Origin of the sequence: Algoriphagus aurantiacus, assembly GCF_035156405.1 — a bacterium.
GTDB classification, from domain to species: domain Bacteria; phylum Bacteroidota; class Bacteroidia; order Cytophagales; family Cyclobacteriaceae; genus Algoriphagus; species Algoriphagus aurantiacus.
Genome location: NZ_JAXRUT010000005.1, coordinates 173,014 through 272,633, shown reverse-complemented (window position 1 = coordinate 272,633; position 99,620 = coordinate 173,014). Strand labels below are relative to the sequence as shown.

The window sequence follows — 99,620 nt, the reverse complement described above, 5'->3', positions numbered from 1 at the left end:
CCTCTTAAAAGGATATGATTGATTTTTTCCAATCTAAAAACAAAAAATGGAGTGAAAAAAGACGAAAAATCCCTGAAGTTTTTCAAGACAATTCTTTTGCAACGGTCTTAAATATTTTATCGTGATTACTAAAGGTATAAAGACTCAAAGGTGATCTATTTAGCTTTGCAACATACCTTGAAATTGAATAAGTACTATTCTCAATTTGGAATTTAGCGGTGTAAGAAGGCTTATTATTTTTCAAATACGCTAATCTATCATTCCAACACTTGCTAATATCAAGCGCCACGGGTGTCGCATTTGAGGCTTGACTAAGTTTAACTTTCACCTCCTTTAATGTAGCTAATGGGTCAGAAGAGGGCCTTTTACCCCGGTAAGAGATTTTAATATCTATGCCGTTTTTGGACATATTTATGGCTTTGTAGCCAGTAATAGCACGACGGAGTATATTTATCATAGGACAGGCACAATAAAAAAGTTCGAAGTGTTCTTAAAGTTACACTTCTACTGTGCCGTATCAAAGAAAAATCTAATTATATGTTCACATAATTGTTATACGTAATTAAAAAAACGCCTTTCATTTTTTAATGAAAGGCGTTTCATTGATATCAATTACTGGGATAACTCATATTTCAACGTTTTCCCTTTTTGCACAGCCGGAAGACCATCAGACATCCAAAGTGGGGCTGGTTCGCCTTTGAGGTAATGATCAAAGAATTGACTCAACCGCATTGAAAGATCCTTTCTGTTTTTACGTTGCACCAAATTATGATCTTCCCCATTGTATTGAAGCAGCCATGCGGGTTGATTCAATCGTTTCAATGCCATAAACATTTCAATCCCTTGATACCATGGCACTGAACCATCCTCGTCATTATGCATGATCAGCACTGGTGTCTTAACACGATCCATAAAGAATAGCGGAGAATTCTCTATGTAGTAAACTGGTTTTTCCCAAAGTGTACCTCCTATTCTGGATTGTGTCTGCTCATATTGGAACATACGACTCATGCCAGTTCCCCATCTTATCCCTCCATATGCTGAAGTCATATTTACCACAGGTGCGCCTGCTCCTGCAGCTTTAAACATATCTGTTTGCGTTATCAAATAGGCAACTTGGTACCCTCCCCAACTTTGTCCTTGGACTGCCATATTATCAGAATCAACAAAGCCTCTGGCTACAATAGACTGAACACCTGGAATGATGCAATTGTAAGCACTAGGTCCAGGAAGACCAAGTTGATATTTGATATCCGGCACAAACACCAGATAACCGTTACTTACAAAATATGGAATATTGATCGTGGATGCACTGGGAGCAGGAGCTCTATAACTATGCAATCCATCACTATTTCGCTCATAGAAATAAACCATCATTGGGTATTTCTTAGAAGCATCGAAATTCTCTGGCTTGAACAATAAACCCTGTAATGGTTCTCCATCATTTGTCAAATAATCCACCAATTCAACTGAACCCCAATTCACATTAACTTGCTGTGGATTGAGATTGGAAACCTTTTCGAGGTTTTTAAATGTCAAATCACCCAAGTACATATCCGGATTGTCCTTATAAGTTGTTTTAGTAAGAAAAACCTCCGTGCTCTCCTTTGCTTTTGTCAGTCCGTAATAACGATTCGCTGACATGATCAACTGCTTAGGCGCTGATTTTCCGTCAAATGAACCCCTAAAATATCCTGAATCTTTGGTCTTTTCATTGAACGCAGTTAGCAGCAATTGTCCTTTTGGGTCGATGCTTCTCTCCTCCCGATCCAGATCCTGTCTTCTGAAAACTACATTTGACTTTCTGCCTACTCCTTGAGTAAGATTCATTGCTCCTGATGGATTTCTAGGATCTATTTTCCAGATATCAAATCTATCATAAACCAAAAAAGCTTCGTCACCTGCTAACCAGCCTGCACTTCCATAGCTTCCTGGTAAAGATGGTGAATCGTGTAATTCCTCATAAAACACTTCAGAAAGTTCTTTTGTAAGGTTGATTTTCGCCTTCTTGGCTACATCATAAGCCACCCAACTGCTATCACGTCCATCGTACCAGTATATATAGTTGCCTTCTGGAGATATAGAAGGAAATCCCGAAGTATTTTTCTCAATCAAAGTTTTGGTGCCATCCGTAAAATCCACCAAATACAAATCCCTGCCAGTCTGAATGTTCCAGCTGTAGTTGATTCGATATGGTTCATCCGTCCAAGCCAGTCCGAAATCACGCTCTACTTTTGACTCAAGGATTACATTTTTCACATCCACATCTGCAAGCTGGGTGATTTTATCTGTAGTCAGATCTATTATAGCCAAATAGGAAAACTTTTCATCGCGTCCTTTATTTTTCAGTTGCATAGGCTGAATCTCTGAATCCTGCCATCCCCAAATATCCAGACTTACTCTCTCGTCATCCAAAATGGTAGTATCACTTTCATAGCTGTAATCCATATAATCGGGAGATACACCAAAAAACAAGCGTTCTTCATCCTCAGAAAATTTAAGATTACCATTTTCGCTGATTCTTCCACTTTCAAGAATATTGTCAGAATCGTTCGTGGCTACTTCCTTTAAATCTCCATTTGCCGTTTCAGCTAGAAACAGAGAGTAATAAGGCTTTTTAGCTTTTGTGGAATCATCGGTAGTGAGATAAGCAAGGTATTGGGCTTCGGGAGAGAATGTGACATCCAAATAAGAAGTCATTCCTTCAGAGATTAGTTTACTTTCACCATTTGCAAGATTGAGCAAATAAATTGCTGCATTATCTAAGGTATCCTCCTCCGCCAAAACATAGTACAGGAATTCTCCACTTTTAGAGAAGCCATAGGATTTCACTCTTTCAAAATCATAGCTGACTGAGCTATCCAATTTGCGGACAGTAAGTTTTGTTCCATCTGTCTTTTTTGGTTTTTCCGCCTTTGCTGTAGAATCTGCCTCAGCCTCTTTATCATCCTTGGCTTTCTCCTTCTTCTCCTTTTCAAAATTAATTGCTACCCAAATTCCTGCTTTTTCAGGTATCGCAAATGACTTAACACGCGGAAGTTTTTCCAAACTATTCTCTGCCATATTAAAAATGAATAGACTATCGGACGGCATATCATCCTTCTTTGTCTTTTTCAATTTCAATACATACACAGAATCTTTTTCTGGAACAATCTTACCAATTGCAAATGCATTATCAGCAGAAAAGTCAAACGATGTCCCTCTAGAAATAACTTGTCGCTTGTTAGGATCTTTGAATGAGAAAATTTCGATACGACCATCACCATCTTGAGGAGACACCTGATATCCAACCCACAGCCCGTTTTTGGTGATTTTCTCTGAAGACAATCTCTCCCATCCATCGTAATCTGCATGAGTTAGCGGCCTTTTCTGTTGCGCAAAAACAATTTGCGAACCTAGGAACAATACAATTAATAAAACTCCAAATCTTTTAATTTTCATAGTTAAGGCGAATTAATGGTAAGACCTGACCAAACAATCAAAATAAACTATTCCAAATATTATTACTGGAAACTGACTGACAGGAACCATTCAAAAATAAAAACACCCATGCACGATTCACTAACCGCTTAAAAAAAACCGGATTGACCGGCTTACGATTTTTTGATAATTAATTCGAAAGTTTCTACCCCATACTTATCATATCCGGGTACAGGTTTACAATCAGGCAACTTCCTAAGTACATAATCAATTCGCTCTCGTAAGCCCTTATCTACGTCGCTTAAAATTTTAAAACCAATCATTCTACCCGTTGAATTCACTTGAAGTAGCACTTTCACCTCCCCGATCCTGGCGGATTTCTTTGTTTGAAATAAAAAAGGCGAATAACTTTCTAGATTATTAAACGTGTTTTCTGACCATATCCAATGTGAATTGAGATTTTTCGCCAAATCAGCTTCAACAGTAGTAAGTGGAAAAAAAATCAAATCTGAAGGTTTAGAAACTCTTTTTGAATTATAGATATTTTCTACACTTCTGATTTTTAACTGATTGTATTCTACAAAATCCTTGTCGGCAATTGGATCCGCATTTGGCATATGGGTGTCGAGCAATTTTCCCACAAATGGTGTGAAAAGAAAAATGACAACTAAAAGCCGATTAAAAACTCGTTGCGAAAACATCTTTTTATGATCGAGGTGCAAAACAAAAATACAGTATTTATTTTTTCAAATACAATTTTTTGCATTATAAATTCTAAAAAGGGCACAAAAAAGTCTTGCCAGAAGCAAGACCCTTTTCAGAATATAAACCCAAATATAACTTTAGAGATTAAAAGTTTCCGTTGAAAATGAACTAAAGTTTGGAAATACAAAAGATCTCAAATTTTAATTCGACTTTTTAATCTATGAACAAAATATTCAATTGAACATCTGTATCGAGTCCAAAGTAAGTGGATTTTACTTTTAATTACAAATTGAAAAAAAAATTTTGCTATATTTTGAACAATCTCTAATTTACAGGCGTATTCATTAACAATCATCCAAAATCACTCGTTAAAAATGGACAAAATTTTAGATATCGATAACATAGACTTGAAGATTATTTCCCTTCTCAATGAAGATGCCAAGACTCCTTACACGGAAATCGCCAAAAAAGTCTTTGTGTCTTCGGGAACTGTCCATGTACGCATGAAGAAACTTGAGGATATGGGTATCGTCAAAAGTGCCACCCTTAACATTGATTTTTCAAAACTGGGTTATGATATATCCGCATTTTTGGGGATTTATTTGGAGAAGAGTTCTCTTTACGACACGGTTATTGAAAAACTCAAGACAATTTCCGAAGTGGTCAGTGCTTATTATACGACAGGTAATTATTCGATTTTCGCGAAGATCATTTGTAGAGACACCAACCATTTGAGATTTGTACTTGATAATATTCAAAAAGTGGAAGGAATCGACAGAACAGAAACCCTGATAGTGTTGGAAGAATCAATTAACAGACCAATTCAATTTTTCGAAAAACAGAAATAGCACAATTAAGATTAAATCTAAATAAACTATTTACTCAACACATTTAAAATCAAAAGTATTGAACCATCAATACTTTTTTTTTGTAAAGACGGTATAGAATGGACAAAAAAGGCATTTTCTATCGATGCTATGAATGCTCGATAGAATTATCCAATGAGTGAAAACATGGTATTTTCATTATATATTGTACCTTCGCAGTTAAAATGTAATTAGTCTAAATAACTCAGCAACAATGAGCAAAGACAATCAGATTTTAGAAGAACTAACGTCAAAAGAATACGAACACGGATGGTCAGTGAACTATGAAGCCGATGAGGCTCCTATAGGTTTAACTGAAGACACCATACGATGGATATCTGCCAAAAAAGAAGAACCACAATGGCTTCTTGATTGGAGATTAAAAGCGTTCAAAATATGGGAAACCATGTCTGAGCCTAAATGGGCCAATGTTCATTACCCAAAAATCGATTTGCAGTCTTTAAAATATTATTCTGCACCTAAGCAGTCTAGCAAGCCTAAGAATTTGGATGAAGTAGATCCTGAATTATTAGATATCTATAAGCGATTAGGGATTAATTTGAATGAGCAAAAGAGACTTCAAGGAATTGCAGTAGATGCGGTCCTTGATTCAGTTTCAGTAGCTACCACTTTCAAAGGAACACTTTCCAAACTTGGAATTGTATTTTGCTCTTTCAGCGAAGCTGTAAAAGAACATCCTGAGTTGATAAAGAAATATCTGGGTTCAGTCGTACCAATGACCGACAACTACTATGCAGCGCTAAACTCAGCAGTATTTTCTGACGGATCATTCTGTTATATCCCAAAAGGCGTTCGTTGCCCAATGGAGCTTTCTACCTATTTCAGAATCAACGCAGCAAATACAGGCCAGTTTGAAAGAACGCTGATTGTAGCTGAAGATGCATCCTATGTATCCTATTTAGAAGGGTGTACTGCACCGCAACGTGATGAAAATCAATTGCATGCGGCAGTAGTTGAAATCTACGCTGGAGCACATGCAGAAGTAAAATATTCCACTGTACAAAACTGGTTCCCCGGAGATAAAAATGGAAAAGGCGGGATTTACAATTTCGTGACAAAGCGTGGAATCTGTGCGGGTGACTTCTCTAAAATTTCTTGGACTCAAGTGGAGACAGGATCAGCCGTGACATGGAAGTATCCTTCTTGTATCCTAAAGGGAGATAACTCCATCGGAGAGTTCTATTCTGTAGCTGTTACAAATAATTATCAGCAAGCAGATACAGGAACGAAAATGATTCACATTGGTAAAAACACCAAGTCAAGAATCGTATCCAAAGGTATTTCTGCAGGAAAATCCCAAAATTCCTACAGAGGACAAGTACAAGTGATGAAGCGAGCTACTAATGCACGTAACTTTTCACAGTGTGATTCCCTCCTTATGGGAGATCGCTGTGGAGCACATACTTTCCCGTACATCGACATCAATAATCCAACTGCTCAAGTGGAGCATGAGGCTACTACTTCGAAGATTGGAGAAGACCAGCTATTCTATTGCAACCAACGTGGTATTGCGACAGAAGATGCAGTTGCATTGATCGTAAATGGTTACGCCAAAGAGGTTTTGAATCAATTGCCGATGGAATTTGCTGTGGAAGCACAGAAGTTGTTAGCCTTGACCCTTGAAGGATCTGTAGGATAAGCCAATTGAAAGATTGAAAGATTAGAATATTGAAAGATTAGAAAGAATTATGCTTAATATAAAGAATTTGCACGCCTCTATCGAAGGAACTCCAATCCTACGAGGCATTAACCTTGAAGTGAAAGCAGGAGAAGTCCATGCGATCATGGGGCCAAACGGTTCGGGTAAATCTACGCTTGCTTCAGTATTGGCAGGAAGAGAAGAATATGAAGTGACAGCAGGTGAAGTTACTTTTAAAGGAAAGGATCTACTTGACCTCTCCCCTGAAGATCGGGCAAGAGAAGGTGTATTTCTTGCATTCCAATATCCTGTGGAGATTCCAGGAGTTAGCTCGACTAACTTTTTGAGAACCGCAGTGAATCAAGTAAGAGAATACCGTGGTGAAGATCCTCTTGACGCGGTAAAGTTCTTGACCTTGATGAAGGAGAAAATGAAACTGGTGGAGATGGACCAGAAGCTTTTGAGCAGATCATTGAACGAAGGTTTCTCAGGCGGAGAAAAGAAGAGAAATGAGATCTTCCAAATGGCGATGCTTGCTCCCACCCTGGCTATTTTGGACGAGACAGATTCAGGTTTGGATATCGATGCGCTTCGTATCGTATCAAACGGCGTGAATCAGTTGAAATCAAAAGACAACGCAACCATCGTGGTCACGCACTACCAGCGATTGTTGGATTACATCATTCCTGATTTCGTACACGTATTGTATAACGGACAAATTGTGAAGTCAGGTACTAAAGAGCTTGCCCTAGAGCTAGAAGAAAAAGGATACGATTGGATCAAAGAAGAAGTCGATTCTAACGCTACCGTTTGATTTTCATCCTAAAACATCACGCATGAGTACGCTTATCAAGCACGATATACTTGTGGAATTATTGGGTAATACAGGTAAAGGTTTCGAACAAGCCCGCACTGCAGGAAAGGAAGCTTTCCAAGCCCAAGGATTCCCTACCAACAAATCAGAAGAGTACAAATTCACTGCAATCACCAAGAAGATCGAGCAAAGCATCCAAAACTTTGCACCGGCAGGAGATTTCGAAGTAACAGCCGATCAGGTAAAGTCAAATTTATTTGAAGGTTACGAAGGTGACGTTTTGGTATTCGCCAACGGACATTTTCAACCTGCACTTTCATCTACTATAGAAGGAGTAGAAGTATTACTTTTTTCAGAAAAAACTGAAACTGCACTTGGAAGCATTGCAAAGCCCGAGAAAGATCCTTTTTGTGCATTGAATCAGAGTTCTTTTGAAAATGGAATTTTCATTTCCATTCCTAAAAATGCTCAAATTCAGAAACCGATACTTCTATTGAATTTCTTCAACGCTAGCGCTGGCCAAGTGATTCAGCCGAGAGTATGGATTGAAGCCGGGGACTTTGCAGAAGTGACCTTTATCAATCACAGTGTAAACCTTGGCGGATCGACTTATTTCGTGAACAAAGTAGTGGAAATAAAAGGTGGAATCAATACTCAGATTCGCTACTACAAGCTGCAGAATGAAGGCAAAAATGCCATCGAAGCCAGTACCATAGAAACAGATATTCAGAAAGACGGAAGATTCACTTCTGTGACTATATCCCTATCAGGTGAATTGGTCAGAAACAACTTGAGTCTAAATATCCTCGGAAGTAATTCTGAAGGAAACATGTACGGTTTGTACTTACTTAATGGTAAGTCACACGTAGACAATCATACCAATGTGGATCATACGGTGGCTCATGCTGAATCCAATGAGCTTTACAAAGGAATTCTTGCTGACAGTTCGCGGGGAGTTTTCAACGGAAAAATCTTCGTAAGACAAGACGCACAGAAAACCAATGCTTTCCAGCAAAACAACAACATTTTGCTATCCGAAGATGCTGTGGTCAACACTAAACCGCAGCTTGAAATCTGGGCTGATGATGTGAAATGTTCTCACGGTTGTACTACAGGTCAGCTGGATGAGGAAGCCTTATTCTATCTGAGGGCTAGAGGTATTGCAAAAGATCAAGCCAAAGGCTTATTGCTCTATGCATTTGCCGGTGAAGTCCTAGAACATATCACTGATGAAAGTTTCAAAGCGTATTGTATCGCACAGGTTCAGGAACGCTTAGGAAGTAACTTCTAAGAAATGGGACTAGACATCACAAAAATCAGAGGCTTGTTTCCAGTGCTTCACCAGGAAGTGCATGGTAAGCCTTTGGTGTATTTTGATAATGCTGCTACGACTCAAAAGCCTCAGTCCGTCCTGGATGCCTTGACGAATTACTACTCGACCGATAATTCCAACATTCACCGAGGTGCACATGCATTGGCAGATCGTGCCACTCGCTATTTCGAAGAAACCCGGGAAGCTATTCAGGATTTTATCCATGCTCGCGAAGCTGCGGAAGTGATTTTCACAAAGGGAACTACAGAAGGAATCAATCTGGTCGCTTCTACTTTCGGGAGAAAATTTATAGAAAAGGGAGACGAAATCATTATATCTACATTGGAGCATCATTCCAATATTGTGCCTTGGCAAATGCTCTGTGAGGAAAAAGGTGCTATCCTAAAAGTAATTCCGATCAATGAGGCTGGAGAGATCCTTTTCGAAGAGTTTGAAAAACTGCTATCTCCAAAGACCAAGTTGGTCAGCATCGTTCATGCTTCCAATGCACTGGGAACAATCAATCCAGTCAGACAAATAATTGCTGCCGCCCATACAGTGGGGGCTAAAGTGCTTTTGGACGGCGCTCAAAGTTCAAGTCATTTGAAGATTGATGTGCAGGATTTGGATTGTGATTTCTTCGCTTTCTCAGCACATAAGCTTTACGGGCCAACAGGTCTTGGGGTGTTATATGGAAAGAGAGAAGTTTTTGAATCTATGCCTCCTTATCAGGGAGGTGGAGAAATGATCAAAGAAGTCACGTTCGAAAAGACAACATATAACGACATCCCTTTCAAATTCGAGGCAGGAACACCCAATATCGCTGATGTAATTGCTTTCAAAGCTGCAATTGATTTTATCAGCGAAATAGGAAAAGATGCAATTAAAGCTCATGAGGATGAATTGCTTGCTTACGCCAATAAGCAGCTATTGCAGATCAAGGGATTTATACCAGTTGGCACGGCCAAGGAAAAAGTCAGTGTTGTTTCATTCAATATAAATGCGATGCACCCATACGATGTAGGAATGATGCTTGACGCCAATGGCATCGCGGTCAGAACAGGCCATCATTGCACACAGCCTTTAATGAAAAGATTCGGACTTGAAGGAACTGTAAGGGCTTCATTCTCGGTTTATAACACGAAATCAGAAATAGATAAATTGGCAGAAAGCGTAACCCGAATTGCCAGAATTAAAAATAAATGAGCAGTATTCAGGAAGTTCAGGATGAGATAGTTTCGGAATTTGAAATCCTCGGGGATGACAAAGAATCCACAATTTATTACATCATGGAATTGGGCGGAAGCTTAGAAGATTTTCCTGATAGTGAAAGAATTGAGGAGAATACCATCAAAGGTTGTCAATCCAAAGTATGGCTAATCGCTGAGGAAAAAGACAGCAATGTTCATTTTCAAGCTGATTCCAACACGGATATCACTAAAGGATTAATCTCACTTTTGCTGAGAGTATTGAACTATCGAAGCCCAGAAGAGATTATAAATGCGAAACTTGATTTCGTGGAGAGAATCGGAATGGGCTCTATCATCGGTAGCCAACGTTCAAATGGATTTGCTTCTATGATCAAGCAAATCAAATTATACGCATTGGCCATCCAAAGCAAACAAAATGTCTGATAGTATGTCAACAGAAAGTAAAACAGAATCGTCAATAGGTCAAGTAGAAAACTTGAAGGAAAAAGTAATTCAAGCCATTAAGCTGGTATATGATCCTGAGATTCCCGTAGATGTATATGATCTTGGTTTGATCTATGAAATCACGGTTTACCCTGTAAACAACGTGTATGTTTTGATGACGTTGACTTCTCCAAATTGCCCGTCAGCTGAGTTTATCCCTTCAGAGATCAAGGATAAAATCCAGCAGATTCAAGGAATCAATAATGTAGAAATTGAATTGACATTTGATCCTCCTTATTCTCAGGACATGATGTCAGAAGCGGCAAAACTTGAATTGGGATTTCTCTAATTAAGAACTTTAAAACTAGTAACAATATGTATCCAGAAGAATTGATCGCTCCAATGAGAGCGGAACTTTCCAGCGTAGGATTTGAAGAGTTCAGAACGGCTGAGCAAGTTGCAACACATCTTGGTCCTGACCATAAAGGCACTACCCTTGTTGTAGTAAATTCAGTTTGCGGCTGTGCGGCAGGAGCTGCCAGACCTGGAGTAACTTACGCAGTAGAAAATGCGAAAGTTAAACCAACTACCCTTGCTACAGTATTTGCAGGTAATGATAGAGAAGCCGTGGATAAAATAAGAGAGCTTTGCCTTCCTTATCCTCCTTCATCCCCTGCAATGGCACTATTTAAAGACGGTGAATTGGTTCATTTCATCGAACGTCACCACATCGAAGGGAGAAATGCAAAAATGATTGGCGACCACTTGGTTGAAGTATTTGAACATTTCTGCGCATAAAACTAGCCCTTAGGGGCTTTTTTTATTGCAAAAAACAATCAATCAGGTATTTATATAAGGATGTGCTTTATTTAATGAACAAAGAGCATGGAGTATTGAATAGTATATTTTGAAAAAATTCACTTTTCTCATGATAATTATTCCATTAGACACAATGTAAAGCCAATAAACAACCTGATTTTATTATCTTAAGGCCCAAATAAGAGGTTTTTTAACATACGCAATCAAATAATACTTATATGTCTGAATCAGCTAAGCTTTCTTTCAAAGGACAAGATTATGAATTCCCGGTGATCACCGGCACAGAAAATGAATCAGCGATAGATATCGCAAAACTTAGAGCATCCTCGGGACTAATCACCCTTGACCCGGGATACAAAAATACAGGAGCTACTACAAGTGCAATTACATTTTTAGATGGAGAAGAAGGAATTCTTCGTTATCGAGGATATAGAATCGAAGATTTGGCTGAAAAGTCTACCTTTCTAGAGGTTTCATATCTGTTGATCTATGGTGAACTTCCTACTCAGACGGAGTATGAAAATTTCTCCAGAGAAATTACTCTCCATACATTGGTTCATGAGGATATAAAGAAGATTCTAGAAGGTTTTCCTTCTAATGCACACCCAATGGGTGTACTTTCTTCTATGATATGCGCATTGACTGCATTCTATCCAGATTCTTTGAATCCAAATAGAAACAAGGAAGAAGTAAATCTAAGCATCATTCGTCTGATTGCTAAAATGCCAACTTTCGCTACTTGGGCATACAAAAACGAAATGGGGCATCCGGTAAACTATCCTGATAACTCGTTGGATTATTGCTCAAACTTCCTGAAAATGATGTTTGCCCTTCCGGCAGAAAAGTATGAAGTAGATCCTATAGTTGCTTCTGCTTTAGATAAATTATTGATTCTTCATGCAGATCACGAGCAGAATTGCTCTACATCTACGGTAAGAATCGTAGGATCTTCTCAAGCAAGTATATACGCGTCTATTTCAGCAGGTATCAATGCACTATGGGGACCACTTCATGGTGGAGCTAACCAATCTGTAATTGAAATGCTAGAGGCGATCAAAGCTGATGGCGGGGATGCAAAGAAATACTTGGATAAAGCCAAGGACAAAAATGATCCTTTCAGATTAATGGGCTTCGGACACAGAGTTTACAAGAACTTTGATCCTAGAGCGAAAATAATCAAAAAAGCAGCGGATGATGTGCTAGAGAAATTAGGTGTAAATGATCCAGTATTGGATATCGCTAAAGAATTGGAGCATGCAGCACTTAATGATCAATACTTCATTGATCGTCAATTGTATCCAAATGTAGATTTCTATTCTGGAATCATCTACAGAGCACTTGGTATCCCTACAGATATGTTCACCGTGATGTTTGCATTAGGAAGACTTCCGGGTTGGATCGCTCAGTGGAAAGAAATGCGTGAAAACGGTGAACCTATCGGCCGTCCAAGACAAGTATATACTGGAGAAAATGAGCGCGACTACGTTTCGATGAATAAAAGATAATTGTAGAACAGATTCCCCATTTTGTATAAATAACCAGCTGAAATCAGCTGGTTATTTTACTTTACGGTAATCAGGAAGGAAAAGCCTAATCTGGTATTAAATTTGGTCATACAGCCCTAACCAAATACCAATAAAAATGTCACATAATACTTTTGAAGATGCCGTAGCACAAACTAAAAAATTTACGGAAAAACCCAGTAATGAAGATTTGCTCAAACTTTACGGGTTATATAAGCAAGCCACTGAGGGCGATAATGAAACTGAACGTCCTGGAGGATTTGACTTCAAAGCTGCCGCAAAATATAATGCCTGGATGAACATGAAAGGTAAATCCAAAGAAGAAGCAGCTGATCAGTACATTCAGTTAGTATATCAGCTCTCAAAGACACATGTTTAACGAAAAAGAGCCTAATATTTCAAGCTCTTTTTCGCTATTGGAGCTCTCAATTTTTACTTAGTAGTTTGAGTAAATTTAAATCCTTTTTGAAAATCTAGAAGCAATAATACTTCCTGCGATGAGTTGCTGAATGTGATACAACATCAGTGGAAGCAGAACCAAACCAAGTGTAGCAGGGTCTGGAAAAATAACTTTCCCTATTACCACGCCTTGCACAAGTGATTTTTTGGAGCCGCAAAAAAGCGCAGTTACACGATCCTCCCAACTGAATCCAAGCATGCGGCACAAAACCTCTATAACTATCCACACTAGAAAAAACAGTCCAAGCATCGTAGCCCCCATTTCAAGCAAGACACTCGACTTGTATGGCGAAAATACATGTTGAGAAAAAGACTGGGCAAAAGATGTAAATACAATGATCATAATTACGGTTTGATCTATATATTTTAGCGTTGAGAGATGCTTTTCAATTTTAGGAAAAAGCCATTTATGAGCTATAATACCGAGAATTACTGGAAGGAGTACCTTCAAGGAAAGTTCTCCCAAAGTAGGCAAGAAATCCATTTCAATATTTGATGAATCTGCCAAAACCCCCATCCAAGCTGGAGTAATTAGGACGCCAAGCAGACTAGATATACTGGCATTAAATATGGCACCTGGAATATTTCCTTGTGAAATAGAGACCATAACTACTGATGCACTTACAGTGGATGGAAGTACTGATAAGTAGGTAATGCCGAGTTGAAAATCCTTACCTATCCAACTCAAAAAGGGCATAATTGCCAACACTATCAATGGAAAGAACACAAAAGTGGTGAGCTGAATAAGCACATGCAATTTCCAGTTTTTCAAGCCTAACTTCAGCTGAATCGGATCGAGCTTTACTCCATACAGAAAGAACACTAATCCTATCCCTACATTGATAATTGGCTTCCAAGGCACAGGAGACTCACTGGAACCTGCAAATGGAAAAAGCCATGCCAGAAAGATGGCAGTAAACAAGCCCAGCAAAAACCCGTTAATCCCAACTTTATTGAGCGTTTTGGCTAATTTTTGAATCATTAGAATGTCAACCGCTTAAAATTATCACAGAGAATAGCGGTTGCTATGGCTACGTTCAGTGACTCCGCCTGACCAAAACCTGGAATAGTCACCTTATTTGTCACTACTTTTTCCAGATCGCAAGAAATACCATTTGACTCATTACCCATAAGGATTACCCCGCTAGAGATTTTCTTAATTTCATGGACACTTTCCCCATCTAAAAATGCCCCATAAACTGGGACATCCCATTGCTGGAAAACATCCTTAAGATCGGCATAGAAAAAATTGATACGGGTAAATGACCCCATACTGGACTGAATTACTTTTGGATTATAAAAATCCGCAGTTTGAGTAGAAAAGACTAGATTTTTAATACCATACCAATCGGCAATTCTAATAATAGTACCAAGGTTACCCGGATCTCTAACATCATCAAGCGCTATCACGAAATTACCATCAGGAAAATCAAAAGGGCTGTTTGATTTCATGTGTATCACGGCTAAGGCACTATCATTGCTTTGGTATTGACCAAGGTTTTCCAATTGGTTTTGAGTAGCCAGAATCACCTGAGCATTGGAGTCATTTATTAGGGTTCTATTCTTTTCGGAAAAAGATTCTGTAGCAACAAGTAATTCAACCCTGAAATCAGAGGTCAGTACTTCTAAAACACTCTTTTCACCTTCCACAAAGAACTTTTGCTCCTGATTTCGGAATTTCTTTTGATGTAAGGATTTAATAAACTTAACTGTATTTTTGCTAAGCATTCGGATCGACTCTGCCATTTTGAAATTCACCAAATATATACTTTTAATCTGTGCCCTCTGGTCCATGTATGCATGCTCCTTGAGCAAAAACCTATCTGAAGGCGAGTATGTACTTGAGCGTAATATACTTGAGGGAGTGGAAAAGGCCAATCAAAATGAAATTGAGAATTTATTTTTTCAGGAACCGAATACCAAGATCCCACTCACTAACTCCTCATTAGGAGTCAGCATTTACCGATTAGGTCAGTTCTTCTACGATAGTGCAAAAGTAAGCGACAAACTAAAGGCAAAAAAATCAGAGCTTCTAGAGGTCAATGCTAACCTTAATGAAATACCGGATGGCCGCAAACTTCTAAAAAAGCGGGGGAAAATACAGACCAAAATACAAGACTTAGAAAAATTGGAAGAATATGGGAATTTCCTGATGCGTACCGGAAATTCAGTCACAATTGTTGATAGTACCCAAACTGAAAAAACTGTCACTGAAATAGACAATTATCTATATAACAAAGGATTCTTGGATGCAGAAGTGACTTTTGCTGTAGAAACTAAGAAAAAGAAGGCCAACGTAACCTACATAATTGAGGAGAAAGCTCCTTACTTATTGGATTCAATCTNTGCAGAAGTGACTTTTGCTGTAGAAACTAAGAAAAAGAAGGCCAACGTAACCTACATAATTGAGGAGAAAGCTCCTTACTTATTGGATTCAATCTATACAAACTCTGCTAATGAAGGGATATTATCATTGATTAATATTACCAAAGAGGAATCCTTTATCAAACAAGGTAAAACCTATGATCAGAGCAATTTCACTAAGGAAAGAGAACGACTGGAAGAACTTTTCAAAAACAATGGATACTACATGTTCACGAAAAGTTTTATAGATTATAATCTATACTACGACACTGCTTCTATGAAAATCAATGTAGAACAACGAATACTTAAACCTTCCTTTTCAGAAAAACATGAAGTGTTTAGAATAGACTCTATCACGTTCAAAATCAATCCTCCAAGCGATGCATTTATAGATCAAAAAAAGCAAGCAAACTACCGCGACATTGATTTTACCTTTTATAAAGATCGCTTTTCTGCCAAATTACTTAGCTCAAGAATATTGTTTGATGAAGGCCAAGAATATAAAAGAATAGACATAGTTGAAACTCAAAAACAGCTAAGTAATCTTGATCTTTTTAGATATATCAATATTTCATTTGACACGGTAGGAACCAGTCTTACCGCTAAGATTTTAACGCAGCCTAATCAGAAATATCAGCTTACCAACCAGCTTGGATTAAGCATAACGGAGCAATTGCCCGGACCATTTTTCAGCGTTGTGTTGAGAAATAGAAATTTTTTCAGGGCGGGGGAAATATTGGAATTTAATACAAGAATTGGATATGAAGGCGTTGCATCGGCGACAGACCAAGGTGTCTATCAAAGTAAAGAATTCGGCACTTCAGCTTCGATTATATTTCCCCGATTCCTTATTCCATTTTATGGAAATAGTTTACAAAAATTCGGAAGGTATAATCCTAACACCCGAACTCAGCTCGGCTACAACTATACAAACCGCCCAGAATATACCAGATCTGGATTAAATGCACTCCTTTCATATTCTTGGGCCACTCGAGGTAATAGACAGCAATTCACTGTAAATGCTGTAGATGTTAATTACATACGAACACCTAATATTTCAGATGATTTTACCAAAGTTCTGCTGGATTTGGAAAACCAAGGGAATAATTTGATTTGGTCATTTCTACCTTCACTAATTAGTAGCTTCTCAGCACAATCCATTATTAATTTCAATAATTACGGCAATTACAATTCATCGAACAAAGCCTCTCTACTAAAGCTGTTTGTGGAAAGTGGTGGAACTACTTTAAATTTTGTGAATGCACCGAGCAACAGTGAAACTACTGATTTCGCTAGATTCCAATGGCTCAAATTTCAGGCAGATTTCAGGAGATATTATCCTCTCAACCAAGAATCAACCTTAGCATATAGAGCCAACTTCGGAATTGCTGATCCCTACGGTGTGAGTAATGGAATTCTTCCATATGAGAAATATTTCTTCGCGGGTGGAGGAACAAGTATCAGAGCTTGGCAGGCAAGAAGACTCGGCCCTGGCAGTCATACTCCACCTATTGGAGATAGAGGACGCTATGATTATGCCTTCGAGCAACCTGCAGAGATGATCATAGAAACCATGCTGGAATACCGCAGAAATCTAATCGGTTATTTCGACATGGCAGTTTTTGTAGATGCCGGAAATTCGTGGGTAATCGGAGTAGACAATTCTCGGCCAGGAGCTGATTTCAGATTTGATCGGTTTTATAAAGAAATAGCTATAGGAACTGGATTAGGCTTACGAATGGATTTTAACTTCTTAGTAGTCCGACTTGATTTGGCGACCAAAGCAGTGGATCCCTCCATGCCAGAAGGTGAACGATGGGTGCTAGACAATATATCATTCAACCAACTTTTTGGTCTAAAAGGCCAAACAGTTCTTAACTTTGGGATAGGATACCCATTCTAAAGCAATAAAATCCAACAATGTCACGAAAGAGTAAAGAAGAAATAGCTGAAATCTATAGACAAATTCAGGGTCATATCTGCAATGAGCTAGAATTGGCTGATGGAAATGGTCAATTTATAGAAGATAAGTGGGACAGACCTGCAGGAGGTGGTGGCAGAACACGCATTTTTAGAAATGGAAAAATCATAGAAAAGGGTGGAGTCGCATTTTCTGCCGTACATGGCCCTACACCTGATAAAATCCTCAACAAACTAAAACTGGATAAAGCTGACTTTTTTGCAACTGGTGTGTCTATAGTCTTGCATCCCAAAAGCCCTATGGTACCAATCATTCACATGAACATCCGATATTTTGAGATGGATAATGGAGTGCATTGGTTTGGAGGAGGCATAGATTTGACTCCACATTATGTAGATGTAGCCGATGCAACCTACTTTCATCAGGAAATAAAGAAGGTTTGTGATCAATACAATTCAGACTATTATCCAAAATTTAAGAATTGGGCTGATAATTACTTCTACATCAAACATAGAGATGAAACCCGTGGCATTGGAGGTATTTTCTATGACAGACTGCAAGGCAAAGACGATCAGGATTTCGAAGAGAAACTTCAATTCAGCTTATCTTTAGGGCGTTTATTTCCAGATATTTACGGATATTTTATGGAGAAAAACTCCCAAATCTCATTTGGTGAAAACGAAAAAGCATGGCAAAGCCTCCGTAGAGGAAGATATGTAGAATTCAACCTAGTATGGGACGCTGGAACAAAATTCGGACTGGACACAAATGGACGTACAGAAAGTATTCTGATGAGCATGCCTCCGATGGCCGAATGGAAATACATGCATGAAGCCGAAATCGGATCTAAGGAAGAGTTTACCCAAAAGCATCTTAAAAAAGGGATAGACTGGTTAACTTTTGAAAAATGATCGAACAAATCAAGACTTGGGATGAGGAATTATTTCTCTGGCTAAACTCCTTCCATAGTGACTGGATGGATATGGTTACATTTCAACTTTCGCAGACCTATACTTGGTTACCTTTTTACGCGATACTGATCTACTTTATATACAAAGCTGAGCCAAAAAATAGTTGGTGGGTATTTGGCGGGGTTGCATTGACCATTCTTATCTCCGACCAAGTGACTTCAGGCCTGATGAAACCCTATTTCGAACGTCTCAGACCTTGTCATGACGAGCGGTGGGATGATATTATCCACAATTATCGAAGATGCGGTGGATTGTTTGGATTTGCTTCTTCCCATGCGGCAAATACTTTTGGATTGGCGGTTTTCTTGAACTTAAAAATGAAAGGAAAACTCCGCTTTCTTCCATGGCTCTTTTTATGGGCAGCCGTTATTTCCTATACCAGAATATATCTAGGGGTTCATTACCCTCTAGATATACTAGCTGGAGCTTTAGTAGGTGCAGTAGCGGCATTGATTAGCTGGTTTTTAATAATTTATCTTAGAAAAAAAATTCTTAAAATATTGCTTAAGTAAATGATCTCTAAAATCACAATTAGTATGCGTTTAATCACTTTGCATAGTTGTCTATATTAGCATTTCATAAGGCTCAAGCTTAATAAGGACACACTCTGCAATCCCGATTAACAATGGATGTATTTGACATCTATTGAAAGGGTCTTCAAAATCTCTATTTGATTTCGTAAAAGGAATCCACCTACAGTAAATTCTCCATACAAAAATTCTCCGGCCAGGGAAAAGGAGAAAGGGGAAATCCATTCCTGAAATCTCAGCGTAAGTTGGTAAAATACCATAAGCAATAAACATTAGATTTAGTTTATTGTTATAGTATTCATATGTTCAAACAGAAAGCTACAGATTCCACCATTGGCAGATTGTTTGAAATACTTATTGATCATCGCTGATCCAAACTAAGCCAATCCTGTTCTCTTGGTTGGTTTTTTAATCAATTTCACAAATCATTAAATAGGTTATGAGGAAAAATCTACTAGGCATAGTAATCCTTGGGTTTTTGTCATTTGTGGCTCAGGCTCAGGTCACTACAGTTAATCTAGATCTAATTTCAAGTAGGCTAAATGGAGGCAAACCACTTCCTGCAGAAGAAGAATTCTATATCCATGGTGCGATTCCAGAAAAAATTGAAATGGTAAAATTGCTCATCTATCCAACTAAAAAAACTAGCAAATCGGGATATACTTACTTCTGGAAATCCCCTTTTGGGTATAAAGATCTCTCCTATCAAGTTTTTGTGGCAGATCCCCTTCGCTCAAGTACTGATTATCATTTGGAATTTGGCTACTATCAAAGAGCAGGAGCAGATCAGATAGAAGAAGTCAGAATGCTAATCCATCAAAATATAAAGACCTATCTAGGTACTGTCACCACAATCAAAAGAGGAGGCATAAGTTTTTCGGAATCAGATCAACTATTGTTGAATAATTTAACTCGGATAGTGGATCAGGGAGCTTACTATTTTGAGCTTCCAAATGGTGATAAATTCCCTGGATTTAGTGATATCACTAGAGCCAAACTGGAGCAAAGAGGAAAGTTAAAAATGGGTAAAGCAAAGTTCAATATTATCGGAAGGAATAAGGAGGACAATGTTCGGGCTGTTTATGCAAACGAATACCTTACTGAATTAGAAAATATACTGTTCTCTGAGGTAGATCAATACTTAAGTCCAAATATGTTGGTTCGGGTAGATGAAACTGTCTTTCAAAAGTACGCAACCGAAAAAACTGACAATTCCCTCCCAATCAATGTGGGATATGGGGCAATTTCGCTTAGCAAAGGCATTCCGGATCAAGAATTTGTTATGAGTCCTTATGCGGGGTTTTCTTTTCCTCTAGGCAATCGCACATTTACGAGATTTATGAACAACATGTCGATTTCCACTGGATTTTTCCTTTCAGGCGACATGAAAAATCAGCTAGATGAGAAGATATCGGGACCAGTATTGGATAGGCCCATATATGTAGGTTTGGGATATAACTTCTTCCGGTTTATTAGGCTAAATGCCGGGGGTACCTTCATTACGACTGAGCAACTAGGAGGCACTCGAAAAGAGAGCTTTCAGCCTTTTGTTGGGGTTAGTGCTGAATTCAATATTTGGTTGGGGATTGGAAGCAAAAAAAGATAAGGTCATGAAGAAGCTAATTTTATTGATTTTATCTTTTGTCTTTGTCCTTTCCGTTCAGGCTCAGCTGCATGGTTACAAATGGAGATTTGGAGCCAGTGCTGGAACTACCAACTATTTTGGAGATATACGCCCCATGCCATTGGATAACTTCAAAGATTTCACCAAATATTATAAAAGATATAGCACTTATTCTGAGCAGTTATCTTACCAGGTTTCGATAGAGTATGCCTTGGGAAATTCAGTAGGATTGATGCTAACAGGAGGAAGTTACCAATTTGGATCCGGAGATCGATTTGTAAAAAATGATGGGACGCTATTGACTGAAAGTCCATCATTTGACCGAGCACTGAATTTCCAAACAGATGTCTATGATGCAGGGCTTTCGTTCGTGATCAAACCAGATAACAACTGGCTATTGTCTGGAAAGTCATTCTTTGCTCCCTATCTGACCATTGGGGCGGGTGTACAGAGTTTCAATGTACATGGAGATCTTCTTGATGCTACAAGAAATCTATATGACTACAGCAATCCAACTGTAATCCCTGATGGCAATTTTGAGACTAATCTCAGTAAGTTGGGCACAGAACGTACCAAAAATTACGAAACCACTTCCTTTTATGCCAATCTCGGACTGGGAGTACGGTTTCGGATAACCAAAACAATAGAACTATTTGCCCAATCAGATTTCAAAAGAACCAATACTGATTATCTTGATGATGTGTCAGGAGTTTATAGAACTTCGTATGACAATGATTTTCAAGCCTATGCCGCAAAGCCCGGGACGAATAATGTAAGTGCAGAAAACCCATATAGAGGTTTTAAAAATGGGAGACCAGACTGGTACATCTATCATGGAATAGGTATCAAATTCAGTTTTGGTGCAAATAAGACATCCTTCAATCCTCCGGTGATTACCCAACGCTACACTTATGTGCCTACCGCCGAATTTAATGCTCAAATAGCTAAAAAAGATTCGGTGGAAACTAGCGAAGCTAGTAATGTAACTGTAACCAATAATTACTTTACGGTAGTTCAACTTTCGAATCAGGGTCGCACATTTGTCAACCAAGATACTTTGAATTCCACTTCGCTTAGTGAAGTTAATTTCATGATTGATTCCTTGGAGGAAAGACAGGTTGATTTTACCCGAGAGATTTCCAGTGCTCAACGGAAGCTTGCCACAATAGATGAAACCATCAGTATAGCGCAGCAAGATTCTAGCGTATCCGAAGAAATTAAGCAACTACGAATTCAGAATCTTGATCAGGAAAAGTCTCTCACTCAAGAAAGAATAAATGAGATAATTACATTTTCAACAGAAAATCAAGTGAAATTAGACTCATTGACCAGCTTAAAAAGACGATCTACTCCTACTTCCTATGCTGTTGATTCTGCATCCATGATTCAAGAATTAATGGTTTACCCCGGTCAAGTGAGCAGAATACTTTATTCTAGTTACCCTTCGGTACTTTCGCTGGACTCCATTAGGCAAAGCAAAGAAGCTACTACTCGTTATGCAGCTAGTCCCGAGACGATGACGCTAGATGAATTTGAAGAGGAAATGACAAAATTCCGGCAAGATTTGCTTTCAGCTCAGGCTACTCGTGACTCAGCTATGATGATAGCGTTTGCAAATAAAACTCCTCTCTACACAGCTCCTCAACAAATGGAGTATTATCCCCAAGAGCTTCCATACTACCCCCAGGGAATGGATGATAAAACGGCCAAAAGACTGGAGAAAAACCGGAAAAAGCAGGAAAATTATAAAAAGAAAAACAATGAACTTCTTAAAGATGCTCTTCTAGTGGGTGGGGCTGTAGCCACTACAGCTGCAATTTCGTCAAGTGGGGATAAGAAGAAGGAAGTGGATGCCGCCACTAATGATTCTACTTTACGCGCGCGAATTGCACTCGACTCCCTCATTATTGATAGTTTATCCAATGTTCCTCGTGTAATAGACACAGTAACAGTTACTGTTACTGAAGTAGAAGTTATAGAAAAGAATGTTCAGACCTTCTTGAATGAAAGTAAAGTAGAAGTGTACTTTGATATCAATGAATCCAGCTTATCTGATCAAGAGCGAAATAAATTATCCCCGGTTTCTAACTATTTAAAGAAAAATCCAGAATTTTATGTACAATTGGTAGGATTCGCAGACAACACAGGATCAGTGACTTATAACCTTGCACTTACTGAAAAACGCGTTGAGGAAGTTTCCAAAACTTTAACCGATTACTATAACATATCTCCCGCTCAAATATCGGTCAGCAGTGGTGGTTTAATCATTAGAGGAAGATCAAAAGGCTCTGTAGAAACTGACAGAAAAGTGGAAATACGTTTATTGAAAAAATAGGTATTAACCAAAAAAACTACAAAATGTAAAAGTCCCAACATGATGAAAAAGTCACTTTTAACACTCTTCATAATTTTTGCAGTTACCGCTGTGTCATTCGGCCAAGAATTTAGGATAAATACCTATGCAGGCTATGTTTTCAAGGATAAAGTAGACTCTTATTATTCTAGTAGTTCTTTTTTCAATGGTCAGATTCAAGATGGTCTAAGATGGGGAGCAGGTATCGAATATCACATTCCTGATCGAGGAGCAATTGAAATACAATACTTACGTCAAGATACAAATGCCCCTACTGTCTTTCAGGATGCAGGAATTATGGGTGGCCAAATGCAAAATATCAATTTCGATATGGCTATCAATTGGCTGATGCTTAATGGTACTAAACACTTCGTTGTGAATGAAATTCTGGAACCATTTGGAGGTGTTGGATTGGGTATGGGTATTTTTAATATTTCAAATCCAGATACTGGAAGGGAGGATTCAGGAACTAAGTTCGCTTGGAATATCCGAGGCGGATCAAACTTCTGGGTAGCAGACAATGTTGCGCTTAGAATTCAAGCCTCTTTATTCTCTGCCACACAGGCTGTTGGAGGGGGACTTTACTTTGGTACCGGAGGTATAGGGACAGGACTTTCCAGCTATTCCACCATGTATCAATTTGGCTTTGATGGAGGCTTGGTTTTTAGACTTCCACAAGCAGCCAAGTAATTTTATCAATTAGCATCAAGCGAAAAGCATCGAGAAACACAAGAGAATTTTTCGTTATTTACGCTTAAAAAAATTCAGTTTTTCACCTAGACATATCCTTCTAATGACTCGTGCATCGATTTTTCTTCTGCTATTTTGGATCAACTTGCCTATTCTTGCACAAGATTCATTGGTCTATAAACCAAACCAGATACGAGATTTTAAATTGGTTCCCTTACCGGCAATTGCTTCAAATCCTGCAAATGGCTGGCTATTCGGCATCGCACCATCAGCCACATGGAGAATGGGCGATCCTAAAAACACTCATCTATCCAATTTGGTGGGTAACCTTCTTTATACCACCAAAAAACAATGGCTAATTAGCTCCAGAAGCAATATTTTTCTAGCAGATGATAGTTGGATTTTAGTAGGAGATTGGCGTTTTTTCATTACATCTCAGCCAACTTTCGGATTAGGAAGCTCTAGTCCAAATTCGCCCATAGAAAACCCAATTCAACCAGGTGTATGGTGGGGTGAACAACAAATGGATTACAATTGGGTACGATTCTATGAGACGGTTCTAAAGCGAATCTCTACCTCTAAATTTTACTTGGGTGTAGGTTACCATCTTGATATTTATTCTAAAATCGAAAATTTCATGGAGGATGAAATCACTCAAGAGCTTACTTTCTCCAATGATTTCTACCATCAAACCAAGGGGTTTAATTTAGATAAAAATACTCTTTCAGGGATTACTTTGAATGCAGTCATGGAAAATCGTGATTTGGCAGTGTCCCCTTATGAGACCAACTTTGCTTTGGTATCTTTTAAAATCAATCCGGAATTTTTAGGTTCAAACCAATCTTCTTCCACTCTCCTACTCGACTACCGTCATTATTTCCCTTTAAGTGAAAAACGAAAACGTCATTTATTGGCACTATGGAGTTATGCCAATTTCCTTGTATCAGGAGATCTACCATACATGGCTTTACCTTCTATTGGCTATGACATGTTTGGGCGCTCAGGTAGAGGATATTCTCAAGGTCGATTTAGAGGGGAAAGCATGGTGTATTCAGAAGCAGAATATCGTTTTCCTTTGCAGAAAAACAAAGAAACTTTTGGCGGGACTGTTTTCGTGAACGCAGCAAGTTTTGGCAGTAAATTAACTCAAGAAAACATCTTTACAAAAATCAATCCTGGGTATGGTTTAGGATTTCGTGTGATGATTAACAAAGAAAATCGAACCACAATCTCGGCTGATTATGGTTTTGGTCAAAAAGGTAATTCAGGATTTTATCTAAATATAAACGAGTCATTCTAAGTCAGGAATTGGCAATAATACCTAAAAAAGGAGTTTACTGAAATTATTTTTTCAATTCTTTTTAAATAAAGTCTAATGATTTATTTCACAAATCTGTTTCATTTCCTGGTTTGGCTTTTGAAAATGGGAGAACATTTTTCAGAATGCCACGATCCTTTCATCCAGGGCATGAATATATCTGTTGTGGGTGATTTTCTTTCTCATATACCACCAGGCTCTCTCGATGGGGTTGAGTTCCGGAGAATATGGGGGCAGATAAACCAGTTCTAAAGCAGGTTTTGTCAGCAGCCATTTCTTCAGGAGTTTTGCATGGTGGTACCTTACATTGTCAACCACCACGATGATCTTCGAATGCTTCCGATAGGTATGCAGCACCTTTTTCAGATGCTTTTTAAAGCTTTTGTAGTTGCCTTTTTGATGAAAGGAGACTGTTATCTGGCCGGTCCCGAAGTTATAGCTGCCCATCGCGGTCTTCCGTTCCCGCCTTCTTTGTTTGGACATGATCTTCGGCTGGCTGCCAACCTTGCCCCACTTATAGCCCACGGTGGCAGTATTTGACAGGGAGAACTCATCCTCATACAGCAAAACCGTGTCAGGTGGACTTTCCAGAAGTTTTTTTTAAACTGTCCTTGAATTCCTCCTGGGCTTTTGGGTCCGCTTCAGGATAAAAGCCCTTTGCTTTTTGGTAGCTGAATCCAAGCCGCTTGACTATATTATAAATCTGGGCCTTTTTGAAGTCAACCCCAAACCTTTTACCGACCCAGTCAATCAGGATGGGGCCGGTCCAGGTTTCGGTATTGTACCCGTGGCCAACGGGAGACTCATTCAACAGCAGATTTGCCAACACCTCCATCTGTTCAGGGGAAAGAGAGGGTTTTCTGCCTCTTCCCGGCTTATCCTTCAATCCGTCTATCCCTTCTTTCTCAAAGCGGTGCACCCAGTTGGTAATCTGCTTGAAGCTGGTTTGGTACAGCTCCTCCAGTTTTCTGCTGGGCTGTCCCTGGGCCACCTGGTAGACCGCGTACAGCCTTAGGCCAATCGTGTACCGTTCATCTTTTTTGATCAGGGCTTTTATCTCATCGGGAGAATACCCCTTAACTTTTAGCACTGGTCTCCCCATAAGTGTCTTTTTTCAAGGAAGATAACGACTATTTGTGTAATATAAAAATAGACTTTATATAATCAAAGACAGGGGAGTTATCTCAAAATAATTAGCAAATACTGTTAACGTAAAAAGCCCCGAAAGACTAATCTTTCGGGGCTTTTATAGTAAATGACTAAAGTAAACTATTTAGTCTCATTTTTCTTTGCTGTAACTTCAGCTCTGATTTCCTGTGCAAGATTTTTGATAGCTTGCATACCTGTTCTTACTCTAGTACCAGCTGCTTTGTTACCGTTTTCGTAGAATTTTGCAAAGTCTGCTTCTAAAGAATCTACCAAATCTTTAACTTCTTGGTGTCTGCTCATAATCGTTTTATTGGTTGGTTATAAATTATACTTGAGTACAATAAACATCATTTATAGTGCCGTTAGAAGTCTTTTGACGTTTATTTTTAATTTTTAGTGCAGAAAAATGATGTTTTCATCAAAACGATCATTTTATTCAATTTTTAGCAACATTTCATGCTAAAAATTGAGTTTAATATTCTGTTAAAAATGCCTCCAAACTCCCCATATTGGCATTTTGATTGCCCAAAAAAGATTTAAATCGACTTAAATCATTACTTTTTTTCCATTCTCAGCAGATTCAAGTATGGCCTGAACTACTCGAATATCCCGAAGCCCTTCCTCGCCCGGAACTAATTGTGGTTTTCCATCCATTATAGTTTGTGAATCATTATCCATCTGCCATACTTGCTCCATGGGCTGCTGAAAAGGGAAATTAATTTCACCTAATGGACTTTTACCTTTGTTTCCTGCATAAGCCGAAAACGGTGCCATCTCTATCATTCCCTGTTCACAGTTGATATTTAGAAAATTCATGTTGGCAGCAAAGGAGGTTTTAATTGTACCAATGACACCACCTGGAAATTCCAGTTCAGCTTCTACAATTTCCCCTAAACCATCCTTGTAAATATCAGGACGCTCAGTCCATATTTTCGCAGAGTTTACAGCTATAGGCTCCATTCCGGATCCCAGTCTAGCTCCTTGAATTGAATACACTCCCATATCGTAGATCACTCCACCTCCCATTTCTCGTTTTTGCTTCCAGTGATCTGTACGATTTTCTCTATATCCAGCAGCACAATCTAAGCCCAACACTTTTCCTAAAGTCTGTTCTTTTACAATTTTTTGAAAAGCCTGAGTATTAGGTTCATGCTGGCAACGGTAGCCAATTGATAGTGCCACATTTGCTTCCTTACACGCATCTATCATAGCCTTACACTCCTCTACTGTCATTGCCATAGGTTTCTCACACCAAACATGCTTTCCAGCTTTTGCAGCTCGAATGACATATTCCATATGCATGGAAGGGGGCAAAACGATATAAATCACATCTATATCTGGATTCTCAGCTATTGAGTCGAACGTTTCGTAATTGTAAATATTCTTTTCGGGAATCTTATATTTCGTCTTCCAAATTGCCTCTTTGGAAGGTGTTCCTGTTACTATACCTGCGAGGTAGCACTTCTCTGTCATTTCCAAAGCTGGAGCTAATAAATCAGTGCTGTAATAACCCAATCCAACTAAGGCTACTCCGAGCTTGTCTTTGCGAGATGTGGATGAAGATAAAACACTAAAGGGTGACACCAAACTCACTCCTGCTCCAAGTGCAAGAGATTTCAAAGTTGTTCGTCTTGAGATAAAATTCATAGGTTATAGGTTAAGGGTTTGATAACTAATATACTTAACAATATAATGCTTTCATTTATACCACCAAAAAATTACTAAATTCAAACATTGTTTTAAATCCACTCTAAACTCAAAGCATCATGAAAAAGTTAGTGATCCTCATCTTTCTACTTGTACCGTTTCTCACACAAGCACAAGACAATACACAACCTTATCTAAGTCTAGAAGATGCAACAAGGATCTCCGATGCTGCAGAAGCTAAATCCAAAGTAGAAGGCTGGAATATGGTGATTGTGGTGCTAGATGCTGGAGGGCATATGATCTCACTTCGCAAAATGGATGGAGTGCAGATAGGAAGCATTGATGTTGCCTTAGGCAAAGCAAAAACTTCAGTTTATTTCAAACGCCCCACTAAAGCATTTGAAGATATGATGAAAGGTGAAGGCGGAGCTAGAATAGCCACCTTACCCAATGCTGTAGCAATTGAAGGTGGCCTTCCTATTTTCAAAGATGGAGTTATCGTGGGTGCAATTGGAATTTCTGGAGCCAGCTCAGCGCAGGATGGAATTGTTGCCGCAGCTGCTTTGGAAGCTTATTGATAATAGTCTCAAAAAAATAAAAAGCATTTTCGATCTTTAAAAAAGTAATAGAATCGATAGCGACTATACTTTTATTAATTGACGAGAGACGTTATATATTTTCAAATGGATAAACGGATATCAATTATTCAGATTTGAAATAATAGGATGCCCCTTTGATTTACAACAGTACTCACATAATTCTACCTTTTTCTTTATTGTCAAAGCTTTTCTCAATGCTTCTTTTCCTGTGTTAAAGGGTCCTAGGTAATCACGGTCATAGGGATTTGGAATATGCTCACATTCGCGATCGTGCACCTCATGCAGGCCATTGTCGTTTGGATTGGAAGAAAGATAAAAGAATTTCATAAATAAGTCGATGAGTTTTTAACTCCCCAAAAGTACCTACCAGTACGCAATGAAAACATACCCTATACAGGGTATTTTTCATACAATAAACTAAAATTAACGCCTTTGCTACTTACTTTTTTGTTTTTTGATTGCCGCATAGGCATGTGGTCAATGAGCTCAAAGATTTTTTTCAATGAAAAGTCATGATATGCCCCGGAAGCTTTCACTCCTCCGTCTAGACCTATTAGTACCCATTCAGGATTGGGAGTAGTTCGAGATAGCACTTTGATAAATCCACCAGAATCAATCTCATCCTCACCTGAGGATTTAATGAATTTACCATTCTTAAACTCTACAAAAAGTAGCTTTCTTTCTTCACTACTCTTTTCCATACCAACCAAAAGAGAATCTAGGGTAAGATTTTCAAAATTCATGATGACTATTCGGTTTATCCAGCGGTAGTCTTCGATAGTCTTACCATTCTGAGGAACCATAAAAAAGAGATATAATAGCAAGAAATATGACTTCATACAATTACAACCATAAGTATTTCATTTGGTTATAATTTCCTTCACTTATTTCAAATACTGACTGAGCAAATCTTCCCATTCCTCTTCTAAAGAAGAATTCGGTCGAGGTGTTCCAGCTCTTTTATACCAGTAATCGGCATTCCATTGATCACCCTCCTTTCTATGTAAATATGCATGGATCCTCGCTGCGGGTTTGCCATCCAGACTATCCACTTGATCATGTGCTTTCTCCCAGTCACCATTCCCATCATACCAAAGTGCCTTCAGCATAGGGTTGTAATGGTTGATCTTATCTTCTGATTTCAGAAAATCAGAAATTGTTTTATCATCTATAGCCATTTGTAATCCTTTTTTCTCCCCAAAGAAAATAAGCTCCTGTATAAATCCTTTACTCTTCCGTGACTTTTTTGTGATATCCTACGAGCAATTTTGGATAAACCAAAACCTCAAAGTCATGAAAAAAGTATTCATTTTATTCTACATCGCCTTTTTAGGCCTAGTCTCTTGTTCTGAAGACAATGACCCGATCACCATCGACCCTACTCGACCTACTGGCACATTGAATGTGGCCCGAAGCGGAAGTTTTGTAGATCAGAATGCCGCTGGATCTATGGGTACCGCAGCACTAGGTCTCGACTCACAAGGCAAGGAATTCTTACAATTTAGCACCGATTTCAATACAGCCTTAGCCACAGGCACCGTTACTGTTTACCTCTCTACTTCAGACACCTTCATGCCTGATCCTGGAAATGGCAATCCCAATCTATTGCTAGTAGGGCCTGTGAGAATGGCTGGCGAAAATTTCTTTGCCATTCCAGCCGGTATCAGCACTGCAAATTACACACACGTCCTATTATGGTGCGGATCTGTAGGTATTCCTTTTGGAAATGCTCCACTCCAATAAGTGAAGATGAGATCCAAAAACTCATTATCCTTTAAACCCAGCATCCTTTGCCTTGGCTTAATGTGCTTATTTGCTATTGATGTAGCTGCGCAAAGTGGCTGGACTAAGGAGAAAACCGAAAGTTTTTACCAACTCAGTTTTCATTCTATGAAGTCAGACAACTATTATTCCCTTAATGGAGACCTGCTAGAAACCAATCAATTTTCTCAGCAATCGTTGGTTTTCTACGGTGAGTATGGTGTTACGGATAAATTTACCATTATCGCCAATTGGCCACTTCAAACCTGGAACGGTTTCGAAACCACCGAAACGGTAAGAGGACTTGGAGACTTACGTTTAGAGTTCAAGCATTCCCTGCTCAAGAAGTATTTTCCTTTGAGTATTGCTGTTGCCCCTGAACTTCCTATTGGTAGGTCCAATCACTTTGCGAAAAGCAAAGTCAATGATTTTGAACAAATCAATTTGCCCTCAGGTGATGGAGAATTCAACATTTGGACCACATTAGCGACCTCTTTTGCACTTCCGGATATTCCTTTCTATGGAAATATTTTTGGTTCTTATAATTTCAGAACCCAATATAAAGGAGTGTCTTTCTCAGATCAATTCGCCCTAGGAGCCGAGATAGGTTATCATGTTTCCAATTTTGTCTGGGTTAATGCCCGACTAAACATACTAAAATCGGTGGATGATATTGAAGTTGCCACAGACTTTGTGCGAGGCGATGGTTCGGAATTCACGGGCTACAGCTTCGGTGCTAGTGTACCAGTTTACAAAAATATCCATGTCAGTTTGAACTACAGGAATTACAATGACTGGATATACGCACGCAAGAACATCTACTCTTCCGGTGTCCTTGGCTTAGGGATTTACTATGAACACAAACCACAGAACCAATGAATACTAGCATAAATCAACCATATAGAGAAACAATTCAGGTCAATTTCCCACTAGTTAAAAGCTACACAAAAGGTCAAGCAGTTTATAAGCAGGATCAGATCTCAGAAGGGTTCTATTTGGTAAAAAAGGGAAGTCTAAAACTTCAAAAAATGCTTCCAAATGGTGTTCAAACAATCTTAAAAATTGCTACTGAAGGTGAAATAATTGGTGAAGGCCAATTTGATTCTACATCCTTAAGGAAAAACCCAAGCTATGCGATTGCGCTTGAAGATGGTACTTTGATCCAAAAATTAGATAGCGTCACAAATTTATTACCGGAAGTCAAATCTCAACTGACTCAGAAACTGATTGATCGGGCTTTGGAAGCTTCCCAGCGACATGAGCGATTGATTTCTCTGGATGCAGAGCAGCGAATAAAATCTGTGCTAAAAGAACTTGCTTTAAAAAAAGGCCAGAAATACGGTGACGAAACACTCCTCAAAATCAACCTTACCCATGAGGATTTCGCTTTGCTTTCTGACTCCAGCAGACAGACAGTAACCAAAACATTCTCTACCCTTAAGAGACTGGGAATAATCAATTACAGTAGAAATAGAATCCTATTTCGAAATCTTGAAAATTTCAAACCCTAAGAATAATGAAGAACCCACTTCGCTATATACTCCCCATCCTAGTTATCATCTCACTCGGCTCATGCAATAAATCCGATGACCCTATTCCATCTACTCCCGATGAAGGTACCCTAACTATTTCCGGTAATTTAGATGTAATCAAAAAAGGAACATTCACCTCTCAAAGTGGCTCTAACACAAAAGGGATGATAGCTTTGGGCTCAGATGTCAAGGGTGATTTTTACGTACAACTGAGCAATGATTTTAATTCAAGTTTTCACACTGGAACTGTGACTGTTTACCTTTCCAATTCAAGCAATTTAACTTTAACTGAGTCTTCGAGCTTCCAGTTAGTTGCTGTTGTAGATGAGGGCGGTGAGCATTTCTTCAAATTACCAAGCTTTCCTGATGCCAAGTTTTCCCATGGTATTCTTTGGTGTGGCGCAGCAGCAATTCCATTTGGCTTCGCTGAGTTTGAGTAAAATGAGTATTGAGTCAATAAATAAAATAAGGCCAGCAATTGATTCCTGGCCTTATTTTGTATAGAAATATTTAAGGTCTAAGCTCCCACAGGCAATTCAAATATAAACTCAGAATAGGTATCTGAATCCGACTCAATATGAATCTCAGAGCTATGCACTTCTAAGATCCGCTTGACAATGGCCAACCCAAGTCCCGAACCCTCCACACCTTCCCGCTCTTTATCGATCATATAGTACCGATCAAAAATAGCTTCCAAATCTGCTTGTGGAATACCGCCACCTGTATTTTTGATTTTCACCTGTACTCCGCTCTTCACCAAATTAGCTTCAATTCTTATTTCACCATTCTGAGGAGTATATTTTACTGCATTATCGAGCAAGTTTTGGATCACTCGGTCTAATAAATAGACATCAGCTTTCACCATTGGCAGTGCCGATGATATACTAGTCTCAATTACAATATTTTTTGATTTGGCCAATAATTCATATTTCAAACTGCTATCCTGAAGCAACTCCTGAATATTCAGATTTTCCTTCTTCACCTGCATCTGACCCGATTCCAGTTTGGAAAGATCAAACAGGTCAGCAACTAATTTAGTTAGTTTTTCCGTACTATTTCCAATGATTTTCAAGTAGTTATCCTTTTCTTCTACAGAAAGAGACTCTCCTTTCATTTGCAGAGTTTCTATATAGCCATTGATTATAGCGAGTGGATTTCGCAGATCATGAGATACATTGGCAATCAATTCTCTACGAAGACTATCCACTTTTTTGAGTTCTTCTATATTATCAAGAATCCTATCTGCCATATGATTAAATGTCTCTCCCAAAACGGCAAACTCAGAGTTTGTCTTGTAATCAGGCACTCGCGCATTCATATCTCCATCTTTGAACCGCTCCACAGTTTTCACAATTGCCCTAAGGTGGCGGGTTAGCCAGGCTATCAAGACCAAGCCGATTAACAATGCTACCACCAGGGTGATAAGAATGGAATTAAAAGTCAGCTGAATCCAGTAGCTCCCAAGAACCCCCGACGCAATAGTTTCGTATTTTTCACTTGCCAAAATGATATACACATAACCCAGCAGCTTTTCATCCTCATAGACAGCTGTAGCAGAAAAAACTGCCTTTTCGCCTGGGTTTCTAGGATCATCTCCCATCACAAAATCATCACCTTTGGCAGCAATAAATTCCTTTATAGGATCAAGATCAACTCGCTTCAATTTTACCAGCTGATCAAAAACAACATAGGAAAGAATCTCTCCTGTCGGGTCTAGCAAATACACTTCAATCCCGGGATTCACCGCCATCATAGAATGCATAATGGTCCCTAAAGCAGCTTCATTTACTTCTCCATCCACAAAAGGATTCACCTCTTCTATCATATACTCAGCCACCGTCGCGTTCAATCGTTGCGTAGTCTCTTGAAAATAGCGCTGGGCGGTAGTCGCAGTAATAAAGACATAAGAACAACCCACGATCAGTAGAACTAGAATAAAGATTAATGAAATTCTCAGGAATAGGCTTTTCATGACTGCTGCTTAAAACTCATCGTTAAATCTATATCCAACACCCCAAGTGGTAAGGATATAGATTGGGTTGTTTGGATCTGCTTCTATTTTTGCCCGAAGTCGGTTGATATGAGCATTCACAGTATGCTCATATCCCGTAAAATCATAACCCCATATCAACTCCAGTAGCTCTGATCGAGTGTAACTTCTGCCAGGATTCTTTGCCATTAGTACCAAAAGATCAAATTCCTTGGGAGTCAGATCCACCCGCTTTTCCAACAAAATCACTTTCCGTTTTTTCTCATCAATTTCCAGAGATTCAAATTTGATCAACCTCACATCATTAGCGGCAAGCATAGCAAATTGATCTTGACGGCGTATAATTGCTTTGACTCTGGCAATAAATTCACGGATTTTAAAAGGCTTTGTGATATAATCGTCAGCACCAGATTCCAAACCAATAACTTTGTCTATTTCCTCTGACTTGGCAGTAATCATGAGAATTGGAGTGAAATTATCCAGTGCCCGAAGTCGCTGACAAATAGCGATTCCATCCATACCAGGAAGCATAATATCCAGAATGATCAGGTCGTAACTATTGGAATTTGCTTCTTCAAACCCCTCTCGACCATTATTTCTTACTTTCAATTCATAACCCAAATCCTTCAGGTGAATCTGGATCAGCTGACTGATATTGGGATCATCTTCTACTATTAGTACTTTTTTCATTTGAAAAATAAAGTAATGCGGAAAGTTAAAATCTAATCATCACGAAACTATCACGATGACCACACAACTATTCCTTCTGTGCAAAAAAACACGGGAAATCGAATTTTCAGAACTAATCTCTAAGAATTTAACATATTTATACCCACAACGCTCTCTAATTATGACAATAAAAAAAACACTGATTTTGTTGATTTTCACAATAGCCTGTTCTCTTAGCGTAAAAGCTCAGACAAAAACTGATCAGCAAGTAAAAAATTTGTTAAAATCGGACTATCCACAACCAAAGGATGTGGCTTTAACCCCGATTTTTGCTAAGCACCACAAATTTTTCTCAACCACATATGCCTTTCGGGCAAAGCCCCACAAGAACATGACCACGCCCAAAGGACGTGGATTTTTGAGTTACATTAAAGTCCTCTATTAAGCAGATAACGGATTCATTTCGCGGAGATATCGGCATATATATCAAAAACCTGAGAACTGGCACTTCAGTAGAAATCAATTCGGACACAGTATTTTCCACGGCGAGCATTGTCAAAATCCCCATTCTCTTAGGTATTTTCGAGAAAATAGAAAAGGGTGAACTGCATTATCGAGAGCCATTGATTTATCGGGATTCTGTCAAATATGGTGGGTCTGGGATTATGCAATTCTTTAAAGATTCTACCCAAACCGATCTAAGCACCTTGGTTGCCCTGATGCTCAGCTATTCCGATAATACCACTTCACTTTGGAATCAGACACTTGCTGGTGGAGGAATAGAAATCAATTCATTGATGGAACAATTAGGATACACAAACACACGAGTGAACAGTCGTACAGCTGGAAGAGAGCAGATTTGGGAAAAGTATGGTTGGGGGCAGACGACGCCAAAGGAGATGGCCGATATTCTAATTCGATTACACAATCGAGAGTTAATCAGCCCAGCTGCATCAGAACAGATGTATCGCTTACTATCCAACACTTTTTATACTGATTACGCCCTAACAGGAATACCTGCAGGAGTAAATGTTGCCAGCAAGCAAGGAATGGTCAATGCCTCCCGATCCGAAGTGTTTTTGGTGAATTCACCACAGGGAGATTATGTGTGTGCTATTTTCACCGACAATAATGAAGACCAAAGTTGGGAATATGACAATGAAGCATGGGTAATAACCAGGAAAATATCTAAGCTAATCTGGAATTATTTTAACCCAAAGCATCCATACCAACAACCGGAGGGATTAGAAAAATACTTAGAAGGACTTTCCTATTAAGGGGGCTATATCCCCGTCTTCTCTAGTTCTTCTATTTTTGATCGAAGAAATTCAAGATTCTCGTCCTTTCCAGGCTGGAAAAACCTAATTGCATAATCTGTATGATACTGATGCTCAGTCATGAATTTTTCACTGTTCCTCAACCAACCCAATAGCTCAACAGGCCTACCATTGAGCTGCTCATTTTCTTTCTTTAACAGCAAGGTTTGGGCATAAAATTGATTTGAACTCAAATGGTAAAGATCTGAATCACAGATTATGGAATCCATGAGATTCTTTGGAGTTTGTGGGACTTTGGTAGCAAGTATTGCATTATAGATAGCTTCGATTCTACTCTTTGGTACCCCGAACTCCTGTAAAAAGTCTTGTGCAAAATCAGCTCCTCTTTTCTCGTGATCCAGCGCGACTCCTTCCCAATAGCCAACATCATGTAACCATCCTGAAAGAAATAAATCCTCCAATTCATCCTTATCCATTTGATAATATTCGCCGATCTCTTTGGCTTTCGCTACAATTGATAAGGTATGCTCTAAATTATGGTAGCAAACGTTTGGATTTAATCGCTCAGCAAACATTTTTCTGATGTTGTATTCAAAATTGTCGAGATCTTTATCCACAGGCTTTAGAATAATTTGTAATAACTAAAACAAAACTAATTTACTATTTATATTGACTTCAACAGTTTTAAACAATTGAATTATAATCATTTAAAACATTAATCACTCAGATCTAAGTAAAATAACCAATATTTCTTTCTCGGAATACTACTGTTTTGAACCTTCAAAAATCACCAAAAACTTTAAAAATTTGAACAATTCAAACATTTTATCTTTTTGCCAAATATCAATAATTCATCGACTTTCCAACAAGAGGCTTAAATCAAACTATAATTCCATTGCTTAATTTTTAAAATATTCTTCGAAAACAGTAATTTAAGCAATAACAATCTGCAATTGGTCAGTAATTGAGAAGTTATATATTTGCTCAATTAACATTTTCAAAATTAACAGTAGGACATACTTTATTTATGGAACAAGCTTTGATTTATGTAGTCCCAGCTCTTGGGCTGGTAGGCCTGATCGTGATGGCCATTAAATCTGCCTGGGTAACCAAGCAGGAAACTGGCGATAAAAACATGATGGAACTCGCGGGTTATATCGCAGATGGAGCTATGGCTTTTTTGAAAGCTGAATGGAAAGTACTTTCCTATTTTGCAGTTATAGCAGTTATACTTTTAGCATGGTCGGGAATGTCGGTTGAGACATCCAGCCCAGTTATAGCTATTTCCTTCCTTATAGGAGCCGTATTTTCAGCTTTCGCTGGATATATAGGTATGAATATCGCTACCAAAGCAAATGTCCGAACCACCCAAGCCGCCAGAACCAGTTTGAAGCATGCCCTTAAAGTATCCTTCACTGGAGGCTCCGTAATGGGACTTGGTGTAGCTGGCTTAGCAGTATTAGGACTCGGATCACTCTTTATACTTTTCTACCATATATATGTGCAGCGTGTTGTCGGGGCCGGAGTGAATGGCGTGGAAATGGAAAAAGCACTAGAAGTACTTGCAGGTTTCTCTTTGGGAGCCGAATCTATTGCACTCTTTGCACGTGTGGGCGGAGGAATCTATACTAAAGCTGCCGATGTGGGAGCTGATTTGGTGGGAAAAGTAGAAGCTGGAATCCCGGAGGATGACGTAAGAAACCCAGCCACAATTGCAGATAACGTGGGTGACAACGTAGGTGATGTAGCAGGGATGGGAGCTGATTTATTTGGTTCTTATGTGGCTACAATCCTTGCTACGATGGTGTTGGGCAGAGAGATTGTTTCAGTGGATAATTTTGGGGGTATCGCCCCTATCCTACTGCCAATGGTACTGGCAGGTTTAGGAATTGTGTTCTCTATCATGGGGATGTTCTTTGTGACTATTAAAGATGATAAAGGAGATGTGCAGCATGCCTTGAACATGGGGAATTGGTCATCCATAGTCTTTACAGGAATTGCCTCATTTTTTGTGGTGAAATACATGCTTCCAGAGACCTTATCTATCCGTGGCTATGACTTCACCAGCATGGATGTGTTCTATGCCATCATCCTTGGGCTAGTGGTAGGTACACTGATGAGTATCATTACGGAATATTATACAGCAATGGGCAAACGTCCAGTAAAATCTATCATACAGCAATCAGCAACTGGCCATGCAACAAACATCATTGCCGGACTTGCGGTTGGAATGGAATCTACCGTTCTACCAATTCTAGTTTTAGCAGGTGGCATCATGGGATCATATGCATTTGCAGGTCTCTATGGAGTAGCGATAGCGGCAGCAGGAATGATGGCGACGACAGCAATGCAGCTCGCGATTGATGCTTTTGGCCCAATCGCAGATAATGCCGGTGGGATCGCGGAGATGAGTCAACTTCCAGAGGAAGTAAGACATCGTACTGATATATTGGATGCAGTGGGAAACACCACAGCTGCATCAGGTAAAGGCTTCGCTATTGCATCTGCCGCGTTGACTTCTTTAGCTTTATTTGCAGCATTTGTGGGTGTAGCGGGAATTGATGCCATTGATATATTCAAAGCCCCTGTGCTTGCCGCCTTATTTGTCGGGGGTATGATACCCTATATATTCTCCTCCCTTGCTATAGCAGCAGTGGGCAGGGCCGCGATGGATATGGTGAATGAAGTAAGACGGCAGTTCAGAGAAATCCCAGGCATTATGGAATATAAAGCCAAACCTGAATATGAGAAGTGTGTAGAGATCTCTACGAAAGCTTCACTTCGGGAAATGCTACTTCCTGGGGCCATTGCGCTACTCACTCCACTTCTTGTAGGTTTTGGATTCCAGGGTGTATTTGAACAAGTTTCCTCTGCTGAAATGCTTGGAGGATTACTCGCAGGTGTGACAGTATCAGGAGTATTGATGGGTATGTTCCAGTCAAATGCCGGTGGGGCTTGGGATAATGCGAAGAAGTCTTTTGAAAAAGGTGTAGAGATTGATGGAGAGATGTACTACAAAAAGTCTGAACCACATAAAGCTTCAGTAACCGGTGATACTGTTGGCGACCCTTTCAAAGACACTTCGGGTCCATCTATGAATATCCTTATAAAATTGATGTCTATTGTTGCTTTGATTATTGCTCCACACATCAGTCAAAGTAATCACGCTGCTGCAATGTCAGAGAAAGTAGAGATCAAAAAAGAAATCCAATATGAGGACGGAAAAAAAGTAGTGACCGAAACAATCACAGAAATTAAGAAAGTGAATTAACGGGACATACACTTTTTCCCGGCTTAAAAATGGACTGCCTAATTCAGGGCGGTCTTTTTTTTGATCTCATCCTCAAAGAATAAGCTTACTCTTGCATGTATTCAAAATAAAATACGGCAAAAACACGCATAGGCAAATAATCTTTGACTTGTAAGAAATAATTATCTTTTCGTTAAAAATCACCTACAAAATATTGAATTTACCAAAGCATTATTCGTAATTTATACAATAATGCTAGTAAGAATACCCGAAATCTGATTGATAGTTGAGTTTTCATAGCATTTAGGTTGATTCAGAAGCAATAATTTGAAATCTACGTTAACCATCAATATATGCTGTAACAAGCATCTGCGAAAAGGAGCTTACTGATAAGCGTGCTATTTAACTCTTTGAAAGAAAATATGGCAATGCAGGATTTTGCCAGAAATTGAATAAATAAAAAGCAAACCAATTAAGTACATATTAAACAACTAAACACATGAAGAAAAACTACGCAATGACATTGCTTTTTCTCTTGGGTTTTCTGGTGAGCGTACCATTGTACGCCCAGCAGACGGTCAAAGGAAAAGTAACCTCTCAAGAAGATGGAGAACCTCTTCCAGGGGCAAGTATTTTGATCCAAGGCACCAGTACAGGCGCTGTCACTGACATCGATGGTAATTATAGTATCGATGTTCCAAATTCAGATGCTGTATTGGTTTTCTCTTTTATAGGTTTTGATTCTAAAAGTCTGCCTGTAGGCTCTCTCACTACCCTAGATGTGGCTCTATCTACAGCTTCATCTGATCTGGATGAATTTATTGTAACAGCATTTGGTATATCTCAGGAGAAAAAATCGCTTGGCTATGCTGCTCAGAGCATCGATTCAGAAGCAATTACCACAGCACGCCAACCAAACCTAGTAAATGCGCTTCAAGGTCAGGTAGCTGGGGTGCAAGTGACAAATTCAGGAGGAGCACCGGGACAATCCGCCAGGATAGTAATTCGTGGCATCAACTCACTCGATCCTAGTGCAGATAATCAGCCATTATTCGTGGTGGACGGAGTACCTGTTGATAATTCTACTGTAGAGGCTGCAGATAATCGTACTCCCCGGGGAATGACCAATAGAATTGCAGATATCAATCCAAATGATATCGAGACAATGTCTATATTGAAAGGTGCTGCAGCCACAGCACTCTATGGAGTACGTGCAGCAAACGGTGCAGTCATCATCACTACTAAAAAAGGAAAATCAGGCCAAGTCCAAGTGAATTTTTCAAGCTCCTTTGGCATAGACAAACTCGTCAAAATGCCTGCTTTACAAAATGAGTATGGTCAGGGGTTCAGTGGTGAAAGAGATGATAGTAGCTTCTGGCCGTCTTGGGGCGCTAACATTGCGGAAGAAAATGACCCTTCCTATGTTTATCAGGACAATTGGAATAATGCATTTAATACTGGGAAAACTTTTGACAATAGTTTAAGTGTGTCTGGTGGCAATGATAAAGCAACTTTTTATGGATCATTCGGTAGACTAGATCAAGAAGGTATCATTCCTTTCTCCAACTGGGAAAGAACTACAGCAAAACTTTCTGGAACAGTAACTGCCAGTGAGAAATTCAATTTTTCAGGTTCAATCAACTTTAGTAATTCTGGCGGAAATAGAGTGCCTCACGACAGATTTCTTGAAAGAATGATGTATTGGTCTGAGTCTACGGATGTCACTGATTACATCAATGAAGATGGGACAATGAAAACCTATGGCAACACAAACCCTATCTATGACGCCAGATTTGCCACCTATGAAGATGATGTTAACAGAATTATTGGTAACATTAATTTCAATTATAGTCCGACTAATTGGTTAATGTTTTCATATCGTCTAGGAACTGACTTTTATAGTGATAGCCGTACAGAGATAACTCCTGGCCCAACGGGAATAGATGGTGAGCAAGCGTTAAGTTCTACTGGATTTATTGAAGAAACTAGAATTACCAGTAAAGACCTCAATTCCAACTTTTATATAACCTTGAAGAAACAATGGAATGATAGCTGGAATACCCAGTTAAGAGTGGGAAATGATGTCTTTGAAAGAAAGTACGATAGAATCTCACTTTCCGGAAGTGATTTCGTAATCCCTGGATTTTATAATGTCAGCAATACCACTCAGGTTTTTGGCAGTCAGGGTAAAAGTATCAGAAGGTTGGTGGGATTCTATGGTGATCTGATGGTTGATTATAAAAACTTCCTTTTCTTAAACATTACAGGTAGAAATGATATTTCCTCGACTCTACCTAAGGAAAACAACTCATTCTTTTACCCTTCTGTAAATCTAGGCTATGTATTTACTGAGAATTTTGAAATGCCATCATGGTTTACCTTTGGAAAACTAAGAGCCTCTTGGGCACAGGTAGGTAAGGATACTAATCCGCATATCTTAGGCGCAACTTTCGTCTCACCTTCGGTATTCCCGTTGAACGGTCAGGTTGGTTTCTCTAAGAACTCAACCTTTGGTGATCCGGCTCTTAAGCCAGAGGCAACAACATCCGTAGAATTTGGTACTCAACTGGCCTTCTTCAATAATAAATTGAATATGGATATAACTTATTATAAGTCCAATTCAAAAGATCAAATCATCCCAGTACCAATTTCCGACGCTACGGGATTTTCTTCATACATCACCAATGCTGGTGAGATAGAAAACAAAGGTTTTGAATTCGTACTTGGTGGAACGCCAATCGAAAAAGGCAATTTCCGCTGGGATGTATCCGCAAACCTGACTACCAATAAAAATGAAGTGAAATCAATCCGGGAAGGAATTGATCAGATCGTAGTTGGTTCTCAATTTGGCTATGTTGGCTCTACAGTTACAATGATTCTAAGAGAAGGTGAAGCTTACGGAAACATATCCGGAAGTCATTATGTACGACCTGATCTGGCAGAAGGTGAAAATACGTTGAATAGAGACTTACCACAATTAATAGGAGCAAATGGTTTTCCTGTAAGAACAGGAAATCAAATTATCCTCGGTAATGCAATTCCAAAACTTTTTGGTGGGTTAAAAAACCAATTCACTTACAATGGACTTGAATTTTCATTCCTTATAGACTTTAGATCTGGCCTTGAGCAATATGACCAGTTTGGCAACTTCCTTTCAGCTTTTGGAAAGCAAGAGGATTCGGAAAGAAGAAATGAAACTGTAGTATTTCCAGGTGTAATTGCTGATGGTTCTCAGAACACTAAAGAAGTATGGCTTGGACAAGGAGTAGGTCCTGATGGAGTTGATTATGGAGCAGGTTATTGGAGAAATCACTACAGGGGAGTGTCAGAAAACTTTGTAAATGATGCTAGCTTTATAAAGCTAAGAAATATCACCTTGGCTTACAGCTTGCAGCCATCTCTGCTTGAAAGAACGCCATTTAGGACTGCTAGAATATCATTGGCAGCAAACAACATCATCCTTTCAACTCCTTGGGATGGATTTGACCCTGAGTCCTTCTCAGCGGGTGCAGGCGGTAATGCCGTTGGATTCACAGGGTTAGGTTTCCCTGGCGTACAAAGCTATTTCGTTACGTTGAACTTAGGACTCTAACTACTAAAAGACTTGAAAGATGAAATTGAAAAATAAAATAAAAGCAATATTGGGCGCATCTATAGTTCTTTCGGCATCTGCCTGTGAGTCTTATTTAGATGTAAATGAGAACCCAAACAATCCTCAAGATGCACCTATCTCAGGCTTAATGGCAAACATTACCTATGAGACTAGCTTGAATGTGTACCGTGAAGGAAGTGCAGTAAGTAATTACGTACAGTATTTAGCATCTCCCAATCCTGCAAGTGGCTCAGATACGATGGATCCACTTAATTTCAGCTCACTTTGGTTCAGCCTCTACAATGTAATGACTGACCTATACACCATGAATGAAAAAGCAGAAGCTGAGGGAGCACTCCAATATCTTGGAGCAGGCCAAGTTTTGATGGCACTCAATCTTGGGATGACAGTTGATTTATTTGGAGATGTACCGTTTTCGGAAAGCTTCAACTTCAGTACAGTAACACCTGCGTATGATGATGATCAAGTACTATATAGTAACGTAATGAGTCTCTTGGATCAGGGGATTTCCAACCTTCAAGCTACCTCAACATCTTCCATTGGTGATGATGACTTCATCTATGGTGGAGATATTGACTCTTGGATGAAGTTTGCCTATACGCTCAAAGCTCGCTATATGATACACATGAAAGGCGGCGCAGGATATAGCGCAGCAGATGTGTTGGCAGCAGCTGATCAAGGCTTCACATCCAATAATGAAAATGCTCAGGTATTTTTCTTTGAGCAGCGATTTAACCCCTGGGCTCAGGATGCTATCAACAATGCCAACTTATTGCTGACTGGCTGGATCTCAGAACAGTTTATCGAAGCCTTGGATGGAACTTCATATCCTACAGTAGATCCAAGACTTGCCTTGATGGTAGGAACTACAGACGATGGCGAATTTATTGGAACTGTCAATGGAGCTGGACGTGGAAATGCGCCTGAGCAGGGAGCCAGATCCACACTGGTCGAAGGTCAATTTTATACCGAGAGACAAGCACCCTTATTAATTGCTACGTATGCTGAGTTGAAATTTATCGAAGCAGAAGCAGCATTTGACACAGACAAATCCCGCGCTTACGACTCATATCTTGCCGGAATCGAAGCCCATATGGATATGCTTGAGGTTGAGCCTGCTGATAAAGAGGCGTATTTATCCCATCCAAGTGTCAGCATGGGAGCAGCAGCTCTTACGATTGATGATATTTTTAAAGAGAAATATGTAGCAATGTTCTTGCATCCTGAAACATGGAACGATGCCAGAAGGTATGATTATGCTTATAAGAATATGACCTTACCGGCTAATCTCAATCCAAATCTTGGTGGAGAATACATCAGAAGACTTGCCTATCCTGATAGTGAAATAAGTAGAAATGGAGGCAATGTTCCTTCTGTAAGTCTGTTAGATCGAATCTGGTGGGATCAATAAACTAACCCACTTTATGAAAGTCTCCTGTTTAAAAGCAGGAGACTTTTTTTGTTTAAATTGAGTAAAACAACCACTATGAAAAAAATTCTCTTTGCCTGTGTAATTGCCTTCAGCTCCTGCACCGTTCAGCATATCAACAAGTCCATCACCAAATCAGATGTCTTCAATAAAGGGCATTTGGGCTTTATGTTGGTAGATCCTGTTAAGGATAAAGTACTTGTGGACATCAACTCAGACAAATACTTTATTCCTGCATCCAACACTAAGCTATTTACCTTTTATACTTCCTATACAGTTTTGGGAGACAGTTTGGTAAATGGCCTAAACTATTTAGAAAAAGGAGATTCGCTTATATTCTGGGGTACAGGAGATCCTAGTTTATTGCACCCAGATTTGAAAAATACCAAGGCAATCGAATTCTTAAAAGGCACTGATAAAAAGCTGTATTTACTGGATAATTTTGATCAAGTTGATGCATTCGGATCAGGATGGTCTTGGGACTGGTACAATTCTCATTACGCTGCAGAACGCTCTGCCATGCCAGTCTATGGCGACATAGTACGTTTCGCAAAAAGTGAAGGTGACAGTACGTTCACCATTTATCCCCCACAATTCGAGTCTTCCATGCAGCTCGTTGAGCCCAGAGGTACTTCAAGCGCTAGTTTCCGCAGAGATCATCTGGAAAATAAGTTTAGCTACTTTGTAACTTCAGATGCCACTAACAAAAGATTTGAAACTGATATACCATTCATTACATCAGCAGACTTTGCTACCCAATTGCTATCAGAGGAAATTGGGAAAGATATAAAAGTCATAAAAAAACAGCTATACCTCTCCGAGGAGCCTAAGAAACTACTAACTGCCCCAGCTGATAGCATCTATGCACAGATGATGAAAATCTCTGACAATTTCCTCGCTGAGCAACTTTTACTTCTGGTTTCCGATCAGCTGGATAACAAACTCAGCACTTCTGATGCCATCGCCTATTCCAAAGAAAACTTACTTGCAGACTTGCCTGATGAGCCTATTTGGGTAGACGGCTCTGGGCTTTCTTCCAAAAACATGTTCACGCCACGAAGCATAATCGCGTTACTTGGTAAGATCCGAACTGAAGTACCTTTAGAGAAAATCAAAGCCTATTTCCCCGCTGGAGGAGAATCAGGAACGATTCGAAATTGGTATCCATCAGATGAAGGCCAACCGCCATATATCTATGCCAAAACCGGAACGCTATCTATGAGTAATGCACTCAGCGGCTATTTGATTACCAAAAGCGGAAAAATCCTCCACTTTTCTTGTTTGATGAACAATTACGCGATTCCTAGTTCTGAGCTAAAAACCGAGTTGACAAAAGTGCTTTATTACATTCACGACAAGTATTAATCATGAAAAAAAACATACTTCTATCCTTTCTTCTTTTCCTTTTTTTTCACTCAGTCCACTCCCAAACGTTCACAATGGAGCAGGTAGGAAAGTTCAGTTTCCCTTCTGAATTAACTTCCTCCCCTACTGGAGAGAAAATAGCTTGGGCAATGAATGAACAGGGAAAGCGGAATATTTATTTTGCAGAAGGCCCAGCTTTTGATCCTAAAAAATTAACCGAATTCAACGAGGATGATGGTCAGGAAATCAGCAGTCTTCAATTTACCCCAGATGGAAATTTGTTGATTTTTGTGCGCGGAGGAGATCACGGAGGTGGTAATTCCTCCTCCACAGTAAATGCTCAAAATCTCCCGAAACTCCCAAAAGTGGAAATCTGGAAAATCAAACTTGCAGATGGAACGGTGGAAGCCATCACTGAAGCTGATGATCCTTTTGTAGGGCCTCCCCATCAATTGGGCTACCTCAAAGGAGGACAAGTCTGGACGGTGGATTTAAAAACTGCAGCTAAGCCATCCCAGCTTTTTGAAGTGAAAGGAAGCGTCAATTATGCAAAATATTCTCCCGATGGAACAAAGCTGGCATTTGTATCCAATCGAGGATCCCATTCATTGGTAGGAATCTATCAGGATAATGAAACTCCCATTCAATGGATGTCTCCTTCCTTTCATCGTGACGTGCTTCCTCAATGGTCACCTGATGGTGAAAAACTGGCTTTCATCAGGCTTCAAGGTGGAAAAGGAGCAACTTTTGATCTATTAGAACCTAGACACACACCATGGGAAATCTGGATTGCGGATGCATCTTCTGGTGAGACAAAAGAATTATGGAAAGCTCCAGAGACACTTAGAGGATCTTACTCATATCCATTTTTCTCATTCAGTGCAGATGGTAATTTGGTTTTCCAATCTTATGAGGACGGCTGGCAACATTTGTATTCTCTTGAGGTTGGGTCCGGTAAAACCACTTTACTGACTCCAGGCGACTACATGGTAGAACAGATCAAGATTAATGCTGACAATTCTAAACTTATATTCTCAGGAAACACGGGCTCTGAACCAGAAGACTTAGATCGAAGACATGTAGGATCAATCGATATTTCCAGTTCAACATTAACTTGGGAAACAAGTGGGGATGGCATAGAAGCCTATCCTGTTTGGATTGGAAATAGTGATAAGTACGCGTACTTCAGTGCGACTGCAAAACGATCCCATTTGATCGCCGTGAATGATGGCACAAAAACTAAACTTTTGCAAGAGTCCATTATCCCTACAGATTTCCCTCAATCTTACCTTGTGATTCCTAAGCAGGTAAAATTCACTGCACCTGATGGCACAACAGTTTATGGTCAGCTATTTGAAAAAGGAGGCGGTGAAGGCAAAAAACCAGGAGTTGTTTTCGCTCATGGTGGACCTCAACGACAAATGCTTTTGGGCTGGAGTTACATGGATTACTATTCCAATACCTATGCGTTGAATCAGTATTTGGCAGAACTTGGATTTGTGGTTTTATCTGTGAATTACCGTTTAGGTATTGGTTATGGATATGAATTCCACCGACCTGCCAATGGCTATTACCAAGGCGCTGTAGAGTATCAAGACATCAAAGCTGGGGGTGAGTTCCTCGCCTCTTTGCCGCAGGTGGATGGAGATAAAATCGGAATTTATGGGGGTAGTTACGGAGGTTATTTGACTGCTTTGGCATTGGCACGGGATTCTGACTTATTTAAAGTCGGAGTGGATATCCACGGTGTACATGATCTAGATGGTCGATATGATCTTCCCGAAACGTATGAAGTCGCAGCTGATTTAGACAAAGCAAAGAAAATAGCATGGGAATCTTCACCAATAGCTGATTTAGCTACCTGGAAATCGCCAGTGCTTTTTATTCATTCAGACGATGACCGAAATGTAAGCGTGAGCCAAACCGCTGATTTGATCCGAAGATTTGAGGAGCTGGGCAAGCCTTATGAATCCATTCTTATCCCAGGAGACACACACCACTGGATGAAGTGGTCAAACATGATCAGAGTAGATCAGGTAACAGCAGATTTCTTAAAGAAGCACCTGATTGATTAATTCGATTCAATGATTCAACTACAAAATATTCATCATATAGCCATTATCTGCAAGGATTATCAACGTTCCAAAAAGTTCTATACTGAAATATTAGGCCTAGAAATAGTAAGAGAAGTATATCGCAAAGAAAGAGACTCCTACAAACTTGACTTAAACCTAAATGGTCAATACGTTATAGAATTGTTCTCCTTTCCCTCCCCACCAGACAGAGTTTCCAGACCGGAAGCTGCTGGACTAAGACACATAGCTTTTGCTGTGACTGGTCTTGAAGCGTGCGTTGATGAGCTTTCTAAGCATAAAGTAAACTCTGAACCCATTCGGGTTGATGAATTTACAGGAAAACGATTCACATTTATAGCTGATCCGGATGGCTTACCTGTTGAGTTTTACGAAGTCTAAAATTAAATTAAATACATGTCCGAACTCAATACCAAAGCAACAGATGATTCAGTAGAAGGCTTCCTCCATTCCATCGAACATCCTACGAGGAAAGCAGATGGGTTGAGGCTTTTAGATCTTTTCAAAGAAGAGACAGGGGAAAGGCCTGTTTTGTGGGGCTCGAGTATAGTAGGCTTTGGTAAATACAACTACAAATACATCTCAGGGAAAGAGATGGAATGGTTTCCCGTTGGCTTTTCTCCCAGAAAGCAATCCATATCAATATATATTATGCTTGAAGAAGCAGATTTAAAACCTTTCTTAGCAAAACTTGGTAAACATAAAAAAGCCAAAGGCTGCCTTTATATCAATAAAATGTCTGATGTAAATGAAGAGGTTTTTAGGGAAATGATCCATACTTCCATAAATTTAATCCAAACAAAAACCCTATAACAATACTATGCTACATGTTTTAAATGGTGATTCGTTGGCATCTTCATTTCCGGCCAGCATTCCGGGCGAAATCACAGTTGTCCGGGAATGCCTAGTTGATGGCCCTGTAAGTGCACATTCTATCGAAGAGCTATGGGTAATTCGAGATACGTATCTCTCAAAAAATTACCCATCAGCTTCTGAAGAAGACTATTTCACTAAAGTAGTCCCAGAGTTTGGAAAAATTATGACTGCTGCTCCAGAAACAAAAGTCTATCTATGGTTTGAGCATGACTTGTTCTGTCAGGTGAATCTATGGTTTGTAATGCACTTGCTTCAAAAGCATAAAGGTTCAGTTTATCTGATATCTCCTACCACTGATTTAATCGAAGGTTTTGGGGGAATGAATCAGTTGAAATTAGAACAGGCATTTAGAGATGCAAAATTGCTTACTGCAAACGAAAGGCATATTTTGAGAGATATGTGGTATTTATACCAACGACCGGATATTGCTGAGGCCATCACTCTTTCTGAGCAGACCAGTCCTGAACTACCTTTTCTATACCCTGCAGTACTAGCATGGAAAGAGTCCATTCCTCATGGTGAATTTCTTGGGAGGCCAAAAGAAGCCTTAAAAGAAATCGCAGCTCAATTAGGCACAGATGACTTTGGGAAAATCTTTCGGGCTTTCCATATCAAGCATGCTATTTATGGCTATGGAGATTTGCAGGTAAAGCGACTCTGGGAAGAATTGAAAAATGAAGAGATGCAAAAATAAGTTTAAAGGAGCTGCATCAAAACGAGGACACTGAAAAAGTCCTCTGCAAAAATTGCACCATCAAAAAGGTGTGAAAATATAAATTAAACCCTCTGAGAATCGTTTATATGCAAACTGGTTAAATGAAATTTCCAAATATTTAAAGCAGAATGGCTTATGAGGATAATAATTCATAAGCCATTTTTTTTAGGGATAATTTTTCAGTGGCCTCCATCAAAACAGCTCCTTTTTTTCATTCTAATTCCCGTAACATTTTCTCAGATGAATCAATTACTCCTTTATACTTTTTCAGACCCCATCGACTAAAAAAGTACATAAAAACCAAACCAACCGGGATGTAAATCATCCAAAACACGGGGTTTAAAATCTTCGCTAAAGAACCACTCAGTTCAGCCAATGGTGGCAAAATCGTAATCATCACTATCCCTCCAGAGATCATCCCATACTGGTGCACCTTCTCAAATCGAATTTTGTTTTTGATAAATGTATTCAAAATGGTAGAGGGGGTTTCTGAGTCTATCCGCACGTTTCGCATACCTTTAATCGCTGTTAAACTAGCTGTTGGAAGAGCTATCATGATAAAAATACTGATTAGTGCAAAAATCTGATTGTACCATAGTTCAAATTCCGAAAAATGGGACAGCAAATACACGGCATAGCCTACACAGACCAAGGAACCCAGGATTTCGGAAATCCTGATGGTGTTTAGTTTCTTTCTGAATTTTTGTTTGGTGATTTCCATAAGAAGTTCCTTTTGAATTTTATCCTGTTTTTCCACTTGCAGACTGAGGTCAGCCCAGAGTGATTTCATTTCTTCGAGTTCCATGTTGTTAGTCGGTTTGAGCGGTGACACCTGATTTTAACTTTGCTTTGATTCTGGACATCCTCGTCCCTACATTGCTTACCGTGATTCCCGATATTTCAGCAATCTCCTCATAGTTCTTTCCCTCCAAAAAGAGAAATACTATACCCCGATCCAGCATATTCAGCTTTCTGATCTGCGCATAGAGCTGCTGGATTTTTTCTTCTTTTCCGACATCTTCCGGATCTGAAAATTGGATTTTCACATCTTGAAGAGGAACTACCCTAAGTTGTTTCTTAGATCGATTCAGATGAGTGATTGCTGTGTTCATCCCCACCCGATATAGCCAGGTGGACGGTTTGGCTGCTTTTTTAAAATTATCAAATGACTTCCAAGTTTGATACACGATCTCTTGATACAGATCATCTTGCTCCTCCCGCTCCCTCGCATAGATCGATACTATCTTGTAGATCAGCCCCTGGCTTTGGTGGATTAGATTGACAAACTCTTCTTCTTTATTCATTTGGTTTCTTTTCTCTATTAGTCTTCGATCTCTGGAAAAAATCACATAATTGCTGAAAAATATTTAGAAAAAATAAAACAGTTGATAAAAAACTGTTCGTGAGACACGAACAGTGGCGGAAGCAAGTCCAGCTTCTGGAGAAGCAAAACAATTGCTACATAAGAAGTCAAAATAACTCTTTGAGCTCTGCGAAAACCTTTGTGTCCCCTGCGGATAAAACAATCCATCACAAATCCTTATTTTCGTGTTATGCAGTGGTCCACGCCTTTTACAATTCCGGAATCACCCTTTCCGATTTCCCATCAAAGTAAAATCCTAAGTATGGGTTCATGCTTTGCGCAGACTATTGGGCAAAAGATGCTTGATCACAAATTTGACTGCCTAGTCAGTCCTTTCGGGACTATCTTTCACCCCATGATTTTGGGTGATCTGCTGGATCATGCAATGTTTCAAGATAAGTTGGAGGAAAATGGACTGATAGAGCGGGATGGAATGTATTATTATCTAGGGGCACATTCTGACCTTAATGGAAATTCTTCCGAGCAATTGAAAAAGAACTATGCCTTTCACCTTGAGGAAACCAAGAAATACCTGGAATCAGGGACGCATCTAATACTGACTTTAGGCACCTCATGGATTTACGAAACCGAGGACTTTGGCAGGGTGGCAAATTGCCACAAACTTCCCCAAAAGCTGTTTCGGAAAAGACTTGTTCCACTTGAAGAAATGGTCTCTCACCTAAGCCATGTTTTTGGAAATATATCTAGAGCTTATCCTGACTTGAAAATCATTTTGACAGTCAGTCCAGTTCGCCATATCAAAGATGGCATTCCAGAAAACCAACTTAGTAAAAGTCTCCTACGCGTGCTTTGTCATGAGTTAGAAAAGAGACTAAGTAACACGATATATTTCCCTGCTTATGAAATTCTTATAGACGAATTACGGGACTATCGCTTTTACAAAGAAGATTTGATTCATCCGAGTGCCGAAGCCGAAAACTACATCTGGGAAAAATGGCAAATATCGAATTTCAGCGAAGATACCAGACATAAAGTCGATCAGCTTCACAAGATCAATCAAGACCTAGCTCATAAACCACTCAATCCTGAAAGCGAGGCACACCGAAAGTTTCTGGCAAATCTCCTCCCAAAGCTGGAACGATTAAATACCGAATTTGATTTTTCAAGAGAGATAGCTGATGTTAAGCAAAAGTTGGAAGTTTTATCAGCTTAGTTTTTCAATCTTTCAATTCAAATATTTCACATCCTATATGTCTAATAGCCTTATACATTCCCAAAGCCCTTACCTTCTCCAACATGCCCACAATCCTGTGGATTGGTATCCTTGGGGGCCAGAAGCTTTGGGAAAGGCAACAACCGAAAACAAGCCAATTTTGGTTTCGATTGGTTACTCTGCTTGCCATTGGTGCCATGTGATGGAACGCGAAAGTTTTGAAGACGAAGCTACAGCCCAACTGATGAATGCTCATTTTGTCTGCATCAAAATTGACAGAGAAGAACGTCCTGATATTGACAACATTTACATGGATGCAGTTCAAGCAATGGGGCTACAGGGAGGCTGGCCGCTGAATGTGTTTTTGATGCCCAATCAAAAGCCATTTTACGGTGGTACCTATTTCCCAAACCAACAATGGAAAGGCCTTTTGACAAACATCGCGGATGCATTTGAAAAAAATGAAGATCAATTGGCTGAAAGTGCCGAAGGATTTGGCACTAGTCTTAATAGAAAGGAAACCGAGAAATACGGAATTTCAGCAGGTAATCAAGAGCTCGATCCAGATGAACTCGCGGAAATTGTAACCAAAATAATCGCCCAATTCGATTCTGAGTGGGGTGGATTGAATCGTGTCCCGAAATTCCCAATGCCAGCAATTTGGCATTTTCTTCTAGATTCTGCTGTTTTGAGCAAAAATGATAACCTACTCGAAAAGGTTTATTTCACGCTGAAAAAGATTGGAATGGGTGGAATATACGATCAGTTGCGGGGTGGATTTGCTAGATATTCCGTGGATGGAGAGTGGTTTGCTCCACACTTCGAAAAGATGCTTTATGACAATGGACAATTGCTGGAATTGTATGCAAAAGCTTACCAGGTGAGTAGAGATGGTTTCTTCAAAGAAAAAGTAATGGAAACTGTCGCTTGGCTAGAAGCTGAAATGCTGAACGGAGAAGGAGGATTTCATGCGGCTCAAGATGCTGACTCTGAAGGTGTGGAAGGCAAATTCTACGTGTGGACCTACGAGGAATTGAAAAAACTAATCCCAGATGAAATGCCTTGGTTAAGCAAATTGTACAATCTAAAACCAGGAGGAAATTGGGAAGAAGGAGTAAATATTTTATTTCAAACTTCAAGTGAAGAGGAAATTGCTGAAGAATTTGGGATGAGTGTGGGTGAGCTTCGGGTAAAACTAAAGGAAGTAAAAGGACAGCTTCTCGAAGTCAGAAATCAACGGATTTATCCTGGGAAAGACGATAAAATCCTAAGCGGCTGGAATGGCCTGATGAGTGCAGGATTGATACAGGCATATTATGCTACTGGGCAAAAAAGCATGCTTGACCTTGCTATCAAAAACTTGCAATTCCTTCAGGAAAAACTAGTGGTAGATGGTACGCTGCATCGTGCTTACAAAAATGGAAAGGCCTATACTCCAGGTTTCTTGGAAGATTACGCAGCTGTGATCAGAGCATCCATGATGGCCTTTGAAGCAACCGGAGATTCTAGATGGCTGGATCTTGCAAGACCCCTGACAGATTTTTGTATTGCCGAATTTTACGATGAGGCAGATGGATTTTTCTTTTTCAATAATCCCAAAGCTGAGAAACTGATCGCCAATAAAAAGGAGCTTTTTGACAATGTCATTCCTGCATCCAATTCAGTGATGGCAAGAAATCTTCATCGTCTTTCGCTTTTCACCTACGAAGAAAAATACTCAGAAATCGCCTCAAAAATGCTTGGGGGGATGAAAGAACTCATCCTTAAAGATCCTGGATTCCTGAGCAATTGGGCAAGTTTGTTTTTGGAAAAGCTTGTTCCTACGGCAGAAATCGCTATTACAGGAAATGGAGCATCGGTCAAGGCATGGGGATTTCAACAGAACTATTTGCCCAACATGATTTTAGCTTTCTCCGAAAGTCCGACAGATAATGCCGCAATTCTTGCTGATAAAACTCCCGATTCGGACGGAAATGCCTTAATTTATGTCTGCTTCGACCATGCCTGCCGCAAACCGGTAAGCACACGCGAAGAAGCGATTTCTCAACTCCCATATTTAGCCTAAAACTATTGGAAAGCCTTTTTGGAGATCAAGATTTGTATCCATCGGATAGCGGAAATAATTTCGCAGATATAATTCTGCCTGTTCCGATTCCGAGGATGTTCACTTATTATATTCCGCATTCCATGCAGCGGGAGATTAATCTTGGTGCCCGTGTGATTGTGCAGTTTGGGAAGAAAAAAGTGCTCACGGGAATTATTGGAAAGGTGCATAATAAACCTCCCCAAGCCTACCAGGCGAAGCCAATCTTGGAAGTTTTGGATGATCAACCCAGCGTCAATCCGCTTCAAATCCGATTTTGGGTATGGATGGCTGAATATTACTTCTGCCACATTGGAGAGGTCATGCATGCAGCATTGCCTTCAGGCTTGAGATTGAGCAGCGAAAGCAAAGTACAGCTCAACCCAAATTTCGATAGAGAAGAAAGCAAATATCCTTTGGATGATCGCGAGATCATGATCTTAGCTGCATTAGAAGATAAAGCTGAGCTTTCGTACGATGACTGCGAAAAAGTACTTTCAATCAAAAGCATACATCCGATTCTGAAAAGTCTAGTCAAGAAAGAAGCAATTCTGATTTTCGAGAAAGTACAGGAAAAGTACACGCCAAAGGTAGAAACCCGAATTCGATTGACTCCTGAGATTGTTGGAAGTAAAAGTGCATTACAGGAAGTTTTTGATAGCTTGTCGAAGAAAGCAAAACAGGAATCTATTCTACTGAAATATTTACGGGACGTTCCCTTTCTCCAAAAGCCAAAGTCCAACGAAAAAGGGGTAGACAAATCAACGCTACTGGAAGAGGGAGATTCTGAGAGTTCGCTGAATACCCTAATCAAAAACGGAATATTCGAAGCCTTCAAAGTCGTAGTAAACAGAATTGCCGAAGAAGAACCGGAATCCGAGCCTGCCGTTCTTTCCATCAGTCAGCAAGCTGCTTTCGAAGAAATAAAGCATCAATTTGAAAGTAAGCAATCAGTCTTGCTACACGGCGTAACAGGAAGCGGAAAGACAGAAATCTACATCCAGATGATCAGGGAAGTGCTTGACAGCGGTTCGCAAGTATTATTGCTTTTACCTGAAATCGCTCTCACTACACAGATCGTCACGCGACTAAAGAAAGTATTTGGAAGCCAAATGGGCGTTTATCATTCGAAGTATTCAGATAATGAGCGGGTGGAAGTTTGGAATGGGGTCTTGAGTGGTAGATTCTCCTTTGTCGTGGGTGTGCGATCCTCTATTTTCTTGCCTTTTGATAGCTTGGGATTGATCATTGTAGATGAAGAGCATGAATCCAGCTACAAGCAGTTTGATCCGGCACCGAGATTTCAGGCAAGAGATTCTGCGATTATGCTTGCCTATTTTCACCAAGCCAGAACGCTACTGGGCTCAGCCACACCATCCTTCGAATCCTATTTCAATGCCAGCCAAGGCAAATTTGGCTATGTAGAATTGACCCATCGATTTGGTGATGCCAGCATGCCCAATTTTTTCTTGGCGGATTTGGCGGCAGATAAACGGAAAAACCTACTCAAGCTAGATACAACCCGAATCCTCCGGGAAAGAATTCAAGATGCACTCGCAAAGCAAGAACAGGTTTTAATTTTCCAAAACAGAAGAGGCTATTCTCCTTATATCCAATGCGAGGATTGCGGCTGGACAGGTCAGTGTGTACAGTGCGACGTCAGCCTTACTTATCATCAATTCTCTGAGGAGCTCCGTTGCCATTATTGCGGCTATAAGGAAAAAACTCCCAGCTCCTGCCCTGCCTGTGGAAGTACGCAGTTGACCACAATGGGAATGGGAACGGAGCGAATTGAGGAAACCTTGAGTTTACTTTTCCCTGAAGCTAGAATTGGCAGAATGGATCTTGATACTACCCGAAGCAAGAATGGCTATCAGCGGTTGCTGGATGAATTTGGATCTGGGAATCTTGATATTCTTGTAGGTACTCAAATGATCACGAAAGGATTGGATTTTGGAAGAGTGACTGTAGTCGGTATCTGGGATGGAGATAGAATTTTAAATTTTCCAGACTTCCGTGCAGGAGAAAGAGCCTTTCAGCAGATCACACAAGTGGCAGGCCGGGCCGGACGAAGAGAAGTCCAAGGACAGGTCATAGTGCAAACGAGAGATCCTGAAACCCAGATTTATACTCAGGTAATCAAGGGAGATTACTTTGAATTTTTCAACCATGAAATTCACGACAGAAAGAAGTTTTATTACCCCCCTTTTGTGAAATTGGTGAAAATTACCACTCGCCATGCGGATTATAAAATAGCGGAAAAAGCAGCATTAAACTTACATCATGGCATGGCAGAGATTCCGATTAAAAAAATCGTTCTAGGCCCGGAAAAAGGCATTATTGCCAGAATCAAAAACCAGTACCAATTTGAGAGTTTGATCAAACTTGACCGGTCAGGAAATACGCCTGTGGTGTTTAAAGAACATCTTTGGAAAATCACCGAGGAATTGAAATCCAGACCGGAGTTCCGTTCGGTGAGGTTTGTGGTGGATGTGGATCCAAGTTGATTAGGGATTGAAAAATTGCAAGATTGGAAAATTACATGTCAATTTTAAAGCTTGTTTATTAACAAATTAAAAACTGGTTTATATATTCATGCGTACAATTTCAGGATCATGCGCATGAAATTATGAAGAAGCGGCTTAACATCACCATAGAGGAAAAACTACTGGATAAAGTCAAAACCTACGCAGACCAAAATAACACAACTATTTTTAGCTTGGTAGAAGATCATTTTGAAACTTTGGTCAAGCCTAAACCCAAATTGAAAAATGGGATGAGTTTGGTCGAATACGTAAAGTCATTGCCAAAATCAAAAGTAGAATATTCAGAAGGTTTCGATTGGAAAGAAGAATATTACAAAGCCAAGAGTAACCTTATTTAATTCAAACTGCCTTTTTTAAAGGATATTCTTTGATCAGCCATTCTGCCGGTATTTTGAGTAGACGACTAAATTTCCTGATCATCGTCAAGGAAAGCGACTGTTTATAATTCAAAACTTTGCTAATTGTCCCTTTATCTCCGTATTCTCTGGCTAGAGTCGCCGCATTATAGCCAAAATCCTCCATTCTGATTTTGATCATTTCTACTGGATCTACCTCAGGTAAGTCCCATTGTTTGCTTTCATAATCAGAAATCAAATGCACCAAAAGCATTTTTTCTTTATGTTCTTCCTCTCCTTTTTTTGCCGTCTTTAGCTGTTCATAGCGGGCAACCGCACAACCATATTCTTCTTCAGAATCAAGCAAATACCAATTTTTGACAGTACCCATTTTTATAAATAGTTAAATCGTAATAGCATCAATTTTGTCATACTCTGAATGTGTTCCGATAAAACGAACCTCAACCGTTTCATCTTCAAAGTTCACCTCGATTATCAATCGATATTTATTTCCCACAATTTTAAATCGAGCTCTATCACCTTTGATAATCTTCGCTTTAGGAAAACTATCTAGAAGGTCCTGACTTCTTTTCCAAGAGGCATTTTCCACAATATTCTTCCAAGTAGTCAAACTCTTCCCAGAATCAGAATGCTTACGGGAAAACGCAATTATTTTTGTAAGAAAAAGGATCGTCATACCTACCTTATAAACAACAAATGAAACAAAAAGTTGTTAAAATACCAACTTTTTGTTTTTCCATTTTACTCTAAGTATTCTAAGGCTACTCAGCCATTTCCATATTTTATTCAATAAACCGTAACACATCTTTATAAACTCTCCCTCCTGTCCAAAGAAACTGAGTTATTATCGGAATATGCTTTTTCTTGGGGTAAATTTTCACCGTCACGCTGTCAACTCTCATTTCCCCAACTCGCTTCATAAATCGTTCGCGGCTTGAACGAATACTTGGGAAGGTTCTTTCACCTTCAAGAATGAGCATTGGCGCCAATTGATCTGGGAGAAAATACATGGGGAGTATTCTTTCCACACCGCTGGATCATCCGTGAATGCCTTCAAATACTTTTTGACTTCACCTTTATTTGTTTCTTTCAAATATCCATACATATCCAATCCTGCCGCATCAATCAAAATTGAGCTGCCAGCTTTTTTCCATTTTCCGAAGGTGCCAACTCACCTTCCTTCACAGCAATTAAGGCAGCCAAATAACCGCCTGCTGAATGCCCAGAAACGAATATTCGATCTGGATTTCCGCCATATTTTATAAGGTTATCCTTTGTCCATTTCACAGCCTCCAAAGCAGATTTCTGCATTGCTGGAAGCTTGTACTCAGATGCCAAATGGTAATCGGAGATAACCACAATTAAGTCCCTCCTTGCCAATCTATTTCCGAGAAAGTGATAAATCTCCTTCTCCCCACTTTCCCAACTCCCACCATAGAAAAACACCAAAACAGGAAGATTATCTGCCTTCTTGGAAGCATAAACATCCAAATTCTTTTAGGGAGCTTCTCCTGATTATTGGCAGAAATGAAGTTAATATCCCTGGTTCGGTGCAGGGTTTGAAAAGCGCAAGAGCACAACAGGCAACTAAAAACGCAAATTACAAAGATGTAAAAAGCTTTAATCAAATAGAATTAAGAAGAATGAATGTAAATTTTGCGTCATCAGAAACCCAGCTTTGGTTAAATACGAAGTAAATTGATCCTTTGCCTAAAACATCTGGTCATATATGATAATTGTCCTTAATTTGAAGGGTCATTTTCATTCTTTCACTCAAAGAATACCTATGGAAAAGCTCATGTTTGAGTGTCCAAAATTTGTATCAATTTTTGGTTTTGCACTCCTCAGTATAAGTTTTTTTAGTTGTGGATCAGATTCCCAGGATACCATCCAACCTGAAATAAAAACGATTACTGAATCTGTCTATGCTTCTGGTAATATCAAGGCAGTTGATCAATACGATGCCTTCACCAATGCCAGTGGGCCGATTCAGGAGATTTTTGTAGAAGAAGGAGACTCTGTTTCCATCGGAACTCCCCTCTTGGCGGTCTTCAGCGAAAGGGAAAAATTGAGCCGTGAGAACGCCGAATTATCCAAGGCCTATGCAGATCTTCAGGCCAATCAATCCAAATTGAGAGATCTTCAACTTACCATCGATCTAGCGAAAAGTAAGATGCAAAACGATTCTCTCCTTTATGTTCGGCAAAAGAACTTGCACGATCAAAAAATCGGAACTGAGGTGGAGTTTGAGCAAAAACGCCTGAACTGGGAAAATTCGAAGACAGCTTATGAATCTTCTGTAATCCGATACAATGATTTAAAAAGAGAGATCCAATTTAACTCCAGCAGTGCTTCGAAAAACCTCGCAATTAGTCGAGTTCTGGAAAGTGACTATGTGCTAAAAAGCAAAATCAATGGAAAGGTTTATGCCTTGCTGAAAGAAAAAGGAGAAATGGTCACGCCACAAGTGGCTTTGGCAGTTTTAGGAAGTGCCAATGATTTCCTTCTGGAACTCCAAGTGGATGAATATGATATCTCTAAAGTGAAAGTAGGGCAAGTGATCTCTGTGTCGATGGATAGTTACAAAGGACAGGCTTTTGAAGCTGTAGTTGAAAAAATCTATCCCATCATGGATGCCCAAACAAAAGGCTTTAAAGTTGAAGGCATATTTACTACAGCTCCTCCCCAACTCTATCCAAATCTGAGTTTAGAAGCGAATATTATCACTGAAGTTCGGGAGCAAGCGCTGGTAATTCCAAGGTCTTATCTTATTGCAGATTCTCTGGTGATCAATGAAAATGAGGATACGCTTTCGGTAAAAGTAGGACTCCGAAACTATCAATTTGCCGAAATAATAGAAGGAATAACTTCAGATACCAGAATTATTAAGCCAGGTCTATGAAATGGTCACTGATAATCGAACTGGCTAAAGCTTTAATGTTTGCACGTGTGAAGCAAACGTTAGTCGCCGCTGTTGGAGTGACGTTTAGCATTACGATGTTTATCGCATTGCTTGGCTTTATGAATGGCCTAAACACCATGCTGGACAGCTTAGTGCTTAATAGGACTCCGCATGTCAGGTTCTACAATCAAATCAAACCTAATCCAAACCAGCCCATTGATCTTTCATCGGAGTTTGGTTCTGGGATCAACGTTATCCGATCCATAAAACCTAGTAATTCAAGATTGTCAATTTATAATTCAGACCCTATTTTACAGACACTTGAGAAGGATCCTAGGGTGAAAGGTGTAAGTGCTAAAATAGCGGCACAGGTCTTCTACAATGTAGGAAGCATTGATCTAACTGGAGTCATAAACGGAATTGATCCTGAAAAGGAAACTGAGTTATTTGCCTTTCAAGATTATGTTACTTTTGGAAATCCCGCCGCATTAGTCCAAACCAACAGCATTATTTTAGGAAAAGGTGCAGCGGATAGAATGTTGGCAGATATTGGAGATGTAATCCAGGTGACCACCGCAAATGGCAATAAAGCACAGCTCAAAGTAGTAGGTTATTATCAATCTGGATTGGCCGAATTTGATAATTCGAACAGTTTCGCCTCCATCAATACCGTCCAAAAAATAATGGGTGAACCAAATTCTTACCTGACGGATATTCAAGTAAAACTCTATGACTTTAACCAAGCTCCCGCCTTCGCTGATGAATATCGTGACATTTTTGAAATAGAGGCAGATGACATACAGACTGTCAATGCACAGTTTGAAACCGGAACTAGCATTCGTTCACTCATAAGTTATGCCGTAGGGATTACTTTATTAGTGGTTTCTGGCTTCGGGATTTACAATATCCTGAATATGATGATCTACGAGAAATTAGACACCATTGCAATTTTGAAAGCCATCGGTTTTAATAGCTCAGATGTTAGGCGGATTTTCATTACAATTGCAGTTTCTATTGGAGTTTTTGGAGGAGGGATCGGGCTACTCTTTGGCTATTTTGCCTGCTTGGGAATCGAACAAATCCCTTTTGAGACGGAAGCACTTCCTACTATAAAAACATTTCCGGTGGATTTCAACTCTAAGTATTACCTGATCGGTGGTGTTTTTAGTTTAGTAACCACCTATCTGGCAGGGTTTTTTCCGGCCAGAAAAGCTAGTATCGTGGATCCGGTAGATATAATCAGAGGAAAATGAAACAGCAAAATGACACTGTTTTGGAAGCCCGAAACATTGATAAGTTTTTTTATAGCCCCAAGGAAACTCAGGTGTTGAAAGAAATCACTTTTGATATTCCAAAAGGTGAATTTGTCTCTGTAGTTGGGAAGTCAGGTTGCGGGAAATCTACACTCCTATATATTTTATCTACCATGGATACCGCATTTGCGGGAGAGCTTTGGATAGATCAGGAAATGATCACTGGCAAGCCTGCAAATTACCTGGCAAAGCTTCGAAATGAAAAAATCGGCTTTGTTTTCCAGTTTCACTACCTCCTCAATGAATTTTCAGTTCTCGAAAATATTATGATTCCCGGTCTAAAATTGGGCAGGTTTTCCAGAGAAGAATTGGAGCATAGAGCCATGGAAAAACTGAAGATCTTTGAGATGGAAGAACATGCCCTGAAAAAAGCCAACCAACTTTCCGGAGGCCAAAAACAGCGGGTGGCAATTGCCAGAGCTTTGATCAATGACCCCTTGCTGATTATGGGTGATGAACCAACAGGAAATCTCGATAAGAAAAACTCGGATATTGTCTACAACAAGTTCAAAGAACTCGCACAGGAGTTTGGACAAACCATGCTAATCGTCACCCATGACCCTGAATTCGCCGCTGGCACTGACAGGATTATTGAAATGGAAGACGGAAGAGTGATTAATCAGTAGGCAGTTTTTCTCGTCATTGCGAGGAGGCACAGCCTGTCCCCAACTTTCGGGAACGAAGCAATCTCTGTCTTGAGCACGTCATTGCGAGGAGGAACGACGACGCAATCTCAGTACGGAACAACAGAAACTTGTAGGATATCCAGATTGCCGCGCTCCTACGTCGCTCGCAATGACGGAACCCCCAAACCTTGTACTATAACCAGATTGCTTCGTGCCTCGTAATGACGGACTCAAAATGGTGTACTATAAAATGCGATTACTTCTCCGTCTGTGGAAGATCTCAATGACAAGGTTATAATGACTTAACTTTTACCATTCCCTAACTTTACTCCATAAATCAACCCAGTCAGGATTTATCGCATTTACTAAATCTTCCTTTCTCTTCCTGCTGCCACCTTTGATTTGCTTTTCTCTTGCAATTGCTTCTTCAATAGAATGAAATGACTCATAATAAACCAGCATTGTCAAATTGTACTGAGAAGTAAAGGATTCTGGTTTTAGCCTATTTTTATGTTCATAAATTCTTCGAACTAGATCATTTGTCACACCAGTATACAATACAGTATGTCTGGCATTTGTCATGATATACACTGCTCCTCCTTTTTGCATCAAAAAATATAGTAATCTTTACGCTGTACTACAACCAGATTAGCTATCGTCATTGCGAGGAGGAACGACGACGTAATCTCAGTACGGAACAACAGGAACTTGTAGTATATCCAGATTGCCGCGCTCCTACGTCGCTCGCAATGACGGAACCTTTGTATTTATTGATAGCAAGTCTATAAGTCCCGTTTGAACATTACGGCTATGAAGAATGAAGAAGCAATCTCTGTGTAGAGCACATCATTGCGAGGAAGAATGACGGTAACACAAAATGGTGTGCTTAAAAACGAGATTTCTTTGCGCCATTGCGCCTTTGCGGGAGACTTTTTACTACACAGCTGGCTCCTGCTGACTCAAACAATGAAAACTACCCAAACCCCAGATAATATCAGTCGAATCAACTCCTACCACTTTTCGATCAGGAAAACAATCCGAAATAATATCCAATGCTTGCTGATCCTTTTTATCTCTAAAAGTAGGAACTACCACTGCATGGTTGGAAATGTAAAAATTGGCATAGGATGCTGGCAGCCGCTGATCATCCCAGATCACCGGATCAGGCATGGGTAGCTCCACCACATTCAATTGCTTACCATTTTCCAAACGCATTTTATGCAGTCTCTCCAGATTCTCTTGAAGGAGCTGATAATTTTCATCTACAATATTTTCTTCCACCGCGGTCACCACTGTGTCTTCATTGACAAAGCGCGTGATGTCATCGATGTGCCCATCAGTATCGTCTCCGACAATCCCATCTCCTACCCAAAGAATGTGATTTACCCCATAATAATCCTGCAGGTAGCGTTCGATTTTATCCTGCTTCAGGTGTGGGTTTCTATTTTCATTCAGTAAACATGCTTCAGAGGTCAGCAACGTTCCTTTTCCATTGAATTCCACTGCGCCACCTTCCATGACAATCCCTGGTTTGAAACATGGAATTACCAGCTCCTCAGCAATCTTGATAGGAATTTGATTATCTAAATCGTGGGGAGGATATTTTTCTCCCCATGCGTTGTAATTCCATTTCACCAAAACCTTCTTCACATCTGCTTCAGGATTGATCAGAAATGCAGGACCATGGTCTCTACACCATGCATCATTAGTCGGAAAGAAATGAAAACGGATATTCGCCATGTTTACCCCGGCTTTTTCTAAATGTGCCAAAGCAAAAGCTTTCATTGCTTCATCTGTAACATTGATATTGACGATTTCGCCAAGAGCCACGTATTTGATAAACTCGGAATAAGGCGCAAAGATTGTATCGAGTTTCCCCGGCCAAGAACCTTCCTTATGCGGCCAGCTCAACCAAGTGGCTGTATGTGGCGCAAATTCCGCAGGAAAATAGTATCCCAACTCAGCAGGAGTTTTTTCTCCCGATTTGGCTAATGCAAAGATGTCTGTCATGATGGCGCTATTCTTCGTCTAGGAATCGTTTGGTAATGGGTTGGTAAGAGTCAATTCTACGATCTCTCAAGAAAGGCCAGTGCGTGCGATACTGATCAGATTTGGCAAAATCAAGTTCTTCCACATGGATTTGCTCTTCGTCATGGCTTGCTTTGAAGATTACTCTGCCAAAAGGATTGGCTACAAAAGAACCTCCCCAGAATTTCATATCACCTTCGTGACCACAACGGTTGACAGATACCACAGGAATTCCATTTGCAACGGCGTGAGAACGCTGAATGGTTTGCCAAGCACCGTATTGCTCGTCATTGACATCAGGAGCTTGATCCTTGTGCCAGCCTATAGCCGTAGGATACACAAGGAAATCAGCCCCTTTCAGTGCAGTAATTCTTGCTGCTTCCGGATACCACTGATCCCAACAGATGAGCACGCCGATTTTTCCGAATTTGGTTTGGAAAACTTTATAGCCCAGATCTCCGGGAGTAAAGTAAAACTTCTCGAAATATCCCGGATCATCAGGAATATGCATTTTTCTGTATTTGCCTAAATAAGCTCCATCTGCATCCAAAACTGCTGTGGTGTTATGATACAATCCCTCTGCTCTTTTCTCAAAAAGAGAAGCGACGATCACTACACCCAGTTCTTTAGCCAAGTCGCCAAGTGTATCAGTAGACGGACCAGGAATCGCTTCAGCAAGTTTGAAGTTTTCATAGTCTTCTACATCACAAAAATAGAGGGAACGAAAAAGCTCCTGAAGAACTACTACCTGTGCGCCTTTGGCCGCAGCTTCCCTCACACCGGCGATGGTTTTTGTCATATTTTCGGTCACATCCGGAGAGCAACTCAACTGGACTAAGCCAACTTTTACAGTTTTATTTGCCAAAATAGATCGGTTTTAATGAATTGGTTACAAAGATACTTTCGCCCGTCGCTAATCCCAAATGAAGATTTTTAAATTCACATTGGGATATTTTAAAAGGAGGGATCAGAGTAACGGAAGGTTAGTGGAAATGATTCAAGTTTTCGAAATCCAACGTGTGGGAGATTCACCTATCAGATATAGAGGAATATTTGCAAAGCCTCAGGGTAATTCCGATATTCACAAAATTGGCATAAACCCATAGCTGTGGGGAATTAACATGAGTGAAAAAGCTTTGAAAATTTATAGGATAGTGCTAATCGCATTAGGCCTGTTTTACCTTCTTATAATTAGATCAGAAAACCTCTACACCAAACCAATATTTTTAGCTATTACATCCCTTATAATTGTTTTGTACTTCTACTTTTCAGGAAAAGGGCAACCAAATGAATGAAATGTCAAATTGGTATAGCCGCAAAAGCACCTTCCTATTCCTATTTTCAGGACAAGACACTATTTGAGTCCTTTAATCGAATGTCAACTCAAAGTCTGGCGAAGTCGTAGCTCAGGTAGATTGGATTTACTATCAAAAGTAAGGAATTAGCTGAATTGGATTTGATCAAGATCAGTAGTGGCGGATCTTGCTAATAACTTGTTTCCAGCGCTTCAATTGTTAAATCCTTGCATTGCCGTCAAAGTAACACCCCAAACAATTGCGCATGAAATGAAAATGCCGATAGCATTCGCAAAAAATGCCTTTTTCCGCTCTAATCCAAAAAGATATCCAGCAATAGTTCCAGCATAAACCCCAGTTCCCGGAATAGGCATTGCCACGAAAACCATTAGGCCCCAAAAACCATATTTCTTAACGTTTTTTCCTGCTCCCGCCTTTGCACGGCGACCTACAAAAATCGCAGCCTTCTTGTAATAATACCACTTCAAAAAGTACCGATTGAGTACATCAAAAAAGAAATTCATTATTGGAAAGACCAACAAATTAGCCAAAAAGCTACAAATAAAAGCCCAATAAATATTCACACCCTTTAGTAAGGCGTAGGGAATTCCAACTTTAGCCTCCCCAAAAGGGGAAATGCTCCAAAGCACTGCGGTAATTAAATCTAATAACATTCATTAGTAATTGAATACAGCAAAAGTAATCAGTTTCGGAGTGTAAATAATGAAAAATCTATGATGAATTATTTAAACTAATATGATTATCCCTAATGATGCCAGTAGCCATATTTTCTTTGTTTTACTGGCTGGAAGACCCGCCACAGCGAGGTAGGCCGATGACAGATGACCGAAGTGGCCTTGACCTAGTGTTTTTCCGAATCCTATAATGCTTTTATCGCTTTACTGGTAGAAAAGCGGATATACATATAAATTAGTCTTGCCCAAATCATTAACGGCCGAAATCCGTCTAGGTATGTCAGACTCAATCTTTTTACTTTATATATCCTCTTATGTTCACCAAAATCCAAAAAACTTCCTATCCTCCGAAACAGCCCATATTTATCTGGGATGGGGAATGTGGATTTTGCAAGTATTGGATTATCATATGGAAGAGCAAAACAGTAGGTTTGATTTACAAGACTTATCAGGAAGTTGTTTCTGAATTCCCTGATATCCCAATTAAAGAATTCCAAAAAGCATCTAGATTGATCGAGACAGATGGGGCTGTTTTTAGTGGACCGGATTCTGCTTATCGAACCTTTTGGTATTTCAGAAAACCAAAAAAAAACTGGCATCGCTGGTATCAAAAGCCGGGGTTCTTTCAGTCAATAAGTGATCACGGCTACAACTGGATTGCGAAGAACCGCCCTTTGATGATGAAGCTCACTTTGGCTTTTTGGGGTAAAAATCCATCAAATCAAAAACCTTATTGGATGTTGTGGTTGCTGGGAGTTTTAGTGATTCTGGGATATTTAGCTTATTTCCTTTTTTGATTAATAAACCTTATACCCATTGAGCTTACAGCCACAAACAAATCATTCCACCGATACTAAGGAATCCATTACCCATTCACTTTCAAAAAACATCCTAATCATTTATTCCTAAATTAGTGTTCGCCAATGTGGACTTGAGAAGAAATATCAAAAGACGCAGAGGGGCAGTTGAAAACCAATAATAAACCATAAAAACACATACCTAAAATGAGGATATTTTTTACAGGGGGATCGGGAAAAGCAGGAAAACACGTAATACACTACCTACTCGACCAAGGACATCGAGTGATGAATGTTGACCTCAAGCCTTTGGATAACCCAGGGGTGGATAATCTGATAGCTGATATTACGGATTCCGGACAAATGTTCAATGCCATGAGTTCCTATGCAGGTTTAGATGAATTGGAGCCAGGTAATGGCATCCCGAAATTTGATGCGGTGGTACACTTCGCAGCCGTGCCCAGAATCTTAATCAATCCTGACAATGAAACTTTTCGGGTCAATACCATCGGTACCTACAATGTGATAGAGGCGGCTGTAAAGCTGGGAATTAAGAAGATTATTATTGCTTCTTCAGAAACCACTTATGGCATCTGCTTTTCAGATGGGCAAACCGACCCAAAATCGCTGCCTCTGGAGGAGGACTATGATGTGGACCCCATGGATAGCTACGGATTGTCGAAAGTGGTAAATGAGAAAACTGCACGCAGCTTCCAACGACGCTCAGGGGTTGATATTTATGCCCTTCGTATCGGAAATGTGATTGAGCCGCATGAATACACGGAACTGTTTCCTCATTATTTCAAAAACCCAGAGGTGCGTCGTAGGAATGCATTCTGTTACATTGATGCGTATGACTTGGGCCAGATTGTGGATTTATGTTTGAAAAAAGATGGCCTTGGTTATCAGGTTTTCAATGCCGGAAACGATCACAACGGTGCGATTATCCCAAGCAAAGGCTTGGCTGAGCGATTTTTCCCAGGTGTGCCAATCACCCGTGAATTGGAGGGACATGAGGCATTGTTTTCAAATAAAAAAATCCGTGAAGTCCTAGGCTTCAAGGAGCAGCATAACTGGCGTAAGCATGTGAAATGGGAGTGAAAACTTAATTCCCACCTTATCTCCATTGCAGGAGGAATTGAATAGTAAAATCAATCTCATTCGGGCCTATCCTTCGAATAAAGCTCCTTCATAACACGGATTTTATCCGGATCGTCGAGTAGTGATTGCTCTGAAAACATCATGATTCCTGTAGCAGGGAACTTTGAGCCTTGGATCATCACCTCATGAAACTCCTCAGGGCTGACTATTCCCGGATTATTATGAGATTGGACAATTGGCCAGATTTGCGGTCTTCCCTTTTTTTCTACCTCCAGTGTCTGCCCCAGCCAAGCCACATACTCCCCTACCCAGCTGGTTGGTCTTCCTTTCATGTGATGAAAAAGCATGGGGGCTAAGACATCTACTCGCTCGGCCAAGGCTACAGGATCCAAGCCCATCGTTCTGTACAAAACTGAATCATAATCGGTGGGATACCAGGCACAATGAAACACGCCTAATTTCGCCGAAGGCTGCTGGGATTTCAGGATTTCCCCCATATCCTCTACCCATCCATTCAGCACATCCACTCTCCATTTTCGCCACTGAGGATCGACATTTTTCAAAATCCATGATGCCCGATCCGAAATAGTTTCACCCGGAATCACCGTATCGATACTTGTAGCAAAAGCTTCGGTACATCGATCGCAAAAACAAGTCTCAGGCAAAATCGGCTCAGTTGTCTCAAACTGAGCATGCCAGTGTACGTAATCCAGAAAAACACCATCTACGTCATAATTTCGAAGGATTTTTTTCAATTCCTCGGACCGAAATTCTTTGAATCCAGGATGGGTTGGACAAATCCCCATAAACCAATCCGCGGGAGGTGATTTTTCACCTTTTTCGTCAATTGGCCAAGCGTCAGGATGATCAGTCAAATAATCCTTCCCATTAAGGGTGGCGAACTCGACAAAAATTTTGACTCCCTGATTTCTGGAAGTCTCATAAAACTCCCGATTGAGCGATCCACTCCTCACAAAAACGGCATTCATTCCCAAGGAGTCAAAGGAATATCCGGCTTTCAGCAAAGTTCCTGGATTGCCATAGACACCTTTGATAAATTCTCCTGAGGGTTCCTGAGAGGGAGAAGATTTGCAAGAAAAAATGGTGAAAATCAGAAAACATAAGAATGCATTTCTCATAGTTTGCAGGGATTTTGAGAATAAACAGATCATAAGATATGGAAGTAATAGATAAAGTCTTGAAAACCCAAGGCTCCAATCCAGCTATTGACATTCATAAGAAATCGAGCATGAAGCAAGCAACAGACAGAGGGATGATTATCAGCCTTGCGAGATTCCCTGCCTGACGTGTGAGAGATTCTCCCGAATCAAGCCCGATAACTATCGGGACGGGACAGGCTATCCCGTTTCCTTCGTCACGGGACAGGTTATGACTTTTGATAGAAAATTATAAATACATGAAACTGGGACAAATGTTACGGGCTTTAGATATGAATTATATTCAAATCTTTTAATTCACGTAGGAAATTTTCACAATTGATTCGTAATGAGACACTCTTCGAATTGAGTTTTCATAAAGCAATTCAAAATTACCCTTGCAATACCCTTATCTTGTCAGCATGAAGAAACTCATCTTTTTCTGGAAAGAATTATTAACGACATTTTGGTTTTTGCCGGTATCCATCCTGATTTCTTCCATTCTCCTTGCTGTGGGATCAGTCTATTTAGATAACACTGTCAGTATTTCGCAGGATGGTTGGTTTCGTTTTTTTGTGGTCAACAGTTCGGATTCTGCCCGAACTATCCTCTCCACCATTTCAGGTGCGATGATCGGCGTGGCAGGAACAGTATTCTCCGTTACATTGGTTGCATTGACTCTTGCCTCCTCGCAGTTCGGGCCCCGGCTCATCAAAAAATTCATGTACGTTCGGCTCAATCAGGTGGTGTTGGGCTCGTATATCTCTACTTATCTCTATTGTCTGATTGTTTTGATCGCCATCAAGGGCAATGACGATTACACGTTTATCCCTTCGATTTCTATACTAATTGCAATTTTCGCAGCCATTGTCAATATCATTCTCCTGATCACATTTATTCACCAGATTGCAACCAGCATTCAGGCAGACAAGGTGGTTTCGGATATTTCAAATTTCATCTCTAATCAAGTTGAAAACCTGTTTCCTGACCGGATAGGTGATGAAAAAGAAACAGACGGAAAAGTAGATTCCAAAAAGATACTATCAAGTTACCAAAATCAAATCTCCGTCAAATCACCTAAAAACGGCTATCTTCAGTATATCGACGGAGAATCTTTAATGAAAGCCGTTGCCACTCACGATGTATTGTTTGAACTGAATTATAGACCCGGCGCCTTCTTGATTAAGGGAATGGATATTGGATTGATTTTCTCAAATAGGATTGTAGAAGAGAAAGAAATAGATAAGATCCTAAGCCATTTTGTAATAGGTGAAACCAAAACTGCGCAGCAAGATTTGGAATTTTCCATCCACCAAATGGTAGAAATAGCCTCGCGAGCGATCTCTCCAGGTATCAATGATCCATTTACTGCCATTGCTTGTATCGATAACTTGACAGCGACACTTTCCTATTTGGTTCATGCAAAATTCCCATCAAAATATCGTTATGATTCAGATGGAAATCTTCGAATCATTGCAGATACAATGGACTTTGAGGGTGTTTTAGATGCATCTTTCAACCAAATCCGCCAGTATTCCGGAGGAAGTCCTTCCGTAATTATCAGGTTGATGGAGGCATTGATTTTAATTAACGGCTTCGCAAAAGAAGATTCACATAAAAAGGCCCTAGTTCGACATGCCAAGATGGTTTTTAGAAAAGGAAAACAAACTATTCAAGAAAAAAATGACTTGGAAGATCTGAGGTCAAGAGCAGAGAAGATTTTAAGCACCTTACAGCTCCATATAGATTTGAAATAGAGTACGCAATAGGCTTAAATTCTAAGATTTTCTGACAAAACATATTACACCATTCTTATGGATTTAAAGCTCGATTATTTAGCCAATTATCTACCTCAAGTTCCAGCTAACTTCCTCTTAAGACCTTTTGTATTATTCAGCAAAAGCCTTTAAAATCTAAAAAAATTCATTCTCTTAGTTTTTTAAACCTTCCGATTAGAATCGAGTCTTAACCTAAAATTTCAACTCATGAGAATTCCTCTCCTGCTTTTGGTTTTGTTCTTTTACGGTGGCGTCTCATGCAATCCTAAGGAGAATGAAAATCCGCCTCCACTCGATGAATCCATGTATTTCCCGCCCTCCGGTGGTTCAATTTGGGAAACAATTCCGATCTCAAGTTTGGGTTGGAATGAAAGTCAGGTGCCTGCTCTACTGGATTTTTTGGAGTCAAAAAATACCAAATCCTTCCTGATTCTAGTCAATGGAAGAATCGCACTGGAAGAATACTTTGACGGACATTCCGCAAGTGCTACTTGGCAATGGAACAGTGCTGGAAAAACCCTTGTTGCCAGCACAATCGGGATAGCCCAGCAGGAAGGTCTGATTGACATTAACACCAAGGTTTCCGAGTATTTGGGTGATGGATGGACGAGCGAACCCATTGACAAAGAAAATCTGATTAACTCAAAGCACCTACTGAGCATGACTTCGGGGATCGATGATTCCAAACAGCTGGTGATCAAGTCCAATTTAACTTACCTGGCTGATGCCGGCAGCAGATGGTCCTATCACAATGTATTTCAAAAGCTCATGGACGTGGTTGGAGAGGCAAGCGGAGAAGGTTTTGAGCCTTTTTTCGGTTCTAGATTGAAGAATAAGATCGGGATGGACGGATTTTGGAGCAATGGACTCATCTTTAAAATTTACCATAGCAGTACCCGAAGCATGGCTAAGTTTGGGCTTCTTGCCTTGAATAAGGGAATGTGGATGGAGGAACAGGTGATTGAGGAAACATTTTTCACCCAATGTATCAATACATCCCAAAACCTCAATCCTTCTTATGGTTACCTGTGGTGGCTCAACGGCAAAAACCAGTTTATGCTACCCGGCGGACAAACTGTCTATCCGGGACCTTTGATAGCTTCTGCACCAGCTGACATGTATGCTGCAATGGGTGCAGAAGATCAGCGAATCTATGTGGTACCGAGCAAAAAACTTGTCATCATCCGAATGGGAAAAGCCTCAGACCCAGCAAATCCAAATTTTGCCTTGTCCGGATTTGATGAGGCCCTGTGGGAGAAGATTAATGCGGTTATCAATTAGAAACCTTATTGACTTTTCCCATTCCGGATCTTCTGGAATGTTTTTGAATTACTTCTTAATTTATTAGCAGGAAAATAAATGTATTGATTGATCGACCACTATTTCACTTTCAACCTCTCTACAAAATACATATCCACTTCTCCTTTGTTTTTGGCGAGTACTTTTCCTCTGTGAGTACACGAAAAATGATCTTTAACAAGTTCGTAAGTGGCGCCGGAGATATTGATTTTCCCTGCTTCACTGCTACTTTCCATTCTTGAGGCGAGATTCACCGTGTCTCCCCATATATCATACGCAAACTTATTCAGCCCCACGATTCCGGCTACAATATTTCCGGTATGGATTCCAATCCTAAGTTCGAAAATCGGTTTGCTCTCAAGTCTGTTTTTTTCTTTATGATTTTCGATGAAATCCCGTATTTCAAATGCTGCGTTGATGACATCAAGAGGATGTGTTTTGTTTTCTACCGGAATTCCTCCCGCTGCCATGTAAGAATCTCCTATAGTTTTAATTTTTTCGATTCCATGCTTTTGGATAATCCGATCAAATTCTTTGAAACAAAAATCAATTTCAGATACGAGCTCAACCGCGTTCATCTGCTCTGCGATAATCGAAAAACCCTTAAAATCAGTGAATAGCACGGTTACACTTTCATACTTTTTGGACTCCGCAGCCCCTTTCTCCTTCAATTCTCTGGCAATGTCAAATGGCAGAATATTCAGCAAGAGCTCATCAGATTTCTCTTTTTCAATCTGAAGATCCAATGTTCTTTCTTTCACCTTTGACTCAAGATTTGCATTGTACTCCTCAAGCCTCTTTTCGTTCAGTCTTAAATTTTCCTCCACCTCTTTTCTCACTTCTACTTCCTGAATCAATTTCTCATTGAGCTGATTTGTGCTCTCCAAAAGCATCGCATTTTGAAGTGAAATGGCAGTCTGAGTAGCCATCACTTGCAGGATCTCAATGCGCTCCTTCGTAAAAGCCCCGGAAAGCAATCTGTTTTCCAGATATAGCAATGAAAAACCTACTCCAGAATGCTTCTGAGGAATACACAGAATGGATTTGATTTTATTTTCACTGATATAACCCTCATCTGAATACGGCAATGTCTTAGTAGCATCTTCCAACACCAGCGTCTCCCCTGACCTGAGCACATAATTGATTACTGAATGGCTGATTTCTTCAAACTCATCGTAAGGAATGTTTTGTAGTACCTGGATTTCATTGGTGGAGTTATCAATTGAAGCTTTGATCAGCTTACTGTCTTTTTCGATTGTGATAAGAAATGCCCGATCTGCTCCGGCATTCTCACTCACCAACTGCATCAGGCCAGTGAGAATAGTCTCCAACTTCATTTCACCGGAAATCAGCTTAATGGTCTTTAGGATAGTATCTAAGTCGAGAATATTGGCATTCATTCCAATTTCCTCTGCTGAAATAAATCCAGCATATGTCTCTTTCATTTGAACAAGTTTGGCCTTTGTCCCCCATTTTTCATAGGATTTGTAGGCATTCGATAGATAGAATTGGGCAGCCTCGGGTTGTTGCTGGGAATTAAAATATATTCCTCCTCTCTCCCACATCAAAGCCTCATCCTGAATGTATTTATGTATTCTAGCATACCTTATTGCGTAGTTAAATGACTTAACTGCTTTGTCAAAATTACCCTTAAGGGCTTCGTACTCTGCTTTCATAAACTCATGGCGATGTTGGAAATTCACTTCAGAATGCTTCACTAGTCCCCCGATCAGCTTAATATTCTTTCTGCATATTTTCAAAAGTGACTTTTGTTCGGAAGTAGATCTTGAATGAAAAATCGGGGTAATACAGAGGTTTTCGTAATAAAAAAACAGCATCTCAGTGATGGATCCCTTTACAGGAATTAGATGTAATTTCTCCATGCAGCAGAACTTCCAAGCTGTTTCATTTTGATTGAAAATAAGGCTCAAAACCTTCTTTTGCGAGTAAAGATTATGATAGTACAAGCTAAAAGCTGGTTCATCTGGAAAGTCTATCTTTTGCTCGTCAAAAATCTCCCCACTCAACACTTCAAAATCTTTTACTCCCTCCACTAGACTTAAAGCGGACTGTCGAAACAAATCAATTCGCTTGATTTGCATGATTTGATTTAGAGGAGTGATTTGTTTGCTGAGCAATTCTCCTCGAAGTAAAATCTTAGGAATAGGCTCCCCACCATAAAAATTCCAATAAATAATCAGCTGCCCAATGATGGAAGTGAATTCAAAATCCCCAGTTTCAAGCCCTTTTTTCAATGCCTCTTCCAGTTCTGGGATGCTTTCCGCCAGGTGTTTTAGCCAATGCGAAATAAACATCACATACACTTGCTTAAAGGAGACAAACTCGTCTTCATCTTGGATAATTTCAAAAACGCTATTACCCAATTGCCCCATCCTAAGCCCTTTTGTCATATTGCCCATAAAAGCAATATTGATATAGCCAAAAACCACAAATGCCATTGGGGTCTTAGGACCTAATCCAAATTTCAGTGTAAGCCGGATCAATTCAAACATGATCAATGGAAGCAAATTGGGTTCAGTGAGATATGCCGCCAATGCCATATGATGCATGATAGACATGGCTATCAGCAACTTCTCGTCCTTGATCTCAGGGAGATGCAGAATCTTGTCCTCGGAAAAGGCAGCCAATCTTAAGTTTGTCCTGAAAAACCCAAACAGCACGTTCAGCTGGCTAGGATGGGGCTTTAAATCTATGTCAATAGACCGAAGTATCTCCAGTCCTATTTCAATTACTCTCTTTTGGTCATTTTCAACATTTGCATTTTGGATTTTTAGATCGGCTAACTTCAACTTATCCAACGTGCTTTTGGCATTAGTATCAAGTAATGCGGTATACTTTCCAAACATTTCTTGATTGTTACATTGATAGGCGGCTATGGCAGACTTTAGGTAGAGATCATAGGTAAAATCTCGATCCATTTCCCAAGAGTCAGCAGTGAGGAGTAGAAGCGCGTTTTCGAAATACTGCTTTGCCAGAACATAGGCTGTTGAATTTTGAGCTCTCTGCCCTGCAATGCTGTTGAGCTCACAAAGCGTTTTTATTTCTGCAGGATCTGAAATTAATTCCTTGCCAAAATTGAACTGATTCACAATTTCAAAAATACCCTCTCTTGGACCCTTTTCCTTGGTGTTTTTCAGAAGAGTCCTACCGATTTTAAGATGATTTTCCTTTTTCCCTTTTTCGTCAATCAATGAATAGATTGCTTGCTGAACTCTGTCATGAACGAAATAAAAACTACCATCTAAACTTTCTATGACCAGATCTAAATCCAACGCAAGGTTGAAGTCTTGGGCTACTTTCTCATTTTCTTGTTCTGAGATACTCACCAAATCTTGCAAGAAGAATTTGTTTCCAATACAGGATGCTAGTTTCAGAATCGAAATGGTGTCTGGAGGAAGTTCATTGATAGTTTCAAGGAACAAATTGACGATATCCCCCTCTACATTATAACTGATCAACTTATCTAGTTTCCATTTCCATGAGCCTTCATCGCTATCAAAAAACAACATCTCATTCTTGTAAATTGCCTTTAAAAATTGATTGGCAAACAGCGCATTTCCAACTGACTTTTTGTAAACAATAGATGCTAATTCATCTAAGGGCCTATCAGATTTTCCTAGCGTATTGATAACTAAACGTCGGATATCCTCTTCCTTTAAGTTCTCCAGTAATATTTCTTCAGGCCTAATACCCTGGCCCTCCAATTCCATTTTAAACTGAAGAAATAAATGTCCTGGCGTGATTTCGTTATCCCGGTATGCTCCTACTATTAAAATATTATTGAGTTCGGAATCGACGAGGATAGTTTTCATCAAATCCAGAGAAGAGACATCAGACCACTGGAGATCATCTATAAAAATAAACACTGGCTTTCCCAATTCAGCAAAGACCTGAAAAAACCTAGTGAGGGCATAATTAAATCTTAACTGGGCTTCGGCGCCCGTCAAAGTAGGGATATCGGGCTCGTTATCCAGCAATTTTTCTAGCCCGGGAATAACCTCAAATAACACCCTACCAATGGGCTGCAAGAGACTATGAAGCTTGGATTTCCATTTGTTCAGCTCAACTTCATTCAAAAGCAAAATTTGGTTGGTCAACTTCCCCAAGGCTTGAGAAAAAGCCGAGTAAGGAACATCAGCCCGGAGTTGATCAAACTTACCGGAAATAAAAAAGCCTCCTGCCTGAACTACCGGTCGATATAAGCGCTCCACCAAGGCCGATTTACCAACCCCTGAGTTGCCGTAAACATAAACTAGGTTTTTACCATTATTGGATACTTTGGCGAAAGCGTCTCTTAGCTGTTTGATTTGTTTATCTCTGGCATAAAGTTGATCTGAAAACATCAATACGCCCGATAAATCCTGTGTACCAAGTAAAAACCCCTCAATATCTAGATCCTTTTGAATGGCATATAGAATCATTTCCAAATCATACAAAACTCCCTGAGCGGAATGATACCTGTATTGGACATCCTTCTCAATCATTTTCATGATCATTTCCGAAAGAACCTGTGGTATCTCGGCCATCTCTGAGGGATGCTTGGGAGTCAAAGCAATATGAGCATGAATTTTTGAAGCCCCTTCCTTAGATTCAAATGGTAAATGCTTTGTGAAAATCCAATAAAAAATTATCCCCAAAGCATAAATATCCGAGTAAAAGCCGATATCAGTACTGATTCTACCTGTTTGCTCAGGAGCGATAAAATCATAATCCGCTTCAAAAAAAACCAACCTTCTTTCAATTCCTATTTTTCTTTTGATTTGGGTAGCTAATCCTAGACTAATGAAAAACACCTCATTTGTATCATCCTCAATTAAGATGTGTTCAGGGTTGAGATTTAGGTGAACAAATTCCTTTCGGTGAACTTCTACTAGCTTTTTTGTGATGGCTACACAAATTTTCACTTTCTCGCTTAAGCTTAAAGGCTTTGAAACATGGTCTTTTAAACTTTCCCCTTTTATAAACTGAAGTTTTAAACTAAGGTCTGTACCATTGTTTTCATTATTCAAGACCTTCCTAAAACCTGGGATTGAAACACCTGAAAGAGATGCTTCATTAGTGGCTTTTAGGGTTTCTATCTGGGAGAGTGTTGTAAGAGAGATTATTTTTGTGGCAAAACTATTACTCCCCGCTGTTTTTGAATTCTGGGTGGCAGAGTCATTAACTGAATACAAAATTTGCCATTTCATCTGTTTATAATTGATTTTTTATGGTCATTACCTGTCCCGAAAATCGGGATGGAATCTCGCAGTAGATAATCATCCCTCTGTGTGTCGCTTGCGTCATGCTCGATTTCATATGACTATAATTTTCTTACAAAGGCCATACGGAATTTCGCAGGTCTTATAATCATTCCTCCGTGTGGCGTCATGCTCGATTTCATTAAAAAAACTGTTTTATCTGCCAAATACGGTGATTAATTCACAAAAATGGATTTTCAGGGGAACCATTTCACTAAATTTAATACAAATTTCAGTATTTAAAACACAAAATAAATTTTACAACTGCATCAGCTTCAGCATATTTTTAATTACATTCCATTAGATTTTTATTTTTTTTTTTAACCTCATTTTATTGATCAACATGTCAAACCCAACCGAAACTCCAAAAAAAATAGGACATGAATATGTGCAGTATGACGAAGATCGCATTGCCTATGACATGCTTCAGGAATTCGAAGCTCAAGTCACCAGAATGTACAAAGACAAAAAAATGCTGCGTCAGGTACATACCAAAATGCATGGCTGCGTAAAAGCTACTTTTTCTGTAGAAAGGGATTTGCCAGAGGAATTGAGAGTAGGTGTATTTGCCGGTGAACCAAAAGATTACAATGCCTGGGTCCGCTTTTCCAACGGAAATACAGTACCGCAGAAAGACAGGAAAAAGGACATTCGAGGTGTCGCAATTAAACTGCTGGGGGTACCGGGCGAAAAAATATTGGAAGACGAAATCCTCGCTGAAACGCAGGATTTCCTGTTGATGAGCAGCGAAACTTTCTTCGCAAAGACCATCAAAGAATTGAGTAAACTTCTGAAGGCAATTACTTCCTCGAATTTTATAAAAAGTAAACTCTTTATTCTAAATCCCTTTCTCTGGCCTATCATCATGCGCGCAACCAAAAGCAAGGTCGCATGTGAGAATCCGCTGGAAATCCCTTACTGGAGTACCCAGCCTTATCAGTTTGGGACAACAGACTGTGCTGTTAAATACCATCTTCGCCCTTCACCCAGTAATACTATCGTAGTGGAAAACACGACCGATTACAATTATTTGAGGTATAACCTTGCTCAAACTTTGCATGACAATGAAGCTAAGTTTGACTTTTTCGTCCAGTTTCAAACTGATGCGGAGGCAATGCCCATAGAAGACCCTACCGTAGCATGGAGCTCCCAATACATCAAAGTCGCCACGCTGACGATATACGCACAGGTTTTTGATTCGAATGCCCAAATCGAATTTGGAGACAATCTTTCTTTCAACCCTTGGCACTCCCTTCCTGTGCACAGGCCGTTAGGTGCATTCAATAGAGTACGAAAAAGAGTTTACGAGGACATGTCAAAATTCCGTCATGACAAAAACAAACTCCCTAGTGTTGAACCAAAAGATTCTCCAGACTTCCTAAACGACATTCGTAGTTCAAATACAAAGGTCACAATCGATCAACAGGTTCCTTCAAAACACATCCTTTTTACTACGGCAGAAGTCATAATCAATTGCGACAAAGAAACAGCCTACAAATTCGTGTCTAGTGTGGATAAACTTTCGAGCTGGCTATTGAAAACCGGACCTATTTATGGGGTAATAAAAGTAAGTACACTGCGAGGCCATTGGGAAAAAGTCGGGGACAATAGACTAGTAGAAAGAGGAGACTCGGCGACTCTTGTAGAGGAACTCATCTCGGTACACCCATATTCCAATTACTCCTACCAGACCACAGACTTCAGTGATATTTTCAAGCATTTCACTAAGAAAACATACGGACACATGTGGTTTGACACTGTCGATGATCAGACACGACTTCGATGGGTCTATACCTTCACCTATAAAAACCTGTTGTCACGAATCTTTCTTTCCCTATTCGTCCCCCTATTTCTTAAAAAATACCTTCAAAATGGTTTAAACAACGCTAAGGCGTTTTTAGAAGATTAATCCTGTATCCCAAATTAAATGGTGGAAAGAAAACGTAACACATTAATCGAGGGAAAGAAGAAATAGGCTCCACCTTTTACCTTGATTACTCTAGGCAAGTCCTTGATGGTTTTGCTCACAGGTAGATCTTGTAAAGTGAAATTCTGTTCCTCGTCGAGATCTGGCGTCTCTTTCACTCCGATTACAGGATCTGGATCATTATAGAGCTCCTTATTTTTTGGAAGATTAGCCCAGGTATATTGGAGAAATTCAAACTGACGACTGATATCTATATTGAAACAAATAAACAATAAACCCACCTCTCCATTTGGGGTTGTCATCGTGGGAGATCCTTCATATATATCTCCATAAAGCCGAGCACGTCTAATTATTCTGTGTTGTTTACTAAGCTTTAGAGAAATTTTGATGCCATGATCATCTACATTATCCCTTGGGTTCATTCTTCTCAAGTGGGAACCAAACGGGCATTTTACTGCATCTTTATCGAATTTTGAATACCCGAAATCATTGATGTCACTATTAGGTCCGGGATCGCTATCAGGGAAAAGTGTTATTGGCGCTCCATTCTGCCATCTTCCCATCATTTTTGCCGCCAATTTCAAACTTTCGGCCTCATTGATTGAACCGTCTGGATTCAGGGTATTCTCATTCATAAAGTCCCAAAACTTGTTGACGTCCTGCTCCAATTGGCGCATCACCATAAATGTCCCATCTTTCCCTAGATCCTTCTGACCACTTCCTTCTGCATCAGAAGGAAGTAAGTTTAAGTCACCTTGCTCCTTGATAATCAAAGGAGTATCAGGATAAACCCCAAATTCATTTTTGTAGCCAAATAAAAACTCACCGGCTTTGATGACATCATCTTTGTCTCCTACTCTTCCAGATCCCTCAATTATAGGCTGGGATATCCCATCCCTGAATCCAAAGTGTTCTTTGTTATCAGGTTGTGTTTGACCATCGATAAAAAACAATTCCGTCAGCCCATTTGCACCAAATTGTGACGCAAGCTCTCTGTAATAATTAAGACATACTATTTTGTCTTTTTCCAGATCATCCGTTGACGTCTTATCATTTCCAAATATCATCAAACAAAGATGAATGTGATCAGTACGCGGACCTCCCCAATTCCATAATTCAGGACGACTGGTGCCAAAATCCCCCAAAAGTCTGGTACGGTGATCAGAGACCATCCCCTGTCGAAATTCTCTGGAAAATGCAGCAAGATTCTCTTCATTTAGCCCTAGCGCTCTCAATCCATCGTGTGTAAAAGCTATATTCAAGTGGGTAGGTGGGATTTTTGACTCATCATGAATATGTCTAGCGGATGTCATCTCCTTCCAAGACGTAGACAGCCATTTTTTGAAAGCCTTGGCATCTGAAATTTGTAGGTAAACAAACCTCGAATACAACATATGAGCATAACCGCGGATAAGGTAACCTTGGATATTTTCTAGTTCTAGTATTGTCATATCTATAAGCTATAGGAGTTTAAGAAATTTGGCCGCCTGACGCTCCGAAAGTGTCTTGATCAATTGAACCCTAATCCTGGTGTTATTATTAACATTTTTTATTGAAAGATCTGGATAGGCCGAATACCAGAAATTAGTTACTAGCTCTGAATTGCGGCTCCAGGCGAGAAAATATTCTTCCTTGTATGCACCACCAGTAATTAAAAAGTTTGTTTTGGGGAAAACCTTTGTGTTTGAAAATATGCCGGTAAGTCCCCAACCGCTGTTGTCTACAAAATCCCCCAAATATTGCTGCCAGCTACCGTCGAAATTGGAGAAAAATAAGACTCTAGAATTTTTCTCAAACATTACCCATTTAGCAAAATGAATGGTTGGGATCCCCATTAATTTCCCCTGATTGAAGATAAATTTGATCAGGAAATTTGATAATAAAAACATGAATTTGATAGAAATCAACCGAACCTTACCTGCCTTCATATCAACCAGCTGAGTAAATTGATTTTGGCTTTTCCAATCCTCATAAACTTCCAGTTCATCCAAATATTCATTGTCTAACTGACTTCGTTTACGGGTGAAATTCTCATCCTTTCTCTCGTAAAAAAAGTGTACAATCAAAACCCAGATAAGTAATACAGGAAGTAAAGCAAGTAGGACGATCACTAAAAAAATCATCCCGATGTAATTGATTTGTGGCATCGAAACGTCTTCTTCTTTTAAAAAGTCAAATTCAGGTTCAGATAGCACCTGTTCTCTAATTTTCGTATGAATAGCTTGAGCAGGCATTTCTTCCCATGACATGGAACTCACAAACTCCCGTATATAATTCCGCAGCTTTTTTTCTTCCCGAATTTGCACGACCGTTCTACCCGGAGCCCCAATGTAAACAGCCGCATCTTTAATAACATGGCTTACAAAAAAAGACACTCTATTCTCTGTGGTGATGGTATTCAGGGGTGGATAATCTTTACAAAAAACATAAATCAGGTCCAAAATAGTACTTGAGTTTTCGCACAACTTATGGAGCATAGCTGCTTCTTTCCCATCGTAATCCACCACAAAAAGTAATTTTGGATTCCTTTTTTGGCTATCGTTTATCCATGACTTCCCATGATCGATCACCACCCACCGAGCATAATGTATAATGGTGAGGGCATCAAAATTCAAAGAGATTCCTTTTTGGGAATTGATTTTAATGTCTAACAATTGATCTAATAAATCTTGAACCTTATCTGGAATGACAGGAACCAGAATAGTAATTGAGTTTTGCTTCATATAGATTATTTTAACCTATAACTAATTTAATATCAACAAAAAAACATAGTGCTGTGGAAGTCAAATACCTAGGATGATAACCGGCTCGGACCAATCAACTCCTTTCAAAAACCAGTAAGAGGAATTAATCAGCTTCTCATTTCAAGAAAAAGATTTTAAACCAGTACTTTTTGGAAAAAAATCTAGATTAAAAATAATACAAAGCCTGTTTCAATATAAAATTAAATATCCATTATCGCAATCCTCATCCAATGGAAGTCAGTAGCTTACCTTCTCTACCTGTAGGAATATAGAATTCTTATCTATTGCTTGGTAAAGCTATTCTCAGAAATCAATTAATTCCCGAAAGTTGAAATAGGATTTGCTGGGGATAATTACTTTTGATGACATACACGCTGGCAAATTCCTTATCTTAATCGCTCAACATGAAATCGAGCATGACGCAAGCGACACACCAAGGAATGATTATCAACCATGCGAGATTCCATCCCGATTTTCGGGACAAGTAATGACCATTGAAAAACAATTATAAACAGATGAAAAATATGCTGTCATACATGAAACTCTTCTCACTGTGCATCCTTATAAGTTTATTCACCTTTTTCTCAGCAGTTGCGCAGAACAACTGCATGACGGCAGAAACTATCAAAGCGCTCGACGCTCAGTGGGAGGCAAATAATCTAGCTCCAGATCCTGAATTTTTTAAAAATGTACTAGCTGAAAATTTTGTCTGGGTTCATAACCATGCTTCGATGATAGACACAAAAGAAGCAGTAGTAAAACGAGCAGAAAACCAAGCTGCAAAAGGAAGCAGCGACACACGATCCCGAATACAAAGCGATGTGGAAGTTGCAATCACGGGTAATGTCGCAGTAGTTACAGGATTTACTATTGTGGATAGAGGCCTCAGTCCTACCAAGTATCATTTTATGAGAACTTATGTGGAGATGGAGGGGAAATGTCTTCTGACAGGCAATCATACAATGGCAGTTCCTAAAGAGGAATAGCGATTTTTTCCCGGCTTTTACGCTATATCCCTGAGTTTTTAATTAATGTAACTTACTTGTTTCTAATGATGAATATCGAGGAAACAACAATAATCAAATACCCTATTGAAAGTAAGATCAACAGATTGGGAATATTACGCTGCATACCCCACATCCACTAAGTTCCTAATCCGATTAAGGCAATCCAAATTAGAAGGGCAAGAAGTATCAATGGGATACATTTAACTGTTCGCGTTCGATTTTACTTATAGTTTGAGACTAATGGGAAAGTATGAATTTAACTTTCCACCTAACATCAGCACGTAGCTGCACAGATTTGTAAAATTTGTGGTTGCAGTAGGTTTGCCAAATGCTACTACTCTTTCGTAACCGACTAAAATCGATTTATGCAGAGGTTGCGTTTACTAAGTCTTATCCATCCTTTGTACAACCTCTAATTGGTGGGCATACTGTTTAATCAATTTTATCAAATTGGAAAAAATCATAATATAAAAATGAATATGAACCATTCTCATCATTCGGTTGAAATGTAATTACTTGGCCTCCATCCATTTCAGTGAATTCCAGTATACCAGTTTGAGCAAGGTGAGTGTTTAAATAGCCATTTTCATCAATCATTTTTAATCTTTCATTTTCCATTTTAACTTCTACTACAAATTCCCCTTCTATATCTGGAACAGCCCCTCCTTTGCCATTATATCTATATTTACCAGTCAGCTTCTTTAATTGTTCAGAGTCAGATTGCTTGAGTTCTATCATTACAGGATTATCGATTTCCCATCCATAGTAATTTGAAATGGACAGAACGATTTCATTTATCAGTGGACGTCCATTATCAGCGTTTGTCATAATGATTACACCATCTCCTTTATAGGCAAAAGCCATCATTTCAGTTGTAAACCCCTCATTTTTACCTCCATGTTCAAACATCAAAGAATTATTATCCCCTTTTATAGAAGGCCCTAACCCCCAGTTGTTCATGCTTTTTGTTAACATCATTTCAATAGTTTCTTTGGATAATATCCCATTATCTTTTCCGGCAAGGATAGCTTGAATTTCAATGCAATATTTTGCCAGTTCTGTCGGAGTTGTCCATAGTCCCGCAGCGGCCTGCTCAGGATAATTATGCCACTTACCATCAATTATTTCACCTTTTCTATCGAAGGCAACACTAGCTGATAACGCTAGCACCTCTGGTAAAGGCTGTTCATAGGTACTACTCGTCATTCCTAGCGGATTCAAGATTTTATCATTCATTACTTTTTCAAAATTCAATCCACTAACATCTTCAACTATTTTTTCCATAAGAGTATATCCACCTCCTGAATACCTCCATATACTACCCGGTATTGTATCTAAAATAACTGGAGGTGTATTTCCTTCACCATTCAAAACCTGAATCAAAGAAGGAAGAGATTCATCGCGCTGATAGCCCGGAAAGCCATGTCCTGATAATCCGGAAGTATGAGATAGTAGTCTCTTAAGCGTTACTTTTTGTTCTTTGGTGAAATCATTGTAAGGTATCTCCCAATTCTTTAGATAGAAATTAACATCTTTATCAAGATCAATAATACCATCTTCAACTAGTTTTAAAACTGATAGTGCGGCCAATGGTTTACTGATAGAGCCCGCCTGAAAAAGTGTATTCGTATTAACCTCAGTTTCTTCGTTAGCTATTCCATATCCTTTCGCCCAGTGTAATTTCCGACCTTTTATAACAGCTATACTTATGCCTGGCACATTGTAATGATCCATCCGATCTAATAAAGTGTATTTTTCGAACGGTTGACCTTCAATTTGAATAGTCGTTATAAGGCCCTTTTCGATTTTTTCAATTTCAGAATCTATTGAATCCTTAGCTCCATAGTTACAGGACGTAAAAAAAAATAAAGCAGGTAAAATTGCATTAAAAATAGTCTTCATTTCATGTTTTGATTAAATACAACTATGAGATAGGTTTAACTCTTCTCACTCGATTCACTTAAAGATTGAGAATAATGGGAAGGTCTAAATTTAACTTCCTAATGAGCATTTACATTTCTCAACCAGCTTAGGATGAACGTTGCTGTGTGGCCAAGGATAAATACGAGCAAGCCAAAAAGTGGCGAAAGTAAGGTGATTTTCAAGCCACCGGCGATGATCCCCGGATCATTTGCCCCAGATGCCTCAAGTGCGTCAAATCCCTGAATCAATCCGAATAGACTGTTGGCAAAAGAAATCACCAAACCAAGAAGCACCACTTGGCCGATCATTTTTTTATACTTCAAAAAGATGGCAGCATCCCCCTTCAGATTAGCAAAGGCTTTGACTGTAAAAAATATCGCCAAAAGCAAACATGCTAAAATCAGTAGCATACCATTCAATCCACCTTCTACAAACCTTTCGGAAATGGTGCCAATAAAGCTTTGTCCTAATACAGTTCCAAGTAAATTCATGTGTTATAGTTTTTGATTATGAAACAAGTGTACCCAGAATAAATTTCCGTTTTTAAGTTTTGCGATCAATGACCAGTAAAACTAAGGTTTTGACCTAAACTACCGCTGTTTTGGGGTTTAATCTCAAAACCATGTTAACCATCGGCTAAAACTGGTCATCCATCGCATTTTCTTTGCAAATAAGAATATTTGAATGACCTTGACCAGTTCAATGAAATTAAAAAGGCTACTTATAGAACTCTCTAAAAAATTGCTGATGCAGTTTTCGATCTGTATAGGAGCCCTTCTTTTCTTTACTTTTTACTTTGGTATCACCCTTTCAGATTTAGGTTCCGCATTTGCTTTTGGTGCTTTTTTGCTTCCTGTCACCCTTGGAATGGTCAATGTTTTCAGTTTTCACCTTATCCCGGAATACTTATTTAGACAAAGGTATTACTGGTTTGCCTTATATACAGTGTATACCCTTGTCATCTCCATTTTCCTGATTGCAATGTCCTCCTTTTATGGAGTCATTTTTATTAATTCTTGGGAAAGCATGGATACTGGTTTCATGCTCAGTAAAAATCTTTACCTGATTATTATAGGTGTGTATATCGTGGTTTTATTCACTTCACTTTTTTCTTCCTTACGAGAAAGCTATAAAATGCATTTGCACAATCAGGAACTTCAATTCGCTCTGCTAAATGGTGAACTACAGCTCAAACAGCAGGAACTCTCCTACCTTAAAATGCAAATTCAGCCTCATTTTTTGTTCAACACACTGAATACCATTTATGGATCTGCTATTGCAAAGCGTGCTGAAACACCCGAGTTGATTCTTAAACTTTCTAGCTTACTGGATTACCTTTTATACCAAACCCAAAAAACGCTGGTACCTCTTCAAGATGAAATGGACCATTTAAAAGACTACTTGGCATTGGAAAAGATGAGACATGGAAGCAAATTAAAGGTGACATCAACTTTCCCAAAAGAAACAAGTAATCATATGATTGCTCCTATGCTTTTTCTCCCATTGGTTGAAAACAGCTTTAAACATGGAAAGTCACAAGTGAATGATGCTTTTGTGAAATTAAGAATAGTAACTCAGGGAGATAAAGTAATGTTTTTCCTAAAAAACTCTTTTGATGATTCATTAACTAAAGGAAACTTAACTTCCTCCGGAATAGGACTTCAAAACATCAAAAAGCGACTTCAGCTTTTATATCCAAATTCACATACATTGACTATTCATAGAATGGATGGATTTTTTGAAGTTGAACTCCAGATACTTACTACCCAACATCAATCGCAGGTACCATGAATTGCATCATTGTTGACGATGAACCAATCGCACAGGATATCCTTAGAGATTATATCGCAAAGGTGGATTTCTTAGACTTGGTGGCTTGCTGTAGCAATGCCAATGAGGCATTTAATGAAATTCAGCAACAGGAAATAAATTTAGTGTTTTTGGATATAAACATGCCAGGAATTGATGGCATGGCCTTAGCTAAAATTATCCCTAAAGAAATACAGGTAATATTCACCACTGCGCACAGGGAATATGCGATAGAAGGCTTCAACTTGGAAGCCACAGATTACTTGCTGAAACCCATTCCCTTTGAAAGATTCTTGAAGTCTGTGACGAAAGTCAGAGAATCCCACGACCAAAAAAGCCGCACTATTCTTCCTGAAAAGTCAGGATTCTTATTTGTTCGCCAAGATCGAAAAATGGAGAAAATTGCGCTTCAAGATATTCTTTATATAGAAAGTTATGCGGACTATATTAAGATTCACACGAATGATCGCAGTCTGGTAGTACGGGAAAGTATTTCAAATTTCGAAACCAAACTTCCTGAAAATCAATTTATTCGATTTCACCGATCCTATATTGCTAGCATCTCTGCTATAAACTCCTATACCCATGAATATTTGGATATTGGAGGAAAAGCCCTCACTATAAGCAGGTCTTACAAGGAGGAAGTTTTTAAGAGATTGGCTCAGTTTGAATAAGGGTAACAGCAAAAATTTCTGAATATTTTTTTTTCTAGAGTAATGATATATAGAATATTTGATTTTACTTTGCAACTCAAAGTACTTTTATCTATGAAAAAACCAGAGCAAGAGTTAGCTGAAATCAAATCCATGATGGAGAGGAGTACCAGATTCCTATCCCTTAGTGGGCTTTCTGGAATATTGGCCGGTACCTATGCACTTATTGCTGCTGGGATGGCTTATGCATGGATCTATTATCCGAACATGCCTTTCGGGACGAACATCAATGCAATCAGTCAGGATGATATATTCGGAAAACTACTGGCTACAGCTGTAATTGTTATGCTCCTATCAATTGGCACCGCCTGGGTTATGAGCCTAAGCAAAAGCAAGAAAAAAGCCCATAAATTCTGGACACCTGCCAGTAAGCGATTTATCCAGGCACTTTTTATCCCAGTGGTGGTAGGTGGATTATTCTGTCTGGCAATTATGTCCAGAGGCTATCTAGCTATTGCAGCACCGGCAACTTTGATTTTCTATGGCTTGGGATTGCTAAACGCCTCGAATTTCACCCTGAATGACATCAAGTACTTGGGATATTGTCAGCTTTTGTTGGGAATTATATCGGCATTCTTTCCTGGATATGGACTGATTCTTTGGGCTATTGGCTTTGGGGTATTGCATATCATCTATGGGACAATGATGTATTATAAATACGAAAGATAAGGTGAAGGGGAATTACGACAAAGCTTTTGAAAATGTGGTCCGCCTGCGGGTCATGTCTATCTTGATGGTCAATGAGGAGTATGATTTTAATTCCTTCAAAGATATCCTTGAGGTAACGGACGGAAACTTGGCCTCTCACCTGAAAAACCTTGAAAAAGCGGAATATATCTCAGTGAACAAAAGCTTTGTGGGCAGAAAAACGATGACCACTTACGAGGCTACTGACCAAGGCAAAAAGGCATTTGAGGGGCACCTAGTATTCCTTGAAAATTTAATTAATGAAAACAAAACTTAAAAAAATTTACCTACTTACTTTGAATTACAAAGTACTTTCAAGACCACAATCATTATGAAAACATCTATCGAATTTCTGGAAGGTATCAAAATCAAATCTGCAATTGTAGCAGGAATCATTGGAGCCAGCATCCCGCTATCATGCCTTAGCTTTATTATTCTGACAAAGGAAGATCTCTTTGAAACCTGGATGCTTATCCCACTTACATTCATTCCGTTTGGCGGAATACTAGGAGGTATCTTCTTTTATCTGATGGGCTTTATTTGGTTTCCCACAGGAGGAAGAAAGCTCGCGGCCATCATTTTCAGTGTACTGATGTATTTTATCGCCCTCTGGATGAGTTCTGTTCTGGCATTTAGTGTCACTGGACATTGGGATTAACTATCTACACTGATACCTAAACGCCACAACCAAAACTATGAATAAGCTCAATATTTCAGCTCCAATGGAAGCATTTTACCTCAGAATTAAACGAAATAGATGGTACTGGATATTCTCTATACTCTGCCGTTTCCTTTTGGCCTACGCCTTTATAGTGGCTGGCATGGTGAAAATATTTGGAGAACGATTCGCTAGCGGATTATCTACCCTCCATCCTATGGGAGCTTATTTAGAGGCATTGCATCACACAGGTTATTATTACACATTTATTGGAATAGCTCAAGTTACAGCAGGTGTTTTTTTAGTGATTCCACAAACTGTCACTTTGGGAGCTCTGCTATACCTTCCAATCATTGTTAATATCTGGATACTCTCCTTTGCTGTACGCTTTGAAGGTTCTATTATCACTTCTCCCTTAATGGTATTGGCCAATCTATACCTCCTTACATGGAACTATGATAAACTAAAATACATACTACCATTTAACAAATCGTCCAAAGAAGTAAGTATAAAAAGACCCAATAAATACAATAAGGAATTTCCACTTCTGTTTTTTTCAGGGGTAATTACTTTATTCGTCTTGGTGGTTTTGCTTGCCAGTTATGGACATCAAGTGATGCCAAGAAATTCTCTATCTGATTGTAAATCACAATTTATAAACACTAAAAATGAATCTGCGGGATTTGAATTCTGTGAATGTATACATAGCAGTGGCAATCCGCTGGATGAATGTCTGGGGAGGTTTGATGAAATACTAAAAAATAATCCTTGAAATATCATTCACTATATCACACTCAAAACACATAACAGCACGACAATAATCACATTTAATACACACAACATGCATGAAGAAATAAAAAACCACATCGAAGATCCAGCTTACCTAGAGAAGTTGTACAGAAAGAATAAGGCTGATTTTAGAACAGCTTTTATGGCTATTTATGCCGAATTAGAGCAAAATACCCCTGCTAGATTCTGGCATGAACGGTTGAATTACGAATCGAATTCCATTTCATGGGGAACAAAAGCCGACTTACTCTTCGTAGTCATCGCCTCCTTCCTTGCCGGTTTGGTCGCGAAAATACCTTCTGCCTTTTCCATCTCAGAGGATTACTTTTACCCTAGGAATATAGGATTTATAGTCTTCCCATTTTTGATGGCTTTTTTCGCTTGGAAAAACAAGGTACCCACCAAATTGCTGGCTATCCTTACTACTATCACGGTTATCTGCCTGATCTATATCAATTTACTTCCCGACAATATTGAAAGCGATACGCTGATATTGGCATGCATCCATCTACCTGTTCTACTTTGGATAATACTTGGGGTTGCATTTTCTGGAAAAGAGCTTGGTGATTTCCATAAGCGCCTCGATTTTCTCCGATTCAATGGGGATGCGGTGGTGATGATAGCAATTCTGGGTATAGCATCTGGTATTCTCTCCGGGATTACATTTGGTCTTTTTGAGCTTATTGGAATTAATATCGAGCAATTCTTTCAGGACTATGTAGTCGTGTTTGGGCTTCCGGCAATCCCTATTCTGGCGGCTTTTTTGACGCAGACCAATCCACAATTGGTAAACAAAGTATCTCCTATAATAGCCAAATTATTCAGTCCAGCCGTATTGGTAATGCTTGTGGTTTATTTGGTCGCTATAGTTTATTCGGGGAAAGATCCATACAACGACCGGGAATTTCTGTTACTGTTCAACTTACTTTTGATTGGTGTGATGGCTTTGATATTTTTCTCCGTGGCGGAGAGTACTGGCAAGAAAAAGTATAGCACAGATTTCTGGATCTTATTTATACTTTCCATTGTCACCATTATCGTGAATGGAATTGCACTATCTGCTATTCTGTTCAGGATATCAGAATGGGGAATTACACCAAATAGAATGGCAGTACTCGGAAGTAACATTTTGATGCTATTCCACCTTGTGATGATTGCTTGGAAGCTTTTCGGCAGCCTTACCCAAAAGTCCAATAGCGCTGAGGTCGGGAGAGCAATTGTAGTATATGTGCCAATTTATATTATATGGATCACTCTTGTCGTATTTGTATTTCCCTTGGTTTTTGGATTCCAATAAATACATTAAACTCTTTTGCAGGTATCATTTGGGGGTAATGATACCTGCAAAAGTTTGACTGACAATCTTTCCGTTTTGTATGATAAAAGTATCAGAGCAATAGCTGAAGTTTAATTTTGGAGCATCTGCTTCCCAGATGATATAACCCACATCTCTGATAGCGGTATTTTTTGATACGGTTACGGTGGTCGAATCTTTAGGAAGTGCCGCAAATGCATTCTCAAAATTGAGTTGGATCTCGGCAAGCCCTCTATAAGTCCGGTATGGAGTGATCAATATAGATTCTTCCGTATAATCAGCCATTGTTTCATTCAGATCATTTCCAATAAATGCTTTCAAATGATGGTCTACAACGGACTGCGTGATGTCTTCATCGTATTGCATCACCTCTTCGGACATAGCCTCCAGAGATTCTTGTTCGGTCTCCTTTCTATTTTCATTCGAACAAGAAAAACTAAATGCGAGAAGGGTAATAAAAAATAGAACTTTTTTCATGGTTGTATAGAAGTTGTTCTATTAAAGATAGTTATAAATCCCTCAGCACAGCAAATTGTAGGATCAAGCTGTTTATATAGTCTGATTTATCAACTTTTCTCCAATCACTATGTGAGGTTTTCGTCTTAATATTAGTATGAATTAGCTATCTTGAGCCTATTAAAAACCCAACCTAAAATGAAAAAACACTTAAACCTAAGTATCAGCTTTCTTCTAGCACTATCGCTCGGTTTTACCGCATGCAGCAGTAAAACCGGATCTGAAGAAACTGCAACAACAGTAGAAACAGTAGCTGTAGAAAGTGCAAGTTTCGGCGGATTAGCCCTTTATACAGTCCGTGACTCCATGGCAAGCAACCCACAAAGCACGCTTCAGGCTGTAGCTGATGCCGGTTATGCCTATGTAGAAGCGGCAAATTATGCAGATGGGAAATTCTATGGCATGACTCCTTCAGAATTCAAATCTTATGTGGAATCACTTGGTATGACTGTAAAAAGCGCGCACATGGGAATGGTGAATATGGAAAATGCAGATCAATTGATTGCTGACGTGAAAGCAGCTGGAATTGAATATTTTGTTATCCCAGTGCCTCCAATGGGCATGTTTACTTTTGGTCCGGAAGGAATGGGCATGAAAGGGACACCTGATGAATTGGTTACTATCATGAACACGTTGGGAGAAAAATGTACCCAAGCTGGAATTAAACTTCTTTACCATAACCACGACTTTGAATTCAAAGCGATGGAAGATGGAACAATCATCGAAGATCTGCTACTTGAAAAATGTGATCCTGAGTTTGTCAATTTCCAGATGGATCTTTTCTGGGTGAATAAAGCTGGAGTTGATCCACTCACCTACTTCGAAAAGTACCCAGGTCGCTTCAAAGCTTGGCATGTGAAAGACATGAACGACGAAGGAAACTTTGCTCCAGTGGGAACCGGAAATATTGATTTCAAGAGAATCTTGGCAGAAAAAGAAAAGTCAGGAATGGAATTCTACCTTGTGGAACAAGACCAGACTTTCGGTTTAGATCCTATGGAAGCTATCCAAATCAGCCATAGTGGACTGGAAGAAATCGGTTTCAAATAAGATTTGAGCTTGTCTTTATAGATTTTAACTCAAGACTTAAACTCAACTTTAAAAAGCCATCCGAAAAAATTGGATGGCTTTTGCTTTTTGTAACAGGCGTAAATTAAAATGTGTATCAGAGTATCTACACGTAGGTTATTATTATCAAAGGATGAGGTTCAAATTTGTCGACTCTCCTTTTTTTAAATGGGCTGGGCCTGTCCCGACGACTGTAGTGGAGGAGTTTTCCTCATTGAATCCATACATAATTCTGGTCTTTACAATCATGAGTATTTCAGGTTAAATCAATAGCTTAATTCCTATGAGCGACACTTTTATTTATATCATAGTTGGAATAGTAATTCTACATTTTGCAGTCGGCATAGGCTATTTGATTTATAAGATATCAGGAGGAAAATCTTCCAAAAAGGGCGAGGTAAAAAATGGTAAGGGTGAGTAGTTGGTTGTAAGTTGTAAGCGGTATAGTAGTAAGTGAGGGTGTAATATAAACTCTGTCTAAGTAGATGAATATTAATGAATACGAGCTGTACACGCGAAGATGAAAGTGCAAATTAGATCCAGTTTCTGGAGAAGCAGGACAACAGTCGGCAACCAAGCCATTTGTGCGACACGAACGGCAGCGATGGTGTTTAAGCTACCCACTCTCTGTAAGTCTCTGTGTGCTCAGTGGTTACTTATAACAGGAAAAATTCATGAATTAAGCCCTCAAAAATGGGAATGAAATGGTTAACCTGATTTAAAAACATCAGCCTATATCTGCGTCTTTTTCCGGAGTAATCTGCCTACGGTAGCCAGGTCTGCGGGATCCTATAAACCATCAAAAAAAGATGCCACCTCCAAATAGAGATGACATCTAACCACTCAACCCCAACTAATAACCATATACTAGGCTAGGAAAAGAGAAGCAATTCCTAACACTTGCTCTTTATTAAGCGGCTCATCCCATCCTTCGGATACTGCTCCGGCATCTATATCAGTCAGATTAACCACATTTACACCCCCGTGTGTGACATTATCTTCACCGGCATAGATTGGCTGGGTAGCAGCAGGAAGACTACCGATTGATGCATTGGTAATCCAACCTTTTACATCATCTAGGCCTTTTTTAGTTCTCATTCTTCTGACCATAGAAGCATGTCTTGCTTCCACTGAGTGTATGGATAGCGCAGCAGTCAATACCACATCACTTTCCATGACATTTCCAGCCTGACCTTTATAAGCTCTAACACCTGTATCTTCGAAGGCTTGAGAAAGTGCCAAAAATGTAGGGTAATCATCAAATGGCATAAAGTTACCACCCGCGGTAAAGTCAAAATCCGGCTCAGGCACTGGTGTACCCATCAGCACATTTGAAATCACCTCATTTAAGAAATTGACATGAGCCAATTCATGGTCTCTGATTTTGGTAAAAATAGCCAAATCAGCTCCGTCAATTACTCCTGACTCAATACCCATTTGATAATATCTGTACTCCAAATGCTCCAAGGTTAAGGCATAATTCAATACACCGATCAAACTTGCAGTATCTGCCTTCGCCACTCTAGGCAAAGCCGACAGAATTCCGAGAGGTAAAGCAGCCATAGCTACTTTTTTACTCATATCTCCAAACTGGCGGAAAGCCTCTCTTCTGGAGAAAAACATTTCTTTCTCTTCCGGACTATTGGTATCCGGGCACATTTTATCAAGCAATTTTAATAAGTTCATATCTTATGTTGTTTAAAGTGATGGATTATGATGGCAACTGACTAAAGTCAATTGGTGTGGTTACAAATGAGCTGGCTGCTGTCAATACTTCAGAGAAGTTAAGCGTACGCTCAAGTCCATTTGCGTCTATCAAATCATCTCCGGCAAAATCAACTGAGCCTGGATTGATCAAGTCTCTGATTGCAGCAGCATGTCTAGCTTCGACCGAAACAATTTTACCGGCAATAAGCAAGTAATCTACATTCTCAATGAATTGTCCTGCTCCATTATAAGCCGCAACTCCTAAGTCTTCAAATGTCTTCGCTGCCATCAATACAGATGATCTATTGCTGAAATCAATTGAACTAAAATCAACTTCCAGATCAGCAATTGCCGCACCTCCTAAAGCTGCTTTGAAAAAGTCCCTGTGAGCTCTCTCATGCTTTTCTAAATCTCCCATAATGGTTTTTTCTTCCGCACTTGCATTAGCGAAATAGCTTCCCTGCATTACAGTGGCATAAAATGCTGCTTCAAGTTGCTCTAATGCATAGGCATAATTCAAGATCCCTATGTCTCCCGAACCAAGCATTACACCATCTTCCATCGGAGGAATTGGCTCTTCTACGATATCCTTACAGCCAACCATTATCAATCCTGCCGCAGCTACTGATAGTGAGCCTGTTCTAAGGAACTGTCTGCGGTTAGCATTTTTGACCAGCCCTTGAGGCTTAATTAGTTCATTTTTCATTTTCTGAGTGTTTAGGTTAATAATCCAGTTATGGTTTTCATCTTAAAAGATCCAATCACTCATCGGGATTTGATTCGAATAAGTGATTTGAAAAGATTTACGAGGTGTAGGAGCTAACTGGATTGGGTGGATTTGAAAAATGATATCATTAGGAAATACAATCAGAAATTATTCTTGATAAAATACCAAAAATGCTTTGATAAAATCCTATTCCATTTGTAAATTAGATCTATAAATGATTGAATTCCAATCAATTTGCTAAGGGTCCCCCTCAAGGGTTTTAAAAAATTTATTTAACCTTCTTTTTCAATTCCAACCCCAAAAAACCATGAAAAATTACTTTCAAAATTCATTTGGAAGACTAGTACTGATTTTTTCAGTAATCTTCTCAATCGCAAGTTGTATCTCTGATGAGAGCACATTGGATCTGCCATTGGACCCAACCACGGGTATTGAACAAGTGGCAGACTACCCGGAGACATTTTCTTTAGAAAATCTAAGGATGGAACCAGGAACTCTAAAAATGCTGGCCGCACTCCGGGGAGCAACTGCCAAATATCATAACCTAGATAATGCTATCGCTGACGGCTATGCGCAAGCTTCAGGTTGCGTATCCTCTCCTAATGGAGGAATGGGCTATCACTTCGCTAATTTTGGTATTGTAGATGGAACCTTCGATCCTAGTATGCCTGAAGCATTGCTGTACGAAATGGGTAAAAACGGAAAGATGAAACTGGTAGCAGTAGAATTTATTATTGTAAAAGATGCATGGGATTTTGAAAATGACATGATTCCGTATTTTGGTATGCAAGTGTTTGATGAAGCTTTTGCCCCTATCCCTCTACCCTTTGATAATTACCAACTTCACGTTTGGGTATGGAAAAACAACCCATCGGGTATATTCACGCAATTTAACCCTAAGGTTACGTGTAATTAATACTAACTACTTCAGTTATTAACAATAGAGTAGAGAGGCGATCTCTCTACTCTATTTTATTTTTATCAACGGTAATCATATCCAGAATAGAACTGTATGGGAGATTACCTAAATCTCAGTTTTTTCAATAGACTGTAAAACCAACCATAGATTTTTTGACTGCATATCTCCAAAAAAAACCTATTTTCAGATAAAATTCAGTCATCAAATCGAGCATGTCGAAGGCGACACACAGAGGGATAATTATAATTCCAGCGAGATTCCATGTGACCGCTAAAAAACAATTATAAACACATGAAAAAGCCTCTATTTTCTTTTTGCCTTGCCTTTTTGGCTCATTTTTGTCTGGCACAGCAAGCAATCTCCACCCGTGAAATGAATCTCATCAACTGGATGGAGTTCGCAGAATTTGTACCCAAGCAAATAAATACCGTATTACTCCCAACTGGTACGCTTGAACCTCATGGTGTAGTAAATAACGGCGCGGATAACACAGCACCTACAGCTATGGCTATAGATATGGCAGAGGATCTCAATGCCCTTATAGCCCCTACCCTCAACTATGGAATTACCGGAAGTATGGCAGCTTTCCCCGGCGCTTTTCAAATCACCGAAGAAGCTTACCGTCCATTTATTAGAGACATTCTAAAAGGTCTTGCGAAAAATGGCTTTAAGAATATCATCATCCTAAATGGCCATGGCGGTGAGCAAACAAATGTATTGCAACAGGTGGTCATTTGCCTCAGATGTGACGTTTGAAGTCTTCGATGAAGACGGCGGACATGCAGGACTAAACGAAACCGCTTATATCCAAGCTATTGATCCATCTTTAATACATAAAGAAAAATACAGTGCCGAAATGGCCACTCCTTATCCAGCTGCTGGAACTTGGTCAGCTAATCCCTTCCCATCTTCTATCGGACTTTACCAAGAAGGTCAGGGCTATCCGAATTTTGATCAGGCACAAGCAGATGAGTATTTTAAAAAAGTAAATGCTAAAGTCTCCAACTTCATCCAAGAAATCATCAAAAAGTGGGATTTGGCAGGATTGTAATTATACTGAAACAAAATCACTACTTATATGAAATCAATACTTACAGTTTTTTCTCTTATTTCTCTCACCCTTTGTGGATGTAGCGATAGTTCGGTGGAGAGTCCAGTTTCACTTTTTGATGGCAAAAGCTTATCAGGATGGCAAGGTGACACTGTGAATACTTGGCGTGTGGAAGACGGAATGATTATAGGTGGTTCTTTGGATGAAACAGTGCCTAATAATGAATTCTTGGTCACGGGCCGAACGTATGAGAATTTCATTCTGACCTTGAAAATCAAACTGACAGGAGATGATGGCTTTATCAATTCAGGAATACAATTTCACAGCAAACGACTAAAAGATCCAGACTTTGAGATGGAAGGATACCAGGCAGATTGGGGTGAAGGATACTGGGCGAGTTTGTATGATGAATCCCGGAGAAACGTCACCTTGATCGCCCCAGATTCAGCTCAAGTTCTGCAATGGATCAAAATAGATGATTGGAACGATTACAAAGTCCATACTGAAAATGGACGGATCCAATTGTTTATAAATGGAAATCAAACGGTGGATTATACCGAAAAAGACAAATCAATTCCCCAGTCAGGCCTAATCGGATTGCAAATCCATGGAGGAGGAAAAGCCCAAGTTGCATTTAAAAATATTTTTATTGAAGAACTGCCTCAAAAAGAATAGCTTATAGATTGGTTTAACCTAGAATATGCATTTGAGGAAATCGTAGATTTTCTAATGCATAGTTCAGCTTCAAAAACCTTTCGATTATCAATCAACCCAAACACCATGATTAGAAACTGCTTACTGTTCGTTTTTTACGTGATTCTATGCGCTAATCCTTTTCCCTCTATTGCAACACCAGCTCAGTCAAGTGACCAAAAGTCCGACATTGAGTTCAAACTTCAAGCTACCATGCTTGGATATTTTGCTCCGGATGGCACCAGAAATCCTACACTCAAGGCTAAAAAAGGTGATCGAGTCACCATCACAATAACCAATGGTGAGATCATGACACACGATGTGGCTATGGAAAAGCTTGGAATAAAAAGTGAAACAATCCTGGAAGAAGGTGCAACTACAAGCATCACATTTGTTGCCATAGATGATGATACTTATTACTGTTCCATCCCGGGCCACCGAGCAGCGGGTATGGTAGGGAAATTTGAACTTATAAAAAGAACTGAAGCTGAAGTCGAAATAGTTGGAACCATTCCTCAGAAAAACGGGAAGCCACTAAACCTGAATTTCGAAACAGGCACACTGCAGGATTGGACAGGATCTGGAGATGCCTTTGCCAGCCCCATTTTCAGTTCAGACCCTTCACCGGTACATAATGAAGAGGATAAGATAAATTTTGAAGGACAAAACTTCCTTAGCAGTGGAGGAACAGAAAACTACAAATTAACGGGAACACTAACTTCAGCGCCTTTTGAGGTGACTCAGCCATTTGCAAGTTTTAGAATTTCGGGAGGAGCATTGGCCGATACACGGGTTGAATTGATTTTATCAGAATCCGAGGAAGTAATTTATAAATCCACGGGCCAAGGTCGCGCCACGCTTCAACCAATTGTAGTGGATTTAAGCTCTTATTTAGACGAGACAATTTTCATCAGAATTGTCGATAATGAAACCGGCATCTCCCAAATCCCTTACATCTCTGATGATAAGTGGGCACATATCAACTTTGATGATTTTGCATTTTATCCCAGCCGTCCAACCTTTTCCAATGAATTAAAGCAAGAAGATATCATCATTCTACCTCCATTGGATCCTGTGGTGAATTCAGGACTTTCAGGATTAGAGGCTGCTAAGGCTATGACTCCACCAGATGGATTTAAAGTCACTCTTGCAGCAGCCGAACCGGACATCATCAGACCGATCAGTTTTACTCTTGATCATCGAGGAAGACTTTGGGTGGTCGAGGGACACACCTATCCTACTCCGGCTCCAGAAGGTGAAGGAAAGGATCGCATCTTGATTTTCGAAGATACAGATGGTGATGGGACGCTGGATTCCAGGAAAGTTTTCACAGAAGGGCTGAATCTTGTCAGCGGAATAGAAGTCGGTATGGGCGGCGTTTGGCTTGGAGCTGCTCCTTATCTTTTATTTATTCCTGCAGATTTTGAAAACGACAAACCTACAGGTCCGCCTGTCAAACTTCTGGATGGCTGGGGAACAGATGATACGCACGAAGTATTGAATAATTTGAGATGGGGCCCAGATGGTTGGCTGTATGGCACACATGGTGTGTTCACTCATTCCAATGTGGGAAAGCCAGGATCAACGGACGATGAGCGGACTAAAATCAATGCGGGAGTTTGGCGCTATCACCCGACACGACATGATTTTGAGGTATTTACTGAAGGTAGCAGCAATCCTTGGGGAATTGATTTTAATACATACGGGCATCCTTTCATCACCGTCTGTGTGATTCCGCACATGTATCACGTCATTCAGGGCGCTCGCTACCAAAGACAGGCTGGTAATCACTTCAACCCATATACCTATGATGATATCAAAACTATCGCGGATCATGTACACTGGGTAGGTGATCGCGGTCCGCATGCCGGCAATTTCCGCTCTGCATCTGCCGGAGGCGGACATGCTCATGCAGGGGCAATGATTTATCTGGGTGGAGATACTTGGCCTGAGAAATACCGCAACAATATCTTTATGAACAACATCAATGGCTCCCGATTAAACATTGATCAACTTTCCAGGAATGGCTCTGGCTATGTTGCAAAACATCAGAATGACTTCATGGCAATGAATGATTCCTGGTCCCAATGGCTCAATTTCAAGTATGGTCCAGATGGCTCCGTGTTTGCTATAGATTGGTATGACCAGAACCAATGTCACAGCCCTAATCCAGACGTGCATGACAAGTCTTTGGGGAGGATTTTCAAGATTTCCCATGAAAATGATCAATGGGTGAAGGTGGACTTATCCAAAGCTAGCAGCCTAGAACTCGCCAATTATCAAACCCATTCAAATGAATGGTATGCAAGGCAAGCGAGAACAATCCTTCAAGAGCGAGGTGCTACCCCTGAAGCTGTTGCAGTGCTAAGAGAAATCCTGACGGATGATCCTCAAACAACAAATCGATTACGAGCGCTTTGGACACTTCATGTGACAAATAGGCTTTCAGCCGATGACCTGAGTAAATTAATGTCTGATTCTGATGAATACATCCGAAGCTGGGCAATCCAGCTGGAGGTGGAAGACAAAATGGTTTCAGCAGAGACTTTGACGCAATTCGCCATCATGGCAAAAAATGATAAATCAGCTTTGGTAAGACTTTATCTGACTTCCGCTATGCTTCGGCTAGAACCGGAATTGCGCTG

At 39.7% G+C, this 99,620-nt stretch carries 92 protein-coding genes (1 of these 92 running past the window's edge); 58 read left to right on the top strand and 34 right to left on the bottom strand.

Annotation, left to right across the window (positions count from 1 at the left end):
• Positions 1-82: 82 nt before the first annotated feature.
• The 3 genes from SYJ56_RS07740 to SYJ56_RS07730 all read right to left on the bottom strand — a co-directional run bounded on the left by SYJ56_RS07740 (position 83) and on the right by SYJ56_RS07730 (position 4,121).
• Positions 83-457 (bottom strand): hypothetical protein, encoded by a 375-nt coding sequence (locus tag SYJ56_RS07740; RefSeq protein WP_323833159.1) that lies wholly within the window; start codon positions 455-457, stop codon positions 83-85.
• A gap of 155 nt (positions 458-612) precedes the next feature.
• Positions 613-3,441: a S9 family peptidase gene (locus tag SYJ56_RS07735; protein ID WP_323833157.1), complete on the bottom strand. Its 2,829-nt coding sequence runs from the start codon at positions 3,439-3,441 to the stop codon at positions 613-615.
• Positions 3,442-3,593: 152 nt separating this feature from the next.
• Entirely contained in the window at positions 3,594-4,121 is a 528-nt protein-coding gene (locus tag SYJ56_RS07730) for a hypothetical protein (protein WP_323833155.1), read from the bottom strand.
• 378 nt (positions 4,122-4,499) lie between these two features.
• On the opposite strand from SYJ56_RS07730, the gene SYJ56_RS07725 reads away from it, so the two are divergent.
• The 10 genes from SYJ56_RS07725 (at position 4,500) to SYJ56_RS07680 (ending at position 13,132) form a co-directional block, all read left to right on the top strand.
• Positions 4,500-4,973, top strand: coding sequence for an Lrp/AsnC ligand binding domain-containing protein (locus SYJ56_RS07725; RefSeq protein ID WP_323833152.1), 474 nt, complete (start codon positions 4,500-4,502; stop codon positions 4,971-4,973).
• Positions 4,974-5,205: 232 nt separating this feature from the next.
• Positions 5,206-6,651, top strand: a complete 1,446-nt coding sequence (sufB, locus tag SYJ56_RS07720; RefSeq protein WP_323833150.1) for a Fe-S cluster assembly protein SufB — start codon at positions 5,206-5,208, stop codon at positions 6,649-6,651.
• A gap of 49 nt (positions 6,652-6,700) precedes the next feature.
• On the top strand, positions 6,701-7,465 hold the full coding sequence (gene sufC, locus SYJ56_RS07715; protein WP_323833148.1) for a Fe-S cluster assembly ATPase SufC: 765 nt from the start codon (positions 6,701-6,703) through the stop codon (positions 7,463-7,465).
• Positions 7,466-7,487: 22 nt separating this feature from the next.
• Positions 7,488-8,756, top strand: coding sequence for a Fe-S cluster assembly protein SufD (gene sufD / locus SYJ56_RS07710; RefSeq protein WP_323833146.1), 1,269 nt, complete (start codon positions 7,488-7,490; stop codon positions 8,754-8,756).
• 3 nt (positions 8,757-8,759) lie between these two features.
• On the top strand, positions 8,760-9,983 hold the full coding sequence (locus SYJ56_RS07705) for a cysteine desulfurase (RefSeq protein WP_323833144.1): 1,224 nt from the start codon (positions 8,760-8,762) through the stop codon (positions 9,981-9,983).
• The gene (locus SYJ56_RS07700) at positions 9,980-10,411 is read left to right on the top strand and encodes a SufE family protein (RefSeq protein WP_323833142.1); all 432 of its coding nucleotides are present in this window, start codon (positions 9,980-9,982) and stop codon (positions 10,409-10,411) included. Before SYJ56_RS07705 ends, SYJ56_RS07700 begins: the two co-directional genes overlap by 4 nt.
• Positions 10,412-10,415: 4 nt before the next feature.
• Positions 10,416-10,760: a DUF59 domain-containing protein gene (locus SYJ56_RS07695; RefSeq protein ID WP_416377791.1), complete on the top strand. Its 345-nt coding sequence runs from the start codon at positions 10,416-10,418 to the stop codon at positions 10,758-10,760.
• A 26-nt stretch (positions 10,761-10,786) separates the two neighbouring features.
• Positions 10,787-11,209 carry a BrxA/BrxB family bacilliredoxin gene (locus SYJ56_RS07690; RefSeq protein ID WP_323833138.1) on the top strand — a complete coding sequence of 141 codons (423 nt, stop codon included), beginning with the start codon at positions 10,787-10,789 and terminating at the stop codon, positions 11,207-11,209.
• A gap of 239 nt (positions 11,210-11,448) precedes the next feature.
• Positions 11,449-12,735, top strand: a complete 1,287-nt coding sequence (locus SYJ56_RS07685; RefSeq protein WP_323833136.1) for a citrate synthase — start codon at positions 11,449-11,451, stop codon at positions 12,733-12,735.
• Between the two features lie 136 nt (positions 12,736-12,871).
• Positions 12,872-13,132, top strand: a complete 261-nt coding sequence (locus SYJ56_RS07680; RefSeq protein ID WP_323833134.1) for an acyl-CoA-binding protein — start codon at positions 12,872-12,874, stop codon at positions 13,130-13,132.
• A 75-nt stretch (positions 13,133-13,207) separates the two neighbouring features.
• On the opposite strand, the gene SYJ56_RS07675 is transcribed toward SYJ56_RS07680, so the two are convergent.
• Together SYJ56_RS07675 and SYJ56_RS07670 are read right to left on the bottom strand one after the other, a co-directional pair.
• Positions 13,208-14,194 (bottom strand): bile acid:sodium symporter family protein, encoded by a 987-nt coding sequence (locus SYJ56_RS07675; protein ID WP_323833132.1) that lies wholly within the window; start codon positions 14,192-14,194, stop codon positions 13,208-13,210.
• Entirely contained in the window at positions 14,194-14,940 is a 747-nt protein-coding gene (locus SYJ56_RS07670) for a TrmH family RNA methyltransferase (RefSeq protein ID WP_323833164.1), read from the bottom strand. Before SYJ56_RS07670 ends, SYJ56_RS07675 begins: the two co-directional genes overlap by 1 nt.
• A gap of 64 nt (positions 14,941-15,004) precedes the next feature.
• Here SYJ56_RS07670 and tamL point away from each other — a divergent pair, with 64 nt between their 5' ends.
• The 7 genes from tamL (at position 15,005) to SYJ56_RS07635 (ending at position 24,965) form a co-directional block, all read left to right on the top strand.
• Positions 15,005-17,479 carry a translocation and assembly module lipoprotein TamL gene (gene tamL / locus SYJ56_RS07665; protein ID WP_465038390.1) on the top strand — a complete coding sequence of 825 codons (2,475 nt, stop codon included), beginning with the start codon at positions 15,005-15,007 and terminating at the stop codon, positions 17,477-17,479.
• Between the two features lie 17 nt (positions 17,480-17,496).
• Positions 17,497-18,408, top strand: coding sequence for an oxygen-dependent coproporphyrinogen oxidase (hemF, locus tag SYJ56_RS07660; protein ID WP_323833128.1), 912 nt, complete (start codon positions 17,497-17,499; stop codon positions 18,406-18,408).
• Positions 18,405-18,980 (top strand): phosphatase PAP2 family protein, encoded by a 576-nt coding sequence (locus tag SYJ56_RS07655; RefSeq protein ID WP_323833126.1) that lies wholly within the window; start codon positions 18,405-18,407, stop codon positions 18,978-18,980. The genes hemF and SYJ56_RS07655 overlap by 4 nt, the downstream gene beginning before the upstream one ends.
• A 457-nt stretch (positions 18,981-19,437) precedes the next feature.
• A complete protein-coding gene (locus tag SYJ56_RS07650) occupies positions 19,438-20,604 on the top strand; it encodes a hypothetical protein (protein WP_323833124.1) in 1,167 nt (388 codons plus the stop codon).
• A 4-nt stretch (positions 20,605-20,608) separates the two neighbouring features.
• Positions 20,609-22,957 carry an OmpA family protein gene (locus tag SYJ56_RS07645; protein WP_323833122.1) on the top strand — a complete coding sequence of 783 codons (2,349 nt, stop codon included), beginning with the start codon at positions 20,609-20,611 and terminating at the stop codon, positions 22,955-22,957.
• A 42-nt stretch (positions 22,958-22,999) separates the two neighbouring features.
• Complete coding sequence (locus tag SYJ56_RS07640; RefSeq protein WP_323833120.1) at positions 23,000-23,665, top strand: porin family protein; 666 nt, start codon at positions 23,000-23,002, stop codon at positions 23,663-23,665.
• 103 nt (positions 23,666-23,768) lie between these two features.
• Positions 23,769-24,965 carry a BamA/TamA family outer membrane protein gene (locus SYJ56_RS07635; protein ID WP_323833118.1) on the top strand — a complete coding sequence of 399 codons (1,197 nt, stop codon included), beginning with the start codon at positions 23,769-23,771 and terminating at the stop codon, positions 24,963-24,965.
• A 138-nt stretch (positions 24,966-25,103) separates the two neighbouring features.
• On the opposite strand, the gene SYJ56_RS07630 is transcribed toward SYJ56_RS07635, so the two are convergent.
• From SYJ56_RS07630 to SYJ56_RS07615, 4 genes are all read right to left on the bottom strand, one after another.
• A complete protein-coding gene (locus SYJ56_RS07630; protein WP_323833116.1) occupies positions 25,104-25,550 on the bottom strand; it encodes an IS630 family transposase in 447 nt (148 codons plus the stop codon).
• Positions 25,551-25,557: 7 nt separating this feature from the next.
• Positions 25,558-26,085, bottom strand: coding sequence for an IS630 family transposase (locus tag SYJ56_RS07625; RefSeq protein ID WP_323833114.1), 528 nt, complete (start codon positions 26,083-26,085; stop codon positions 25,558-25,560).
• Positions 26,086-26,252: 167 nt separating this feature from the next.
• Positions 26,253-26,432, bottom strand: coding sequence for a histone H1 (locus SYJ56_RS07620; protein WP_086498438.1), 180 nt, complete (start codon positions 26,430-26,432; stop codon positions 26,253-26,255).
• Positions 26,433-26,678: 246 nt separating this feature from the next.
• On the bottom strand, positions 26,679-27,779 hold the full coding sequence (locus SYJ56_RS07615) for a Gfo/Idh/MocA family protein (RefSeq protein WP_323833112.1): 1,101 nt from the start codon (positions 27,777-27,779) through the stop codon (positions 26,679-26,681).
• Between the two features lie 119 nt (positions 27,780-27,898).
• On the opposite strand from SYJ56_RS07615, the gene SYJ56_RS07610 reads away from it, so the two are divergent.
• Positions 27,899-28,357, top strand: coding sequence for a GlcG/HbpS family heme-binding protein (locus SYJ56_RS07610; protein WP_323833110.1), 459 nt, complete (start codon positions 27,899-27,901; stop codon positions 28,355-28,357).
• 120 nt (positions 28,358-28,477) lie between these two features.
• Here SYJ56_RS07610 and SYJ56_RS07605 read toward each other — a convergent pair whose 3' ends face one another.
• The 3 genes from SYJ56_RS07605 to SYJ56_RS07595 all read right to left on the bottom strand — a co-directional run bounded on the left by SYJ56_RS07605 (position 28,478) and on the right by SYJ56_RS07595 (position 29,556).
• The gene (locus SYJ56_RS07605; protein ID WP_323833108.1) at positions 28,478-28,705 is read right to left on the bottom strand and encodes a hypothetical protein; all 228 of its coding nucleotides are present in this window, start codon (positions 28,703-28,705) and stop codon (positions 28,478-28,480) included.
• A 62-nt stretch (positions 28,706-28,767) separates the two neighbouring features.
• A complete protein-coding gene (locus SYJ56_RS07600) occupies positions 28,768-29,217 on the bottom strand; it encodes a DUF4174 domain-containing protein (protein WP_323833106.1) in 450 nt (149 codons plus the stop codon).
• 45 nt (positions 29,218-29,262) lie between these two features.
• Entirely contained in the window at positions 29,263-29,556 is a 294-nt protein-coding gene (locus SYJ56_RS07595; RefSeq protein WP_416377789.1) for a hypothetical protein, read from the bottom strand.
• Positions 29,557-29,671: 115 nt separating this feature from the next.
• Between SYJ56_RS07595 and SYJ56_RS07590 the strand changes: the two genes are divergently transcribed.
• Genes SYJ56_RS07590 through SYJ56_RS07575 form a run of 4 tightly spaced genes read left to right on the top strand, consistent with a single transcriptional unit; the run spans position 29,672 to position 32,111 of the window.
• Entirely contained in the window at positions 29,672-30,121 is a 450-nt protein-coding gene (locus tag SYJ56_RS07590) for a DM13 domain-containing protein (protein WP_323833104.1), read from the top strand.
• A 6-nt stretch (positions 30,122-30,127) separates the two neighbouring features.
• Positions 30,128-31,018 carry a hypothetical protein gene (locus tag SYJ56_RS07585; RefSeq protein WP_323833102.1) on the top strand — a complete coding sequence of 297 codons (891 nt, stop codon included), beginning with the start codon at positions 30,128-30,130 and terminating at the stop codon, positions 31,016-31,018.
• Complete coding sequence (locus SYJ56_RS07580; protein WP_323833100.1) at positions 31,015-31,650, top strand: Crp/Fnr family transcriptional regulator; 636 nt, start codon at positions 31,015-31,017, stop codon at positions 31,648-31,650. Before SYJ56_RS07585 ends, SYJ56_RS07580 begins: the two co-directional genes overlap by 4 nt.
• Positions 31,651-31,655: 5 nt before the next feature.
• Positions 31,656-32,111 carry a hypothetical protein gene (locus tag SYJ56_RS07575; protein WP_323833098.1) on the top strand — a complete coding sequence of 152 codons (456 nt, stop codon included), beginning with the start codon at positions 31,656-31,658 and terminating at the stop codon, positions 32,109-32,111.
• 77 nt (positions 32,112-32,188) lie between these two features.
• Here SYJ56_RS07575 and SYJ56_RS07570 read toward each other — a convergent pair whose 3' ends face one another.
• Entirely contained in the window at positions 32,189-33,643 is a 1,455-nt protein-coding gene (locus SYJ56_RS07570) for a sensor histidine kinase (RefSeq protein WP_323833096.1), read from the bottom strand.
• A 9-nt stretch (positions 33,644-33,652) separates the two neighbouring features.
• Entirely contained in the window at positions 33,653-34,351 is a 699-nt protein-coding gene (locus tag SYJ56_RS07565; RefSeq protein WP_323833094.1) for a response regulator transcription factor, read from the bottom strand.
• Between the two features lie 419 nt (positions 34,352-34,770).
• On the opposite strand from SYJ56_RS07565, the gene SYJ56_RS07560 reads away from it, so the two are divergent.
• Positions 34,771-35,607 (top strand): serine hydrolase, encoded by an 837-nt coding sequence (locus tag SYJ56_RS07560; protein WP_323833161.1) that lies wholly within the window; start codon positions 34,771-34,773, stop codon positions 35,605-35,607.
• 5 nt (positions 35,608-35,612) lie between these two features.
• Here the strand turns inward: SYJ56_RS07560 and SYJ56_RS07555 are convergent, their stop codons facing one another.
• Positions 35,613-36,224 (bottom strand): HD domain-containing protein, encoded by a 612-nt coding sequence (locus SYJ56_RS07555; RefSeq protein ID WP_323833092.1) that lies wholly within the window; start codon positions 36,222-36,224, stop codon positions 35,613-35,615.
• A gap of 410 nt (positions 36,225-36,634) precedes the next feature.
• On the opposite strand from SYJ56_RS07555, the gene SYJ56_RS07550 reads away from it, so the two are divergent.
• The 8 genes from SYJ56_RS07550 (at position 36,635) to SYJ56_RS07515 (ending at position 48,927) form a co-directional block, all read left to right on the top strand.
• Entirely contained in the window at positions 36,635-38,878 is a 2,244-nt protein-coding gene (locus SYJ56_RS07550) for a sodium-translocating pyrophosphatase (protein WP_323833090.1), read from the top strand.
• A 478-nt stretch (positions 38,879-39,356) separates the two neighbouring features.
• Positions 39,357-42,449 carry a SusC/RagA family TonB-linked outer membrane protein gene (locus SYJ56_RS07545; RefSeq protein ID WP_323833088.1) on the top strand — a complete coding sequence of 1,031 codons (3,093 nt, stop codon included), beginning with the start codon at positions 39,357-39,359 and terminating at the stop codon, positions 42,447-42,449.
• A 19-nt stretch (positions 42,450-42,468) separates the two neighbouring features.
• Positions 42,469-43,881 carry a SusD/RagB family nutrient-binding outer membrane lipoprotein gene (locus SYJ56_RS07540; protein ID WP_323833086.1) on the top strand — a complete coding sequence of 471 codons (1,413 nt, stop codon included), beginning with the start codon at positions 42,469-42,471 and terminating at the stop codon, positions 43,879-43,881.
• Between the two features lie 75 nt (positions 43,882-43,956).
• Positions 43,957-45,264 (top strand): D-alanyl-D-alanine carboxypeptidase, encoded by a 1,308-nt coding sequence (locus SYJ56_RS07535; RefSeq protein WP_323833083.1) that lies wholly within the window; start codon positions 43,957-43,959, stop codon positions 45,262-45,264.
• Between the two features lie 2 nt (positions 45,265-45,266).
• Positions 45,267-47,339 (top strand): S9 family peptidase, encoded by a 2,073-nt coding sequence (locus tag SYJ56_RS07530; RefSeq protein WP_323833081.1) that lies wholly within the window; start codon positions 45,267-45,269, stop codon positions 47,337-47,339.
• Positions 47,340-47,348: 9 nt separating this feature from the next.
• Positions 47,349-47,738: an SMU1112c/YaeR family gloxylase I-like metalloprotein gene (gene gloA2 / locus SYJ56_RS07525; protein ID WP_323833079.1), complete on the top strand. Its 390-nt coding sequence runs from the start codon at positions 47,349-47,351 to the stop codon at positions 47,736-47,738.
• Positions 47,739-47,753: 15 nt separating this feature from the next.
• On the top strand, positions 47,754-48,170 hold the full coding sequence (locus SYJ56_RS07520) for a DUF1801 domain-containing protein (RefSeq protein ID WP_323833077.1): 417 nt from the start codon (positions 47,754-47,756) through the stop codon (positions 48,168-48,170).
• 7 nt (positions 48,171-48,177) lie between these two features.
• On the top strand, positions 48,178-48,927 hold the full coding sequence (locus tag SYJ56_RS07515; protein WP_323833075.1) for a DUF1835 domain-containing protein: 750 nt from the start codon (positions 48,178-48,180) through the stop codon (positions 48,925-48,927).
• Between the two features lie 232 nt (positions 48,928-49,159).
• On the opposite strand, the gene SYJ56_RS07510 is transcribed toward SYJ56_RS07515, so the two are convergent.
• Both SYJ56_RS07510 and SYJ56_RS07505 read right to left on the bottom strand, forming a co-directional pair.
• Positions 49,160-49,753, bottom strand: coding sequence for a hypothetical protein (locus SYJ56_RS07510; protein WP_323833073.1), 594 nt, complete (start codon positions 49,751-49,753; stop codon positions 49,160-49,162).
• A 4-nt stretch (positions 49,754-49,757) separates the two neighbouring features.
• Positions 49,758-50,252 (bottom strand): RNA polymerase sigma factor, encoded by a 495-nt coding sequence (locus tag SYJ56_RS07505; protein ID WP_323833071.1) that lies wholly within the window; start codon positions 50,250-50,252, stop codon positions 49,758-49,760.
• A gap of 249 nt (positions 50,253-50,501) precedes the next feature.
• On the opposite strand from SYJ56_RS07505, the gene SYJ56_RS07500 reads away from it, so the two are divergent.
• The 4 genes from SYJ56_RS07500 to SYJ56_RS07485 all read left to right on the top strand — a co-directional run bounded on the left by SYJ56_RS07500 (position 50,502) and on the right by SYJ56_RS07485 (position 56,452).
• Positions 50,502-51,485, top strand: coding sequence for a GSCFA domain-containing protein (locus SYJ56_RS07500; protein WP_323833069.1), 984 nt, complete (start codon positions 50,502-50,504; stop codon positions 51,483-51,485).
• A gap of 37 nt (positions 51,486-51,522) precedes the next feature.
• Positions 51,523-53,550 carry a thioredoxin domain-containing protein gene (locus SYJ56_RS07495; protein WP_323833067.1) on the top strand — a complete coding sequence of 676 codons (2,028 nt, stop codon included), beginning with the start codon at positions 51,523-51,525 and terminating at the stop codon, positions 53,548-53,550.
• Between the two features lie 5 nt (positions 53,551-53,555).
• On the top strand, positions 53,556-56,075 hold the full coding sequence (gene priA, locus SYJ56_RS07490) for a replication restart helicase PriA (protein WP_323833065.1): 2,520 nt from the start codon (positions 53,556-53,558) through the stop codon (positions 56,073-56,075).
• 122 nt (positions 56,076-56,197) lie between these two features.
• The gene (locus SYJ56_RS07485; RefSeq protein WP_323833063.1) at positions 56,198-56,452 is read left to right on the top strand and encodes a DUF6364 family protein; all 255 of its coding nucleotides are present in this window, start codon (positions 56,198-56,200) and stop codon (positions 56,450-56,452) included.
• Between the two features lies 1 nt (position 56,453).
• On the opposite strand, the gene SYJ56_RS07480 is transcribed toward SYJ56_RS07485, so the two are convergent.
• The 4 genes from SYJ56_RS07480 to SYJ56_RS07465 form a co-directional block, all read right to left on the bottom strand.
• Positions 56,454-56,840, bottom strand: coding sequence for a helix-turn-helix domain-containing protein (locus SYJ56_RS07480; protein WP_323833061.1), 387 nt, complete (start codon positions 56,838-56,840; stop codon positions 56,454-56,456).
• Between the two features lie 12 nt (positions 56,841-56,852).
• On the bottom strand, positions 56,853-57,146 hold the full coding sequence (locus tag SYJ56_RS07475) for a type II toxin-antitoxin system HigB family toxin (RefSeq protein ID WP_323833059.1): 294 nt from the start codon (positions 57,144-57,146) through the stop codon (positions 56,853-56,855).
• 106 nt (positions 57,147-57,252) lie between these two features.
• The gene (locus SYJ56_RS07470; RefSeq protein ID WP_323833057.1) at positions 57,253-57,498 is read right to left on the bottom strand and encodes a hypothetical protein; all 246 of its coding nucleotides are present in this window, start codon (positions 57,496-57,498) and stop codon (positions 57,253-57,255) included.
• Between the two features lie 97 nt (positions 57,499-57,595).
• Complete coding sequence (locus SYJ56_RS07465) at positions 57,596-57,961, bottom strand: alpha/beta hydrolase (RefSeq protein WP_323833055.1); 366 nt, start codon at positions 57,959-57,961, stop codon at positions 57,596-57,598.
• 295 nt (positions 57,962-58,256) lie between these two features.
• Here SYJ56_RS07465 and SYJ56_RS07460 point away from each other — a divergent pair, with 295 nt between their 5' ends.
• The 3 genes from SYJ56_RS07460 to SYJ56_RS07450 are packed head-to-tail and all read left to right on the top strand — an operon-like array spanning position 58,257 to position 61,311.
• Complete coding sequence (locus SYJ56_RS07460; protein WP_323833053.1) at positions 58,257-59,372, top strand: efflux RND transporter periplasmic adaptor subunit; 1,116 nt, start codon at positions 58,257-58,259, stop codon at positions 59,370-59,372.
• Positions 59,369-60,625 (top strand): ABC transporter permease, encoded by a 1,257-nt coding sequence (locus SYJ56_RS07455; RefSeq protein ID WP_323833051.1) that lies wholly within the window; start codon positions 59,369-59,371, stop codon positions 60,623-60,625. The genes SYJ56_RS07460 and SYJ56_RS07455 overlap by 4 nt, the downstream gene beginning before the upstream one ends.
• Positions 60,622-61,311, top strand: coding sequence for an ABC transporter ATP-binding protein (locus SYJ56_RS07450; protein WP_323833049.1), 690 nt, complete (start codon positions 60,622-60,624; stop codon positions 61,309-61,311). Before SYJ56_RS07455 ends, SYJ56_RS07450 begins: the two co-directional genes overlap by 4 nt.
• 309 nt (positions 61,312-61,620) lie before the next feature.
• Here SYJ56_RS07450 and SYJ56_RS07445 read toward each other — a convergent pair whose 3' ends face one another.
• The 4 genes from SYJ56_RS07445 to SYJ56_RS07430 form a co-directional block, all read right to left on the bottom strand.
• On the bottom strand, positions 61,621-61,920 hold the full coding sequence (locus tag SYJ56_RS07445; protein ID WP_323833047.1) for a GIY-YIG nuclease family protein: 300 nt from the start codon (positions 61,918-61,920) through the stop codon (positions 61,621-61,623).
• Between the two features lie 327 nt (positions 61,921-62,247).
• Positions 62,248-63,321: an agmatine deiminase family protein gene (locus SYJ56_RS07440; protein WP_323833045.1), complete on the bottom strand. Its 1,074-nt coding sequence runs from the start codon at positions 63,319-63,321 to the stop codon at positions 62,248-62,250.
• A gap of 7 nt (positions 63,322-63,328) precedes the next feature.
• Positions 63,329-64,204, bottom strand: a complete 876-nt coding sequence (locus SYJ56_RS07435) for a carbon-nitrogen hydrolase (RefSeq protein WP_323833044.1) — start codon at positions 64,202-64,204, stop codon at positions 63,329-63,331.
• Between the two features lie 642 nt (positions 64,205-64,846).
• Entirely contained in the window at positions 64,847-65,308 is a 462-nt protein-coding gene (locus SYJ56_RS07430; RefSeq protein WP_323833042.1) for a COG2426 family protein, read from the bottom strand.
• Positions 65,309-65,643: 335 nt separating this feature from the next.
• Between SYJ56_RS07430 and SYJ56_RS07425 the strand changes: the two genes are divergently transcribed.
• Entirely contained in the window at positions 65,644-66,126 is a 483-nt protein-coding gene (locus SYJ56_RS07425) for a thiol-disulfide oxidoreductase DCC family protein (RefSeq protein WP_323833040.1), read from the top strand.
• 207 nt (positions 66,127-66,333) lie between these two features.
• Positions 66,334-67,227 carry an NAD-dependent epimerase/dehydratase family protein gene (locus SYJ56_RS07420; RefSeq protein WP_323833039.1) on the top strand — a complete coding sequence of 298 codons (894 nt, stop codon included), beginning with the start codon at positions 66,334-66,336 and terminating at the stop codon, positions 67,225-67,227.
• Between the two features lie 56 nt (positions 67,228-67,283).
• On the opposite strand, the gene SYJ56_RS07415 is transcribed toward SYJ56_RS07420, so the two are convergent.
• Positions 67,284-68,366, bottom strand: a complete 1,083-nt coding sequence (locus SYJ56_RS07415; RefSeq protein WP_323833037.1) for a family 10 glycosylhydrolase — start codon at positions 68,364-68,366, stop codon at positions 67,284-67,286.
• A gap of 38 nt (positions 68,367-68,404) precedes the next feature.
• On the opposite strand from SYJ56_RS07415, the gene SYJ56_RS07410 reads away from it, so the two are divergent.
• The 3 genes from SYJ56_RS07410 to SYJ56_RS07400 all read left to right on the top strand — a co-directional run bounded on the left by SYJ56_RS07410 (position 68,405) and on the right by SYJ56_RS07400 (position 71,443).
• Positions 68,405-68,533 carry a hypothetical protein gene (locus SYJ56_RS07410; protein ID WP_323833035.1) on the top strand — a complete coding sequence of 43 codons (129 nt, stop codon included), beginning with the start codon at positions 68,405-68,407 and terminating at the stop codon, positions 68,531-68,533.
• Between the two features lie 273 nt (positions 68,534-68,806).
• Positions 68,807-70,141, top strand: coding sequence for a DUF2254 domain-containing protein (locus tag SYJ56_RS07405; RefSeq protein WP_323833033.1), 1,335 nt, complete (start codon positions 68,807-68,809; stop codon positions 70,139-70,141).
• A gap of 228 nt (positions 70,142-70,369) precedes the next feature.
• Positions 70,370-71,443, top strand: a complete 1,074-nt coding sequence (locus tag SYJ56_RS07400) for a serine hydrolase domain-containing protein (RefSeq protein ID WP_323833032.1) — start codon at positions 70,370-70,372, stop codon at positions 71,441-71,443.
• A 98-nt stretch (positions 71,444-71,541) separates the two neighbouring features.
• Here SYJ56_RS07400 and SYJ56_RS07395 read toward each other — a convergent pair whose 3' ends face one another.
• A complete protein-coding gene (locus SYJ56_RS07395; protein WP_323833030.1) occupies positions 71,542-76,671 on the bottom strand; it encodes an adenylate/guanylate cyclase domain-containing protein in 5,130 nt (1,709 codons plus the stop codon).
• A 394-nt stretch (positions 76,672-77,065) separates the two neighbouring features.
• Here SYJ56_RS07395 and SYJ56_RS07390 point away from each other — a divergent pair, with 394 nt between their 5' ends.
• On the top strand, positions 77,066-78,631 hold the full coding sequence (locus SYJ56_RS07390; RefSeq protein ID WP_323833028.1) for an SRPBCC family protein: 1,566 nt from the start codon (positions 77,066-77,068) through the stop codon (positions 78,629-78,631).
• A 14-nt stretch (positions 78,632-78,645) separates the two neighbouring features.
• Here SYJ56_RS07390 and SYJ56_RS07385 read toward each other — a convergent pair whose 3' ends face one another.
• Both SYJ56_RS07385 and SYJ56_RS07380 read right to left on the bottom strand, forming a co-directional pair.
• Positions 78,646-80,100: a Dyp-type peroxidase gene (locus SYJ56_RS07385; protein ID WP_323833026.1), complete on the bottom strand. Its 1,455-nt coding sequence runs from the start codon at positions 80,098-80,100 to the stop codon at positions 78,646-78,648.
• 9 nt (positions 80,101-80,109) lie between these two features.
• The gene (locus tag SYJ56_RS07380; protein WP_323833024.1) at positions 80,110-81,372 is read right to left on the bottom strand and encodes a hypothetical protein; all 1,263 of its coding nucleotides are present in this window, start codon (positions 81,370-81,372) and stop codon (positions 80,110-80,112) included.
• Between the two features lie 536 nt (positions 81,373-81,908).
• On the opposite strand from SYJ56_RS07380, the gene SYJ56_RS07375 reads away from it, so the two are divergent.
• Positions 81,909-82,379 (top strand): nuclear transport factor 2 family protein, encoded by a 471-nt coding sequence (locus SYJ56_RS07375; protein WP_323833022.1) that lies wholly within the window; start codon positions 81,909-81,911, stop codon positions 82,377-82,379.
• Between the two features lie 453 nt (positions 82,380-82,832).
• Here the strand turns inward: SYJ56_RS07375 and SYJ56_RS07370 are convergent, their stop codons facing one another.
• Both SYJ56_RS07370 and SYJ56_RS07365 read right to left on the bottom strand, forming a co-directional pair.
• Positions 82,833-84,302, bottom strand: coding sequence for a serine hydrolase domain-containing protein (locus SYJ56_RS07370; RefSeq protein ID WP_323833020.1), 1,470 nt, complete (start codon positions 84,300-84,302; stop codon positions 82,833-82,835).
• 98 nt (positions 84,303-84,400) lie between these two features.
• Entirely contained in the window at positions 84,401-84,814 is a 414-nt protein-coding gene (locus SYJ56_RS07365; protein WP_323833018.1) for a hypothetical protein, read from the bottom strand.
• Between the two features lie 211 nt (positions 84,815-85,025).
• Between SYJ56_RS07365 and SYJ56_RS07360 the strand changes: the two genes are divergently transcribed.
• The 7 genes from SYJ56_RS07360 (at position 85,026) to SYJ56_RS07330 (ending at position 90,276) form a co-directional block, all read left to right on the top strand.
• The gene (locus tag SYJ56_RS07360) at positions 85,026-86,114 is read left to right on the top strand and encodes a sensor histidine kinase (RefSeq protein WP_323833016.1); all 1,089 of its coding nucleotides are present in this window, start codon (positions 85,026-85,028) and stop codon (positions 86,112-86,114) included.
• Positions 86,111-86,806, top strand: a complete 696-nt coding sequence (locus tag SYJ56_RS07355; RefSeq protein WP_323833014.1) for a LytR/AlgR family response regulator transcription factor — start codon at positions 86,111-86,113, stop codon at positions 86,804-86,806. Before SYJ56_RS07360 ends, SYJ56_RS07355 begins: the two co-directional genes overlap by 4 nt.
• A gap of 93 nt (positions 86,807-86,899) precedes the next feature.
• Positions 86,900-87,514 (top strand): hypothetical protein, encoded by a 615-nt coding sequence (locus SYJ56_RS07350; protein WP_323833012.1) that lies wholly within the window; start codon positions 86,900-86,902, stop codon positions 87,512-87,514.
• Position 87,515: 1 nt separating this feature from the next.
• Positions 87,516-87,809, top strand: coding sequence for a winged helix-turn-helix domain-containing protein (locus SYJ56_RS07345; RefSeq protein WP_323833010.1), 294 nt, complete (start codon positions 87,516-87,518; stop codon positions 87,807-87,809).
• Positions 87,810-87,863: 54 nt separating this feature from the next.
• On the top strand, positions 87,864-88,190 hold the full coding sequence (locus tag SYJ56_RS07340; protein ID WP_323833008.1) for a hypothetical protein: 327 nt from the start codon (positions 87,864-87,866) through the stop codon (positions 88,188-88,190).
• Positions 88,191-88,227: 37 nt separating this feature from the next.
• A complete protein-coding gene (locus SYJ56_RS07335) occupies positions 88,228-88,962 on the top strand; it encodes a DoxX family protein (RefSeq protein ID WP_323833007.1) in 735 nt (244 codons plus the stop codon).
• A 69-nt stretch (positions 88,963-89,031) separates the two neighbouring features.
• On the top strand, positions 89,032-90,276 hold the full coding sequence (locus SYJ56_RS07330; RefSeq protein WP_323833005.1) for a hypothetical protein: 1,245 nt from the start codon (positions 89,032-89,034) through the stop codon (positions 90,274-90,276).
• 24 nt (positions 90,277-90,300) lie between these two features.
• Here the strand turns inward: SYJ56_RS07330 and SYJ56_RS07325 are convergent, their stop codons facing one another.
• Positions 90,301-90,771: a nuclear transport factor 2 family protein gene (locus tag SYJ56_RS07325; RefSeq protein ID WP_323833003.1), complete on the bottom strand. Its 471-nt coding sequence runs from the start codon at positions 90,769-90,771 to the stop codon at positions 90,301-90,303.
• 177 nt (positions 90,772-90,948) lie between these two features.
• Between SYJ56_RS07325 and SYJ56_RS07320 the strand changes: the two genes are divergently transcribed.
• Positions 90,949-91,860 carry a sugar phosphate isomerase/epimerase family protein gene (locus tag SYJ56_RS07320; RefSeq protein WP_323833001.1) on the top strand — a complete coding sequence of 304 codons (912 nt, stop codon included), beginning with the start codon at positions 90,949-90,951 and terminating at the stop codon, positions 91,858-91,860.
• Positions 91,861-92,745: 885 nt separating this feature from the next.
• Here the strand turns inward: SYJ56_RS07320 and SYJ56_RS07315 are convergent.
• Both SYJ56_RS07315 and SYJ56_RS07310 read right to left on the bottom strand, forming a co-directional pair.
• Positions 92,746-93,564 carry a ferritin-like domain-containing protein gene (locus SYJ56_RS07315; protein WP_323833000.1) on the bottom strand — a complete coding sequence of 273 codons (819 nt, stop codon included), beginning with the start codon at positions 93,562-93,564 and terminating at the stop codon, positions 92,746-92,748.
• Positions 93,565-93,589: 25 nt separating this feature from the next.
• Entirely contained in the window at positions 93,590-94,291 is a 702-nt protein-coding gene (locus SYJ56_RS07310; RefSeq protein WP_323832998.1) for a ferritin-like domain-containing protein, read from the bottom strand.
• Positions 94,292-94,619: 328 nt separating this feature from the next.
• Here SYJ56_RS07310 and SYJ56_RS07305 point away from each other — a divergent pair, with 328 nt between their 5' ends.
• The 5 genes from SYJ56_RS07305 to SYJ56_RS07285 all read left to right on the top strand — a co-directional run.
• Positions 94,620-95,228, top strand: a complete 609-nt coding sequence (locus SYJ56_RS07305) for a hypothetical protein (RefSeq protein WP_323832996.1) — start codon at positions 94,620-94,622, stop codon at positions 95,226-95,228.
• A 294-nt stretch (positions 95,229-95,522) separates the two neighbouring features.
• A complete protein-coding gene (locus tag SYJ56_RS07300; RefSeq protein ID WP_323832995.1) occupies positions 95,523-95,987 on the top strand; it encodes a creatininase family protein in 465 nt (154 codons plus the stop codon).
• The gene (locus tag SYJ56_RS07295; protein WP_323832993.1) at positions 95,977-96,282 is read left to right on the top strand and encodes a hypothetical protein; all 306 of its coding nucleotides are present in this window, start codon (positions 95,977-95,979) and stop codon (positions 96,280-96,282) included. Before SYJ56_RS07300 ends, SYJ56_RS07295 begins: the two co-directional genes overlap by 11 nt.
• Positions 96,283-96,309: 27 nt before the next feature.
• Complete coding sequence (locus SYJ56_RS07290; RefSeq protein ID WP_323832991.1) at positions 96,310-96,957, top strand: 3-keto-disaccharide hydrolase; 648 nt, start codon at positions 96,310-96,312, stop codon at positions 96,955-96,957.
• 105 nt (positions 96,958-97,062) lie between these two features.
• Positions 97,063-99,620 carry the 5' portion of a PVC-type heme-binding CxxCH protein gene (locus SYJ56_RS07285; RefSeq protein WP_323832989.1) on the top strand. Its footprint extends 298 nt past the window's final position, so only the first 2,558 of its 2,856 coding nucleotides appear in the window; it begins with the start codon at positions 97,063-97,065; its stop codon lies off the right edge, out of view.

Bases quoted from the DNA above. Each gene is read 5' to 3' on its own strand.
- SYJ56_RS07740 (WP_323833159.1), bottom strand. From the start codon at position 457: ATGATAAATATACTCCGTCGTGCTATTACTGGCTACAAAGCCATAAAT.
- SYJ56_RS07735 (WP_323833157.1), bottom strand. From the start codon at position 3,441: ATGAAAATTAAAAGATTTGGAGTTTTATTAATTGTATTGTTCCTAGGT.
- SYJ56_RS07730 (WP_323833155.1), bottom strand. From the start codon at position 4,121: ATGTTTTCGCAACGAGTTTTTAATCGGCTTTTAGTTGTCATTTTTCTT.
- SYJ56_RS07725 (WP_323833152.1), top strand. From the start codon at position 4,500: ATGGACAAAATTTTAGATATCGATAACATAGACTTGAAGATTATTTCC.
- sufB (WP_323833150.1), top strand. From the start codon at position 5,206: ATGAGCAAAGACAATCAGATTTTAGAAGAACTAACGTCAAAAGAATAC.
- sufC (WP_323833148.1), top strand. From the start codon at position 6,701: ATGCTTAATATAAAGAATTTGCACGCCTCTATCGAAGGAACTCCAATC.
- sufD (WP_323833146.1), top strand. From the start codon at position 7,488: ATGAGTACGCTTATCAAGCACGATATACTTGTGGAATTATTGGGTAAT.
- SYJ56_RS07705 (WP_323833144.1), top strand. From the start codon at position 8,760: ATGGGACTAGACATCACAAAAATCAGAGGCTTGTTTCCAGTGCTTCAC.
- SYJ56_RS07700 (WP_323833142.1), top strand. From the start codon at position 9,980: ATGAGCAGTATTCAGGAAGTTCAGGATGAGATAGTTTCGGAATTTGAA.
- SYJ56_RS07695 (WP_416377791.1), top strand. From the start codon at position 10,416: ATGTCAACAGAAAGTAAAACAGAATCGTCAATAGGTCAAGTAGAAAAC.
- SYJ56_RS07690 (WP_323833138.1), top strand. From the start codon at position 10,787: ATGTATCCAGAAGAATTGATCGCTCCAATGAGAGCGGAACTTTCCAGC.
- SYJ56_RS07685 (WP_323833136.1), top strand. From the start codon at position 11,449: ATGTCTGAATCAGCTAAGCTTTCTTTCAAAGGACAAGATTATGAATTC.
- SYJ56_RS07680 (WP_323833134.1), top strand. From the start codon at position 12,872: ATGTCACATAATACTTTTGAAGATGCCGTAGCACAAACTAAAAAATTT.
- SYJ56_RS07675 (WP_323833132.1), bottom strand. From the start codon at position 14,194: ATGATTCAAAAATTAGCCAAAACGCTCAATAAAGTTGGGATTAACGGG.
- SYJ56_RS07670 (WP_323833164.1), bottom strand. From the start codon at position 14,940: ATGCTTAGCAAAAATACAGTTAAGTTTATTAAATCCTTACATCAAAAG.
- hemF (WP_323833128.1), top strand. From the start codon at position 17,497: ATGTCACGAAAGAGTAAAGAAGAAATAGCTGAAATCTATAGACAAATT.
- SYJ56_RS07655 (WP_323833126.1), top strand. From the start codon at position 18,405: ATGATCGAACAAATCAAGACTTGGGATGAGGAATTATTTCTCTGGCTA.
- SYJ56_RS07650 (WP_323833124.1), top strand. From the start codon at position 19,438: ATGAGGAAAAATCTACTAGGCATAGTAATCCTTGGGTTTTTGTCATTT.
- SYJ56_RS07645 (WP_323833122.1), top strand. From the start codon at position 20,609: ATGAAGAAGCTAATTTTATTGATTTTATCTTTTGTCTTTGTCCTTTCC.
- SYJ56_RS07640 (WP_323833120.1), top strand. From the start codon at position 23,000: ATGAAAAAGTCACTTTTAACACTCTTCATAATTTTTGCAGTTACCGCT.
- SYJ56_RS07635 (WP_323833118.1), top strand. From the start codon at position 23,769: ATGACTCGTGCATCGATTTTTCTTCTGCTATTTTGGATCAACTTGCCT.
- SYJ56_RS07625 (WP_323833114.1), bottom strand. From the start codon at position 26,085: ATGGGGAGACCAGTGCTAAAAGTTAAGGGGTATTCTCCCGATGAGATA.
- SYJ56_RS07620 (WP_086498438.1), bottom strand. From the start codon at position 26,432: ATGAGCAGACACCAAGAAGTTAAAGATTTGGTAGATTCTTTAGAAGCA.
- SYJ56_RS07615 (WP_323833112.1), bottom strand. From the start codon at position 27,779: ATGAATTTTATCTCAAGACGAACAACTTTGAAATCTCTTGCACTTGGA.
- SYJ56_RS07610 (WP_323833110.1), top strand. From the start codon at position 27,899: ATGAAAAAGTTAGTGATCCTCATCTTTCTACTTGTACCGTTTCTCACA.
- SYJ56_RS07605 (WP_323833108.1), bottom strand. From the start codon at position 28,705: ATGAAATTCTTTTATCTTTCTTCCAATCCAAACGACAATGGCCTGCAT.
- SYJ56_RS07600 (WP_323833106.1), bottom strand. From the start codon at position 29,217: ATGAAGTCATATTTCTTGCTATTATATCTCTTTTTTATGGTTCCTCAG.
- SYJ56_RS07595 (WP_416377789.1), bottom strand. From the start codon at position 29,556: ATGGCTATAGATGATAAAACAATTTCTGATTTTCTGAAATCAGAAGAT.
- SYJ56_RS07590 (WP_323833104.1), top strand. From the start codon at position 29,672: ATGAAAAAAGTATTCATTTTATTCTACATCGCCTTTTTAGGCCTAGTC.
- SYJ56_RS07585 (WP_323833102.1), top strand. From the start codon at position 30,128: ATGAGATCCAAAAACTCATTATCCTTTAAACCCAGCATCCTTTGCCTT.
- SYJ56_RS07580 (WP_323833100.1), top strand. From the start codon at position 31,015: ATGAATACTAGCATAAATCAACCATATAGAGAAACAATTCAGGTCAAT.
- SYJ56_RS07575 (WP_323833098.1), top strand. From the start codon at position 31,656: ATGAAGAACCCACTTCGCTATATACTCCCCATCCTAGTTATCATCTCA.
- SYJ56_RS07570 (WP_323833096.1), bottom strand. From the start codon at position 33,643: ATGAAAAGCCTATTCCTGAGAATTTCATTAATCTTTATTCTAGTTCTA.
- SYJ56_RS07565 (WP_323833094.1), bottom strand. From the start codon at position 34,351: ATGAAAAAAGTACTAATAGTAGAAGATGATCCCAATATCAGTCAGCTG.
- SYJ56_RS07550 (WP_323833090.1), top strand. From the start codon at position 36,635: ATGGAACAAGCTTTGATTTATGTAGTCCCAGCTCTTGGGCTGGTAGGC.
- SYJ56_RS07545 (WP_323833088.1), top strand. From the start codon at position 39,357: ATGAAGAAAAACTACGCAATGACATTGCTTTTTCTCTTGGGTTTTCTG.
- SYJ56_RS07540 (WP_323833086.1), top strand. From the start codon at position 42,469: ATGAAATTGAAAAATAAAATAAAAGCAATATTGGGCGCATCTATAGTT.
- SYJ56_RS07535 (WP_323833083.1), top strand. From the start codon at position 43,957: ATGAAAAAAATTCTCTTTGCCTGTGTAATTGCCTTCAGCTCCTGCACC.
- SYJ56_RS07530 (WP_323833081.1), top strand. From the start codon at position 45,267: ATGAAAAAAAACATACTTCTATCCTTTCTTCTTTTCCTTTTTTTTCAC.
- gloA2 (WP_323833079.1), top strand. From the start codon at position 47,349: ATGATTCAACTACAAAATATTCATCATATAGCCATTATCTGCAAGGAT.
- SYJ56_RS07520 (WP_323833077.1), top strand. From the start codon at position 47,754: ATGTCCGAACTCAATACCAAAGCAACAGATGATTCAGTAGAAGGCTTC.
- SYJ56_RS07515 (WP_323833075.1), top strand. From the start codon at position 48,178: ATGCTACATGTTTTAAATGGTGATTCGTTGGCATCTTCATTTCCGGCC.
- SYJ56_RS07510 (WP_323833073.1), bottom strand. From the start codon at position 49,753: ATGGAACTCGAAGAAATGAAATCACTCTGGGCTGACCTCAGTCTGCAA.
- SYJ56_RS07505 (WP_323833071.1), bottom strand. From the start codon at position 50,252: ATGAATAAAGAAGAAGAGTTTGTCAATCTAATCCACCAAAGCCAGGGG.
- SYJ56_RS07500 (WP_323833069.1), top strand. From the start codon at position 50,502: ATGCAGTGGTCCACGCCTTTTACAATTCCGGAATCACCCTTTCCGATT.
- SYJ56_RS07495 (WP_323833067.1), top strand. From the start codon at position 51,523: ATGTCTAATAGCCTTATACATTCCCAAAGCCCTTACCTTCTCCAACAT.
- SYJ56_RS07485 (WP_323833063.1), top strand. From the start codon at position 56,198: ATGAAGAAGCGGCTTAACATCACCATAGAGGAAAAACTACTGGATAAA.
- SYJ56_RS07480 (WP_323833061.1), bottom strand. From the start codon at position 56,840: ATGGGTACTGTCAAAAATTGGTATTTGCTTGATTCTGAAGAAGAATAT.
- SYJ56_RS07475 (WP_323833059.1), bottom strand. From the start codon at position 57,146: ATGACGATCCTTTTTCTTACAAAAATAATTGCGTTTTCCCGTAAGCAT.
- SYJ56_RS07460 (WP_323833053.1), top strand. From the start codon at position 58,257: ATGGAAAAGCTCATGTTTGAGTGTCCAAAATTTGTATCAATTTTTGGT.
- SYJ56_RS07455 (WP_323833051.1), top strand. From the start codon at position 59,369: ATGAAATGGTCACTGATAATCGAACTGGCTAAAGCTTTAATGTTTGCA.
- SYJ56_RS07450 (WP_323833049.1), top strand. From the start codon at position 60,622: ATGAAACAGCAAAATGACACTGTTTTGGAAGCCCGAAACATTGATAAG.
- SYJ56_RS07445 (WP_323833047.1), bottom strand. From the start codon at position 61,920: ATGCAAAAAGGAGGAGCAGTGTATATCATGACAAATGCCAGACATACT.
- SYJ56_RS07440 (WP_323833045.1), bottom strand. From the start codon at position 63,321: ATGACAGACATCTTTGCATTAGCCAAATCGGGAGAAAAAACTCCTGCT.
- SYJ56_RS07430 (WP_323833042.1), bottom strand. From the start codon at position 65,308: ATGTTATTAGATTTAATTACCGCAGTGCTTTGGAGCATTTCCCCTTTT.
- SYJ56_RS07425 (WP_323833040.1), top strand. From the start codon at position 65,644: ATGTTCACCAAAATCCAAAAAACTTCCTATCCTCCGAAACAGCCCATA.
- SYJ56_RS07420 (WP_323833039.1), top strand. From the start codon at position 66,334: ATGAGGATATTTTTTACAGGGGGATCGGGAAAAGCAGGAAAACACGTA.
- SYJ56_RS07415 (WP_323833037.1), bottom strand. From the start codon at position 68,366: ATGAGAAATGCATTCTTATGTTTTCTGATTTTCACCATTTTTTCTTGC.
- SYJ56_RS07410 (WP_323833035.1), top strand. From the start codon at position 68,405: ATGGAAGTAATAGATAAAGTCTTGAAAACCCAAGGCTCCAATCCAGCT.
- SYJ56_RS07405 (WP_323833033.1), top strand. From the start codon at position 68,807: ATGAAGAAACTCATCTTTTTCTGGAAAGAATTATTAACGACATTTTGG.
- SYJ56_RS07400 (WP_323833032.1), top strand. From the start codon at position 70,370: ATGAGAATTCCTCTCCTGCTTTTGGTTTTGTTCTTTTACGGTGGCGTC.
- SYJ56_RS07395 (WP_323833030.1), bottom strand. From the start codon at position 76,671: ATGAAATGGCAAATTTTGTATTCAGTTAATGACTCTGCCACCCAGAAT.
- SYJ56_RS07390 (WP_323833028.1), top strand. From the start codon at position 77,066: ATGTCAAACCCAACCGAAACTCCAAAAAAAATAGGACATGAATATGTG.
- SYJ56_RS07385 (WP_323833026.1), bottom strand. From the start codon at position 80,100: ATGACAATACTAGAACTAGAAAATATCCAAGGTTACCTTATCCGCGGT.
- SYJ56_RS07380 (WP_323833024.1), bottom strand. From the start codon at position 81,372: ATGAAGCAAAACTCAATTACTATTCTGGTTCCTGTCATTCCAGATAAG.
- SYJ56_RS07375 (WP_323833022.1), top strand. From the start codon at position 81,909: ATGAAAAATATGCTGTCATACATGAAACTCTTCTCACTGTGCATCCTT.
- SYJ56_RS07370 (WP_323833020.1), bottom strand. From the start codon at position 84,302: ATGAAGACTATTTTTAATGCAATTTTACCTGCTTTATTTTTTTTTACG.
- SYJ56_RS07365 (WP_323833018.1), bottom strand. From the start codon at position 84,814: ATGAATTTACTTGGAACTGTATTAGGACAAAGCTTTATTGGCACCATT.
- SYJ56_RS07360 (WP_323833016.1), top strand. From the start codon at position 85,026: ATGAAATTAAAAAGGCTACTTATAGAACTCTCTAAAAAATTGCTGATG.
- SYJ56_RS07355 (WP_323833014.1), top strand. From the start codon at position 86,111: ATGAATTGCATCATTGTTGACGATGAACCAATCGCACAGGATATCCTT.
- SYJ56_RS07350 (WP_323833012.1), top strand. From the start codon at position 86,900: ATGAAAAAACCAGAGCAAGAGTTAGCTGAAATCAAATCCATGATGGAG.
- SYJ56_RS07340 (WP_323833008.1), top strand. From the start codon at position 87,864: ATGAAAACATCTATCGAATTTCTGGAAGGTATCAAAATCAAATCTGCA.
- SYJ56_RS07335 (WP_323833007.1), top strand. From the start codon at position 88,228: ATGAATAAGCTCAATATTTCAGCTCCAATGGAAGCATTTTACCTCAGA.
- SYJ56_RS07330 (WP_323833005.1), top strand. From the start codon at position 89,032: ATGCATGAAGAAATAAAAAACCACATCGAAGATCCAGCTTACCTAGAG.
- SYJ56_RS07325 (WP_323833003.1), bottom strand. From the start codon at position 90,771: ATGAAAAAAGTTCTATTTTTTATTACCCTTCTCGCATTTAGTTTTTCT.
- SYJ56_RS07320 (WP_323833001.1), top strand. From the start codon at position 90,949: ATGAAAAAACACTTAAACCTAAGTATCAGCTTTCTTCTAGCACTATCG.
- SYJ56_RS07315 (WP_323833000.1), bottom strand. From the start codon at position 93,564: ATGAACTTATTAAAATTGCTTGATAAAATGTGCCCGGATACCAATAGT.
- SYJ56_RS07310 (WP_323832998.1), bottom strand. From the start codon at position 94,291: ATGAAAAATGAACTAATTAAGCCTCAAGGGCTGGTCAAAAATGCTAAC.
- SYJ56_RS07305 (WP_323832996.1), top strand. From the start codon at position 94,620: ATGAAAAATTACTTTCAAAATTCATTTGGAAGACTAGTACTGATTTTT.
- SYJ56_RS07300 (WP_323832995.1), top strand. From the start codon at position 95,523: ATGAAAAAGCCTCTATTTTCTTTTTGCCTTGCCTTTTTGGCTCATTTT.
- SYJ56_RS07290 (WP_323832991.1), top strand. From the start codon at position 96,310: ATGAAATCAATACTTACAGTTTTTTCTCTTATTTCTCTCACCCTTTGT.